Raw genomic sequence first — 115343 nt, 5'->3', positions numbered from 1 at the left:
TAGAAAAAGGAGCGGGAGTTCAATGAAACCTTTAACAAAAGATTTCAGACATTTATCTCGACCAGAAAAAATTAATCAATTAAAAGAACATGGTTGGATAAAAGAACAATCTGAGCAAATATTACTGAACAATTCAGAAATAGATAAAGAACTATTAGAAAACTTAATCGAAAATGTTATAGGACAAGGTACACTACCTGTTGGCGTATTACCTGAAATTATCGTGAACGGTAAATCATATGCTGTCCCTATGATGGTTGAAGAGCCATCAGTTGTCGCTGCAGCAAGCTATGGTGCTAAACTCTTTAACAAATCCGGCGGTCTAAAAATCGTCAAAAGTGACAATATTAAATTAGGACAAATTGTGTTTGATGATGTAGCAGATACAAAACAATTATCTAAAGATATCTTTGCATTAGAATCAGAAATTCATCAAGTAGCAGATCAAGTCTACCCATCTATTTTAAAAAGAGGTGGCGGATATCAAAAAATTGAAATCGATGAGTTCCCTGAAGAAAGCATGCTGTCATTAAAAGTACATATCGATACGCGTGATGCGATGGGTGCTAATATTATCAATACAATACTTGAAGGTATTTCACATTACTTAGAAGAACAATTAAGCCATACAAATATATTGATGAGTATTTTATCGAATTATTCAACGACATCCGTTATTAGCATACAAGGTAAAATAGCTGTGTCCGATTTAGAAAAAAGTAATGTTAGTGGCGAAGACGTTGCACACCGTATGGAAAGAGCATCTGTATTGGCTCACATCGACCCATATAGAGCTGTAACACATAATAAAGGTGTTATGAACGGCATAAGTTCAGTCGTGCTCGCATCAGGAAATGATACGAGAAGTCTAGAAGCGGGTGCGCACGCTTATGCAAGTAAAGATGGACAGTATAGAAGCTTAACGACATGGAAATATGATAGAGAAGAACAATATCTCGTAGGTACGATAGAATTACCATTAACACTAGGTATTATAGGCGGCAGCATTGACCTCTTACCAATTTCTAAAGTTACTTTAGATTTATTAAGCGTTGAATCAGCACAAGAGCTCGCTCACATCGTAGCAGCAGTAGGATTAGCACAGAACTTCTCAGCATGTCGCGCACTTGTCTCAGAAGGCATACAACACGGTCATATGAACTTGCACTATAAATCATTAGCCATCAAAATAGGTGCAAAAGGAACCGAGATACACCTCATAACAGAAGCACTTAAAAATATGGATAAACCAAATTTAGAAACAGCACAAGCATTGCTATATGAAATGAGAAATAATTAGAGAGCGTACAGGCTCGAATCATACCCCTAGGCAAGCATGCACTTTCAAAATCGTAAAATATAAAATATAAAATATAAAATATAAAATATAAAATATAAAATATAAAATATAAAATATAAAATATAAATAGATCTCTTCACTAGGCTACAACCTAATGAAGAGATCTTTTATTTTGAGAATGGGTATTTATATCCCAGACTCTAATTAATTTCCCTTAGTCAGCATGTAAATCTACTCATACCTATTTGACACCACCTTATATAAATCATAAGATAGTGAAGTTGAAAAAATTACTAGGAGAAAGATAATTATCATGAAAAATAAACTCAGTTTCAAAGAAAATCTATATATAGGTTCCTTATTATTCGGCTTGTTTTTCGGAGCAGGAAATCTTATATTTCCAATTCATTTAGGTCAATCTGCTGGTTCAAATGTTTTTACAGCTAACTTAGGTTTCTTAATTACTGCGATCGGTTTACCATTCTTAGGTATCGTTGCTATTGGAATCTCTAAGACGAGCGGCATTTTTGAAATAGCCACAAGAGTGAATACTAAATATGCTTATATATTTACAATTTTACTTTATCTCGTTATCGGTCCGTTTTATGCATTACCAAGACTTGCGACAACTTCATTTGAAATAGCTTTTACACCTTTTATTTCAAATTCATCAATAACATTATATTTATCAATTTTTAGTATATTATTCTTTTTAGTTGCTTGGTTTTTCTCTAAAAAACCATCTAAAATATTAGAATATATCGGTAAATTTTTAAATCCAGTCTTTTTAGTATTGCTAGGATTACTTATTTTATTAGCGTTTATCAATCCTATCGGCAATATTTCAAGCGCTTCAATCAGTCCTGATTATGAAAATAGTGCTTTATTAAAAGGATTTATAGACGGCTACAACACATTGGATGCTCTAGCAGCACTTGCCTTTGGTATTATCGTCGTGTCTACAATTAAAAAACTTGGTGTCACAAATCCAAATGATATCGCGAAAGAAACTTTTAAATCTGGTACAATCAGCATCATTTTAATGGGTGTGATATACAGTTTATTAGCTTTCATGGGAACAATGAGTTTAGGTCATTTCAAAGCTAGCGAAAACGGTGGGATTGCTTTAGCACAAATCGCACAATATTACTTAGGTAATTATGGCATCATCTTACTGTCATTAATTATTATTGTCGCATGTTTGAAAACAGCAATCGGCTTAATCACAGCCTTTTCAGAAACATTTACAGAACTATTTCCAAAGCAGAACTATTTAATGTTTGCAACAGTCGTCAGCATCATATCATGTGTGTTTGCTAACGTAGGCTTAACAAAAATCATTGAATACTCAACACCTGTATTAATGTTCTTGTATCCATTAGCCATTACAATCATATTGCTGACGCTATTTAGTTCATTATTTAATCACTCAAAAATCGTCTACCAATTCACAACTTATTTCACAATGATCGCTTCATTTGTAGACGGCATACAAGCAAGCCCAGAATTTATAGCAAATACAAAATTTGCACATGCAGTCATCATATTTGGAGAAAAATTCTTACCATTATTCACAATCGGTATGGGCTGGGTATTACCAGCAGTGATCGGATTTATCATAGGGTTTATCATCTATATATTGAAAAAAGAACGTCACATAACAGCTTAGTAACTCATTAAAAAACTTTAAAATCTTTGTTGTTTGCATATTAAAAAAACCTATCTCATACATTGGCACTGCACCCTTACTAAGGGAGCTCAATAAAAACACTATTTTCTAGGCTGCTAATTTCCTATATTCTATAGGGGATAAGTAGCCTAGTTTTTGTTGAATTCTAACTTTATTATAGTTTTCAATGTAATTTTCGACAATATCTATTACAATGGTATTAGAGCTTCTAAGCTCACTGTTTAAGTAGAATGTTTCACACTTTAGAGAGGCATGAAAACATTCTATTGGGGCATTATCAGCTGGCGTTCCCTTACGGGACATGCTTCTGGTAATGCCTTTTTCTGTACATAGGGCATAGTATTCATAAGAAGTATACACACTTCCTTGATCACTATGTAATATAGTACCTGGTTCCAATTGAAGTTGTTTTAATGTCTCATTTACTAATTCTTGATTTTGTTTATTACCGATTTTATATGCCACAATTTCACCATTGTAAGCATCCATGATAGATGAAAGATACAACATTGTATTCCCGAAGGGTAAATAAGTGATATCTGTTAAAAGTACTTCTAAAGGTTTCTCTGCTTTGAAGTTTCTATTTAATAGATTATGTGTTTTATAATATGCATTCCCTGGTCTTTTCGATTTTTTCATTCGTACTTTACAATTTAAATTATGTTTTTGCATAATCCTTTGTACTTTTTTGTGATTAATTGGTTTATTATTTTTTCTATTTAACAAGGCAGTTATTTTTCTATAACCATATGTAAAACGATGTTTCTTACATAGTTCTATAATTTCTCGTTCATCCTCAGATATACTGAAATCTTTGTTTTTCCATCTGTAATAATTTGATTTTGGAATATCTAAAGTTTCTAAAATGACTTTCACTGTATATTTAGATTTCAATTCATTTACTAATTCAACAACTACCTCTGGGACCACTTCCTTTCCAATTCCTTGTACTTTTTTAAAATTTCATTTTCTACTTCTTTGCGCTTTAATTCAATTTTTAGCGTCTCAACAGTACTCAATTCTTCATTTCCTTTTCCGTAGGAATATTGTTTACCTACTTGTTGATTGAATCTATGTGTTTCCCCATTTCTATACCATTTCCACCACACTTTAACTTGAGATTCATTTTTAATATTTAAAGCATCCATTATTTCTCTTGTACTATATCCTTTAAGTTTCATTTCTACTACTTTATATTTTGTTTCAACTGAATATGCCACTCTTTTCATAGAAAAAACACCTCCGTATAAATTCATTTTAATATGAATTCAACGAAAGTGTTTTTATTTTACTCCCACATCATGGGGTTAGCGCACATTTGAGATAGGTTTTTTTATGCTCTTGCTGTTTCAAACTTATTCTTAAATCTATCATTACAACTTTACTTTATTTCTCTGTATATCTTGGATTATCTTTATTAAGCGTCCAGTTACCTGTTGTTAAATACGCAGCAAATGCTGTCCAGCATACATATGGTAATAATAATAAACCTGCTGATTTTTTAACTTTATAAAATTGTGTTGCTGTTAAAATAACAGAACTGAATAAAATATAGCTTTCTATCAGTGCCGCTCCTCTTAACTTGTATTTGAAATAAAGAATAGACCATAAGTAATTTAATCCTAATTGACTATAATATATACCATTCACGGTTTTGTTGGCACGATTTTTTACAACTATAAAATGTGCAATTCCCATGCTTAAATATAGAATCGACCAGACGATAGGAAACACATACCCTGGTGGAGATAATGGTGGTTTTACGTTCTTCTTATAATCTTTACGAGCATTTTGAACAGCGTATTTACCGATTATTCTACCACCAATAAGGGGTGCTGAAATGATACTTGCATATTTGAGTACTTTACTAAATTTCATAAGTAGTCTCCTATTGATAAGTTTATTGTCTAGTATATATACCCGTTTTTTAATACCATTAATGAGAGATACTATTTTTAAAGGAGCAAACAAACATGAATATTTTAATTTTAGGTGCTACAGGAAGAGTTGGTCACGAAATATTAAATCGTGCATTGAATGACGGGCATGACGTGACGATATTAGTACGCGATAAAGAAAAAGTAACAACAGATCATAAACAGTTAAATATCATCCAAGGAAATGTCTTAAATAAAAGTGACATTGAGCAAGCTGTACGAGGCAATAAAGCAGTCATTAGCGCTTTAAGTACAGATGGTGATACAACGTTAACTGAAGCTATGCCAATTATCATTGAAGCAATGGAACGAGAAGGTATTCAACGCATTGTTACAATAGGTACTGCAGGTATATTGCAAAGTAGAACAGATCGTAACCTATTACGCTATCAATCAAACGAATCAAAAAGAAAAACAACACGCGCAGCAGAAGAACACCATAAAGTGTACGAATTAGTCAATAAATCTTCACTAAATTGGACAATCGTCTGTCCTACTTATTTACCAGACGGAGAACGTGTAGGCGAATACCGCGTCGAACAACATTACTTACCAGAAGACGCTGTGAAAATATCCGTACCAGACACAGCAGACTTCGCGTATAGTCAGTTATCATCAAATAAATATAACCAATCACGTGTAGGTATTGCGTATTAATTTTGTTACTTATACTTAAAAGTACATTCCATAACATTCTCGAGTTTGAGACATAAATCCTAACTTCAAATAAATCACCCAATCCGTGGGAATCATTTTCGGATTGGGTGATTTTATATTTCTGATTTTGTAAAGTGCTGACGCCCGGGGGAATAGTATGAGTGAGAGACTACAGGCTCGAGCCATACCCCAGGCAAGCATGCACTTTACAAAATCATTATAGTTTAGGACATTTATGTCCCAGATTGTTTTTTATAACTTTTTTATCCACTCATTTAGTCGTATTAGACTTGCCAAAGTATAAAAATATTTTTTATATATAATCACTCTTAATTATTTATTATTAATACCTTTCATTGACAAAATACTCAAAAAACTTATAATTGAGAATGTTTCTCAATATAATATTAAACATCGTAAAGGAAGTTGATCTTTTTGGAAATTGTTTTTAACGAACACATACAAGATATACGTAACTATTTTCAAGATTTTTCTGAAGAAGATATTGAAACTTTATACAAGAAAGCCCACGAAGAGGTTATGGGTCGTATCAATCAACTTGCTGAATTTGAGCATATTGATCAAGAGGCGATTTTTAAAGACGAACGTCTTATGAATGAAATTCAAGATTCTATTCGCAATTTAACGTTGAGCTACATTCAATTTGAACAAGATCATCATAAATATGCTGATCAATTTGATAATATTTTTCAATTTGTTGAAAAACATCATCTTTCTGATGTCTTTTTTGAACAAAGTGTTACTGAAGGGCATCCTTTCCACCCTATGACTAAGACTAAATTAGGTTTTGATATCAATCATGTACTGAAATATTCACCTGAGTTTAGACAATCTGTGAAAATCATCCCTGTATTATGTGACACGAGTTTCGCAGATGAAATTCAGATGAATCAATCCATTGAGTTAGATCATTTTAAGCAAAAGGTACACGCATACTGTAATGCTCAGCAAATCCCTTTTGAAAATTATAAGTTACTGTTTATTCATGAATGGCAACTTGAGCATTTTATGTTGGAACAGTTTGAAGAATTTTTTATGCATCAATTTATGATACCGTTGTATGATTTAGCTGTAGATAGCAATCCGTTATTATCTTTTAGAACTTTAGATGCAGAAGAGCTGAATTGCATTGTGAAGACGGCGGTAAATGTCCAAGCGACTAGTGCAGTTAGAAATGTCTCACCCGCTTCTATCCGAAACGGCATCGCACTTAGTGAGTTTGTTGAACGTATATACCGTACAAATGGTTATGATAATAGCTATATCCAAAAAGATTTAGCTGGCGGTTATGTAAACATTCATAAGGAACACGCGAATAAATGCAGTTATATGTTGAGGCAACGCATTCCTCACGACTCTGACAGTCATCATTTAGTGTGTGGAAGCCTTATCACGAAAAGTTTCATCACGAAAAAACATATATTGATTGAGTGTATTGAAACGATTATGAAATCTCAAAAGATGACATTCGAGTCTGCGACAAAATTGTTCTTAACGGAATATACACATAACTTGTTAGAAGCGACATATCGCTTAATTTTAGAAGAAGGCATTAGTTTAGAAGCACATATGCAAAACAGTACCGTTGAAATTAAAGATGGCATGCCAATATCTATTCACGTGAGAGATTTCGGTGGTGTGAGGTTATTCGACAGAAATATAAATGTAGATGCATCAACGGGATTAATCACTGAATCATTTGAAGATTTATTATCTGTATTCTCTCATGCCGTACTGTATAACCATCTATTTCAAATCGTACAAGTATTGGAAACTTACGGCTATAAACAAGGTGAAGGTTATATGATCATTCGAAATATGATTGCTGAACATCATGAACATTGTGCACCTGACATCAATATTTTAGAACAACCTACTTTCAACATTAAATCATTATTAAAGATGAGAATTTTCTCTGAAGGTTACGACTATCAATATACGAAAATAAACAATCCGTTATACGTGGAGGATAAATAAATGAGTTGGATTAATGAGGTATATGCAAATACAGAAAAATATGAGCGTCGTTACATCGATCACTGCATTCAAGAGAGCATTAACATTACATTCAAAAAATTACTAACGTGTTTGTACGAAGAAATCACGCATCCTATTATGTACGTAGCAACTGTAAACAATCGCTCAACACTTTATGTTAATGACGATATATACATTACTTATGACTCACACAATCAGCATATTCAAATAACTGAAGGCTCGACTACTCGCCATATTAAAGATCCACTTGAATTGATTGATTGGCTTAATCATCATAGCGACGAAACTGTTAACTATCATAAATTACTCGTCGAAATAGAAAATCATCTGATCAACCAAGCGATGAGTTTTATTTATTGTTCTGCATCACCTAAAAGTGATCATCCGTTATTGCATAGTGAACAGTATGTCATTACAGGCCATAATATTCATCCATGTGCTAAGACTAAATTAGGCCTATCATTTAAAGAAGTGATGCAATACTCACCAGAATATAACCAAGCTTTCAAGTTAAATTGGCTATTCGTTAAAAAAGGATTACTTTACAACAATTTAGACTTAGAAGAAATGGAGATAATTGCTGATTTCAGTGGATACGTGGGGCAAGTTCCAGACGGGTATGACTTAATACCTGTTCACCCTTATCAATTTGAACATGTTATACATAAATTTTACTACGAAGAGATTCAATCTAAAGACATTATTCCTTTACAACATAAAGGCGGTCTCGTTAAAAGCACATCATCATTCAGAACAGTATGTCCATTAGATGCCGTTACACCCATTATTAAACTGCCTGTAAATTCACAAATGACATCAACGATTCGCTCAATTAGCAATAATAGTATTATCAATTCTAAAAATATCGGTGAATATTTTAAATTTATTTATAAAACGGACAATCGTCTAAATGATATTAGTCTACCTGTTTTAGAATATGGCGGCATGACTTACATTCACGAAGAAGAAGCGAAACAGCGCAATTTATCGTTTATTTTAAGAGAAAATAACACACAATATTTATTAGCACAATCGCTGCTTTACGCTGCTACATGCTTATTTGAATTTAATGAAAATAACGAAAAAGTATACGTCAATATCATTGAATCTGCACGTGAAAACGTATCACCTATCGACTGGTTTGAGCAATATACATCGATATTAATTGAGACTGCCCTCACACTTATGACAAAATACGGTATAGGGTTAGAAGCACACCTTCAAAACATGTCATTTGAATTTATACACGGTGTCCCTACTCGACTTCATGTCAGAGACTTTGGCGGTCTACGTATCGACACTTCTCGCGTACCTGAATGGCTAACGTTAAGCAATGCTTTAACAAATGCGACGACTGAAGGCATGTATGAAAAAGTACAAAACACTTTGATCAGCAACCATTTAACAACACTCGTTCAGCACTTTAGCGAAGATTATCAGTACGAGAAAAGCATGTTATGGCAACGTATCAACCGCAAATTCAAAGCTGTATTTGAAACATTAAAAACTCAAAACCCTACAAATACTGAAGCAGATATAAAAGCATTTTACACAGAGACTATAAACGAGAAAGCATTGTTAACGATGCGCGTATCAAATGAAAGCCAAGATATTTATGTACAAAAAGCAAATCCGCTCTTAATTCATGATGAAATTAAAATTTAATTCTTATCATCGTTTTGTAAGTTCTCAGTTTATAGCTCGAACGATTGATTGGGTAGATATTATCGCATTAAATTGGATTACGCTACAACTAACTGGCAGTGCGATATTTATTGCTTATATTAACTTTGCGAGATTAATGCCACAGTTAGCCTTTGCATTTATAATTGGCAAACTTATCGATACGGTTAGTTCCACGAAGTTAATGTATATCATTCATTTATTCAATATGTTATTAACGCTATGTGTCGCATGTGCATTTTGGCAAAAATGGAATATTTATATTATTCTGTTCATCATTATGCTGCGTTCGTTTTTCCAAGCAATTGATACGATACAAAGAAATGCACTGATTCAAAGTTTCGTGACGCCTGACCAATTGCATAAAGCGATTAGTTTAAACGCATTAATTTTAAATATTGCGAGACTCGCGGGACCGTTTCTCGGCGGTTTGTTGCTCGCACAATTCCATTCGAATATTGTACTGTCATTACCTATTCTCGGGAGTTTGATAGTGATATTATTCAATCAAACTTTACCTGAAGTGCATCATCAGAAAAAAGAGAAACACAAGATTTGGTCGTATTTAAGACATAAACCAATCATTGTATTGCTCATGTTATCGAGTGTATTTTCAATGTTGTTTGGCTTTTCATATACGATTATTTTGCCAAGTATTGTCGATTCACAATTTGGTAGTCATACAATGATTTATTCACTCTTTACGGCAATGATTGCAGCAGGCTCTATTATCATTTTACTTATTTTTATGCGGTCAACAAACATAAACAGCATGAAAAGTTTAAAACTATGGTCTGTGATTTTTATCATCACAATCATCTTACTCATGTTTATTAGCAATACATATTTATACGCTGCTGTATTATTGATAATGGGCTTTGCATCGCAAGCATTTAGAACGACAAATAGAATACTTGTACAACAGCATGTAGAAGCTAAATATAGAGGCTCTGTATTATCTATTGCAATGATGGATAAAGGTTTCATTCCACTTGGTGGGATATTGCTGAGCTTCTTATTCGAACAGTTCAATATACAAATCGTTTATATGACAATGATTTTCGGACTGCTCTTAACGCTTATTTGTGTCATGCTCATGATAAATAAGGAGAATCAATATGGAGAACATTAAACAGACACTCGAAGACGCAAACCATGATTATTATATTTATGACTTAACAAGATTAAGAGATAGAATCAGCTGGATAAGATCCGTTACTAAACATGACATTTACTATGCCGCAAAAGCGAACTCAAATCTCAAAATATTAGAAACGTTGTTACCGTATGTATCTGGATTTGAAGTAGCCTCTTCAGGTGAAATTGAAAAAGTAAGATCCATCTCTTCTGAAGTTCCAATTATTTATGGTGGCCCTGTAAAGACAAAGCATCATTTAGCATATGCAATAGAAGAACATGTGAAATCTATACAAGTAGAAAGCCTATTCGAATTAGACTATTTAAAAGATTTACTACAAGATACTGATCAAACCATCGAAGTCATGATTCGTATTAATTTAAGCAATATTGTATCTAACGCAAAATTAAAAATGGCAGGCGTACCAACGCAATTCGGTATGCCATATGACGATATAGACGAAGCGATTCAACTATGTAAAGAAACAGAGCGTATCACATTAACCGGTTTTCATTTTCATTCAATGAGCAATAACTTAGACGAAGACGCTCACGTAACATTTATAGAAAGTGCTGTAGAATTCACGCATCAATATAAACAACATTTACCTGAAGATTATTCAATCAATGTTGGTGGCGGTATAGGTATAGATTATGATGAACAAAAGTTATTTGACTTTGATTATTTTGCAACACGCATTCAACACCTACCCCAGTTAACATTTGAGTTAGGGCGTTTTATTACTGGTCCAATTGGCTATTATGCGGCAAACGTCTTTGATATAAAGTCGATGCATAACAAAACATTCGTCTTGCTCAATGGCGGCACAAATCATTTCAGATTTCCTAAAGCATGGAACCATAACCAACCATTTGAAATCATAGCATCCGAAGATACAGTTGGCAGAATCAAAACAATCCGTGACGATACAGTCGTATTCGCAGGTAAACTATGTACGCCAAATGATGTCTTCGGCCAACCTTATAACATTAGCCATATCAAAACAGGCGATTGGGTTGTATTCAAATACGCCGGTAGCTATGGGTACGACATAAGCCATTTACAATTTTTATCTCACGAACTACCTGAAATTAGATATATATAGAATTTGTTTATGAGGATATAACTATTTCAGCACATTTTGTAGTTATGGCCCGGATTTATGGGGGGTCGGATTTATGGGCAGGTTGTCTTGTGTTTATGGGGGGTGTCCTTATGAGCAGAATCCAAGAAAAGTGCTTTTAACAGTAGCCTTACGAGCAAGTTCCAGCAATCTTGCTTTTAACGATTGCCTTATTAGCACATTCCGGCAATCTTGCTTACAACAGTATCCTTACAAGCACCTTCCACGAAAAAGTGCTTTTACAAAAATCATATAAAAACAGAATTATTCTAAATTGACCGACTTTATAGCTTATTATTTAATAAATTCAAATTCATTATTGACAAAAAAAGGTAATATTCTATAATTGATAATGAAAATCATTGTCGAAATATTCAAAAACTCAACTTTAGAAAGAGGTTAAACAAATGAGAAAGCTTTTATCAGTATTAGTTGTTTTAGTTGTAATGCTTGCTGCTTGTGGTGGTAAGCAAGAAGAATCTTCAAATAAAGATACGCGTGAAGTGAAACATGCTATGGGCACGACTAAAGTTCCGAAAGATCCTAAACGTGTTGTAGTCTTAACTAACGAAGGTACTGAAGCGCTTGTTTCAATGGGCGTTAAGCCGGTTGGTGCTGCAAATTCATTTGCTGGTGATCCTTGGTATAAGCACTTAGAAAAGAAATACAAAGGTATTGAACCAGTTGGTGGCGAAAGTGAAATCAACTTAGAAAAAATTGCTAAATTAAAACCAGATTTAATTATTGGTAATAAATTCAGACAAGAAGCTCAATACAAAAAGCTTTCTGAAATTGCTCCGACCGTATATTCAAATGAATTACGTGGAGATTGGAAAAATAACTTTAAATTATATGCAAATGCTATAAATAAAGAAGATAAAGGTAAAGAAGTTTTAAGTAATTATGACAAACATGTAGAAAAAGCTAAAAAAGAAATTGGAGATAAAGCAAATTCAGAAGTATCAATGATTCGCTTCATGCCAGGAGACGTAAGAATTTATCATAAAGATACATTCTCTGGCGTCATCTTAGATGAATTAGGTATTAAACGTCCGAAAGGTCAAGATAAAGATGATTTTGCTGAAAAAGGCGTTACTAAAGAACGTATTAAAGCAATGGATGGAGACTACATCTTCTACTTTACTTTCCAAGAAGATAACAAAAAAGTATCACAATTAGAAAAAGAATGGATAAATGATCCAGCATTCAAAGATTTAAATGCATCTAAAAAAGGTCATGTTTATAAAGTAGATGACGCTGTTTGGAACACTTCTGGTGGCGTGTTATCTGCCAATATGATGGTTGACGATGTAAAGGCTAAGCTAAGTGAAAAATAAATACCTTTGGTGGTTTCTCCTATTCACAGGTTTGTTTATCTCTCTATTCATCTTAAGTATGATGTTAGGTTATAAACATTTCACATTTTTAGATATATGGCATCATTATATCAATGGAGAAACAATTAAAGATCAACGTGTACTCACACAATTAAGACTACCTCGCGCAATTTTGGGCGGGGTTGTCGGTGTTTTAATGGGTATTAGTGGTGTAATGATCCAAACCATTACCCGTAACCCATTTGCAAGTCCTAGCATCATGGGTGTTAACAGTGGTTCTAGCTTAATGGTTGTGATCGCTACTGTGGGGTTTGGCCTGAATGGAGTATTTCAATTAGCGTCTATGGCATTCATAGGTACAATCATTATCGCAACATTGATTATTTTAGCAACAACATTACCATTTAAGCCTTTTAATGCAATGGAACTCACATTATTCGGAGCAAGTATTAGCGCCTTTTGCATGGCCATTACTCAAGGGTTACTCATATATAATGAATCAGCGATTGAAGAATTGATATATTGGTTAAACGGTTCTGTTGCCAATAAACATATTGATATCTTAATGTATATTTGGCCATTTATTTTAGGTGGCTTAATCATCGCTTTATACATGGCTAAACCACTTAATTTATATATGTTAAGCGATGATGCCTTAAAAGGACTTGGCGCTAAAATATTAACCATCAAAATATTTACAATGATAGCTGTTGTACTGTTAAGTGGCTCAGCTGTTGCATTAGCAGGACCGATTGCTTTTATAGGACTTATTACACCACACGTTGCAAAAATGATATGCAAGTCACATGACCATTTCATTGTTATACCTTTATCCGGAATTTTAGGTGGTTGTTTACTGTTATTAAGTGATATTTTAAGCCGATATTTACTTATGCCGAGAGAACTGCCTGTTGGTATCACGACAGCACTTATCGGCACGCCGATATTCATTTATTTAATTCTTAATCGTAAGGAGTTAACAGAATGAAAAAATTAATTATATTAATCGTATTGCTCATGTTAACTACCTTACTGACGCTCATGCTGGGAGACAGCTTTATTGCACCACAAAATGTATTAAGCGGCCTCTTTAAGTTAGACGATCCATATATAAACCTTGTCATAAATACATTAAGACTGCCAAGAGTCTTACTTTCAATCGTAACAGGCGCTGCACTCGGTATCGCAGGTTGCGTCTTACAATTCATTACGAAAAATCCTTTAGCATCTCCAGATGTAATTGGTATATCACAAGGTGCAAACGTAGGATCATTAGTATTCTTAATCGTCTTAACAACAAGTACAGAAGCATTATTATTACCAATCACCTATCAACCCGTTTTTTCCATGCTAGGTGCTGTCATCGTTACAGCTCTATTATACTTTTTAGCATTGAGAAAAAGTTACAAGCGAGACCGACTAATCTTGATAGGTATAAGCTTTAATATACTTTGCCAAGCAATCGTCATGTTCTTAATTTTGACTTCAAATAAACGAAGCGCTCAAGCACAAATTTGGATTACAGGTTCAGTGCATCAAGCAGAATATCATCAAGTCATAATTGTCGGAAGCATATTACTGATCGTTATGTTAATCCTTATGTACTATGCACGATCATTTGATGTACATTACTTAGGCAGAAACTTGTCCTTCGCATTAGGTAATCCTTACCAATACATATCCATCATCGCCCTCTTATCCATGAGTATCTTGATTGGTATATCCATGAGTTACGTTGGCGGCATACAATTTGTTGGATTAATCGCACCACACATTGCGATGAAGCTCGGAGGACATCAATTTAGAAATCGCATGTTATATAGCGCGATTATTGGCGCAATTATTATATTATTAAGTGACTTAATAGGAAGAACACTCTTCTTACCAAAAGAAATCCCAGCCGGTATATTCACAGCACTCATCGGCTCACCATTCTTTATGTATTTGTTAATCAAAAGTAGAAAATGATGTAAAAAACGAAGCCCGTATAAAAAGGGCTTCGTTTTTTGTTCATAAAGAGAGAGAGATTATAATTAATATAAAAATCCAATATCATATCCTACATGCAAGATTAGCAAAGAAGGCTATTTTTCACTTAAAATTGATCTATAGGGTACATTGGTCTATAAATCCTTTTATATTCAAGATTTTCAGTCAATTGATATGTGTCCCCAGGTGTCAAAGACATAATAGTATGATCAGCTACTTCTTCTAATTCCGGAAAAATATAGCCCTGTTTAACGATTACAATATCATAGTCTCTCGGATGTATTCCCAATTCAGTAAACTGATTAATTTCTGCAAAAGAAGTAAAATGATTTGATACAATAAGCGTAATATCAACTTTATCTAGTTTTAATAAGACAACTTCACCTACAATATCTTCAGCACTCCCAAAAATAGATAAACACTTTAATTTTCCTTTTTTCAATATTGTAGCAGAAACATTTAATTTATCTTCTTTTCTTTCGCCTAAATTTATATGAATAACTTTTCCGACGTCCTGATTTAGTAAATACTCGGTGTTACTGATATCCGTTATAGCGCTAATTAAAATTTTTTTATGATGATAATTTTTAATATCCAATAATTGTTTAAGCATAAACAAACTATTTCCAGGTGCTCCAGCAGTCGTGTTATCACCAGAATCACTTACTATAACTACTCCTTTATGATAGTCCATTGCTTCTTTCAGTGCTTCTTCTGGTAACTTTGCATTTCCAGTAAAATGAAATTTTTCTTTATTGTCTAAAACATAGTTCTTTATCTCTTGAGCTTTTTTTAACGCATCGTTTCGGTACTTATTATCACTAGGTATTACGACAACTCCTGCCCCACATGTGTAATTATCCTGTCTAACAAAACCAATATGATATGATGCACTTAATATTCGCTCATTACTTTCAATCTCATCTAATAAAACATTAATAGATTTCAAAGGTTCATCTTTAGATGAAGACCGTTCCCCTCCTAACATAATTGGTATCTTGAGATATGTCGGTGTGATATCTTTTCTGTTATTCAAGAATTCGCTAAATAATTCTGCAACATGATTATACGTTTCATCAATATCTGTATGCGGTGATTCTCTATAACATCTAACTAAAGTACACTTTTCTATAAAATCTTTAGAGATATTTCCATGAGGATCCATAACTACTGCAATAGGAAAATAAGGTCCAACAATCTCTCTTATTTTATCAATTAAATGATGTTCACCTGAATTTCCAACTAAATCTTTAACGTAACTCCCACCGTGTAAAAACAAATAAATACCGTCTATTCTATCTATATTTTCTTTTATAGAATTCAGTAATTTTTTCTCTATATAATCAAATGCTTCAAAATCAATCATGCCTTGAGCATATCCATTAGCATAGATACTCGGTATAATGTCTATGTTGTTTTTTCTAAACACATCCAAACCTTGCATAGAATTTTGCATTTCTTGTGATTCTTTGATTACGAAGTCATCTAGAGTACAATTCTTCTCACTGAATGTATTAGATTCTGCGTTAAAAAAACCAACTAAAACTTTCATAAACTATTCTCCCTCATCTCTATTTTTTTCATCATCAATAATATTTTTGTCTCTTTTTATAAGTATTGAAGTAGCAATAAAGCTAGATACAACTGAAATTATTAAAGTAATAAATCCATTTATAATGTTTTGTGCAGGTGATGAGCCAACATAAAAAGTTGTAAGTGCAACTAATCCTGGAGCAATTTGAGCGCCTTGAACAATGTTCATAATTCCTCCGAATAATCCGCCAATTACTGCACCTATAATAGCCCCCATGAAAGCTTTTCTATAAGGAATCAAAAAACCAAAAAGTGCAGGTTCTGTTATACCCAGTATTCCTGTTATTCCCGCTGAATAACCTAAACTTTTGGTTTTTTTATTTTTAGACCAAAAGCCTACTGTTAATGCGGCACTTCCCACAGCTGTATTACTAGCTAATGCAGCAGGTAATACTAATGAATCAAATCCTAAATTAGTAATATTATTTAAGCTAATAGGTATAGTTCCTTTATCAATACCAAATACCACCATAATAGGGTATACACCACTATAAATAGAAAAAGCTAACCAGTTTAGTTTTCCACTTAGAAAAATAAATAAATTAGCTAACAACTCACTAATCATAGTTCCTAACGGACCAAAAATAAATAATACAAGTGGTGCTGTAATACTAATTGATAAAATTGGTGTTATAAAATACTTAACTTCTTTTATCAATTTTTTATCTAACCATTTATATATAATTGATAAGCATAAAACGCCTATAATTGATGGAATAATTGTCCCATTGTATACTGTCTCTTTAATAGGAACACCCAAAATATCAAGATTTTTCGTATTATTTATGCCATCAAAAACAGTTATCGCTCCTAAAAATGCACCCATAACAGGTGGTATTTTTAATTTTATTGCAGCCTGAAATCCTACATATATCGGTAAGAAGTAGAAACCAGCTAAAGCTATACTAGAAAACACATGATAAGTACCACTTTTATCACTAAATCCAAATACGTTTACACATACATTTAAGATAGCTAATAATAATCCAGAAGCTAAGAATACTGGCATTATTGGAATTAATACGCCACTAATAAAATCTAATATTTTTGACGTTAATGATATAAAAGATTTATCTTTCTTTGTTTCCTTACCGTTATCATAGTTAGAAGTATGTTGTTCATTTGCTTTAATATACTCTGAAAATTCTAGATAAAATGCATTAACATCTGTTCCAACTACATTTTGAACTTCATTGCCTTGTATGATTGAGGCAGATATTCCTTCAATATTTTCCAAGCTTTTTCTGTTAAGTTTACTTTTATCTTTCACTTTGATTCTGAGTCTAGTAGCACAATGATAGTATTCATCAATATTTTGAATTCCGCCAACTGCTGAAATTAATTCTTTGCTCATATTTTCATAACTTTTTGACATATCTTCCCTTCCTCCCCTTGTAAAAATATTTATGACAACGCTTACACGGAATTATACTAACTTTCCTAAACAATAACAATCTTTTATGTTAACTTACTTTAATTATCATCATCAAAATGTTAATTTGTGTTATATTATAGTTAATTCATTTATTAGGAGGTTTATATGAAAGATCAATTAACACAAAATAGTCGATTCAAATATATATATAACCTATTAAAGTTAGACGGCGAAGTTAAGAGCAAAAAATTATCCGAAGAGCTATCTGTTTCGCTTATGACGATCCACAGAGACTTAAAAGAAATGGAAGAAAAGGGTTATTTGGAACTCGTTCATGGTGGTGCTATCCAGAAAAGTGATAATAACATTGAGTATCCAATGTTTATTAAAACATCAGAGTTTGTTGAAGATAAAAAAAAGATGGGTTATTATGCGCGTTCTTTAATAAAGGATGGACAAAGTATTTTTTTAGAAACGGGATCGACACCTTACTTTGTTGCTAGAGAGTTAATTCATTTGAAAAAAAGTGTCTTTTATACAAATTCTATGTTGATTTTAAATACATTATCACGTATTGAAGATTTAGAATTGCATACTATTGCGGGTAAATATCGTGAATTATCAAACGGTTTTACTGGCTTTGAGGCACTACGCAATATTCAAAATTATAATTTCGATATATGCTTTATTGGTACAGAGTCTATCTCAAGTGACGGCATTGTTTCTTTACCTAATCAAGAAGATGCACATACTAAAATGGCTGTTATGAATCAATCGAAGAAAAAAGTCCTCGTTACTGATAGTACGAAGTTTAATAAAACATCACTATATACAATCGGTCATATTAAAGATTTCGATTATGTTATTACAAATTTAGATGTACATTCTAAAGTTTATACACAAATAAAAGAAATGAATGAAAATTTAATCAGTATAAAGGAGTATTAATATGAATATACAACTCAAAAAAACGAACCCACCCGTAATGTCTGATTATAATGATCAAATTATTCTATCTGACAAAATATACGCTGATAGAAAAAATAATTTAATATCAAGTATGGAAAATAAAGGTGTAGATGTCGCTGTTATATATGCTGATAGAGAACATGCTGCTAACTTTGAATATTTTACTGGCTTTGTACCGAGATTTGAAGAAGCTTTATTGGTCGTTCATAGAGATGGTAAATCTTATTTAGTACTTGGTAACGAAAATATGAAAATGGCTAAGTTCTCAAGGTTATCTTGTGAAGCCATTCATGCGCCGATACTTTCCTTACCTAGTCAGCCTATGTATGATCAAGAGAACTTAGATGAAATATTAACAAAAAGTGGTATAACTTCAGAAAAAGTAGTTGGGATAATTGGATGGAAACTATTTACAACTCAACAAAATAACTCAACATTATTTGATTTGCCGTATTTTATAATTGAATCTATTCAATCTATATCTAAGTCTCTCTTAAACATTACAGACATACTGATTTCTCCATTATATGGCATACGAACAATGCACTCAGCTGAGGAAATAGCTTATTTAGAGTATGGCTCTACATTAGCTGGAGTTTGTATGTTCAATACATTAAATAATGTTAACTTAAAAAAGACTGAAGTCGAATTAGCAAATAGCCTATCTTACGGTGGTCAACCTCATACTGTCACTACCATAACTGCAAATGGCGATAGATTTAGTAATGCCATTGTTTATCCGAGAGATAAAAAAATAAGTTTAGGTCATAAAATTTCCTTAACAGTTGGGTATAAAGGCGGCTTATCAAGTAGAGCTGGATATGTTGCAAATACTAGCGAAGATCTAAATGAATCTGAGAAACAATATTTAGAAAAAGTTGCCATACCTTATTATACAGCTATAACAACATGGCTAGAAAATTTTAAAATTGGTACTAAAGGTGACGACTTTTACAATTTAATTAATGATATTTTTCCAAAAGAACAATATGGTTGGGAATTAAATCCAGGTCACTTTACTGCAACAGAAGAATGGCTATCATCTCCATTCTATCCAAATTCACAATGTACGATAAAAAGCGGACAAGTATACCAAATAGACATCATCCCAAGTGTTAAGGGATATGGTGGGGTAAGCTGTGAAGATGGTGTAGCAATAGCAGATCATGATTTAAGAAATAAAATTAAAGAAACTTATCCTGATTTATGGCAAAGGTTTGAGAGAAGACGAAATTATATCATTGAAGAATTAGGTATTCATTTACCTGAAGAAGTATTGCCAATGAACGATATCGTCGCTTACTATAGACCATTCTTATTGAATCAAGAAACAACTTTAGTTAGTGAATAACTGAACACTCATACAACAAAATTTATACACAAGTCATAATATATCGAAAAAGAGAAAAGCTTATAGCATAAGTTTTTCTCTTTTTTATGTCCAATTTCAACATAAAAAAGACCAGCTACTATTAAGCAGCTGGTGAAAAATATATAACATTTTAATTCTCTGATCCTCATGGAATTTGATCTACATTTTCAATTGTCTTTATTTCACCATTTTCAGTTGTGATGAGTATTGAAAAGTCATTGTTCGGATTATCATCATATACTAATCCATCGTTATCATCTATAGTCGGTGTGCCATGCAATGATTTAAATTCTTCTACTGATATATTGCTTGGTGCGACATAAATATTTTTTACTTTATCATCACTGTCGTATGTAACAGCTAAATCACCATATCTTTCAGCATTAGACTGACCTACTGCCACATCACCGTCTGAATTCCCGAATTCACTTTCAATACTTTCACGTGACATGCCTAACGCTACACCATTAAATTCATTTCTCACATCTGAATTCATGAAGTCTAGGCTAAATTGAGTCGTTTGAACATCAATTTTTGGCGGATTACCTTTTGAATGATTAGATTCCGAAGTTTTAGAACTTCTATTTGAATCCTTATGAGATTTTTCCTGAGATGCGTTTTGACTACTAGAAAATTCAATACGATTGTCTCCAGATATTACATTGTAAGCTATTATTCCAAACACACCCACTGTCATGAGGAGCGCTACTAATACCATCCCTAAGATTATCTTCTTCAAGTTCTTTCCCCCGTACTGTTTTTTTATAACAAAAGTTAATAGATTTATTGTAATTCATATCAAAATTACTTTCTATAGTTATTTGAAATAATAGAAGCATATATAAACAAATTAAAAATATGATAAATTATTTTATCAAATCAAAGGTAAATAAAAAGGAATGGATTTCTCCATTCCTTAATACGTAAATTACTGGGCATATTGTCTTTAAATATATTCTTAATATCTATATGATTGCAGTGTTTTTTTATTACAAATCCATAATACCTGTTAGAATATCTTTTACTTCTTCTATCTTATTTGCTTTTAGTACATCAACTTTTTGATGGGAACGTGTATATAAATCAACTGTTCTAATGTGAGCACAATCTACAACACCATTAATCAATCCTTTTTCTGTTTCAACTATAACATCTGTAGGATAGCGTGACTGTTTACGTGATGTAATAGGTATAACCCATGCGAAACCAGATTGTTTCGTGAACTCTGTAATATTTACGACTAAACATGGTCTATAATTTCCTTTTTCATTGCCTTGAACAGGATTTAGATTTAATTTAATAATATCGTACTGTTTTACCATTCTTCACGCCCCACTGATTCTCCCCAATCGTATTCACCACGTTCATATTCTCCACCATCTTCAATAAACTTTCTCCAACGGTCTTTGAATGTATTCGGTTTTTCTAATACAATTTGATTACCTTTAACATTCATAACAAGTTCATCCCCTATCTTAAAACCTGCTTTTTCTAACATATCTTTTTTAATACTGATAACCTGGCCATTACCACTTTTATATACTTTAGCATATGCCTTATTGGTTGGTTCACTCATGGTTATCACTCCTTTATCATGTCTTTACATGTATAATATCACAATACAATCTTTCAAGTCATTAATTAGATATGTGCAAAATCTCATAATAACTCACATGCTCATTCAACTTATTAGGCAAATTTTCTACAAATGAAAATTTAACTACTTTCCACTTTTCAGGATTATAAATGATTACTTCGGAAAGAGTATTCTCATAACACTCGAAACTAGACTTGATATCCAACTTTTTTATTGAAGATACTGGTTGAATATCTATATATTCTTCAACTAAATACCGGCTTTTCTTGATATTTTTTTCTATTTTAGCTTCATATTTAATGCCTATACTAATTTTCTGCCAGCCAAATGAGGAAATAATATTGTCATAATATCCATCAAATATAAATTTATTCATTCCTTCAGAATCATTCCATAAATAAAATGGAGCATAAATATTGGTAATATTATTATGATCCTTTTCCTTAATTAAATAAGCTTTTAAGGATAATCCTGGAAAATTATCAGTCTTAAAGCCATTCATTTTAACTCGATTTCTAATGATATCCATATCATAATCGTTTGGTAATTTAATTTCATATTGCATTGCATACATATATATCACTCCTTACATATGACATTACATCTAAAAATAAATTTTGGATAATACCTATTTATGATATAGTTATCACTAAAACTGATAGGTGAATAATATGAATTTAAATGATTTAGAAATATTCAAAACAGTATACGAAAGTGATTCTATTAACCAAGCTGCAAGCAAGCTAAAATATGCTCAATCAAATATATCCCAAAGAATTAACCACATTGAAAAGTACTTAGAAGTAAAACTATTTATCCGTTCCAATAATGGAATAGAACCTAATGAAGAAGGAAAAGAATTTTATAATTACTGTTTAAGAGTCTTGAATGAAACAGAATTTATAAAAACTAAAATTAAAAATAATAAACAAACCTTACTTTGTTCAGAATTATTGTTCAGCTATTTAACACAACAAAATAAATTCTTTACAGATTCGGATATAGATATTGCTACAACAACTGAAATTAATAAAAAATTACAAAATAAGATATACAATAAAGTAATCAGCTTTAATAAAATACCTAACTATGTCTTAGAAAAAACTGAAACATTAAATTTGGCTTTTTTTAACAACGACAAAGATAATCACCTTATTCCACTTCTAATAAACCGAGATGAACAATGCCCTTTAAGACAATTATCTTTAAAAGTGAAAACCGAACATCAAAATATTCTTGAAATAGATTCTTTAGAAGCGATTATAAGTTTGGTTGAATTAGGAAAAGGCACTGCTTTATTGCCTATTTATTTAGAAAACAACAGAGAGATAGAAAGAGATTCATTGATTCAATATAGTTTAGACTATTACTATCATAAAATTAGCAAATAGTAAGTAGTTTATAAGATAACTTTGATGACCTACAAAATATTCTCATTAAAAAAAAGCAGATTTCTCTGCTTTTTTAATCAAACTATAATTTATACCAATACTTTGTGTTGATCTTCCACGCATTTCTTAACGGATTCTGCGACTTGTTCTACGACTCTTTTTTCTAATGCATTTGGAATAACGTAATTCGTACTTAGTTCATCTTCTTCTATTGTTGCAGCGATTGCTTTAGCTGCAGCGATTTTCATTTCTGTTGTTATGCGTTGTGTTTGTGCGTCTAATACGCCTCTAAATATCCCTGGGAATGCTAGTAAGTTATTGATTTGGTTAGGATAATCTGAACGTCCTGTTCCAACTATTGCCGCACCTGCTTCATATGCTTCTTCTGGATATATTTCTGGTGTTGGGTTGGCTAATGCAAATATGATTGGATTATCGTTCATTGTTCGTACGTGTTGTTTTGTTAATGCTTTTGGTCCTGACACGCCGATGAACACATCTGCATGTTGTATAACGTCTTCTAATGTGCCGGTTTGATTATCAAGGTTTGTATATTTTGCAATCTCTTGTTGCGTACTATTTAGCCATGATTCTGATTGATTTAAGACACCTTCTAGACTGACCAATGTAATGTTTTTATATCCCGCTTCTAACAACAACTTCGCGATTGCGATTCCTGCTGACCCTGCGCCATTTATAATAATTTTTGCATTATCGTCTTCTTTCTCTACAACTTTAAGTGCATTGATTAACGCTGCAAGCACGACAATTGCCGTTCCGTGTTGATCGTCATGAAATACGGGAATATCCATCTCTTCGATTAATCGTTTCTCTATTTCAAAGCAACGTGGTGCAGATATGTCTTCTAAGTTTATCCCTGAAAAATTAGGTTGCAATGCTTTTATGATGGATATGATTTCTTCAGTGTCTTTTGTATCTAAAGATATCGGAAAGGCATCCACATTTGCTAATTTTTTGAAAAGGATACTCTTACCTTCCATAACCGGTATTGCTGCTTTTGGTCCAATATCACCTAACCCAAGCACAGCAGTGCCATCTGTAATAACAGCAATCATATTCCCGCGTGCTGTTAGTGTGTCCGCTCTCGATTCATCTTCTGCAATGGCTTTACAAACTTCAGAAACACCTGGCGTATATACGACACTTAAATCTTCTTCCGTATTCACTTCAACCTTGCTCGTGATTTCTATTTTACCTGCATGTTCATGATGTAAATGAATGGATTTACTACTTTCATCTCTTTCAGTCATTGTTCTATCCCCTTATATAATTTTTTATCTTTTAGCTTAATAATTTTAATAACAGTGATGCCATAATAACGGTAGACACACCGCCTATTCTCGTTGCAACTTGTGCAAAAGGCATGAGTGCCATACGTTTAGATGCTGATAAAATCGCAACATCTCCTGTACCACCTAAACCACTATGACAGCCTGTCACAATAGCTGAATCTACTGGATACATTTTCATTAATTTACCTACGAAATAACCAGATGTTATCATTGTTAATACAACGGATGCACATATAACAATGTACGCTGGTGTAACAATTTTTACGACATCTTCTAGTGGAATATACAGCATTCCAAGACCAACCATTAACGGCCAAGTTAAACTTGTAGAGACAAATTTATATAAGTTATGTGCACCATCTTCCATTTTATGTGGCATCACTTTTAAACATTTAATAAGCGTTGCAAACAAAATCATAATAACAGGTCCTGGCATACCGATGAATTTTTCACCGAGCGTACCTACAATAAAGAAACTACATGCAATAAGTAACCCTGCTCCCATAAGTGAGAAATCAATGACTTTCTCTTTTTCCTTCTCTTCAGGTATGTCATCATTATTTTCAGATTTTACTAATTTTCCATTTCCAGAAAGGTGTGTTTTCTTTTCACCTAAGCGCATCATCAGACCCGCGCAAACTACTGCAAAAATATTACCAATAACAGCTGCTGGAATCATTTGAGAAACGAATGACTCTGCCGATCCTCCTAAAATAGATGAATACGCAATTGATAACGGTAAAATACCTTCACCAATACCCCCACCGATAATAGGTACAACGATATAAAATAATGTATGTTTAATATCATAACCAAACAGTAATCCAACTAATAGACCAGCAGATACAGCTAAAATCGTACCGACTACTAAAGGTACAAACATACGTGTAAATCCTTGAATCAATACTTTACTATTCATACCTAAAATACTTCCGACTACAAGACAAGAAATGTAGAAATATAAGAAGTTAGAAGTCTTCATCAAAGTCGTAACCGCTTCCATAGAAGACGTGTTAATCAAATCTAAAAAGACTAAAATAGAAGGTACAAGTAATGCTAAAATAGCAGGTCCACCTATTTCTTTAAGAATTGGAATTCTTTGACCAAGATCACCTAATAGAATTCCTAAAATCATAATGACAGCAAAACCACCAATCATGTCTGCTGGTAATGTATTATATACGGATGCGGCTAATATAATTGCAGCTAAAACGACATAAAGCGGTAAAGGCAATACACCGACTTTAGCTTTTATTAATTTATCCCCTAAGCTTTTGAAATTATTTTCAAGCAGTAACTCTTCTTGAGTAAGCGCTTTCATATTTGTCTTCGTGTTCATCTTCATCCCCCTAAATTGATATATCCCCATTTTATGAAAACGTTTTACAAATATATAGGTTATGAAATTTTAATTATCTTTTTGTAATTAAAAAAACCAAACTAAAAATACATTTAGTTTGGTTTAACCGTATTGGTAACGTTTCTTTATATCGTGGTTTTATAAGCAAAACTGGTGGGAGTCGCTTATATGGATACCCTTATTAGCAAGATCGTCTGGTTTTGCTTTTATGCGTGCCCTTATTAGCATGTTCCAGCAATCTTGCTTTTAACGACTGCCTTATTAGCACTTTCCAGCAATCTTGCTTTTAACAGTAGCCTTATTAGCACTTTCTCCTACTCTTGCTTCTAACCAAGTCCTTATTAGCACAATCGCCTACTTTTGCTTCTATACATATCCTTATTAGCACTTTCTCACAATCTTGCTTTTAACAGTACCCTTATTAGCACTTTCCAGCAATCTTGCTTTTAACAGTACCCTTATTAGCAAAACTGGTGAAAGTTGCTTATATGGACGTCTTTATTAGCAAGTCCGTCCCCTTTTGTTTACACATCTACTCTTATTAGCAGGATTACTACTTCTTAGTTTTATTCCATATAAGCTTTTAAATATTTCAGATTGTCTTCTTTAAATTTGTAGAAATAGATTGGTCGGCCTATTCCATATGTTAGAGATTCTTCTAGTACATCTATATCGGTTAAAAATTTTAAGTATTTTCGTACGGATACTCTAGAAATATTCACAGCTTTCGAGATATCATCTGTTGAAAACTCGTTCTTTTCAAAGTCATTCATTTTCTCAATGAGCATGTGTAGTGTTTCTTTTGTTACGCCTTTTGGCAATTTAAGATCCATCTCGTGTTCTATGATTTTCTTACTTAATAACTCGGCGTCTATGTCTGCTTGTTTAAGATTGCGATTTTCATTAAAAAAGTTTTGTCCTTGTTTGTATTTTAACAATGACTTTTTAAATCGTTCGAATTCAAATGGCTTAATTAAGTAATCCACGGCTCCGTAACGAAATGCTGTTTGGATATCATCTACATCTGATGCTGCCGTGATTAAAATGGCATCTACTTTATAACCTTGTTCTCTGACATACTTCAAAAAATTTAATCCATTTTCTTCTGGCATGTATATATCAAGCAATAATAAACCGATTTCTTTCTCTTCTAGGACAGCCATTGCTTCTGTGACATTTTGTGCAATTTCTACTGAAGCTTGAGGATCTATTTTTTCAATAAACTGGCTATTGATTTGGGCTACCATTGGATCATCTTCAACGATGAGTATTTTTAACATTTATCTTCTTCCTTTTTTGGATAGTTTATAACGACTGAAAATTGCACATTTCCTTCTTCATTGGCATTTATTTTGATATGTCCATTAAGTTTTTCAATGCTTTGTTGAACTAGGTGTAAACCATATCCTCTATTCTCCCCTTTAGAAGAAAAACCTTTTTCAAATATTTGATGATCCAGTTCGTCTTTAAGTCCTAATCCTGAATCAATAACATCAATTATTAAACGACCATTATCGTATTTCAAATGTACATCTATCGTTTTCTTTTTAACAGAAGATGTCACTAAAGAGTCTATACTATTATCAATCAAATTACCTATAATCGTAATCATTTCATGTGTGATATGTGAATCATTAGGCTCAGGGATGATTGTATCATTAATAATAGAAAGCTTAATATTCTGTTCTCTCGCCAAACTTAATTTGCCGATTAAGAAACCAGCTAATACTGCATCCTTAATATTCGACGTGATGTCTCCACTTTCTTGACTGCCAAGTTCAACGATTTCATGTATATACTGTTTCAAATCGTCATAATGTTCCATCTGCAACATACCAGAAATGACATGCAATCTATTACTGAACTCATGAGACTGTGCACGTAATGTATCAGCGTATGTCCTAACACCCACTAACTGTTCAGACAGCTTATTCACTTCCGTCTTATCTCTAAACGTTGAAATCGCACCAACCGTTTCATTATTCACAGTAAGCGGCACTCTATTCACCAAAATCTTTATACCATTAATATTCTGTTCTTTATCGCGTTCAGGTTTACCAAGCTCGAGAACTTTTGGTAATTGTGTAGAATCCATATAGTCATTAATATGCATGCCTATAGGATTACCTTTTAGACCAGCTCTTTTAAAAATATCCATCGCTGATTTATTCACTAAATTAATATTGCCTTCCTTATCAACAGCTACGATACCTTCATGAACAGACTGTAACATCGTGTTTCTTTCTCCAAGTATTTTCGCTATATGATGAGGCTCTAAGCCAAGTAAAATCCGCTTAATATACCTAGACAATAAATAAGCACCAATCGCACCGACAATTAACCCGATAATCGAGCCGATAATAATTTTCTTATTACCATCAGCTAATGCTTCAGAAACACTTTTCATCGGCACACCAACAGCAACAACACCGACTTGTTTACCATCAGCATATACAGGTGTGAACGACCTTAAAGACTCCCCAAGCGTACCTTTAGAAATAGAAGAACTGACATGACCATGCAGTGCCTCACGCTCATCTCCACCTTTAAAATGCTTACCAATCAAATCCTCATTAGGATGTGATCTCCTAATCCCCTTCATATCCATAACGACAATAAAACTCACATCCGTCGACCGTTGAATCTCAGAAGCATACGCCTGTACCCTCTTACCATCGTCATCCTTCTTCAAAGCCAATTGAACAACCTCAGACTGCGCGACCGTCTTACCAATAACCTCAGCCTTCTCCTCAGTCGTCTTATGTATCGTGTCCTTAATCGTATTACTAACTAATACACTCGTAATAAGCAATGAAAAAAGCACCACAATGCAGACCACAATAATAATGAGCGTACTTAACTTTAGTCTCTGTTTTCTCAAACCCCAAACCGCCTTTATTTATAGTTCATAAATATTAAACATATGTAATGAATTATTAAGAATATATCATACTATTCATTTTTATATAATAATTCGTCTAAAACTATCAAAAATTGCATTTTATTCGATCGTAAATTTACAATTTGTTACCGTAACGGTCAAATTTTGTTAAAATATAAACAAATATGAAATTTTGGAGGTAATATTTTGAAAAAACAAATCGAAGTTGTTGGTGCTGTTATTTTTTCAGATAATAAAGTTCTTTGTGCGCAAAGAAATGAAAATATGAGTTTACCTCTTATGTGGGAATTCCCTGGTGGTAAAGTTGAACAAGACGAATCTGAAGTTGATGCATTAAAACGTGAAATAAACGAAGAAATGTTATGTGATCTTGAGGTTGGTGATAAAATTACTTCAACTGCTTATGAATATGATTTTGGAATTGTGAATCTTCATACATATAAATGTAAGTTAAAAGAAAAAATGCCTACATTAACTGAACATAAAAGTATTAAATGGTTAAATATTCATGAATTAGAATCATTAGAATGGGCACCGGCAGACATACCAGCTGTAAAAATTATTGTAGATGAGGGATAATAATGGATAATTTATTAGAAGACTTTAATCAGTCGCTACATAAAGGATTTATCGATCGTACAATCTCTCATAAAGGTAATTTCATGCCTAAGTTATTGATTAATAATAAAGATGAGAATGTACTTTCAACGATTATTAACGAACTATATAAATGCAAATCATTTACGATTTCAGTAGCTTTTATTACTGAGAGCGGATTAGCTAGTTTAAAATCTCACCTCTATGATTTGAATCAAAAAGGTATTCGCGGAAAGATTATCACTTCTAATTATTTAGGTTTTAACACACCTAAGATGTATAAAGAGCTATTGAAACTTAAAAATGTTGATGTCAGACTAACCGACGTCAACGGATTTCATGCCAAAGGTTATGTGTTTGAGCATGAACATTATGCTTCTATGATAGTAGGAAGTTCTAATTTAACTTCTAATGCATTAAAAGTAAATTATGAACACAACATCTTACTTTCTACACAAAAGAATGGTGACCTTGTTTATAATGTAAAAGCTCAATTTGATGAATTATGGAACAAGAGCATACCTCTTTCAGATGCTTGGATCCAAGATTATGAACTTACATATGATGAGCGTAATTTAAAAAATGCGCTACGCATTACAGAGGAACAAAATGTTATTCAAAGTAACATCGAACAGGCTGTGAAAATTGAGCCAAACATTATGCAAAAAGAAGCTTTACATTCTTTATCTGAGCTTAGAAAAGCTGGTAAAAACAAGTCGCTCATTATATCTGCGACTGGTACAGGTAAGACAATTTTGTGTGCTTTAGATGTTAGAAGTTTTAATCCAAATAAATTTTTATTTATCGTTCATAATGAAGAAATTTTACAGAAAGCAACAGAAGAATTCAAAAAAGTATTACCTTTTGCTAAAAATGAAGACTTTGGTTTGTTAACAGGTAAGCGTAAAGAAACTCATGCTAAATATTTATTTGCTACAATTCAAACTTTATCCAAAGACGATATTTATAACCAATTTGATCAAAATCATTTTGATTATATCGTATATGATGAAGCACATCGTTCTGCAGCAAAGTCATACCAAAAAGTATTCAACTACTTCACACCTGATTTTGTACTTGGTATGACCGCTACACCTGAAAGAACAGATAGCTTAAATATATTTGAAATGTTTGATTACAATATTGCTTATGAAATTCGATTACAAAAAGCGCTTGAAAGTGAAATACTATGTCCTTTCCATTATTTCGGTGTGACAGACTATATTCATAAAGGAAAATCAACGGATGATTTTAGCAGCTTAACTGATTTAACTTCTGATGAGAGAGTCAGACACGTATTAGAAAAAACACAATACTATGGATATTCCGGTGAAGAATTAAAAGGACTTATATTTGTTAGTAGAAAAGATGAAGCAAGAGATTTAGCTGATAAACTAACATTACATAATGTGCCTTCCGTTGCACTGACAGGTGAAGACAATTCAGAAAAGAGACAAAAAGCGATAGAGCAGCTTAAATCTGGAGAAATCAATTATATCGTAACCGTTAATTTATTTAACGAAGGTATTGATATTGCACCTGTAAACCAAATTGTCATGTTAAGAGAAACTGAATCAAGTATTATTTTCATTCAACAGCTTGGTAGAGGTCTTAGAAAAAGTGAAAACAAAGAATATGTAACGGTAATAGACTTTATAGGTAACTACAAGAAGAACTATCTTATCCCAGTAGCTTTATCGGGTGACCAGTCTCAAAATAAAGATAACTATAGAAGATTTTTAACAAGTAATACTGCATTAATGGGTGTTTCAACAATCAACTTTGAAGAAGTCGCTAAGAAGAAAATATACGATTCACTTAAACAAGTTAAATTAAGTGCCGCAGCTCACATCAAACAAGCATATAACGAAGTTGAACAAAGAATCGGTAGAACACCTCTACTCATGGACTTTATTAGACAGAACTCTATAGATCCAAGTGTTATATATTCAAAAGACAGTGCCTATAAAAACTATAATCATTTCCTTGTTAGAGCAAAGAAAATAGAAGAACAATTAAACAAAAATGAAAACCTCAATTTAACATTTTTATCACGAGAAATTGCACCTGGATTAAAGAATATAGATCATACCATTTTAAGCGCAATAATTGAAAGACCACATAAAATAGATGAACTATTAGCAATCGCTCAAAATGTAGATCCGAACGTTACCTTAGAAGACGTACAAACAACTTTAAAAGTATTAGACTATAGTTTCTTTAGCGTCACTATTGATCAAACATACGGCAAACCAATCATCACCATTTCAAACGATGAAGTAGCATTAACAGAAACCTTTGCTACATCACTTGAAAAGCTACTCTTCAAAACATATGTCGAAGATATAATAGAATTAGCACAATATAACAATAGAACACATCACGGAAACCAAAATGGATTACTACTTTATAACAAATATACGAGAAAAGACTTCGTTAAATTATTAAACTGGAAATCAGACGAATCCGGAACAATCAACGGATATAAATTCGGTAATAATACTTTACCAATTTTCATAACATATCATAAACAAGATGATATTAGTGACAATACAAAATACGAAGACGAATTCCTAAGCCCTGACGAGCTCAAATGGTTCACAAGATCAAATAGAAAGTTAGACTCAAAAGAAGTACAAAAAATATTAGCACATCAAAAGAACAATATAGATATGTATATTTTTGTAAAAAAAGAAGATGTTGTAGATGGAAACGAATATTATTTCCTGGGAAAAGCACACTACTTAGAAGGCACAGCCGAGGAAACAACGATGCCAAACGAGAAAAAAGATAACATCGTAACAATGACATTATCCATGGAAACACCCGTAAAAGATGAGATTTACAGGTATATAATTGAAGAATAGAGAAAAAAAGGCGTACCTCCATATGAGAGGTACGCTTTATTTTTTTAAGCATAAAAAAATAACCATTCCAACTTTTGACAGAGTTTGCAGAATGATTATTTTTATCATTTTATAATAACTTAGTCACCGTCTTTAGAACGGGCTCACCGGGCAACGTGTTAGAGCACGTTGTCCTTTTTTCATTTACATAATAGCATGATTTGGGATATTTTGTCAGTTTTCTCCGTTAATTTTAAAGCAATATCGTAATGATAGGACGAGTACGGTCATTGCGCCACTATTCTATGTAATGTATCATCTTTTTCTCCCTAAAATCTTTTCTCCAACTCTATCTCATCCTTTATAGCAATACCATTTTCTGCTACTAATGGTATGGTTGGTTTCAGTTGTCGGGCTTTTTCTACTGCGTTTGGCAATACTTGTTTGATTCTATACCCTCTTTTTTGATAGAACTTTAATGCGTTTATGTTATCGTTTGTTGTTATAACTGTAATCCTCGTTATTTGTTTCTTTTCGCATGTTTGTTCTAAGCTTTTTAATAATTTTGAACCGATGCCTTTATTTTGAAGAAAGCTATCTAACGAAATGATTTCTACGTGATCTTCGTATGTTTTATATGTTATGAGCCCGAGTATTTGACCGTCTTCATATGCTGCGATTCCTGGTAATTTTGATAATTGGTAAGTGCCTGTGGATATGATCATTTCGTCACTTCCCCAATTTGTGTTAAACAAGTCTATTAATGTTTGTTGTTTTATATCTTTTGTTGATAAATATTCCATCTTCTCACGCTTTCATTGTGATATAAAATTAATTATATTCCAATATTGTTTATATCTTCAACTTGATATTATCTATCTTCAATATTTTCTGGGTTATGGCTAATGTTGCGCCAAGGAGTGTTGCGTGTTTAACGTTAGAGGTTAAACTGATTTCTATTTTTTTATCTGTGTATGTTGCAAATGTTGTTTGGATATTGTTCAATATCTCTGGTACTTCGTTGATTAATGGGCAGTTTATATATATGGCTTCTGGGCTTATTTGTGTGTTCAAGTTATATATTAAGGTTGCGATTCTTACGGAGAATTGTTCAATTTCTTCTCTTACGACTTCATTGTTATTGTAATATAATTGTTTAACTTCTTGTATGCTCAATGTTTTATTGAGTCTATTGTTGATTTTTTGTACGAGCGCGTCTTGTGAACATATGTCTTCTATTTTGTTATATGTTGCTTGACTGTTTTCTTTTGTTAATACTAATGTTTTGCCGATTTCTCCCGCTTCTCCTCCTGCTCCTCTATACAATTTCTTATTAATGATTAAGCCGGCGCCGATTCCTTTATGTATGCTAAGTGTGATTAAGTTATTCATTGCTAAGTCATTGTTTACGTTACATTCATAAATTGCTGAAAGGTTTGCTTCGTTCTCTACTATGACGGGTACATTGGCTATTTCTTTAATACTTTCAGTAATGGATATATTTTCTACTTCGTGAAACGGTAAGTGCGTAATTTCTTGTTCGTTATTTACAATTCCATGTACTGAAACGGATATGCCTAACAATCCATAATGTGTACTAAAAAGTTCTTCTGGATTAATATGTTCTTTTAATAATTCTATAACGTGACTTATTTTTTTATTGGCTAATGGAATAGATTCGTGCTTTAATATTTCACCATTAAAATAGCTATAGATCATTTCAATTGAATGGTAGCCGATATCGAATGATATAACGTAACCAAATTTTTGATTAATTTCTAATATAATTGGCCTTCTGCCGCCACTTCTTGTACTTTCTCCATGTCCGACTTCGTTTACGAGTCTCTTTTCTTTCAGTTTGTTTAAAATACTTGAAATGGTTGCTTTGTTAATGCCAAGATTTTTAGATATTTGAATTCTAGAGATAGCTTGATTATTAAATATTTGTTGTAAAACTAACTTTTGATTTGAATTTAAATTTAATACTTCTGCCTGCTTCATAATCGTCATCTCCCAAATTTATTCATTTTAACGAATCAAACTGTTTAAAATCTTATAGCATTGATTTTATTTAACTATAGCATAAATCATATTTTCGGATTAAATTATAAAGATTTTTCTCTGTTTACAAACTGCGTAGTATATACACTTATCTATGTTTAAACATTTATGTACTCCAATATAACTTTAAGAAAGCGTTTACAAAAATTGTGTTCAATGTAATATTCCACTTAAGTTAGTTTGTTTGAAAAACTAACCAACTGATTTCGTTTTTAAAACTGGAGGGATATTATTATGAATCAAACTGCAGAAACGAGTCCTGAGGAACATGTTTTACAATCAAATGACCATTCGCGATTACATATGTCTGAGAAACTTGTATTCGGTATCGGGGACTTTGGCGCTAATTACAGTTGGACTTTCATTGCGTCTTTTATCATTATTTATATGACCGATGTCGTCGGTGTTGCTGGCTCTGTTATCGGGACAATTATTCTTATTTGTCGATTTGCAGATGGTTTCTCTGATTTATTTATGGGAAGCATTATCGATAATACAAATATGAAAATGGAAAAAGCGAAACCTTGGGTTTTTTGGACAGCACCTATACTTGGTATTTTAACTTTTATGCTATTTAATGTACCAGACGCTTTTGGCTATACTGCCAAAATCATTTATATTTTTATTGTTTACTTTTTAATTTCAGTCGTTTTTTATACTGCTAATAACGTTGCCTATTCATCTTTAATTTCTTTTATGTCTAAAGACGAAAAAGATCGTGTTTCACTAGGGAGTATTCGTTTTATATTTTCAAATATTAGTGTGCTTTGCATTACAACATTTACAACATTTTTAGTAACAAGCTTTGGTGAAAACCAACAAGGTTGGACATACACTGCGCTCATCTACGCCTTTTTATGTGCAGTACCTTTATTGATTACAGGTTATTTTGTAAAAGAAAGAAACGTAGCTCAAAAACAACATACAAAAGACCACAAAACATCAAACCGCGTACCATTCACTTTGATTCTTAAAGTTTTAGTTACTGAAAAATATTTTATTATCACGATTATTCTTTATCTCTTATGGTATTTACGACAAACAGATAATGGTATGAGAATATACTATGCGACATACATTTTTGATAATGCAAATGTCATGGCGATTTTAAGTGTATCCACACTATTACCAACGATTTTAGGTTTGTTAATAGCACCTAAATTTGCTGAAAAAGTAGGTATTAAACAAAGTATTTTGATTGGTTTAATTATTTCCATTATCTCTTATGTCATTATGGGTATATTCTCAGAAAACTTAACAATGCTCGTTATTGGATTAGTGATAAACGGTATTGGTTTAGTACCATTCACTGCGGCGCTAAGCGGTATTGTTGCAGATGTAGGAGACATTATTTATTGGAAAACTGGCGTCCCAGTTCAAGGTTCCATTTTCAGCTTGGCGAGTGCAGGTATGAAGATTGGTTCCGGGTTACAATCAGCTATTGTTGGTTGGTCTTTATCGTTAGGTGGTTATGTTGCTGGTGCATCTGTTCAAACAGAAGGAACAATCTTTGCTATTAAATCCATGCAAATTTATTTCCCTTTATTCTCAGTTGTACTCATATGTTTATTCACTCTATTTTTAAATTATGAAAAGTTTATTAAACAAATTAAAAATCAAATTCGTTCGAATCGCGTCGGCGAAATGAGAACGAAAGAAATATATAAATAAAACGGAGCAATTTAAATGACTAATTTATTACATGTATCAAAAAATGGTTCTGATTCTGGATTAGGTACGGAGACTTCACCTTTTCTAACGATAGATAAAGCAGCTTCACTTGCCCTTCCTGGTGATACAGTAGTTGTACATGAAGGTGTTTATAGAGAAGCAATTACACATATTAATACAGGTTTAAGCGAATCTAGAAGGATTACTTTTAAAGCAGCTGAACATGAACATGTCACAATTAAAGGTTCTGAAGTCATCGATAACTGGGAACATGTTGAACAAAATATATGGAAAGTGGAAATCAACAATTCATATTTCAAAGCCTTTAATCCATTTGCTACAAAGTTATTTGGTGATTGGTTAGTTGTTGATAATCATAAAACATTAGGTCAAGTTTATATTAATGGTCAAGCGTTATTTGAAGTAAATGATTTTGATGCATTAAAAAATCCAGAACCTGTTTATGAAACGTTGGATCATTGGACAAATAAACAAGTCGCTTTTGACTATACAGAAGAATCAACATACGTTTGGTGTGCAGATGTAGAAGAAGATACGACTACAGTTTATGCAAATTTCCAAAACTATAATCCAAACAATGAAGTTATAGAAATCAACGTAAGAGAGCATGTGATTCGTCCAATCAAGACACATACGAACTATATCACAATTCAAAACTTTGAAATTGCACATGCTGCAACTCAATGGTCACCTCCTACAGCAAATCAAACAGGCATGATTGATACGCATTGGAGTAAAAATTGGATCGTAGAGCACTGTTTCATTCACGACTCTATGTGTAGTGCAGTCGCAATAGGTAAAGAAATATCTACAGGCGATAATTTTAATACGTATCGATATGATAAACCTGGCTATCAATACCAAATAGAAACTGTTTTTAAAGCTGTTAACAGTGACTGGAATAAAGAAACCATTGGATCTCATATTGTTAGAAATAATGTCATTCACGATTGTGGACAAAATGCCGTAGTTGGCCATTTAGGCAGTGCATTTAGCTATGTTTATAATAACCACATTTATAATATAGGTAATAGGAGAGAATTCTTCGGTCATGAAATAGCAGGTATTAAACTGCATGCTGCAATTGATACACATGTATACAATAACTACGTCCATCATTGTTCACTCGGTATGTGGTTTGATTGGCAAACACAAGGTACAAGAATCAGTAAAAATATTTTTGCCGACAATACGAGAGATTTGTTCGTAGAAGTCAGTAGCGGACCTTATATTGTTGATAATAATATTTTAACTGCCGATTATGCATTAGATAACCATGCTCAAGGTGGCGCATATATCAACAACATCATTCATGGAGAAATTGTGCATAGATTAATGTTAGATAGAGCAACACCTTATCACGTACCTCATAGCACATTAGTAGCAGGATTTGCACCAGTTTACGGAGGAGACGACCGTTTTTATAACAACATTTTCGTAGGCAAGGACAACATCAAAAATATAGGTACGCATTTATTCAATGAATACACGACATCATTAGAAGAATATAAAGATTTAGTATATAAAGTAGAAGGCGATCACGAAGCTTTCCATAAAATCAAACAGCCTGTATTCATCAATCACAATGCATATTTAAATCATGCCGAACACTTTAATAGAGAAGAAAGCTTCATTGAAGATGATACATTTGACCCACAAATTTCTATTTCTGAAGATGAAGAAGGCGTATATTTAAATATCACAATCCCTGATCAATTGTTAGACTTCAAAGGAGATATTCATTCAACATATACGCTACCTAAAGTAAGACTCGTCGATGCAGACTTTGAAGACCCAGACGGTAAAGCTGTAACATTAGATACGGATTTAATAAACGACATTAGAAATGACCATGCCATATTAGGACCTATTCAGAATTTACAACCAGGTAAAAATAAAATATTAGTATGGAAGAAATCATCATTATGTCCTGGGAAATAATGAATAAATGATAGAGCTTGAGACATAAAGCTCTACTCAAAATAAATAAGCATATCACGCGACTGATTTTTCTCAGTAAATACGGTGATATGCTTATTTTTTAATGTCATTTCGCGATTTTGTATGTGCATGCTTGTCTATGTTATAGATTGCTTATTAGCATGTTATGGCTGTTTTGCTTTTATGGCCATCCTTATTTGCATGTTTCGGCTGTTTTGCTTTTATGGCTACCCTTATTAGCATGTTCGGCAACTTTTGCTTTTAACAATAGCCTTACGAGCATGTTCTCGCAATCTTGCTTTTAACAGTAGCCTTATTAGCACTTTCTCGTAATCTTGCTTTTAACAGTAGCCTTATTAGTACATTCTCGCACCTCTTGCTTTTAACAGTAGCCTTATTAGCACATTCCCGTAATCTTGCTTTTAACAGTAGCCTTATTAGCATGTTCTCGCTATTTTGCTTTTATAGCTATCCTTATTTGCATGTTTCGCCTGTTTTGCTTTTATGACTATCCTTATTTGCACATTCCCGTAATCTTGCTTTTAACAGTAGCCTTATTAGCACAATCAGCACCTTCTGCTTTTAATAGCAGCGGTATAACCATGTTTTCTTGGTATCTATTGCTTTATTTAGGATAAACTACTTCACCATCATCTTCTATAATTGGCATGGCGCCCCATTGACCTAATTGATGTGGTACGATTTTTATGCCATCTTTATCTCTCAATATAATATGATTGACCTCTATGTCATGTGCGACTAACCAATTGCTTATAATTAATCGATGACATCTGGATGGATGTTGCTCTGCGCACAGCATTGCTACAGTATATTTTTTACTATTTTCGATTAATTCATTGATGCCTATTTTAAAATCATCTGTTAATGTATAATCTGCATAATTATGAAATGATTGATTTTCCCATCCTTCATTTAGAGTAGGTCCAACTTCTTGTGATTACTTTCGTCGACCACCTAATAATTGTATATGCTGATAATTTACATTCTGATCCGCTAACCATTGTTCAAATGATTCTTTATTGTATTCGGGATGGCGTTTGCTATTAGGAAATGCACGAACATCAACGATCATCGTTATATTAGCTTTTTTCAACATTTCTAAAAATGTATCTAACTCATAATTATAATGACCTATAGAAAATATAGACATATATTTGACCTCCAATTATTAACCTTAAATATGATAAAGGGAATTGCACAGTGCAATTCCCCTTTTTTACTATTCAACATTAACTTGTGGCTGCGGTGCGATTTGAGTGCTACCACCTGAACCATAGTTATTAGGTTCTCTATTACCAGGCGCGACTAATAAGTATAAAGTGTAAAGCATGATCACTACGCCAATAATCATGAAAATTGGGCCTGTTATAAGTGCCAGACCAATTAAAGTACCACTTCCAGAATTTGATGCAAATACAAAAGTAACGATGAATATCGCTACAAATAATCCAGCGATAACGCCACTAATATGATATACAATTGCCAGAAGCATTGTACGATTCGAATCGTGTAACCTTCTCACCATCACTGTAAAAGTAGGAATGATAATAGCCAAGGCAAATAGTCCACTTAAAAAGCCTGCTGACACTATTCCTAAAAGACTAGTAATTACAAAATTAATCCAAAACGGATGCCAAAAGTCGGGACGATCAGACCTTCCATTAATATCTACGAAACGCTTCCAAAAATCTTTGTAACTTTCTATAACTTGATTTTGTGAATTGTCCATGAATGTCCTCCTACCATTTGATAGTTACATTATACAAAAGAATAGTAATATATAGCAAATGAATTTCAAAAATATTATATAGATTAACAATATTAAATTCATTTATCTATATAATATTATTTACGATTTTTCTTTTTCTCCTCTAAAATAGCCATTACGATAAAACCAACTATAAAAACAGGTATTAAAGCACCAATGTACATCATATTAATACACTCCTTTTATTCAATTATTTATATGAAATAAAATTTTTATATTCTCTTAATTAGTTTATCAATGTTTTACATTTTTACCAGTAAAATCACTAAAAAAAGAAGCAATGACATTTTAATTGCCGTTGCTTCTAGTTTCTTATATAATGCTCTACCCATAAACGACATCTTTTGTCGTTAAGAAAACGATATATTTATATATAACATAAACCACAACGAGTGCTGCCCAAATGATGTCTATAATTGATAGAACATTGCCGATATTCGTTATTGTTTCATTAATATAAATATTTTGATTTACATTATATAGTGATGCTGCAGTTATGACCCATGGAAATGTTAGTGCTGAAAAGGACACTTTAAATCCCCTTTGTATAATTTTAGGTAAAAATATTAAAGTGAATAAAAATAGCATTTGTGAAAGCACTAAAAATATAGATACATATACTATAGAGTAACTCGAATTATTTAAAATATATCCATTTAAACATAACGCTGCTGGCGCACTCATAATGATCACCATTGGAAATTGTTCTTGGTTATAATTTTGCCAAGCTTTATTAAATAATACATATCCAAGAATAAGCATTAAAAATATAGACCCTACAATTGTCGCTAGATGACCTATACTGATGTTAAACGCAGCTGACGTTTCACCTATAACACCTATGCCCACAAACATTACAAACCAACTCGTATTTGGCCATGATTTAAAATTTCTAAACGCGTAAAATCCTATAAATATCACGATAAAGCTCGCATGTAATAAAATAGCAGCATACCAAACAATATTTAAAACATATGTCTCCACTAAAAATTCCGTTTTAACAATAAACACCAATAGCATTAACGCCATTGGTAACGTAGGTAGAATCGCGAACGTATTAATATTTTTAAGCTCTTTTAAAAACATTGTAGGATAGACGATCCATTTCAAAGCTACTATTGAAAGTATTGCACAGGAAATAATAAAGACGAACAATCCAATAGACGTTAAGTTTAAATGATAAAACAAATTACTTAACGCCATAATCCCTAATGCCAATCCGCTTATTGCGATTGGTATTCTTTTTAACCCGATATTGAACATAACTAATACCCTTTCAGAAAATAATTGATATTTAGAAATAATTTTAATTAATAAATTTATGGTTTCTTATAACTATACAAATATTTATTATACCACTTTCAATTATTTTCTTAATAAGAGATATTTCTTATCCTGTATCTACTTCTCTATTCCATTTTGATGTATCAATTGTTTATACCAATTAAATGATTTTTTCTTTCTTCTTTCTAAAGTGCCGTTACCGGCGTCGTCTTTATCAACATAAATCATTCCGTATCGTTTACTCATTTCTCCTGTTGATGCTGATACTAAGTCAATGACGCCCCAACTAATATAACCTAATAGTGGTACGCCATCTTGAATGCCTTCATACATTGCTTCTATGTGCTGCTGCATATAATCTATACGATAATCATCTTGAATGGTGCCGTCTTCTTCTATTTCATCTTTCGCGCCTAATCCATTTTCTACGACAAAAAGTGGCTTTTCAAATCTTTCATATATTTGATTCATCGTGATTCTTAAACCAAGTGGATCAATGACCCATCCCCAATCACTCATTTTTAAGTAAGGGTTCTTAGCTGATACGATAATATTGCCTTCATTTTGTTCTACTCTTGAAATGTCAGCAATCGATGTTCTCGATGCGTAATAACTAAATGCTACAAAATCTACGGTTTGTTGCAATATTTCTTTATCACGTTCATTGATTTCAATATGAATTCCTTTAGATTTAAAGAAGGATTCCATATAAAAAGGATATTTCCCTTTTGCTTGTACATCTACAAAGAACGTATTTGTTCGCTCGTCATTCATAGACTTCCAAACGTCTTCTGGGTTACAACTGTAAGGGTAGAAACTGCCTCCTGCTATCATACAACCAATTTGTGCTTTCGGTGTGATGCGGTGACAACTTTCAACTGCTCTAGCACTTGCGACTAACATGTAATGTGCTGCTTGATATAATATTTCTTCTCTATTTTCAGTTTCATCAAAGTATAAGCCACCACCTGAAAACGGACTGTGTAACACGACGTTGATTTCATTAAATGGAATCCAGTAATTAACGTATTGTCCAAAGTTTTCAAAACATGTTTCTGCAAATTTAATATATAAATCGATTGTCGCTCTATTCTTCCAACCGTTGTACTTTTCAACGATCCCCATCGGAATATCAAAGTGTGCAAGTGTTACGAGTAACGCCATATTATGTTCTTTACACGTTTTAAATAAATCCGTGTAATAATCAATACCTGCTTGATTTGGTGTTGCTTCATCACCATTCGGATAAATTCTACTCCAAGAAATAGATGTTCTAAAAACTTTTAATCCCATTTCAGCAAGCATGGCAATATCTTCTTTATAATGATGATAGAAATCTATACCTGTATGACTTGGATAATATTCTTGATTACTTAGTTTAGATTGTTTATACCCAAGCTTTATCTCTTGTCTGTTAGCGCCATGAGGGATTAAGTCTATATTGCTTAACCCTCTACCACCTATGTTCCAGGCACCTTCAGTTTGGTTTGCTGCAATTGCACCACCCCAGAGAAAGTTTTCTGGAAAAGTTTTTATCGTCATTTTTTAACCACTCCTAATATTGATGTATGTGCTTCAACGTCAACTTTGTCAAATGTCGTAATGGAGTCGTAATCATCTGTATTTGTAATGACTACGATTGTAGTAGGATCATAACCCGCTTCAATAATTTGAGCTAAATCAAATGTTCCAATAACATCACCAATCTTCATATGATCTCCTTGTTCAATTGCAGATGTGAATGGTCCACCATTCAACTTCACAGTATCGATACCTACATGAATTAATACTTCTATTCCATCATCACCTGTAATACCAATCGCATGTTTCGTAGGGAAAACGGAAGTCACTGTACCTGTTACCGGTGCATAAATTGTATGACCTGTTGGTTCAATCGCGATACTTTTCCCAATTACTTCTCTACTAAATACATCATCTTCAACACTCGAAATCGGTTTAATTCTACCTTCAACTGGTGCTGCAACAGTCATATTATCTTTCGTACCTAAATCTAATAATTCATCTTCTGATTCTGGAATATCTTCAAATCCAATCACTAACGTTAAAATAAATGAAAGCACAACTGATAAAACCATAACGACAATAACCCATAGGATACTCATTGGATTGTCTTGATCTATAAATTGTACACTTGTAAATAGACCAGGTGCTGCCATAGAGTGACTTGCTAGTCCCGCAAGACCAGCAACCGCTCCTGCTACAAACCCTGTAATAATGGATGCGATCATTGGACGTTTTAATCGAATCGCTACCCCATATAATGCAGGTTCAGTAATACCCGCTATAATAGCTGACGACGCTGCTGCCAATGATGTTTGACGTAATTCTCTATTTTTAGTTTTGAATGCTACTGCAAGTGAAACACCGCCAAGAGATAAGTTTGCACCAATTTCAGATGGCATAACCATAGCTTCTTCACCTGTTTCAGCAATTGTTTGAACAATCGTTGGTGTAAACACTCGGTGCATACCTGTCATCACTAATAATGGCCATAACGCACCAACAATTGCTACTGCTAAAAATCCTAATTTATCATGTACAAAGAAGACAATTTCAGATAAACCTGTACCAATTAAAATACCCGTCGGTCCAACAATAATAATCGCTATAGGTGCTGCAATTAATAAGATCAACATTGGTTTTAAGAAGTTTTTCATCACAATTGGTGTAATACGATCTGCAAAATCTTCAATATATTTCAGCAACCATGTCATAACGATTGCAGGAATAATCGTATACGTATATTTCACTGACATAACCGGTATAAATGCAAATGTTGCTTCCTTACCTTCAGCTGCTTTCTCCATAATCTCCATAAATACTGGGTGAACCATGACCCCTGCGATTGCCAGTGCCAAGAATACATTACTATTAAACTTCCGAGCTGCAGATACTGCGACAAGCAACGGTAAGAAGAAGAATGGTGCATCCCCGATCGTGTTTAAAATATTATAAGTTGAACTTTCCTCTGATAATACACCCGTCATATTTAACAGCATTGCTAATAATTTAATCATAGACCCACCGATGATGGCAGGAATTAATGGAGACATCGTACCAATAATTGCGTCTAAAATATTAATACCAACTTGTTTGACCGTTAATTTTTTCTTTTCAACAGGTTCGTTACTTTTAGCGCCACCACTCACGCCTAATTTCATTAACGCCGTATACGTATGTGAAACGTTATTACCAACAATAACTTGATATTGCCCACCTTGTTTACGTAAACCCATTACCCCATCAAGGTTCTTAATTTCTTCATCATTCGCCTTACTTTCATCCTTTAACACAAATCTCAAACGTGTCATACAATGCGTTAAATTCTTTACATTACCACTGCCGCCGATATTTTTAAGAATACCTTCAGCCAATTTTTGCTCATTTGCCATTTTTTTCACTCCCGTATTGTTTAGAACAATAAAAAGAGACCTAAACCATAAATAGACATACTCATCCTAAGATAAATTCATCTATTAATGGTTTAGGTCTCGCCTGCCGAACAGTTACAATCCTAAACAATTAATTTGTTTATTTTGTTTTGTTAACATAAATATAGCACATAATTTTCAATTGTCAACGCTTTCATTTCTGGATATTAATCTCTGTATATGAATCGTTAAATATAAAGCTTCGTCATGTGTCATATCATATTGATACTTTTTCAGTAAAAAGTTTTCAATCTTCTTCACACACTTAAACGCATCTTTGTACTTCTCTTTTACAATATCGTAAAGCTCAACCTCACTCGTATCCAGTGGATGCTCAGAAATAATACGTTGTGCAAGAAATTTTAAATGTGTCACAAATCTGAAGTAAGTTAAGCTTTCTTCATCAAAGTCTAATCTAAAGTGATATTTCACTAAACTTAAAATATTCTGTACCATTTCAGTCACTTGATTAAAATCTGCAAAATTATTATGCTCTGCATTTAATAAATGAATGGCGATGAAAGCTGCTTCATCAACTGGCAATGTCACACCGACAATTTCATAGATCCAATCCAAAGCACGCATCCCGATTTCGTACTCTGAAGGATAGAATTTTTTAATTTCCCATAGCAAGCCATTTTTTATAGCCATACCTTCTTGTTGACGCTCAATTGCAAAGTTAATATGATCAGTCAGTGCAACATAAATCGTATCGCTTAAATCTTTATGATATTTAACCTTTGCAACTTCAATAATTTTCTCAACAGCTTGTACAACCTCAATCGGCACTTCAATTAATAACGTTTTGAAACGTTCAGATATCTCTTCATTACTTAGATTAAAAATCTTTTCAATCTTCGACTCCTCAACGATGTCACCCTCTTGTTTTTGAAACCCAATCCCTTTCCCCATCACAACACGCTCACGATTGTTTTGGATGACACTAATCACATTGTTATTTATGATTTTATTTATCTTCATATGACACCCCTTAATGTATTACATACATTTTGCCATACAGTTAGAATGAATATCAATGAAATACTGAACCAACTCAAAAGAATTGCTAACATACAAGCCATTTAAAGCTAAATATTATTTTCACAGAGACCACAACATGTCTCATAAGTGAGTCATATTAATTGACGTAGACTATACTCAAGGGTCTATTATAAACAATGAAGAATATTAATAATGATATTCTATCACATAAGTAACGGAGGAATTAATTTATGATGAATGCTAAAGCAAGAGCTGTAAACAGTCCGGATTCCAATTTTTACGCTACAGAAATTACAAGACGTGATCTTGATAAACATGATATTTTAATAGAAATTAAATACGCAGGAATATGTCACTCAGATATTCACACTGCACATGGAGAATGGGGTCCTGTTAACTACCCATTAGTACCGGGTCATGAAATCGCTGGTATTGTTAAAGAAGTCGGTTCTGATGTCAGTAAATATCAAATCGATGACCGTGTCGGCGTTGGTTGCATGGTAGACTCTTGTGGTGAATGTGAACATTGTCAAAACGGCGAAGAACAGTACTGCTTAAAAGGAAACGTTGGCACATATGCAGGTACGGATAGATATGGCGAACCAACTCAAGGCGGCTACTCAACACATATAGTCGTACATGAAGATTTTGTACTACGCATTCCTGATAATATTGGTTTAGACGCCGCTGCACCATTACTTTGTGCTGGTATTACGACGTATTCACCTTTAAATCACTGGAAAGCATACGAAGGTAAAAATGTAGCTGTTATCGGTATGGGTGGACTTGGACACATGGCTGTTCAAATTGCACATGCTATGGGCGCTGAAGTAACAGTATTATCACGAACATTAAATAAAAAAGAAGACGGCTTGAAATTAGGCGCTTCTCATTATTATGCAACAAGTGATGAAGCAACATTTGAACAACTTGCAAGCTCATTTGATTTAATTATTAATACAGTAAGTGCTAACTTAAAAATAGATGATTACCTTAAATTATTAGCATTAGACGGTACAATCGTTAACGTTGGTGCACCAGCAGAGCCTATATCATTACGAGTTGCAAATTTAATAGGACATCGTAGATCATTTGCAGGTTCAGCAATTGGTGGTATTAGAGAAACTCAAGAAATGTTAGATTTCTGTTCAAAACACAACATTGAACCACAAATCGAATTAATTTCAGCTGATCAAATTGATGAAGCATATGAAAGAGTCTTATCTTCAGATGTTAAATATCGTTTCGTTATTGATACAAGTACAATGTAATATTTTTAAAAATGGTGTCCATAATATATGGGCATTATTTTTTTATAAATAAAATGATTAAATCCCATGCTAATCCAAATAGCATGGGATTTGGTCATTATTAATTTGTATTATTAATTAAATAATACAGACTGAATTCTAAATCTTTTTTTAAGTGTTCTTCTAGTAATTGAACCGCTCGTTTATCATCATGATTAATCATTGCTTCTACAATGGCTTTATGTTCTTCAATCAGACCAGGTCTTCTCTTATCAATAACTGTTTTACTAAATAAATAAATATAACTTTTCAACTTCTGATAAGTGTCTATGATGAACTGATTGTTTGTTGCTTTCATTATTTTTTGATGAAATAAGTCGTTCGTTTCAATAATCGTTTCTTCATCTTCTTGGTTAATATCAATGTCAGTGTACCCTTTTAATTCTGCTAAATCTTCTTTTGTATAAACAATACATGCTTTACTTAACGCATGTGTTTCTAACAAAATTCTCATTTCAAAAATAGCTCTATATTCTTCACTTGTTGGAACAAAAACATAGCCGTCTTTAATAAAATATTCGATTTCCAACTGCTTAATCGCTTCTCTAATAGGCGTTCTACTCACATTATATTTTTTTGCTAATTTAGCTTCTGTCAATTTTTCATTTTGTTGTAATTCACCTGAAATAATGTCATTTCTAATTTTTTGATATACCGTCAAACCGTTGTGTATCAATAGACTCAGCTCCTTGTCTATATACTACTATAAATTTTTCAACTTTAAAATGTATACATTTAATTAAATTTGGTATACAATCTAACGTAACCGCTTACATTGGAGGAATTAATATGAATATTGGATTTATTGGATTAGGCATTATGGGTAAACCTATGGTTAAAAACTTACTAAAAGCAAATAACACAGTACTCGTTAATGATTTGAATAAAGAAGCAGAAACTGAATTGGTTAACGAAGGCGCACAAGTAGTTTCAATAGATGAACTGGCGAAACAAGCAGATTATCTATTCCTATCTTTACCAAATGGTGCGATTGTTAAGTCTGTTTTATATAGTGGAGAAGATTCAATTCTCGATAAAGATGAAATTAATATTAAATATGTCATTGATACGAGTTCCCTTACACCAAATGAATCTCTTGAAATCAGTAAAGTACTAGAAGAAAAAGCTATCAAATACATCGATGCACCGGTGAGTGGTGGAGAACCTTTAGCAATTACAGGTGAATTATCAGTAATGGTTGGTTGTGATGCTGAGATACTTCCAGAACTTAAAAAAGTATTACAGCCCGTATCTAAATCAGTGATAAGAGTTGGAGATGTTGGATCTGGAAGCGTAGTTAAATTAGCAAACCAAATTATTGTAAACACAAATATTGCAGCATTATCTGAAGGCGTACTATTAGCTAAAAAATTTGATATTGATTTAAATGAAATGTTCGAAGCAATCAGACACGGATTAGCAGGATCAGCAGCTATGGAGGCAAAATTCCCTAAAATGATTGAACAAGATTATCAAGCTGGAGGAACGCTCGATATTAATTTGAAAGACTTAAAAAATGTTACTTCTACTGCAGATACGATTGGTTTAACACTGCCTCTCGTAAACCAAGTGAAAGAAATTTTTAAATCTGAAGTGAATCAAGGCAATGGATCAAATGATCAAGCTGGAATTATTAAATATTTTGAAAAAATCAATAATATGTAGGTGATGAATAAATGTTAAATAAAGATTTAATAAACCAACATGTAAACGACACATTTAATAAAGAATTAGAAAGTTTAGATTACAAAATCGTCGTTTTAGACGATGATCCAACAGGAACTCAAACAGTAAAAGATTTACCTGTATATACCGATTGGACTGAATCGCTCTTAACTGATGCATTTGAACAACCTAACAATATGTTTTATATTTTAACGAATTCACGCGCATTGAACGCACTAGAAACAACACAATTACATCAAGAACTAAGTAAAAATATTGAAAATGTATCACAGAAATTAAATAAACCTTATTTAATTATTAGTCGTGGAGATTCAACATTGCGTGGTCACTTTTATTTAGAACCAAATGTTTTAAATGAAACAGCTACAAAGCCTTTTAATGCCGTCTTTTATTTACCTGAATTCTTTGAAGGCGATCGCTATACATATAAAGGCATTCATTATTTAAAAGAAGATAATCAATATATCCCAGTATCAGAAAGTGAATTTGCTAATGATACTACTTTTGGATTTGATTCAACGTCAATGGCAGATTTTATAGAAGAAAAAAGCCAAGGTGAAATTAAATCAGAGAATGTTTTTCATATCACTTTAGATCAAATTAGAAATAGAGAAAAAGAACAAATACTTAACACTTTTGGTGATTTAAATAACTTTGATGCTGTTGTTGTAGATGCATTAAACGATGAAGATATGGATTATTTTACAGCTTGCTTAGTTGAATATCTTAAATATCACAATAAAAAATTCATATTTAGAACCGCAGCATCATTTGTGAAATCCATATGCGAAACACCTGGTGAAATCATCAATTTACAAAATTACAAAAAAAATAATAATGGTGGCATCATTATCGTTGGATCTCACGTTAAAAAATCTTCATCTCAACTCAATCATTTATTGGAAAACGCCAATATAAATGCAATTGAATTTGATGTAAAAGCAGTGACTCAATCTAATTTTCAAGATTATATCGACAAATTAACAACAGAAGTTGAAAACATCATTACTAAAGGGAAAGATGTCGTGATATATACATCTCGTGATGTGATTAAAACAGGCGATCTAACAAATAATTTGAGTATATCAACAAATATATCTAATGGTTTAGTTAGCATCATTAAACGGTTATCTATACAACCAAACTTTATTATTGCTAAAGGCGGAATTACTTCTAGTGATGTAGCAACCAAGGGGCTAAACATTAAAAAAGCGAAAGTCATCGGGCAAATAACTAAAGGTGTACCAGTCTGGTTAACAGGCAATGAAGCAAAATATCATCATATGCCTTACGTTATTTTCCCGGGAAATGTGGGAGAAGTCGATACATTAACGAAAGTTTATAAACTAAATAGTTAATATAACTTTTTAGAAGGGGGTTAAGATCATGGGAGAAATTTGGCCATTAATTGCTGTTATCATTGGGGTTGTTATTTTACTTATTTTAATTATGTTATTTAAATTAAATACATTTATTGCGCTTATTATTACTTCAATGCTAACAGGTATCTTATTAGGTATGCCGTTAGATAAAATTGTAGAAACTATTGAAAAAGGTATGGGAGATACGTTAGGTCACATCGCAATTATCTTTGGATTAGGTGCCATATTAGGAAAGCTACTTTCAGATGGTGGTGGTGCTACGAAAATTGCTGAAAAGCTAATTGAAAAATTCGGAGAAAAATATGTAACATGGGCAATGTTGATTGCTTCATTTATCATAGGTATTTCACTGTTTTTAGAAGTAGCATTTGTCTTACTCATACCACTTGTATTTACATTAGCTAAAAAATTAAAAGTTTCTAATTTAAAAGTAGGACTACCAATGGCAACATCTATCGCTATCACACACGGTTTCCTACCACCGCATCCAGGACCGGTTGCCATTGCACAAGCTGTACATGCAAATATTGGTCATGTCTTGATGTACGGTATTATTATTGGTATTCCATTAGCTATTATTGTCGGTGGTTTATTCCCTAAAATTGCGTACAAATTAGCACCAACTGCATTTTCTAAAATTGGTAAACAAGAAGATATTGAGGAAACGAAATCATTACCTTCAGAACAACAACCAAGTTTTGGTATTAGTTTATTAACTGCATTGAGCCCAGTTATTTTGATGTTACTTGCTACAATCGTCCAGTTAGTGACCGGTCACGAAGATGGTAAAGCATCAGGATTTGAAGGTTTCATATACTTCATCGGATCATCTACCACTGCAATGTTAATCGCCGTATTATTTGCGATTTACACTATGGGTATTAGAAGAAAACAAAATATGAATGACATTATGGATACGATAACGAAAGCCATTACCCCTATCGCAATGTTACTACTCATTATTGGTGGTGGAGGTACTTTCAAACAAATCTTGATAGATGGTGGAGTTGGAGATACCATTTCTAATATGCTCCACGGAACTGAAATGTCTCCTATTTTCTTAGCTTGGTTAGCAGCTGCTATTTTACGTGTAGCATTAGGTTCAACAACTGTTGCAGCAATCTCTTCAGTAGGTATTGTACTACCATTATTACAATCTGTTGATATAAATATCTCACTCGTTGTTTTAGCAATTGGCGCAGGAAGTATCTTCTGTTCTCATGTAAACGACGCAGGTTTCTGGATGTTTAAAGAATACTTTGGATTAACAATTAAAGAAACTTTTTTAACATGGACTTTATTAGAATCTGTCCTATCCGTAATTGGACTTGGATTAATTTTAATTGTAAATATGGTTATTTAAAATAAAGGTAGCATTATGAAATATGCAAGAGACAATAGATTCACTGTCCCTCAAGTTAAATTAAGAGAAATAAATATAGTTTGAGCAGCTAATAGAATAAAGTCACCTATGCACACAAAAATGCTGTTTCAGTTGAAGGTGCAGTTGGTGATAAAGAAGATTGGATTGAAAATACAATTAAATATGTCAAAGAGCCCTTCTCGCATAGCTGAAGGGCTTTTTGTATATATATAATATATTTGAACAAGGAAAAAATTTAATTGTTGATTACTCTTTTTTATTCTATAGCTCTAATAATTAGAAAGTTGTTCACTATTAGACTCACTTCTTTTGTAACTCATATATGATGAAATGATAAAGTAATTGCACTATCCCCTAGCCTCTACGCATTGTTAGGCCAATCATTTATGTTTATTTAAATGATTAGCCATAGCAATGATTAATCCACCTATTTTAAAATTTCAAAAGTAAAAGGCACTTTAAAATCTTCACCTTTATTATTTGCTACTGCACCTAAAATGCAATATACAACTGTCGCAATTCCTATAATTATTAAGAAAATAGCCCCTATCACTATCGCAGTTAAAATCGTTGATATGACGACATATATTCCATAAGATATAATGAAATTCAGACAGTTTTTCCCTTGTTGATTGATATATTCTGATTCATCTTTTTTCATTAACCAAATCAATAATGGCCCAATAAAGCTTGTAAAGAAACTAAGAATCCACATGATAGTAGTTAAATTTTTTTCTTCTGTAGATACATTTTGAAATGCTAATGGATTTGTTGAATTATTTTGTAAGTTCATAGATTTTCCGCCTTTATATTTTATTTTGAGATTTTCACCATTTTTTTATTCTTTTAAGATACGATCTCATAACATTCTAATTTCATTATTCTCACCCCTTATTAACAATTATTAAAGTTAGTTAATAATCTATAATCAGTATATAATGTTGGGTAGACAAATATTGTCGTTATAGAAAATGTATCATTTACTAATCAGATGAAATGGAGAATGAATAATAATGGCTAAATCAACAGAGATATTAGAATTATATTTAAAGTTTAGAAGAGGAGAAGAAATATCAAAATCAGAAATCGCAACATATTTTGGTAATAAGTCTCCAAGAACGATACAACGATATGTGTCATCTTTAAACCAATTTTTTTCTGAAAATGAAGATACAGACCAATTAAAAATAGAATATGATAGAACTAAAAATGTGTATTTTATGAAAGAGACTAAAAAAGAAGTGTTTGATAAACAACATATACTCGTTATTTTAAAGATATTAATATCAACAAGAGGATTAAGTAAAAGTGAAATCAAAAATGTTATCGAACAACTTACCTCTACAGTGAATGATGAAGATAAACGTATTATTAATCAGACGATTAAATCAGAATTATATCATTATAAAGAGATGAGCCATGAAGAACCTTTATTTAATAAGATATGGGAACTTAACAAAGTAGCAACTGAAGGTAAAAGCATTAAATTCACATATTACAACGCATGGAATCAGGAAAAGGAACATATTATCAGACCGTTATATACAACATTTTCAGAGTTGTATTTTTATGTAGTTGGTGCTAATGAAAAAGGATATACATTGATTTATAGAGTAGATTGCATTCAAAACTTTGAAATAGTGAACCTGAAAATTAAAAACTCGGGAACTAAGTATTATCAAGAAGGTGAATTAAAGAAAAGAGCGTATTTTATGTATGGAGGAGACTGGAAAAGAGTCACGTTTGAATTTAATGGTGGTATTATAGAGTCAGTATTAGACCGTTTTCCTACTGCTAAGTTATTAAAAAAAGACTTCAAAGAAAATAAATTCACAGTTGAAGTAGAAGTAATTGGTGATGGTATTGTAATGTGGTTATTGTCACAAGGTAGTAGAGTTAAAGTTCTATCACCAAAGTCTATAAAAGATAAATATTTAGAAGAAATCAATAAAATTATGGGCTATTATTAAGTAGACAAAAAATGACTATCTAACATGTTAATATAATATTAACAAATTAAGGAGATGGTTATTTGATTAAGATGAATGAAGAAACGAAGAAAAAAATCATTGAAGCATTATTCGTTATTGAGAACGATGATGGACACAAAGACCGCTATGAAGAAATTGAGTATAAGACAGTTAAAAGGCGCATATTCAATAAAATGAAATATATATTTGGAAATTAGACAGTTAAATACTGTCTTTTTTTATTTGGCAACACTATAAAAATATTACTACCAATAAAAATTTTAAATATTTTTTAAATTATATAGTTTAACAACATACAATTGTTCTAAACTCATAAGGAAGTATTTTATTTATGAATTCTGTATCATATATATTTTTAAATATTGAATGATATACGAAGTAAATATAAAACCAACAGAATTTCAGTCATATAAAAAAGTAAAATTATAAAGGAGATTAAAAACATGAGTCCAGAAGAAACAGCTTTATCAGTTATAGAAACATCTATTAAATTACCGTTCGTTAAAGTTAATAGAGAAGAATTCTTGGTTAAACAATTTAGAAATACCTCTGTAAAAGCGACAGATTTATTAGAAAAAGGTCCTGAAAAATTATTTAGTAAAAAAGAATTAGATGAAATTGCTGATAAAGTAATTTCATCTAATGTACTTAAATCAACAAGTGCTTCATTTGCTACAGGCTTACCAGGAGGCATTGCTGTTGCAGCTACAATACCAGCAGATTTAGCACAATTTTATGGTTTTGTACTTAAGATTGCTCAAGAAATTTCTTATGTATATGGGTATAAAAGTCTTTTTGATGAAAATAATGAACTTACAGACGAAGCTAAAAATCATTTAATTTTATTTATGGGCGTTATGTTAGGTGTCACAGCTGCTGGTTCTACAATACGTGTCGCATCAATTCAAGCATCTAAGACAGCTTTACAACAAATACCAAAACAAGCACTAACCAAAACTACTTTTTATCCTATATTGAAAAAAGTCCTTAAAATATTCGGTATAAAATTAACAAAAAGTACTTTTGGAAAAGGAATCTCAAAAATTATTCCTGTTGTTGGTGGTGTCGTATCGGGAAGTTTGAATTATGCTTCAATGAAACCTATGGCAAAAAACCTGAAAAATGAGCTTGGAAAAATAGTAGATTATACAGAAGAAGATTACCTTAAAGATATTGAAGTTGTTGAAAAAAATATTAAATAATAAATTTTTAATATTTAAATTCACATAATAAAGGAAACCCCTAATAATTAAATTTAAGGGTTTCCTTTATTTTTTTATTGCAACCTTTACTATATGAAACAATAGATGGTTTTACGACAACAACTCAATTTAGAATCATTTACAACATTATTATTTTGACGATTTTAATGACACCAACTACCACAATGCTCATTAAAGAAGCAACGCAACAAATATTGGATAAAGAATATATCAACATTGCCTATACTATCAGTCCTAGTCATATACATATCTTTATAAAACATGTATTACCCAACATACAAACACAATACATTATTATATTTCTTAGAATATGTTTTCAAACATTACTCGTCATGACACACTTAGCTTTCTGCAAATTCTTTTTCGGAGGTACAAAAGTCTGTTACGGTCCAGCATGTGAAATTATAGAACGGCCAAGTATAAATGATCTAAGCAGTTTATTAGGATTCCATTCAAACGAACTCACATCAAACTGGTGGACTTTCTATGCACCTTTAGTTGCTATTTTATATTTATTTATAATTATTAATTTAATGTCGAATGGATTAAAAAGAAGCTATAAAAGAAGCGGTTAAAACATTGGTATATATATATAATGTAATATAAAATTAAATTAAGACTTTTATTGATAAGCAACAGAAATAGGATACTAAAGTATTAAATAAGAAAGGTTGAAAAATGTGAAGTACATCAAGATATTACTAGCAATATTTATTACAACTACCCTACTAGCTGGGTGTGATTTAGAACAAGATATTAAAAGGGAGTTAAAAAAAGAAGCCAATAATCAAATAGATAAAGGCTTAAATGAATTAACGACGAAAGCTTTTAATAAAAAATCAACTGTTAAAACAAGCGAAGACGATAAAGCGTTAATTAAGATACAGACAAACGAAGAAAACTACGCTTTATTGAATGATAATAAAACAACGCTCACAGATTATGATCAACAACTCATTAATAAAAATGGGCGGGATAAATTTTGGGCTGATTATTCAGATTTAGATAATTTAGGACGTGGTGGAAGAGTGACAGCCCTCGTAACTAAACAAGCAGTATATAGTCATTCTTCTAAAGCTCAAGAACGCCCCTCTTTTGATTCAACGGTTAGACTTGCAGGCGAATATAAAGATGGTACTTATGATTCTTTTGATAAAAGATGGAGAGGTACAGAAAGTAATAACCAAATTATACAGTTAGATGGATATAGAGGTTACATTTATAATAAATCTCACTCACTAGCATGGTCTTTAGGCGGAGATATGGAAACTCATAATCTAACATTAGGTACAAGATCTCAAAATGTTGGTAGTAATAGAGCGAGTGAAGGTGGCGGTATGGGGTATCCGGAAACACAAGTGAGAAACGCGATTAATAATCACCCTGAAGCGAAAATATATTATGATGTCAGACCTGTTTATAATAATGATGAACTGTTACCACGTGGGACACACGTAAGAGTATACTCTATTAATGATGGCGGTAAGACGGTAAACTTAAATGTTTGGGTATCTAATACTCAAAAAGGCGTACATATAAATTATAAAGACGGTACTTATAACTATTAGTAATGAATTAAGATGAATTGAAGATAATTAGGATTGATTCGCCCTGAACATACCAAATTTCTAGTTAGATTAGTAGATGTAATTGAAGATAATTAAAGACGTTCGTTTGTTGCGGTCTACATTGGTATAATCGTCATAATCCTTAGACTCATTTTAGACTACTGTCAGACATCTCTACATTAAAGCTGTGACTCGTAAACATTCTTTTGTGTAAGTTCACAATTTATGGTATTATCATCATGGACAAAAAGTCGAGATATTAATAGAAAAGAAGGTTTAAATATATTATGAAAGAAAATTTTTGGCGTGAATTACCACGTCCATTTTTTATATTAGCGCCTATGGAAGACGTTACAGATATCGTCTTTCGTCATGTTGTGAGTGAAGCAGGTAGACCTGATGTATTTTTCACTGAATTTACAAATACTGAGAGCTTTTGTCATCCTGAAGGTGTACACAGTGTTCGCGGACGCTTAACATTCAGTGAAGATGAACAGCCTATGGTCGCTCATATATGGGGTGACAAGCCAGAGCATTTCCGAGAAATGAGTATCGGTTTGGCAGAGATGGGCTTTAAAGGTATTGATTTAAATATGGGCTGCCCAGTAGCTAATGTGGCAAGCAAAGGTAAAGGTTCTGGCTTGATTCTGCGACCTGAAACTGCAGCTGAAATTATTCAAGCAGCTAAAGCAGGCGGTCTACCGGTAAGTGTTAAAACTCGACTCGGTTATTATGAAATAGACGAGTGGAAAGACTGGTTAAAACACGTCTTCGAACAAGATATTGCAAACTTATCTATCCATCTCCGTACGCGCAAAGAGATGAGTAAAGTAGATGCACACTGGGAATTGATCGAAGCAATCAAAAAAATGCGCGACGAAATCGCACCAAATACATTGTTAACCATTAATGGTGATATTCCAGACAGAAAAACAGGCCTTGAACTTGCAGAAAAATATGGCATTGATGGTGTAATGATTGGCAGAGGTATTTTCCATAATCCCTTTGCTTTTGAAAAAGAACCACGCGAACATACGAGTAAAGAACTATTAGATCTGTTGAGATTACATCTAGCATTGTTCAACAAATATTCCAAAGATGAATCTCGACTATACAAGCCTTTACGCAGATTCTTTAAAATCTACGTACGTGGCATTAGAGGTGCTGGCGAACTGAGACATCAATTGATGAGTACACATACGACAGACGAAGCTCTTGCATTGCTCGATGACTTTGAAGCTCAAATGGATGAAGATATACAATCATAATGCACACATCAAAAAAAGAGACATCGGCATTAATGCTGATGTCTCTTTTTTTATTCGTCCTGGTGCCTAAGCTTTCATACATAAGTCAAGTCCATAATTTTGTGTAATATCTTTTAGGCAGTAATCAACATATATCATTTTATTTTTCCCACAAGAATTTAATGATCTTATTAGCAACTTTCCGATTTTCATGTAATTGACTGTGCTGTGCTTTTTTGCCTTCATATTTAGATTCTTGATAACTTTTAGGACTATTTCCCAGTAAATATTTTAATGATTTTGAAGAGCTGTTTGATACACGACCGTCCGAATGCGTGCCGTCTTTTATATCTCCGTATATATTCAACACTTCTATATGTTTTCCTTTATAAATATCTTTAAGCTGGAGTAAGTCTGGATATGGCGGGTTCATGCGACTAGGTTTACCGTCAGCATCTACACTGATTTCATTCACTTGTTCATTTATATTTAATACGCCGTTGAATGTTCCAGCAATATTCACTTGTTTATTTAATTGTGGTAATGTTTGATCTTTACCATTGGCCAACATATATTTTGCGAATGATAAATTTCCCATTGAATGTCCTACGAAATTAAACTTTTTAATTTTATACTCTTTTTGTAATTGGATTAATACGTTTTTAAACCATTTAGCATTTTCATCAAGATCACCTTGTTGATTATTTTCCAGCTCAATTTGTACAATTGGGTTAGTTGAATCTTTCGGCAATTTTCCTTTAAGTTCAACCTCACCATTTTGAGATACAACTGCTGTCATAACATCCTTAGTGACACCCTTTTTCTTAGCCTGATTAACCATAAATTTTTCAGAATTCGCACTACCACCATATCCATGTAAAAATAGCGTCGGCGTCTGATTACGATCTAACTTTGAGTGCGCTGTATGTTTTTTAACATCAGATTGTTTTTGACCATCCGCGTTTGTAAAAATATAACCAATAATGATCACAACAACTACTATTAAGCCAATTCCTAAAATCCATAATTTTTTCACGGTGTTAACCTCTATTCTCAAGTTTTATGTAAAGTATAAAAGAAATTGATAAAAACCTCCATTACTGAAGGTACACTTATCCCTTACTTTTCGTAGGCAATCATTCATTTCGATTTTCAAACAAAAAAACAGGGAATGAGACGACGAAATCTAAATAAACATTTTAGATTTCTATCTCACTCCCTGTTAGCTCAAATTAATTATTGCTCATAATTTTCACTTCTGAAATAGCTTGTTCTCTTATTGATTGTTCATTTCTTCTTTTCCAACTTGGAATCAGAAGCGCATCTATAATAAGCCAAATGAACATAAAAATTCCAAAACTCCACCAAGATGTAAATAAAGTTATCAAAAGTAATACTATAGCAGAACATGTCTTACCATAATAAAACCTATGCCCTCCAAGTGCACCTAGAAAAAACCATAATACATAAGATATTACTAGTGATTTAGAACGATTAGCAACTTGCTGTTCAACATATGATTTCTCATCTAAATTCATTACATTGTCCCCTATTTATATTATTTAATATAACAATATTAACATCCTAATATTACAATTATAACTTTGATTAAAAAAACATTTAAAAATAAAAAGATTTTTAACAATTAATTCTGTATAATAATTTGTAACAATAATATTTATTTTAGAAGGAGGAATTTTATGAAATTTAAATACTTAGGCATTGGTGTTATTTTAGCTACTATGACGCTATCAGCATGTGATATCAATATTAATACAGGTTCTGGTAGTGATACTAAAGACGCTAAAGACTCAAACGAACAAGCAGAAAATAGTAATGACAACAATAATGACGATAACCAATCATCGTCAAATAACAATACATCATCAGATAATAATAATCAGAAGCGTAATAGCAATAATGACAAAAGCATTGTCACTCGAGGAAATGTAATTGATTTTGTTGAATCTTATGAAGGTCATAGTTTAGATACTGTTCAATATAATTACAAAGAACCTGAAAAAGATGATAATGGTAGTTGGGGATTTTCATTCACTGACAACGATGGTGATTTAGCTGGTTCTTACATTGTTGATAAATACGGTAACGTCACGAAATATGATGAAGATGGCGAAATTGATAACAATGATGATGACTATAGTGCCAGTGTCACTCGTGGAAATGTAATTGATTTTGTTGAATCTTATGAAGGTCACAGTTTAGATACTGATCAATATACTTACAAAGAACCTGAAAAAAATGATAAAGGTAATTGGGGTTTCTCATTTACTGATAAAGATGGTAATTTAGCTGGCTCTTACATTGTTGATAAATACGGTAGCGTCACGAAATATGATGAAGATGGCGAAATTGATAACAGTGATGACGACGATAGTACTAGTGTCACTCGTGGAAATGTAATCGATTTTGTTGAATCTTACGAAGGTCACAGTTTAGATACTGATCAATATACTTACAAAGAACCCGAACAAAGTAATAACGGAGACTGGGGATTCTCATTCACTGATAAAGATGGTAATTTAGCCGGCTCTTACATTGTTGATGAATATGGCGATGTAACGAAATATGATGAAGATGGAGATCCAGAATAAAGGAATATATAATAAAAAGCGAAGTGCTTTAACGCTTCGCTTTTTATATTTGATAAAATACTTTTTTAAATTTAAAATTAACTAAATGGAGTGAGCTATATGAACCGTAAAATTGAACAATTCAAAGACATTATAGATGCATCTAATAAAATCACATTTTTCACAGGTGCTGGTGTGTCTGTAGCAAGTGGTATTCCTGATTTTCGTTCTATGGGTGGTTTATTTGATGAAATTTCAAAAGATGGTTACTCACCTGAATATTTACTAAGTACGGATTATCTACAAGATGACCCTGAAGGATTTGTTGAATTTTATCATAAACGCTTACTTATAGCAGATAAAAAACCAAATCTCGTTCACGAATGGATCGCACAACTTGAAAAAGACCATCGATCATTAGGTGTCATTACCCAAAATATCGACGCTCTACATTCTGATGCAGGAAGTTCTAAAGTAGATGAACTTCATGGTACATTAAATCGATTTTATTGTATTGAATGCCACAAAACATATACTAAGAACTATGTCATGGATCATCATTTACGTCAGTGTGAAGATTGCAGTAATACCATTAGACCTGACATTGTACTTTATGGGGAAGTCTTAAATCAAAGTACTATAAGTCATGCTATTCAAAAAATAAAAGAAGCAGACACATTAGTTGTCTTAGGCTCCTCACTAGTCGTTCAACCAGCTGCAGGATTAATTTCTAATTTCGAAGGACAAAACCTCGTTATCATTAATAGAGACCCTACGCCTTATGATAGAGAAGCTGATCTTGTCATGAATGACGATATGGTCACGGTAGTAAAAGAGATCTAATAATTTTATTAGATCTCTTTTGTAATATGGTCTCATTAATTATAACTTTCACAAAAAACTACCCTCAATACCATTAAATTCAACCTCTCTTTATGAAAAAAATAAAATGCAACTTCGTTTATGATACGTTTCGTAATTCTGAAGTATGCAACCCCATTTTCATATTGTGAATTAATGAAAAACCGCATCGCTTATGATATCTTTCTGCTTATCGGTAGATGATGCGGTTTTTTCTCATTCCTCAATCCCATAGATCCACAAGAACAAATTACATAGACAATTATATATATAGATGATAATCTATATAACGTAAGGGAGGTATGGCTATGTCTTATCAAGAACTAGCATCAATATTAAAAGTTTTATCTGATCCAAGCAGATTAGAAATAATAGATTTACTTTCATGTGGTGAACTATGTGCTTGTGATTTACTGGAACATTTTCAATTTTCACAGCCAACGCTAAGTCATCATATGAAGTCATTAGTCGATAAGCAATTAGTTTTTTCACGAAAAGAAGGTAATAAACATATGTATCGACTTAATCATGAAATTTTAGATGATGTTAATCACAATTTAAATCTTATTAATACATCTAATGAACGATGTGTATGTAAAAGTATGAAACAAGGTGAGTGTTGATGACAATATTAGCAATTGTGATTTTTCTTTTAACTTTACTCTTTGTGATATGGCAACCGAAAGGTTTAGATATTGGTATTACAGCTTTAATTGGAGCTGTCGTTGCTATCATTACGGGAGTCGTAAGTTTTTCTGATGTATTAGAAGTAACAGGTATTGTTTGGAATGCTACCTTAACATTTGTAGCTGTTATTCTTATTTCATTAATATTAGATGAAATTGGATTTTTCGAATGGTCTGCGATACATATGGTTAAGGCTTCAAACGGTAATGGATTAAAAATGTTTGTTTTCATCATGATATTAGGGGCAATTGGAGCAGCATTTTTCGCCAATGATGGTGCAGCTTTAATCTTAACGCCCATTGTATTAGCGATGGTAAGGAATCTAGGATTTAATAAAAAAATGATTTTCCCCTTTATTATTGCCTGTGGTTTTATTGCAGATACTACATCACTGCCCTTAATTGTAAGTAACTTAGTTAATATTGTTTCTGCAGATTACTTTGATATTGGATTTGTTGAGTATTTTAGTCGAATGATTATTCCTAATATATTCTCTCTGATTGCTAGTATCCTTGTTTTATGGTTATATTTCAGAAAATCTATACCTAAAAGGTTCGATACAGAAAATCTTTCAGACCCTAAAAATGCAATTAAAGACCCTAAATTATTTAAGCTTTCATGGATTGTATTAGCATTACTACTTGTGGGTTATCTTGTTAGTGAGTTTATTCAAATACCTGTGTCAATCATTGCTGGTATTATTGCTCTTATCTTTGTAATATTAGCTCGTAAATCTAAAGCAGTTCATACAAAACAAGTCATTAAAGGAGCACCATGGAATATTGTTGTATTCTCTATTGGTATGTACCTTGTTGTGTTTGGACTAAAAAATGTAGGTATTACAACGATTCTTGGGGATATCCTAACAAATATTTCAAGTTATGGGTTGTTCAGCAGTATTATGGGTATGGGCTTTATAGCTGCTTTCTTATCTTCAATCATGAACAACATGCCAACTGTTTTAATAGATGCAATAGCGATTGGTCAATCCAGTGCTACAGGTATATTAAAAGAAGGTATGATTTATGCGAATGTCATAGGTTCTGATTTAGGACCTAAAATAACACCGATTGGTTCTTTAGCAACATTATTGTGGCTACATGTCTTAACACAAAAAGGTGTGAAGATTTCGTGGGGAACATACTTTAAAACTGGAATTATCATTACTATTCCAGTCCTATTTGTAACACTCTTAGGTTTATACCTTACACTAATCATATTTTAAGAAAAGAGGCTTTAATTATGGATAAGAAAACAATTTATTTTATATGTACAGGAAACTCTTGTCGTAGCCAAATGGCTGAAGGTTGGGGAAAGGAAATATTGGGTGAAGATTGGAATGTCTATTCTGCTGGTATTGAAACGCATGGTGTTAATCCTAAAGCAATAGAAGCTATGAAAGAAGTAGATATTGATATATCAAACCATACGTCAGACTTGATTGATAATAATATTTTAAAACAATCAGATTTGGTCGTAACGTTATGTAGTGATGCAGACGATAATTGTCCTATTTTACCACCAAACGTTAAAAAAGAGCATTGGGGTTTTGAGGATCCAGCAGGTAAAGAATGGTCAGAATTTCAACGTGTTAGAGACGAGATTAAATTAGCTATAGAAAAGTTTAAATTGAGATAATAATAAACACCTCTTATTAACTAAATAAGGGGTGTTTTGCCATTTAAAAAACAAAATTTGTGCCATATAACTCCAAAAATGACAGCCGAACAAAAACTTACAGGTGAGGAAATCGCAAAAAAACAGGGAGTGTAAAATAAACTGTGTAAGTAGAGAACGTACGACTCTACTTCACAGTTTATTTTTTATATAATCTAGCGCGCTATCGCTTACTATATTCGTAAAAAGTGTTGGTTAAAACTCAAACCAACGACTTTTTACGGATACCAAGCTAAATACTATGCATAGTGTTAAAATACACTTAATAAAACTTGGAGGTTTGTTATGGCTAGAAAAAAACGAGATCCTAAATCTGACAAAACTACCGAAAATAGACGCAATGGATATGGGAATAAAACACTTAATACCACTAAAGGTAACATTGAAATCAATGTCCCAAGAGATAGAGATGCCTCATTTGAACCACAGTTAATAAAGAAACGTCAGCGTGATGTTTCTGAAATCGAAGATAAAGTAATTTCTATGTATGCCAAGGGCATGTCACAACGTGATATTTCTTCAACAATAGAAGATATCTATGGTTTCTCTGTATCTCATGAAATGATCTCTGATATTACTGATGCTGTTATTCCTGAAATGGAAGAATGGCAAGCTAGACCGTTGGAAAAGTGCTATACATTTGTATTTGTGGATTGTTTATATACTAAAATTAGAACTGATTATGAAATTAAAGAATATGCAATATACACTATTCTAGGGTACACGATTGATGGAAAGAAACAAATACTTGGTTTATGGCTTAATGAAACAGAAAGCAAGCATAAGTGGATGCAAATATTTGATGAAATAAAGGCTCGTGGTGTCGAAGACATCTTCTTTTTATCTATAGATGGTGTTTCTGGCTTAGAATCCGGAGTTAAGGCTATTTTTCCTAAAACAATTGTTCAAAGATGTATTGTACATTTAGTTAGAAATTCTATTAAATACGAACCAAGTAAAGACTATAAAGCTTTTACTTCTTTATTAAGAAAGGTTTATGGGGCAACATCACTTAAAGCTTGTCATACTGCTTTTGAAGCATTTAAACAACAATGGTCTCAATATCCTGGTACGGTTGATGTTTGGAAACGTAACTTCACTCACGTTGAACAGCTGTTTGATTATGGTAGTAATATTCGTAAAATCATGTATACAACTAACGCGGTAGAAAGTATTCATCCTAGTTACCGAAAGGTTACAAAAAAAGGTGCATTCCCAAATGAGAATGCACTCTTAAAATTACTCTTTATTCGAACGAAAGAACTTCAAAAGAAATGGTCCACTGGTTACATTCCAAACTGGTCTATGGTTATGAACCAGCTTCTTTTACATGATCAAATTAAGGATAGAGTTATTAAGTATCTTGAATAACTTACACACTTAATTTGACAAAGCCCCTTTTTTTAATGAGATAAACTATCTCCTCTAACAATATCCAATAATTTAATAGTCGAGAACAAAAGTTTTTATAGTCTATTCTGGTTTAAATACAACCTTGATGTTGTTATCCTTCTTCTGATCAAATACTTTGTAAGCTTCGTCTGCCTCTTCAAGTGGGAAAGTATGTGTAATAATTTCTGTAGGATCAAATACTTCATCTTTAATCATCTCGTAAAGTTTAGGCATTAGATGAATAACAGGAGCCTGTCCACTTGTTACTGTAATATCACGGTTAAATATTAAATCTATAGGGAAATTATCAGCAGGTGATCCATATATACCGGTAAGCTGTATTGTCCCAAACTTTCTTACTGATTCAGTAGCAGTAAGTATAGGACTTATTGTTCCACGTTGTTGAGAATGCTTAGATAGCTCCTGTTCTGGACTCGATTGCTGTCCATCCATTCCTACACAATCAATAACAACATCTGCGCCACCTCGCGTTTTTTCTTTAAGAACTTTACCTATTTCTTGTTCTTCATCAAAGTTATACACTTCAGCACCATTGTACTTTTTAGCGTGATTGAGACGATGCTGTACATTGTCAATCGCAATCACTCTCTCTGCACCTTTTAGTTTCGCAAACTTCTGCGCCATTAAACCGATAGGACCACAACCTAATACAATAACTGTATCTCCGGGTTTAACGCCTGAGTGTTCTACACTCCAGTAAGCAGTAGGTACAACGTCTGATAAGAATAAAACTTGCTCATCTTTTAGATTGTTATCAGGAACCTTAAATGAAGAAAAGTCAGCATGAGGCACTCTTAAGTATTCTGCCTGTCCTCCCCAGTGATTACCATGAAGATTACCAAAACCGAATAGTCCACCATTATCTAATTTCCAGTTCGCTGGTGTTTCATTAGAATTGTCACACTGAGATTCCATGTCGTTATTGCAGTAGAAACATTCTCCACACCCAATATTAAAAGGTATTACCACACGATCTCCTTTCTTTAGTTTTTTTACATCTTTTCCTGTCTCTTCAACAATACCCATCGGTTCATGTCCAATGACAAAACCAGGTTCCATGAATAAATCACCTTGATGATATAAATGTAAATCTGAACCACAAATCCCAGATGCTGTTATCTTTATAATTGCATCAGTTGATTCAATAATCTTAGCATCTTCAACTTTTTCCATCTTCATCTTCTTATGTCCTTGATAAGTGACTGCTTTCATAAAATAACACTCCATTCTAAATATTATTTACAAGCATGCTAAAATATACCTCTTTCCTCGACTTATAAACATAAATCTTTTATAGAATCAATCATCTTAGTATGAGAATACATGCTCATTTTTTTATAAGAATATCTTCATTTGTGTTAATGAGGATTATTTCATATAAAATTAAAGAGTAGATTATTAGTCTCCTCTCATACTGTCGACACTCTAAGACACTTTTTTAAAGAAGTGTCTTTTTTAGACTACTTTATAGCTTAAAAGTTTTGAAAAATTTGTTTAATTTTCATACTTAATTTTTTTTGGCGTAGTTAAAACTACGACAGCTATAATAATAAATAGCCCGCCTACTAGTTGATAGTATCCAAAAGATTCATTCAACCAAGTAATTGAAATGATTATGGCAACAAGAGGTTCTATACTGGATAAAATACTTGTTTCAGATGGAGATAAATACTTTAAACTTCCGATATAGAGAAGAAATGAAAGAGTTCCACTTACAATCACACCTAATAACATAACGGTTGTTGTGATTGTTAAGTCTTCAATAAAATTTTGAATACTGAATCTTAAATTTAATAAAAGGGAAAATACACCTGCGATTAACATCCCCCATCCAACCACAAGAATGACTCCCCATTTTTTGATTAAAGAAACCGGTTGTATAGTATAAAATGTAAAACCTAACATTGTAAAAATTCCAAAGATAATACCTTGTTTTGTTAGAAGAATATTTTGATAAGAACCATTTGTGATTAAAAAATAGAGACCAATTAAAGCTATAACTATAGAAATAAATTGTCTGGCAGTTGGTAGCTGCTTGATTTGTATGGATACATAAATTGTAATAAGTATTGGAGCAAAAAACTGAAACAACATAGCCGTGACAGCATTGCTTACATTAATTGTCTCAATAAAAAAGTATTGAGCACCTAGCATACCAATAGCACCAAATAATATGAGTTGAATCCTGTGACCTGGATGCTTCCAAATTTCAAAGATTTGTTTTTTTGAAAAAGAAAGATACAAGAGAAGAAAAATTCCAGCTAATATTAAGCGAAAAACAAGAAAGTCTATGGATGAAATACTGGAATGTTGGAAAAGCCACTGTATCATGGGCCCCGATAGTCCCCAAAGAGTTGCTCCGCTAATAATCATAATAAATCCCATATGTTGATTTTGTTGATTCATTTTAACCCTCCATTGTTGTTAATTTTTTATTTCTATGATGTAAAAATCGTACTCTTGAGTTATTATAGTGAATATCTGACTCTTTTATAAGTGCCAGTATTTTATTAGTAGAGGGGGCCAGGGTTAATGTTACAGTTAACACCGAATTTTGACGTTGAAGGCAAAGATCCGATATATATCCAGTTATATTCGTATATTAAACAAGAGATAAAGAAAAAAAGATTATTACCTGAAATGAAATTGCCTTCAAAACGAAAACTTTCTCAGCATCTTTGCGTTAGTCAAAATACTGTTGAATCTGCCTATGGGCAGTTAGTTGCTGAAGGATACTTAAAATCACTTCCTAGAAAAGGATATTATGTTTGCGATATTGAAGAAGAGGGTTTTAAAATAAATTATCAAAATCCCCAGTATGTGGAAGAAAAATTAAATAAAAACCATGGTTATACCTATGATTTTGCATACACTGGTGTTGATCCAGAATCTTTTCCTTTTAACCTTTATAGAAAGTTGGTAAATGAAACACTTCAAAGTGATAACAAACAAATATTACAGTTAGGCCATCCTCAAGGAGAGCTATATTTACGAAAAGCCATTGCGGATTATATTTACGAAGCAAGAGGAGTAAAATGTTATCCAAGTCAAATTGTTATCGGGTCTGGAACACAAACTTTAATGAAGATACTGTTTCTGTTATTACCAAAGAGCAAATTTGCTGTTGAAGATCCTGGCTATCATAGGAAAATGATATTGTTTGAAAAAGAAGCAAATCAAGTAGAATTTATCCCAATCGATTCAGAAGGTATGCTTGTTTCCCATTTAAGTAAATCTGATGCAAATGTAGCTATTGTTACGCCATCCCATCAGTTTCCTAGTGGTATGATTATGCCAATTTCAAAACGTCTACAAATATTGAAATGGTCGAAAGAGCAAAAAGACCGTTATATTATTGAAGATGATTATGATAGTGAATTTCGATATAGTGGTAAACCAGTACCCGCGCTTCAAGGGTTAGATACTGGAGAAAATGTGATTTACATGGGGACGTTCTCCAAATTACTATTACCTTCTCTGCGTGTTAGTTATATGGTTTTACCAATTTCTCTAATCAAGATCTACCAAGAAGACTTTTTCTTTTATGCTCAAACAGTCTCTCGCATAGATCAAAATATCTTAAAAGAATTTTTAAATAGAGGACATTGGGAAAAACATATTCAAAAAATGAAAGTAGTTTATCGAAAAAAAAGAGATGTATTAATTACAGCTATTTCAAAATATTTCCCAAAAAGTGTTGAAGTTATAGGCGAAGACGCTGGTTTGCATTTAACCTTGCGTTTAAATAATGGTATGACAGAAAAAGAGGCTATTAATCAAGCAGCAAAATTTGGTGTAAAAGTAAATTCTATTTCTGAATACGGGGAAAATGATGGTCAAACTGTTCTTCTTGGTTTTGCCATACTATCCATAGAAGAAATAAAAGCAGCAGTTAAACTGCTTGCAAAAGCATGGTTTGAAAAAAAAACAAGTAATCATTATTAAAGTTTTCTTTTTCAATGGTTATTTGACATAGAATCATTGTTCCTATAATGACGTATTCAAGAACAAAAGAAAAAACATACATATTTAAATCTAAGAATTTATTTATGATGAATATTACAATAGTCATATATGTCCAAATAATCAATTACTTACTTTTAAGAGAACTATGGCGACAGTTCATAGATTATACAAAACTAATCCTAGTATATGCAAAGCATGTCCACTATTAAATGAATGTATAGAAAACAGAAGCTATACTTGGGAAATTCGGGGATATGTTTGGTAATACGATTTCGTGATGTAAAAGAACAGCATGGTATGAGAAGGGCTAGATAATGAGGTGTTACAAAAGTTTCCATGGACATCACGCTAATTTGTGCTGGCATGAATCTTAAAAAGTTGGCAATGTTGCTCGTGAAAGAGTTATAAATAACCTAGTCTAGGCTTTAATTTAGTGAAATTACTAATTCAAATAAAAAAACAAACTGAACTTATAAAATTAAGTTCAGTTTGTCCATAGTTTGAGAGGAGACTATTAGTTTCCTCTTTAAAAATGATTATTTTAATAAATTTACAGATTCACGGTTAAAGTCTTCTAAATCATCAGGCGTACGTGAAGTGACGATATTATCAGAAACTACAACTGATTCATCTACTACTGTTGCACCAGCGTTTTCTAAATCTTTACGAACTGATAAGAAACTTGTTAATTTTTTACCTTTTAATAAGTCTGTATCGATTAATAGCTGTGGTCCATGACAAATCGCAAATACAGGCTTTTCATTTTGAACGAAATGTTTTGTAAATTCTCCAAAACGACCTTCTTCATCTCCACGTAACATATCTGGTGAGAATCCCCCTGGGATAAGTAATGCGTCAAAATCTTCAGGTTTTATATCGTTAATCGCTCTATCTACTGTTACTTCAGTATCTTCAGACTTACCTTTTACTGTACCTGTTTCTTTTCCTATTACAGTAATGTCATGTCCTTCGTTTTTTAAAGCCTCAACTGGACTTGTATATTCAACGTCTTCAAAATAATTATCTAGTACAACAGCAATTTTTTTTGCCATAAATAAATTCCTCCTAAAGTTATCAATAATAATATATACCCACTCCATAATCATTAAAACATATAAAGCTCCTAACAGCCTTATTTCAGGATTGAGAGATTGCTAAACACGTAGTAGTCAGTTGATCTATTATATATATTGATAAAAGTGGGGTAGTAAACTCATTAGTTGTTATAACCTATATTATAATTTAACAAGAATTTTGGATTGTGATTTATCATTTACAAGTTGTTCAAACCCTGATTCTACAATATCACTTAACTCAATTTCATCAGTGATGACATCTTTTACTTTTAAATTACCTTCATTAATCAAATCTATCGTTTGTTGAAATGTAGTTGGTGTATAAGCAATTGTTGAAGTAAGTTTTACACCTGTATTCGTTAATTGCATTGGGTTCCATTCAATAGGATGGCCGAATATAGAAACTATAACAACAATACCTCTTGCTTTAGTAACATCTATTGCTGATTTAAGTGTTTGGGCTACACCAGCTATCTCAAATGATACATCAACGCCGTTATCAGTGTATTTACTAATAATATCACTTGGATCTGATTCACCAGAATTTATAGTATGAGTGGCGCCTACTGCTTTAGCTTTATTAAGTCGTTCTTCTGATAAATCGAAAACAAATATTTTGCTAGCACCAGCTGCTTTGGCTGCTATTATTGTTAATAAACCAATTGGTCCTGCACCAAAAATAGCAACAGTATCGCCAAATAGAACTTCCCCTTCTTTAATTGCTTGAACTGCAACAGCTGTTGGTTCTACGAGAGCCCCTTCTTTATCTGAAACATTATCAGGTAATTCATAAACATTCTCTTCTGGGACATTTGTGAATTCTGCAAATCCCCCATCAGAACCTAAGCCTATAAATGAATAACCATCATAAAGATCAATATTTTCTTCTTTTTCACGATTTGAAACTGTAGGGTTAATGACAACACGATCGCCTTTATTAAATTTCGTAACTTTAGAACCAATATCATCTACTATGCCTGCAAATTCGTGTCCTAATGTAACAGGAGCTTTTTGACCAAGAAATGGGTCTGGCTTATCTGTTGAAATAAATATAGGACCTTCTAAGTATTCATGTAAATCTGTACCACAAATTCCAGCCCAAGTCACTTTAACTTTGACTTCATTGTCTTTTAAATCTTTAGATTTTCGCTCTTCAACTCGTACATCTTTCTTACCATACCAAACTGCTGCTCTCATTAATAAAACCTCCTTAGTTAATCTAATTTAATAGTATGCTCTTTTAAAGTGGGTTTCAAATAAACTAACCTTTTAATACTGTACTTCTAAATTATTTTATTTAAATTAGATTAATAAAATAGAATACCTAAAATAATACCTATTAAAACAATAGACCAAGAAGGAAATTTAAAATACATTAATAATACGAACAATAGGCTAACTAAAGCGAAATCTAATTCTGATTTAATCGTTGACGTCCAAATAGGATTATAAAAAGCAGCAATAAGAATGCCGACTACGCTGGAACTTATACCTTTTAAAAAGCCTTCAGCATATATATTAGACTTAATATTATCCCAGAATGGCAAAATTCCAAATAGCAAAAGAAACGCAGGTAGAAAAATAGCAATAGTAGCCAAAATCCCCCCTGAAATTCCTTCTATAGACATACCAATATATGAAGCAAACGTAAATAATGGACCGGGTACAGCTTGAGCAACAGCATAACCTGTTAGGAAGTTATCGGGTGATATTAAACCTGATGGTACAAACTCATTTTTCAATAAAGGTAAGACAACATGTCCTCCCCCAAAAACTAAAGAACCCGATCTATAAAAACTATCAAACATTTTTAACCATAGATTATTGGTTATAGAACTAGCTATAGGTAATATAGTTAAGAGTAAAAAGAATAATGATAAAGAAACTAAACCTAATTTTTTAGGTAAGATAAACGTTTTGTTTTTTATTTTATTTCTAGATGTTGTATCTTTTCTTAGAAAGATAAGACCATATAAACCAGTTATTAATAGTGCAATAACTTGTATATAAAGATTATTTATTACTAATGCTAATATAAGTACAAATAATGCCAATGTAATAGTGGTTTTAGTATTTGTTAATTTTTTCCCCATACCAATAATGGCTTGAGCTACAATGGCAACAGCTACTAGTTTTAAGCCTTGTATCCAAGTGAAATTCGCATCACTATTTGTAAATAGCATTGAAAATATCATTAGCATAATTACAGAAGGAAGAGTAAATCCTATAAATGAGATAATACCTCCTATGATTCCTCCTCTCATAGTTCCAATACCAATGCCTACTTGGCTACTTGCAGGACCAGGTAAAAACTGGCATAGTGCTACCAAATCAGAGTACTCTTTTTCATCAAGCCACTTTCTTTTCTTCACATACTCATCATAAAAATAACCTAAATGGGCAGTAGGTCCACCGAATGATAATAAACCAAGTTTTAATGCTACCAAAAAAATGTTTGTATATTTATTCATAAAGGGCTCCTTATATTTCGTTGGTTAACTCTTTTAATTTTCCATTTCTAGTTTTAACCATACAATTGTGTAAATTCTTTATACGTACTACAGAAAAACTAGTTAGATAATTTTCATCATAATAATTATTGATGATTTTCTGATTTATAACTTTATTTTTAAACCTGAATTACTAAAATGACAACTCAATTATACATCATTTATTTTATATTATTAACTATAGCTTGTATTATATAGATAGAGTAGAACTAATTTATTATAAGGAGGAATTTAATGTTAAATATTTTACAAGCAATTGGTTCAATTGGAACATTTATTATGGCGATTTTATATTTCGTTTCAGTAATGATACAAATAAGACAAATCAAGATTTCTTTTATACCATTCTTGGCTTTCGATCAGATTATTATTGAACAAACTCAACGTTTGAAATTAAAGAATTTAACTGAATCTGATACTGACTATGTAAATACTGCTTTTAAACTACAAAATTTAGGTGGTGGGACTGCTAAAAATATTGATATAAAAGTTTATTTAGATGAAGATGAAAATGAAGTTTTACAAGAAAAACATATAAATATTTTGCCTAGTAATAAATTTTATTTAATGCCTATTAATAAAAAAGCCTTTGAAGAGTTTGAAGATACAATTAAGAATAATGGCTATACAACTAACATGTATATAAATATAAAATATTTTAGCCAAATCTCTAAAAGGCAAAATAGTATCACATATAGAGTAAATATTGAGGAGTTTGTTAATTTAGATGATAAAGATTTGTATGAAATGACATTTGAGACTTTTAATTCATAAACCATAGTGAATTTCAAACGATAAGTATTTAATATTTCGGCATAAATGCGTGATCTAACTTTTGTCATAACGTTTAGTAAAACATAATACAAAATTAAAAAAGAGATGTGAAATTAGATTCACATCTCTTTTTTTAACTATCACTTGATATCTATTACTTTTCTTTGATTATTTTCAGTTTTTGGTAAATCTACAGATAAAATACCATCTTCAAATTTAGCTTCAATATTATCTTCGTCTATATTATTAAGTGAATACATTCTCTTCACATTGCTATATGATCTTTCTTTTTGAATTACTTTACCTTCATTATCTTTTTCTTCATTCACCTGATTATTTTCTCCAGAAATTATTAACATGCCATTTTCATAAGAAATATCTATTTGATCTTTTGAAAAGCCTGGAAGCTCAGCTTTTAATTCATATCTATCTTCTTTTTCATTAATATCAGTTTTTATAGTTTTTTGGTCAGGTAAATTACTAAAAATTTGTCTTCCAAAGTCTCTAAACAATTCACTAGCAGTCATATCAAAATAATCTTTTCCAAATGGTTTTAAATCATAAGCCATGATAATCACTCCTTATAATAATTAACCTATTTTTTGATTAATACTTTTGACATACTCCAAATAATTTAAATATTCTTCCCAATTACTATTAAATTCAAATTCGATAAAAGGACAAAACTCAAATACACCATCAAAATTAGACATATTCTTAAAAGGAATTAGTTTTTTTGAATTTTCATCTAAATTCATATCAACCCCTCCCTACAAAGGATATAACTATTTTCACTATATATAACATAAAGGTCAAAGATGGTCAATATTTTTTATTTATTACTTTAAATCCATTCTCTTGAAATTTTACATAAACTCACTTATTATCTAAATATACAAAATTCATAAAACAGTTTATTAATTTAAATGATGTCGCTATAACAATCTTTGGTCGGAGGGTTAGCGACTTCTTTTTTTATTCATTTCTTACTTTATATTTTTAGATATTTAGATTCTTTCTAATAAATATAACTTCTCCAAGATTTCCTAATTTCAATTTTAAATTCTCAAATCTGCGTTATTTTTTCAAACTATACATTTTTATACACGTTTTATTTTGCATTTTAAGCCCTTTTTTAGAGCTTTAAATTTAAAACTTTATCAAAGTATTATATAACCCAAGAAATACATTTAAAAGACAAATAAGAAGCACATAAGCATATATTTAAAATGCAATTAACTCACAATAGGCATACAACCTTTTTTGCAGCTTAAATATATATTTTCTTGTTTTTATCTTAGTTTGAAGAAATTCGACAATTGTTGGTATAAAAAGTATATCGATAATATCAGAAGTCACAACAATAATAGTATACTTTTTATACCTATATTGTTGTACATTATAATTATTATATTTAATATTACCCATCTATATGCAAAATCATTTTGCATACATTTTTCTAAGTTCCAGCAGAGGCGAAAATCATCAAAAATGTGACAAATCAATATTTATGACCCCACGAATAAAATCGATAAATCCTTTGAAATGTAAGGCTTTGCCAGACCCATCAATTTTAATTGATGACATATTTTCCTTATGCTCTTACAAAAAATTAGCGAGTAAACTAATATACTTGTCTACTTACATACTATATACAGTAAGTATGTATGCAATATGCTTGTATACATAAAAAAACGCTAGCCTTTAGCTAACATTTCATATCTTAATGTTTTTATTTTTCTTCTTCAATTTCGTGAATCATTTGATGATTAATCGCCTTTTTCTCTTGTTCTGTTAATTCAAAAAGTTCAATCGCTAAATATTCTTTTTTAGCCCAAATATAAAAGATTTGATAAATATATGCTGTCGGATCAATTTCTTTTAAGTAATCTAAATCACCATTTTTTAATAGCTTTCGTGCTTCTTTAAACAAACCAGAATATACTAAAACTTGTTTCCCTTTTAACGCACGATAATAAGCATCTAATACTTTTTGACTACTCAAGTAATCACTATCTTTCCCTGAATACTTGGCTATTTCATACAATTCTTTATCATTATTCGTTCTGACCTTTTGAGCAAAAACTTGCGTGATTTCTGGCATGCTGGTCACATCTCGTCATAAATTTAACCATTCTGATTGGCTAATATAATAATCTTTATCTGTAAGATATGATTTATTAATCGCAATCAATACATGAAAATGAGGATGGTAATCGTCACGATTTTTATTGTATGTAATTTCTAACTTTCTAACATAACCTTTAACAGCTTTTTTAAATTTTGTTCGTTTACTCAATCTTCTAAATGATTGATTATAATGCTTAATTTCATTTTCTAAATCTTCTTTAGACACATTAGGTGTTGTTAACATTTAAAATATAAAATTTTTCTGCTGATCCTGTTTAATATATTTGTGTAAACTAAAGTCTTGTATTTTGCGTCATATGTTTTTGTTTAGTAGTAGTTTTATTTATATATAGTTTATTAGATTTCGTTTGTTTCTGAATAGATTGAAAATAATGTATATTATTGATTCTAATATGCTTAGATAATGAATATATTATACTCTAAGGAGTTTAATATATGTCAGTTATAACTAATGGTAATTTCAAAGGAGGAGTAGGTAAAACTACTGTATCAACTTTATTATTATATATTGCTTCTGAAAGATATGACAAAAGGGTTTATTAGTCGATTTTGATCCGCAATGCAATGCCACTCAAATCATGAAAAGAACTTATCCAGCACCTATAAAGTGTACTCAACGTAATACCTTTACTTTTTTTAAAAGTTTCAAAAAATCTTTTAGATTTTAAAGACAGAGTTTTTTTATCATTATACTAGAATGAAAATGAAATATTTTAAAACAAAAATATTAATGATGTTTAGATAAGGGTAAAATAGTGAAGTATATAATGATAATAACTTAGGAGCTATGAAATTGAATAATGTTAAAGGTAAAGTATAATGATTACCCAAAAGGTATTTTGGAGATGGTAGATAATAATAATTTTCATCTCCACCAATTACAGAAAAAGCTAAATCTTTTGCTGTATAAAATTCTTTATTATTATATTCAATTAACAAAGTAATCCTTTGTTTTATAAAGCAACAAAAATGTCAGTAATATTATTTAGTGTAAAGAATACCATAATGAGATTATAAAAATTAGATAGGAGAGTATTTTAATGAAATTACAATTAGCAATCGATCTATTAGACCAAAAAGAGGCAGCAAAACTAGCTCAGGAAGTAGAAGAATTTATTGATATCGTAGAAATTGGAACACCAATAGTTATAAATGAAGGACTAGCTGCCGTTGAATATATGAGTAAGTCAGTTAATGACACACAAGTATTAGCTGATTTAAAAATCATGGATGCTGCTGGTTATGAAGTAAGCCAAGCTGTTAAATTTGGTGCAGATATTGTAACAATTTTGGGTGTAGCAGAAGATGCTTCTATTAAAGGTGCAGTTGAAGAAGCACATAAACATGGTAAAGAATTATTAGTTGATATGATCGCAGTTCAAGATTTAGAAAAACGTGCGAAAGAGTTAGATGCATTAGGTGCAGATTATATCGCTGTGCATACTGGTTACGATTTACAAGCTGAAGGTGTATCACCATTAGAAAGCTTACGTACAGTTAAATCAGTTATCAAAAATTCAAAAGTAGCAGTAGCAGGTGGTATTACACCAGAAACAATTCAATCTGTTGCTGATGAAAATCCAGATTTAATTATTGTTGGTGGTGGAATTGCCAATGCTGATGACCCTGTAGAAGCTGCAAAACAATGTAGAAACGCGATTGAAGGAAAGTAATGATGACAGAAATCACAAATTATCGTTTAATACTAGATGAAATAGACAACACATTATCACATGTGAAAGACAGTGAAGCCGAAAAGTTTTTAAAGCAAATTATTAAAGCAGAGCAAGTTTTTGTATCTGGAAAAGGACGTTCGGGTTTTGTAGTAAATAGTTTTGCGATGAGATTGAATCAGCTTGGAAAAGTTGCACATGTAGTTGGTGAGTCAACTACACCTTCCATTACCGAAAAAGATTTGTTTGTTATCCTTTCTGGCTCAGGTTCGACAGAGCATTTAAGATTATTAGCAGATAAAGCTAAATCTGTAGGTGCAGAAGTTGTGTTATTGTCAACAAATGCGACATCAGAGATTGGTAAACTTGCAAATGCAGTTATTGAATTACCGGCAGGGACGAAATATGATGCTGAAGGTTCAGCACAGCCTCTAGGTAGCCTATTTGAACAAACATCACAAGTGTTTTTAGATAGTATTGTTTTAGATTTAATGGCTGAGTTAAACGTTAATGAAGAAACAATGCAACAAAATCATGCTAATCTAGAATAAAACCTACAAAAGATAATTTATTTTAGTACTCCACAAATAAATGTGGAGTATTTTTAATTTAAGAAAGCAGCTTGAGATATTTCCGATTAGTTATAAAAATTAATTTGTATTGAATATCGATACTACTGGATAGACTGGCCTTTTAAGAATTTTGTCTTGCTCTAGTTCTCTAAGTTGTATTATTAGCATGCGCTGGTTGATATTAGGTAGTTTATTTTGTAATTCACTTAATCTTAAAACGATTGTTTTGTAAAAGATGATAAACAATAGCGATTTTCCAGCTTCACCAACTATAGATAAGGCTAAATCTTTTGATGTTTAAATTTTTTTTAAAAGTGTTATCGCAGAAGCGCACGAGTATGGTAAAGAATTATTAGTTGATATGATTGCAGTTCAAAATTTAGAACAAAGAGCAGCTGAATTAGATAAAATGGCAGCTGATTATATCGCAATACATACAGGTTATGATTTACAAGCTAAAGGTGTATCACCTTTAGAAAGTTTACGTACTGTTAAATCAATTATTTCAAATTCAAAAATTGCTGTAGCAGGCGGAACTAAACCAGATACAATTAAAGCAGTGGTAGCTGAACAACCAGATTTAATTATTGTTGATGGTGGGATCGCAAATGCTGATGATCCAAAAAACTGCTGCTAAAAAATGTCGTGATATAATTGATGAAAATGCTTAATCATTTTCAATTTATGTTTAAACCTATTTCGAAGTTCAACCAATCTTATAGCTTCTTCTATACTATCAATTGATAAAATTACAATGGAGAGGAATTGAAATTATGAATGATATTGTCATTATAGGAGCTTCACAAAATAATTTAAAAAATGTAGACATAACTATACCTAAACATTTAGTAACAGTATTTACAGGACGTTCTGGTTCAGGTAAGTCATCACTGGTTTTCAGAACGATAGCTGCTGAATCTGAGCAACTTTTAAATGAAAGTTATTCTAGCTATATTCAATTTCATTTAAATCAGCAACCTAAACCAAAAGTAAAAGAAATTAAAAATCTTCCTGTAGCAATGACGATTAGTCAAAAAAGATTCAATGGTAATTCTCGCTCTACTGTAGGTACAGTGTCTGATATATATGCCTCTGTTAGATTGTTATGGTCAAGAATAGGTGAACCTTTTGTCGGTTATTCAGATGCCTTTTCATTTAACAGTCCTAATGGTATGTGTGAAACATGCGAAGGGTTAGGTTATATTGAAGACATTAATTTAAATGAGCTCTTAGATTGGAACAAATCTTTAAATGAAGGTGCTATTAATTTCCCTTCTTTTGGACCTGATAAAGAAAGAGGGAAAGCTTATCGTGATAGTGGGCTATTTGATAATGATAAAAAATTAAAAGCATATACAAAAGAAGAATTGGATTTGTTTTTGTATCAGGAACCAATAAAATTAAAAACCCCCCCGGAAGAATGGCGAAAATCAGCCAAATATGTGGGGCTTATACCTAGGTTTAGAAGAATATTTTTGGGAGATAAAGAATTTAACAAAAAACGTTACGCTAAGCATCTTAAAAACGTTGTAGAAACTAAGATTTGTCCAACTTGTAATGGCCAACGGTTAAATTCGAAAATTTTAAGTTGTAAAATTATAGAAAAGAATATTTCAGATTTTACGCAAATGACTGTAAAAGAAAATTTAGCATTTCTTAATAAGTTAAACAATCCAACAGCTCAATTTATTATCGAACCACTTCGAAAACAATTAGAAGCACTGGATTATATAGGGTTAAGCTATTTAACTCTTAATCGTGTAACCACTTCTTTATCAGGTGGAGAAGCACAACGTCTGAAGTTAATAAGACATTTAAACAGTTCACTATCTGATTTGGTTTATATCATTGATGAACCCAGTGTTGGTTTACACCCGGAGGATATTGCAAAAATAAATGAAATTTTGAAATCTTTAAAAGATAAAGGTAATACGGTAATAATTGTAGAACATGATCCTGATGTAATTAAAGAAGCAGATTATATTATTGATATGGGTCCAAGTTCAGGAGCGCAAGGTGGAGAGATAACATTTGAAGGAACATACAAAGAATTATTGTCTTCAAATACATCTACTGGTGAAGCACTACGTATCAAACATCACTTAAAAAAAGAGGTGCGTGAAGCAAAAAGTTTTTATCATCTTGGGCCGGTGATACAAAACAATTTGAATAATGTAACAGTTGATATACCCAAGCATGTTTTAACAGTTTTAACAGGAGTAGCAGGTTCCGGAAAAAGTTCACTTGTTAAAGCAGGTTTTACAGAGAATGATAATACAATATTTATGGATCAAAAAGCAGTACAAGGTTCCAATCGATCTAATTTACTAACTTATCTAGGTGTGTTTGATAGAGTCAGAAATTTTTTCAGTAAAGCAACCGGATTAAACAAATCAATGTTTAGTTATAATTCGAAAGGGGCTTGTCCTAATTGTGGTGGTAAAGGTTATATTGAAACAGAACTTGCGTTTATGGGCGAATTTTCACAAACATGCGAAGTATGTCATGGTAAACGTTATAGATCAGAGGTGTTAAATGCAAAAATAGATGGCTATTCTATTGCTAATCTTCTTGAATTTACTGTTGATGAAGGGATAAGATTTTTTGATAAAGAAATGGAGATTCAGTCTAAGTTACAAGCTATAAGTAAAACTGGATTAAATTACATAACGCTTGGACAACCTTTATCTACATTATCAGGCGGTGAAATTCAACGCGTTAAATTAGGTCAATATTTAAATGAAGACGTTACCGATAGTATTTTTATATTTGATGAACCTACGACGGGTCTACATGAAGCTGACATTCCTACGTTGATAAAGTGCTTTAATGACCTTATCAGACAAAATAACACGGTGATTTTAATTGAACACAATTTATCGATAATGTGTGAAGCAGATTGGATTATAGATGTAGGTCCAGGTCCTGGTTTAGATGGAGGTAAAGTACAATTTAGTGGCTTGCCTATAAACTTTGTTAAAGAGAACCAAACACTAACATCTAAGCATTTGAAACTTTATACAGAAAAGCATTAATTTTGTTTCATATATATTTAATCAGAGTCGAAAATTTTACAGCTTAATTTAGTGATTTCAAAAATTAGCATATGAAATTAATAAAAGAGTCTATATACAAGTTATACTCAGTATATAGACTCTTTTTATATTTATTAAGATATTGTTATTATATTCAAAAAATGTATAACTATGACTTTAGAAATATACATAATAATGATTGAAATAATATATAATTATTAGAGTTTTCAGACTCTGTGAGAAGCTCTCATTTGCATCGAAAATTCATTTATTAAGATAAGCCCCCTTATTTTGATTTTAATAAGGGGTTTTTTAATATACGATAATAACTTAAAAATCAAAAGCCACTTCCATTTATCTTTAGTAATACCTTTTTAAATAATATAATTTCTTCACTAGTTAAATTAGCAAAGTAATCATTATTGAGTTGATAAGCTATTTTTTCTAATGTCGGCCATAAGTCTTTTGCTTTATTTGTACTACTTATTAACACAGTTCTTCTATTTTCATTATCAGTTTGACGTATTATTAGATCCTTTTTGGACATCTTATCTAATATTCCAGATATTGTTGAAGGTTCTAAATTTAAAGTATTACCAATCGTTTTAGGTGTATTCAAATTACTATTAATCAAGCAATTCAAAACACCATATTCTGCTGGAGTAATATTGTAAGAACTTAATAAACTTTTAAAATGTTTAAACACTTTATTCTGTGAAGTACTTAGCAAATAATTTATACAATTATCTAATTCCATAATTAAAACCTCACTTAAATTACTAATGTTGACTAACTTATTATATCATGGTAGATTCTAACAAGAAATATTTCTGTTACAAAAATATTTTGTTACAAAATAATAATGGGAGAAGGCTAATAAATGTTCAATGCGCTAGTAGTGAGAAAAAGTGAATCAAGTGTAAGTTATAAAGTAGAAACAGTTGATGAATCTCATTTATCGAAGGGCGATGTATTAGTAAAAGTAGAGTATTCTTCAATAAATTATAAGGATATGCTGGGTTTACAATATAAAGGCGGTGTAATTAGAGATTATCCTATGATTCCTGGTATAGATTTTGCTGGTATTGTTGAATCAAGTGCGAATGATAAGTTTAAAGAAGGCGATAATGTATTAGTTACTGGTTATGATGTCGGCATGACACATACAGGCGGATTTTCAGAATATGCACAAGTTCCGGGAGAGTGGATCGTTCCACTACCCCAAGAAATGTCTATTAAAGAATCTATGTTATATGGTACAGCTGGTTTTACGGCAGCACTATCCATTTTCGAACTAGAAAAATATGGAATGGATATCAAATCACAACCTGAAATTTTAGTATCTGGTGCTACAGGTGGTGTGGGAAGCGTTGCTATACAAATTTTACGTAAAATTGGATATGAAAATATCACTGCTATCGTAAGAAAAGAAAAGCAAATAGAAATCGCAAAAAAATTAGGTGCAAAACAAGTAATAATAATTGAAGATGATAATAAACCACTTAAAAAAGGTATTTTTGATTATTTCCTAGATACAGTGGGGAGTAATGTAACATTATACGGTTTAAAACGTCTAAATTATCAAGGTGTTGCTACTGTATGTGGAAATGTAGCTGGAAACTCACTTAACGCTAATATATTACCGTTTATTCTTAGAGGTATTAAATTAATTGGTATTGATTCTGTATATGTTGATCATAATATTCGTGAAGATATATGGAGTAAGTTAGCGAATGAATGGAATATAGGAGATTCACTTTTATACAATGAAATTGGATTTGAAGAATTTTATAAAACGATAGATCAGCTTTTAAAAGGACAACATTTAGGTAGAACTATTTTAAAAGTATAAGTTACAACAACGAAATAGATACCTTTATTAAATCAAAAACCTCCATCAAAACTTCAAGGGAGGTTTTCTTCGTTTGAAATATCAATTGAAGTTTTTAAATTTTATTGCATCCCTACCCACTATGGTGTTATAATGCACTTAACAAGGAATCCAACATGGATACACCAATCCCCTCACTATTTGTGGTAGTGAGGGGATTTTTGTAGGTGTGGCTATTGTCGCCTATTTGTCTTTGCGATTATGCAGCCAATGCGTAAATAACGCAATAATACAACCACTGATGACTGTGGTCGTGATGTGAACAAGGATTTCCAACATGAATAACACCTCCTCCCTACGTCAACTTGACGCCTGAGAGATAGGCGACTCCATTATTATACCATCTGTGAATGTACAAGCATATGTACTTCCGATAAAAAATGTTATGTGATATATTAATGGATGAAGTTTCTAATTTGAGGAGGAGGTAGAAAAATGGTTAATGTAGCGCTATTGGTTCGACTTGAAGCAAAACCTGGAAAAGAAGCGGAAGTTGAAAGCTTCCTACGTGGGGCCCTACCTGTGGTTCAGGAGGAGTCAGAAACGATCGCATGGTTTGCGATCCGACTTGGACCTACGACATTCGGCATCTTTGACGCATTCCCGGACGACACAGGTCGTCAAGCACACCTTTCTGGTCAAGTGGCTGCGGCATTGACGGAGAAATCTCCTGAACTTTTCGCAGAGCCACCAGTGATTGAAAATATTGACGTCCTTGCTTCCAAGCTTCCTAAATAAAGTCATATTATCGCTGCCATCGTATCTGTCCAGAGACAGTGGATGGCAGTTTTTTGATTATTAGTTTTGGCGTGAGCTATATAAAGTGGAAGGTTCTGTTGCAAAGTTGAATTTATAGTATAATTTTAACAAAAAGGAGTCTTCTGTATGAACTATTTCAGATATAAACAATTTAACAAGGATGTTATCACTGTAGCCGTTGGCTACTATCTAAGATATGCATTGAGTTATCGTGATATATCTGAAATATTAAGGGAACGTGGTGTAAACGTTCATCATTCAACGGTCTACCGTTGGGTTCAAGAATATGCCCCAATTTTATATCAAATTTGGAAGAAAAAGCATAAAAAAGCTTATTACAAATGGCGTATTGATGAGACGTACATCAAAATAAAAGGAAAATGGAGTTATTTATATCGTGCCATTGATGCAGAGGGACATACATTAGATATTTGGTTGCGTAAGCAACGAGATAATCATTCAGCATATGCGTTTATCAAACGTCTCATTAAACAATTTGGTAAACCTCAAAAGGTAATTACAGATCAGGCACCTTCAACGAAGGTAGCAATGGCTAAAGTAATTAAAGCTTTTAAACTTAAACCTGACTGTCATTGTACATCGAAATATCTGAATAACCTCATTGAGCAAGATCACCGTCATATTAAAGTAAGAAAGACAAGGTATCAAAGTATCAATACAGCAAAGAATACTTTAAAAGGTATTGAATGTATTTACACTCTATATAAAAAGAACCGCAGGTCTCTTCAGATCTACGGATTTTCGCCATGCCACGAAATTAGCATCATGCTAGCAAGTTAAGCGAACACTGACATGATAAATTAGTGGTTAGCTATATTTTTTTACTTTGCAACAGAACCCTGATATATCTATAACATGCTATTTTAGTTATATATTAGCCTTTATAAATATACTGATATAACAAATTGGGATTGAATTGATTTTGAACATGGGGTATGATAGCGGTATCGATATTTATAGTACATGTCATGTACTAATGGATAAGGAGTTATGATTTTGAAGAAACCATTTGAAATTTTTATTGAAGATATTAAAAATATCAGACGTGTGCCGTTTGTGATTATATTATTATTAGGTCTTTCTATTTTACCATCATTCTATGCGTGGTTTAATTTAAGTTCTACGTGGGATCCTTACAACAATACGCAAGGTATTAAAATTGCGGTCGTGAATGAAGATAAGGGTGCTAAGGTTGAAGGTAAAAATATTAACGTAGGTGACCAATTAGTTGAACAGTTGAAGAAGAACGATAAGTTTGGATGGGAATTTGTGAATCGTAAGAAGGCTGACGATGGTGTTGAAAAAGGTGATTATTATGCCTCTATATATTTACATAAGACTTTTTCTGATGAAGTCACGAGTATCTATCATAAGAAACCAAAGAAAGCCGTCATTGATTACAAAGTAAACGAGAAATTAAATGCGATTGCACCTAAAATGACAAACGCTGGTGCATCATCCATTGTAGATTCTTTAAATAAAGAGTTTGGCGAGAATGCAACGCAAGCATTATTAAAAGAAGCAAACCAAGTCGGTTTAGATCTTGAAAATGAATTACCTACTTTAAGCAAAATTAAAAATGCAGTATATACTGCTGAAGATAATCTTCCTAAAATAGAAGAGTTCAAAGAGAAAGTAATAGAAATTGATGAACATCAAGATGATATCACGAAGTATAAAGATGAATTCGAAGCGCTAGGAAATTACAAAGGCGACATTAATGAAGGCGTTAAGAAGATTAATGAAGTAAATAGTAAAATGGGTGATATTAACCAAGCAGCTCAATTAATTACGAAACTGAATGCTAAAATGCCTGAAATCGAAAGTGCGTTAGCAAAAGCGAATAAAGTACAACAACAATTTCCTAAAATCAATAAAGGTGTGCCTCAAGGTATTGAAGCAACCGAAAAAGCATTAGCAGCTATCAATAAAGCAGAGCAATATTTACCTGAATTAAATCGTAAATTAGATCAGTATGAAGCAGATGCTAAAAAAGCTCAGGAAAAAACTGAAAAAGCGAACGAAAAATTGAAATCAGAACAAGATAAAGACAAGAAAGATAATAAAGATAAAGACAAGAAAGATAATAAAGACAAGAAAGATAATAAAGATAACGACGCGAAACCTGACCAAAGTACAGAAGAACCTCACCAATCGTCAGAAGAAGAAAACAAAGACGATAATCATAAGGAACAAAATGCTGAGGAACAAGAAAGTGATAAAGAACAAGCTGATATTTCTAAAGAAGAAACAGAAGAACAAGCATCTACTGAAGATCAAGAGAAAGATAATGATATCGTAACAACACAACAAGCTTATGAAGAAGAAGATACTCATAAAGAAGAGAATAACCAGGCTTCTAAAAATGTATTAACTGATCAAGAATTAAACGAAATGAAATCTGCACTGAGTGAATCTTTAACAGCGCTCGCAGACTACAGTAACGAACAAGCAACTATGAATAAAAAAGATTTAGAAAGCATGCAAGCCATTAATCAAAGTATCTTAATGAGCCAAGACAGTAAACAACTTGCAGACACTGTGAAAAACAATCAATCACGATTACAACAAGGTGCGGCTTTTAATGATTCTATGATTGATATTTTAAAGGAACTTCAGAAATCTGAAGGTATTGATACTTCATCAGCCATTTCACAATTTGAATCAGCTAACAAAGATTTACAAAGTGTTATAAATGGCCAAAGCAATCTGATTAATGCTTTAAATAACGGTAAATCTGGCAAAGAAGAAGTACTAGCATTAGATAAATTAATAGATTCTAATCTCGTATCTTTAGACAATTTATTGAAATATACGAGCAGTGATTTTAAGACGACTTTAATGGAAGGCGTTAACCAAATCGATCAAGCGTTAACTAAAGGTATCGATGATATCGCGACGATTAGAAGTTCTATGAACATGATAGATAATGTGATTCAAACTGGGAAAAGTTCCTTACAAAATGGTCATGATTTATTAGTCAGCATTAATAATGAATTACCTAAACTTGAAAGAAAGTTTAATAACGTTAATGAAGTTGCACAAACAAACTTCCCTAAATTTAAAGAACAAGTTGGTAAAGGAGCTTATTACGTTGAAAATGAACTACCAAATGTTCAATCAGAAGTTAAAAAGCTCGCACAGTTCTCAAATAATGATTTACCGACAATGATTGATAAATACGATCGTGCTGTTCAATTAATAGACGACAACTTACCAGAAGCTCAAAAAGAAATTCATGACTTAGCAGAGTATGCGCGAAATGATTTACCAGGTATTGAAGAAGATATTAAGAAAGCAGCGAAGAAAGTTAGAGAAATAGATAAAGATGATACAGTTCACGAGCTGATTAAATTATTGAAAAATGATTTGAAGAAACAAGCTGATATTATCGCACATCCAATAGAATTAAAAGAAGAATCGTTATTTAGTGTGCCAAACTATGGAACAGCAAGTACACCATTCTATACCTCTTTAGCAATTTGGGTAGGTGCTTTACTATTATCTAACTTATTAACAACAGATATTAAAAATCCAGAAATTAAGCAGAAATATTCATTGAGAGAAACATTCGTTGGAAAGAGCTTTATATTCATTATAATAGGTGTCATACAGTCCATTATCGTGTCACTAGGAGATATGTTTATTTTAGGCGCAGCTATTGATAATAGATTATTATTTATACTATTATCTGTACTCGTTTCAATCGTATTTATAAGCATCGTCTATACATTAGTGTCCCTATTCGGCAACGTAGGTAAAGCATTAGCAATTGTCATTATGGTACTACAAATAGCAGGCGGAGGCGGAACATTCCCGATTCAAGTCACACCAAAATTCTTCCAAGCCATACATCCATATTTGCCGTTCACTTATGCCGTAGATGCATTGAGAGAAGCGGTCGGTGGCGTTGTACCAGAAATACTCATATACAATCTCATATGTCTCGTATTATTTGGCGTCGTCATATTCACAATAGGATTTATCGTTAAACCAATACTCGACCCATGGAAAAAGAAAACGATCAAACGCGCTGAAGACAGTTACTTAATGGAATAATCAAATTACGTATAAAAAATAATCGCCCGATTCGTAGCAGTGAGTTGCAGGAACGGGCGATTTTTTTGTAATGATAGTTTTCTGAATGATATTAGTAGTAAGGAATACAAAACTTATAGTAACGTATAAAGCTCTAAAACCTTATTATAATGAATCAATTATATAGAAACAATTTATGCCTCACGATTCTCTATCAATAGGTTGAATAACTACATTTATCTTATTAATAAGATAAATGTAGTTATTGAAATCTGAATAATCAGAATTTCCCCTTCCCATTCTTATCCATTGATATTTCTCCACGATAACCCACTATATAAGTTGCTTTTTCTAAATAAGTAGGTAATTTTAATAATTCTATTTTATAAGGCGACATAAAAGCTTTTCGATAATCTTTAATTTTTTTATTATATGAAATTTTATTAATAATATAACTCCGTATAGCTCCAATTACTACACTAACTATTTCACTTGTCATTGTTACTCACTTCTGATTTCCAAATAAATTAAAGGACTCTAATGTCTGATTAACTTTTTCAAGAAAAAACCGCATTATTTATGATATGCTTCCCCTAATTAGTGATTTTGCTAAGATAAAGTTCGATTTAAATTTTAAATAAATAGACCTCATCATATTTTTAGTAAAATAATAAAAATTTCAAACTGCTAATACTATCTATTATAATAGTTTGGTTTTATAAACAATGTTACAATAAATATATTATTAGATGGAATAGAGAGGTAAATAATGGTTATTTTTAATTCGAATCAATCTTATGTGCTCCATGAAAAAAATAATTTAATACAAATTATCAAAAATAATTGTCAAAAATCATATAGTATTTTAGAGAAAGATGGTAATTTAAACAATAATTATTTCTGTGTTATGAACCATTTATATGTAAATAGCAATAGACAAAATGATTTTAAAGATAAATTTTTAAATAGATTCAAAAGACTAAATACGGTAACAGGTTATAAAGCTTTAAGGTTTTTAGAACCACACAATGAAAATGAGCACTATATACTATTAACTTTATGGTTAGATAGGCAAGATTTTTATAACTGGCAACTTTCTAATCAATACAAAGCAACCCATTTAAACAGAGGCACAAATAAAGGGGTTGACCAACATATAGTAAATAGAAATTTATCTTATAATATACGTTTTGAATTAGCTAATAATTAATGAAATATATAAGATAGATAAATTATAGGAGTTGATTTTGTGAATATTAATAAGCATTTAAAAGATACTGGATGGACAGAAGAAGAGATTCACAAAAGATCAGATTCAATTTCTGAAGATATTGAAGATATTGAAGATAATGAAAATAATGAAAATAATGAAGAAATTAATTTATCAAATGAAAATGATTTAATAATTGAAGAATAAAAACATCTCTGTATAAATTCATATTAATGCACTAACCCCAAGATATGGGAGTAAAATAAAAACACTTTCGTTGAATTCATATTAAAATGAATTTATACGGAGGTGTTTTTTCTATGAAAAGAGTGGCATATTCAGTTGAAACAAAATATAAAGTAGTAGAAATGAAACTTAAAGGATATATCATAAGAGAAATAATGGATACTTTAAACCTTAAAAATAAGTTCTAAGTTGATTAGTGGTGGTAATGGTTTTGAGGTTGAAAACTATAATGATGAAGGTGAGACGATTATTAATTTGATTTATACATATATAACTTTGATAACCTTAAAATTATAATTTCTTAGCTTTAATCAATGAACTTTTGTAAATTGAATTTACATTCTTATTATAATTTATATATATTTCTAATTGGTAAATATTTTTTGTTGATTCATTTATGAATTCTTTAAGTTTATTCTATTTGGATGTTCTTCTTAAAATATATAGATATTCATCTAAATACATAATTTAATTTTTTTAAGAGTAGACATATTGTTATATTTATATACTTTTATTCCATATTTTATTATCCACATTAATTTTATATACCTTTAAATACATATTCCTTATACGATTTAGAAAAATTATTGACAACGCTTTCATATAGCGATATAATTTATTTAATTTTAATCAACAACGTTGATTGTTTATCTCATATGTATCTTTATTTTACATATAGTAAATTTTTTTCATCGTAATTGAAAGCGTTTCCAATTTTATAAGTTAAGAAAGGATGATTACTTTGGATAATATTGGAGTGGTATTTAGTAAGATGTTCGGATTTATTCCACGTATAATTATCAATATTTTTATCTAGTTTATATTAAAAAAATAATTAATAGAGGTGATTTTTATGAAGGTAAGACAAAATAGATATAGTATTCGTAAATTTAGTGTAGGCCTATCATCTACCTTGGTAACGTCATTATTATTCATGGGAGGTCTCACTGCACAAGCAGCAGAAACAAAAAATGAAGTGGGAAATCCTCATACAGCTACAGTACAATCTATTGGGTATAATCATCAAAGCACCCATATAGAAAAGGTTTCATCAACTACTGAGTCACATAATAATAATGATGAAATTGATCATTCCTTAAGCATACATAATAAAACTAAACCAATTGAGAGAGAGAACGACACCAAAGATACAATTTCAACTAATGAAAAGTCTAATCCTGAACAAAATTTAACTACAGAGCCATTGATGGATAAAACGCAGCAAGTAACTGAAACAAATTCTAAAGCAAACTCCCAAAATCCACCATCTCAAGAGGCTACATCATCAGATAATGAAAACAACAATTCTCAAAAGCCTGAAATATCAAAAGAAGAAATTACAAGAGGCCAATCAACTGCATCATCTGGTACTGAAAATACAATATCTCAAAAGTATACACCTTCAGTTGAAACAAAAGAACATGCATCTATTACTAAAGTTCAAACACCAAAACAAGACGACGTACCTAAAAAAGATGATACATCTACTGAATTAAAAAGAAATAAAATTAATAAAGCGTCATCAAATGAAACTAGCACAAATGCTGAAATACTAGCAGAGACAACAAAGAAAACACTAAATATGACTAAAAAAGAAGATATCAAAACATCAATGACATCACGTGCAGACACGAACACAGGAGACATTTCAGATAATAGTACAGTGAATGAAAAACTCGCAAACAAAGAAGCTAAAAATCAAAAAGATGAACAAACCGATTTAGATGCATTAAAAAATAATACAGTTCCTACAATAAATAATCAAAATAGAACACAATCTTCATCAACAACTAAAGATCAGACTAATAAAGTTGCTAAACAAACCCAGTACAAAAACCAAGATCCTATTATTCTTGTTCATGGTTTTAATGGATTTACTGATGATATTAACCCCAATGTCTTATCACACTATTGGGGTGGAGACAAACTAAATATCCGACAATATTTGGAGGAAAATGGATATAATTCTTATGAAGCAAGCATTAGTGCATTTGGTAGTAACTATGATAGAGCGGTAGAGCTTTATTATTACATTAAAGGTGGTACTGTAGATTATGGTGCTGCTCATGCTGAAAGATATGGACATGAACGTTATGGCAAAACATATGAAGGCGTTTATCAAGATTGGCAACCTGACCATAAAGTACATCTAGTGGGACATAGTATGGGCGGTCAAACTATTCGTCAATTAGAAGAATTATTAAGAAATGGTAGTAAAGAAGAAATTGCATATCAAAAGACACATGGTGGCGATATTTCTCCTTTATTACAGGGGGGGCACGATAATATGGTTTCCTCAATTACCACATTAGGTACACCACATAATGGTACACACGCCTCTGATAAATTGGGTAATGAGCCCATTGTTCGTCAAATTGCGTTTGATCTAGGTAAAAAACTTGGTAATAAATACTCTCGTGTAGACTTCGGTCTATCTCAATGGGGTTTAAAACAACAACCTGGAGAATCTTATTTATCATACCTTTCACGAGCTAAAACTTCTAAACTATGGCAAACAAAAGATAATGCTTTTTACGATTTAACACGTGATGGTGCCACAGATCTTAATCGTAAAACATCACTCAATCCTAATATCGTATACAAAACGTATACAGGTGAAGCAACACACCCTACATTATCGGGTAAATATAAAGCGGACTATAATCTTTTCTTACCATTCACAGCTACTGCAAATGTCATTGGTAAAGCACCTGAGAAAGAATGGAGAGAAAACGATGGACTTGTTTCTGTAATTTCATCTCAACATCCATTTAATCAAGCTTATACAGAAGCAACAGATGTTAATCAAAAAGGTATCTGGCAAGTAACACCAACAAAACACGACTGGGATCATGTCGATTTTGTGGGTCAAGATAGTAAAGATACAAAGCGTAATCAAAAAGAACTACAACAATTCTGGTACGATTTAGCTGATGATTTAGTTCAAAGTGAAGCACTCACTTCAACTCAAAACGATTAAACTTAAACATGTATAAAAAGAAAGGTGGTTAATCTAATGTCTGGTGATATCTTTCAATTATTTAGTTCTCTTTTCATAGTAGTTAAAGCATTATTTTTCTAATTTAATATAAACAAAATCCCCTTCAAATGAGATGAAAATCATTTCCTTTTGAAGGGTTTTTCATTGTGAAAAAGTATTTATTACATTGTCTATGGTTAAGTAATATTGGATTCAAATTTAATCGTGTCTTAGGGAATATTTTTATATCGTTTTCATACACTTTAAATGTCTTTAGATTAAACATGTTTCTCCCACAGTCAATATAATCTTTATCCTCATTGAGTTCTTCTATATCTGAAGATTTTTGCAATCCATCTACGACATTTCTTAGAGTGCTTAGTGAAGGCTTATAATCTACAAGCAATACTTGTATCATTTTAGATATCATGCCTTGTAATTCATCTCCATTTATCTTTTGCCACCTGTTAGCTTTGAAAACAAAAGTTCTGAATTAAAGCGTTTGATATGAAAAACCTTTATCATCATTTCCATGAGTACTGTGTCATTCGGATTCTTCTTAATACTAAAATAGCTATAGATGTTAGGTCGATAGTCCGTATCTTTTGGGATATTAAGTCGTAACGGATCGATAAGTTCGTTATACACGGTTTCACCTTGAGCCGTTTCTTCTATTTCATTGTTATTATTAACAGGAATAGTTAGGATAGCAATCAGACCTTGACGGTCGATTGCCTCCTTAGCCATACTTATTATTTTAGTTAACATTTCGAATATACTGTTCATTATAATATTCCTCGAGTTTCATTTAATAGTGCTACATCGTGTACATAATAATTACCATTCTATTGACCAATATGGATTAAATGCTTTCAGTCAATGTAATATTCATACGTTTCGTGACCCATGCTATAGTTACTATGACGTTTAAGCCAATCAATGATTGACGCCTGATTTGTGCTCGCTTGTGTTGAAATATTACGATTCGTATATACAATTTGATTGTTCACTTTAATTTTATATGTGAATTGGTGTTTTACTTCACCTGAAAAATCCGTTTGGATCACAGAATGCAACGTAGCTACATATATATTATTTTCTTTAAGTGGTGTAATACTTAGAGTGTGTAGGCTTTGTCCTCTATCATTATTCATGGTCAACATCTCCTATTTCTTCCACTGTCACATGCGCCAATTCACCATTGAAAAACTGGTTAGCTGTATCTTTCATTAGTTGAGCGACATCCTGTGCAGTCTCTTTACCACCACAATCAATCATAATCGCATCGTGTATGGGTACGATAATTTTGAACGTTTTTTGTACATATATATGTAACCTTAATGGTTTAAATTCAATTTTCTCTATATCATTCTTAATACTTTTAATAAAATTTGCATATTGGGTAATATCTATGTTCTCTATCGCAGCTTTTCTTAACCTAACACCTTCATCCGTTATTGAATTAGGTAAATTATCGTCTGACATATTATTCAATAAGACGCATAATATATCAAAAGTAATACCATTGAAACTATAAGCAGCTCTTTCACTTTCACCAAAATTTTTTGAAATTTCTTCATATCAACCTTATAAATATTAACTAATTTATAAATTCTTTTCTGCAATTGAGCTTTGTTTTTAAGACCTAAAGATTTCTCAATATCCTTTTTTGTATATGTTTTTTGAATTCTTTCTTTAAAAGTAAATGCCCCCATAATAGTCACTTTCTATTGTTATATTTTATATTAACAATAGAAAATAATTGAAGTGAACGAAGATATTTTACATTCGAGATTTAAATACAGAAATTTATGCCGTCATTTTAGTAAATGCTTTTTAAAAAATATATTGTTTATAAGGGAATACCAAACCCTTACTTTGAGAAATACATTAGCGGTTACAATTAATTGAACAAGTTTTCTTCTACATACGTTTTAGAAATGTTTAAAACATTTGATTTATTCTCTTTAATTATTGCTGTTTCTCCAATGGAAACAAAAACTAGGTGGTGCCTTTAGAATGATTATTAATTTTTTCACATAATTTTTAAAGATTTGCGGCTTTACGCTATAATAAATATCTCGACACCTACTTTTTGTAACATCTTATATCCTCTTTTCCAAATTTTTTTAGGAGGTTTTGTAGATGGCAAAAATTGGACTTGAAGAAAAGTTATGGCAAGCAGCAGATAAGTTACGTGGAAGTATGGATGCGGCAGAGTACAAGAACGTGGCGTTAGGCATTATATTTTTGAAATATGTTTCTAATTCTTTTGAGGAAAAGTATGAAGAAGATAAAGATGAATATTTGGTAGAGAATATTTTCTGGGTTCCTAAAGAATAAGGACTTCATTATCAGAATTAAATTTCTTTCCATCAATCATATTCGGTACGAGAAAAGAACCATCTGTTACGCCGAGCAGTAATGCATTTTCTTCATTATCCCCATTAGATACAATGTTATCGGATTGCTTTAGCGTCATCTGTTTTATATATGTATCTACAATGTCCTTTTATCAAACATTGATTGTTCAACCATTTGATTCGCATCTTTATTTAAAAATGATGACGTTTGCGTGCCATTTATCGATACCTTCTCTATTCATATTCATTAAACCACTTGCTAAACCTGATAATAGGAACAAAAAATAACTAATCATAATTAAGACACCGATAATTAGACAAAATTTCAATTTGTTACGTTTTATTTCATTCCATTCTAAAAACATAAATAACCTCCTTTCAGCTAACTAAGCAATTTTACTATTGTTATATAAGTATAATTAAAATAGCTTTATATCCAGTTTACCAATTGGATACGGAAAATTACAGTTATTGCTAGCACTGTATACTTATAACTGATTATTACAAAGACACTTTCATCTTTTTAAAGTCCAGAAAATACTTATAATTTACTAGATTGTCTACCAATATCATACATGCTTCTAGTAATCATCACATTTGCAGCACATAAATTAAAAAAACATCCCGATAAGTTAGATTTTCAATCCGACTTTCGGGATGTACGTCCTTTTTTATGCTAGTATTTTATAATTCATTTTATGAGATAAATAAACTACAAATAAATGTCCAAATACAAACGAGAATTAACAATCCGATACTGAAACGCATTGCCATTTTCATCAGTTCTGATTCTTTACCTACTTTATTAACTGCTGCTGTAGCGATAGCAATAGATTGTGGTGATACAATCTTAGCAGTTACACCACCAGCTACGTTAGCTGCAACAAGTAATGAACCTTTTGTACCAATTTGTTCAGCAACAGAGGCTTGAATTGGCCCAAACAATGAATTATTGTTTACGACAGATCCCGTCATAAATACACCAATCCAACCAAGTAGTGGTGATAGTAATGGAAAGGCAGCGCCCGTTTTAGATATGCCTTGTCCCATAGCATTACTTAGTCCACCATATGTTGTGATTTTGGATACTGCTAAAATGAAACAAATGGTTAACACCGAAACCCATAATTCTTTAACTGTGAGACCCAGTAAATGAACAGCAGTTTTAAAGCTCATATTTTTCGCAATAATAATTGTAATGATCACTGTAATTAGAATAGCTGTACCTGTTTGAGCAAAGAAATTGAATGTTAGTTCATTCTGTTTATTAGTCACAGCATTCATTGTTCCTGGCACATTAAAGTTCACAGCGAGTGCACTAAGGGCACCACCTTTTTCAAATAAACCTTTAAATGCTGGTAAACTCCAAATCATCACAACAATCGTTAAAATGATAAACGGGCTCCATGCATAAGTGATATGTCCCATAGAATGTTTAGGCACTGCATCTGCTTTTTCATCTTTATTAATTCTGAAAATATTTTTAGGTTGCCATTTTCTTGAGAACAATGCTAATGCACTCATTGCTACCAGACCAGGAATAATATCAGCCAACTCTGGTCCAGCAAAAGCTGCAATAAGTACTTGTAAAATTGTGAAAGTAACTGCCACAACTAAAGTGGCTGGAAAAGTTTCTTTCACACCTTTAAAGCCATCCATAATATACATTAATAAAAATGGCACAACAAAACTAATAAAGCCTAATGTTAAATTACCAATTAACGCTACTTGAGATGACGTTACGTCGCCTGGTAAATTCAACGTATCTACAATTGCAACTGGTATACCTACCGCGCCATATGCACCTGCAGCTGCATTACTTACTAAACAATACATCGCAGCTTGCAAAGGTTTAAAACCTATTTGAGTTAATAAAACTGCACAAATAGCAATAGGTACGCCAAAGCCTGCAGCACCTTCTAAAAATCCATTAAATACGAAGCCAATCAATAATAATTGAACACGTTGGTCTCGTGAGACACTCGCGATACTATCTTGAACAATATCAAATTGGCCACTTTTTGTAGCAATTTTATATAACCAAACTGCCATGATTACAATAAATCCGATTGGGATAATGCCTTGATAAAAGCCCTCTAAAGTAGCACCGCCTGCAATACTTCCTGGTAATTTAAAGAATGGCATAGCAACAATAATTGTTACGATTAATGTTGTAATTGCTGCATATATACCTTTCATTTTAAATACAGTCAAACATAATAAAAATAATATAATTGGTATTGCGGCTACAATACTTGAAAGTAGCAAATTATTAAAAGGGTTAAAACTTTCAACTAACATATTTGCTCGCTACTCCTTTATTCTGCTTGTCTTATTTCTTTTGCAATATCTTTGTAGTCAATGTCCGTATTTGTAAATGCTTCATCATCGACAGCAAAATGTTGTTCAAATGTTTCAAAGTTTTGAATTTCTACCGTAACGTCTGAAACTTCAAAATCCAATACGTGTCCGCCAAAATTACGGTCATCATTAGCGAAATGAACATGGAAACCTGCTGAACCAATACCATGGAACAATTCTGGCGTGAAGAATCCTACAACAGAACCTTTGATATTTTTTTCAATTTGTTCAGGTTGTCTATTCGCTGAGTTAATCAATCTTGTATATGGTGGTTCTTGTCCTGGCATCATACGTACATGCATTTTTTTAAATGTACCTGAAATTTTAACAGCAGAAAATAAATTTTTACTTAACATTTTTTCTTTAACTTCATCATAAACTTCTGCTGAAGGTTTATTGCTCGTGCTATACGTTTTATCAGGTGTAAATCTTGATACTGTTGCATATGGTGATAATTCGTCACCTACCAATTCTACAAATTCTTTATGTTCGTTGGCATGATAAGCTTTACCATCAACGATAATCACTTCACCATCTGAACCTGTTAAAGTCGCAATACCAATGTCTCCATGTTTTAATAAATCATTGATTGAAGCAGTACCCTGTAAAAGGCCTGCCATCAATGTACCTAGTGTGCCGTGTTGATATAGTACGTTAGTCATAACTTTATTCACTCCTATTTTGATAAATAATTAATCATTTTCACCGTTTAATTCGATATTAGTTAAAAGCGTCAGGTAACATATTTGTTGAAAGTTTAACATTATCTTTGTAATTCACTGGGATATCAATTAATACTGGTCCTTCAGTTTCGTATCCCTCTTTAATTGCCGCTTCTAATTCTTCTTGATTTGTTACACGTAATCCTTTAGCACCAAATGATTCAGCATATTTAACGAAGTCAACTGAACCAAAATCTACGCCTGAACTACGTTCATATTTCATTTCTTCTTGAAATTCAACCATGTTATATTTACCGTCATTCCAAATTAATTGGATGATATTAAGATTTTTACGTACAGCTGTTTCTAAGTCTTGTGCTGAGAATAAGAAACCGCCATCGCCAGCAACAGATACAACTTGTGTATTAGGACGTACTAAAGCAGCTGAAATAGCCCATGGTAATGCAACACCTAACGTTTGCATGCCATTACTGAATAGCAAGTGTCTTGGATTGTAACTTCTAAATTTACGTGCCATCCAAATATAGTGACTACCTACGTCTACAGTTACTGTTGTATCATCTGATAATACTTTTTGCATTGACTCAATGACTTCAACTGGGTGTAACACGCCATCTTCATGTGTTGGTTTGATACCACTTGATTCAAGTATATGCGCTCTTAAAGTTTCTAATTCGTCTAAATGTTTTTGACTGAGAAAAGGTTCATCGACTTTGTCAGAAATAAGTTCCATTGTGCCAGCAATATTACCAACCAATTCTTTTGCTGGTTGCATATGATTTGTAATTTCCGCTTGAATTTCATCTATATTAATAATTTTAGTATCTAATTCTTTATTCCAATTGCTCGCTTCATATTCAATTGGATCATAACCAATCGTAACAACAAGGTCACTTTTTCTTAATAATTCGTCACCTACTTGGTTACGGAATAAACCAACACGACCAAAGAAATGGGATTCTAATTCACGACTAATCACACCTGCACCTTGGAATGTTTCTACAACTGGTAAATTTGTTTTTTCAACTAATTTACGGATTGCATTCGTTTCGTCTGAACTTGAACTTCTCATACCTGCTAATAATACAGGGAATTTCGCGTTTTTAATCGCTTCAATTACTTCATTAACGTTTTGTTCACTTGGCACACCTAAACTAGGTTTTTGACAAAGTGCAATCGCTTGTGATTCAACCGGTGCAGAAATAACATCTTGCGGTATGCTTATGAAACTTGCGCCATTTTTACCTGAAGTTGCAGTTCTCATCGCATTTGTCATAACTTCTGATAATGACTCTGGATCTTGAACTTCTTCGCTATATTTTGTTGAAGATTTTAATAATGCTGCATTATCAATACTTTGGTGCGTTAGACGTAATAAATCGTTACGTTTAACTTGTCCACCTAATGCTAATACAGGGTCTCCTTCTGATGTCGCTGTTAAAAGCCCAGTCGTTAAATTACTTACCCCTGGGCCACTTGTTACTAAGGCAACACCTGGTTTACCTGTTAAGCGTCCAATACCTTGTGCCATCATTGCCGCGTTTTGCTCATGACGCGTTACAATAAGTTCTGGACCGTCATCTTCAAGTGCATTGAATAAGTAGTCAATTTTAGCACCTGGGATACCGAATACATAATTCACACCATTATTTTTCAAAGTGTTTATTACCATATTTGCTGCTGTATAATTTTTGTCAGCCATTTTACATTCATTTCCTTTCAAACTTTAATGAAAAAACCATTAATCATTGCAAATAAATTAAATCATTAACTTTACAATGTATTAAAAAATTATTCACATTATATTATTATGAAAAATTCATATTTAATACTCTAAATTAGCGCCGCTCACATTTAGTCCTATACCATGGCATGTCATTACGAATAATTTACGCTGTAAATTGATTACATATTTATTATAAAATGCTGCAACATATAAATAAAATACATATTTGTTATAGGTGCCATTCCATATTAGAATGGCACCTATAACAAATATGTATTTTAATGATAGGTGAATTAGTATTATACTATAGTTGCAAGTTGAGATAAGGAAAGGTGATTAGATAATGGCTACTAACAAAGAGTCAAAAAGCGTTCTCATAATCGGCGCTGGGGTATTAAGTACTACATTCGGTACAATGATTAAAGAATTAGCACCAGAATGGGATATTAAATTATACGAGCGTTTAGATCGTCCAGGCGATGAAAGTTCTCACGAGCGTCATAACGCTGGTACAGGACACGCTGCTTTATGTGAATTGAATTATACAGTTAGACAACCAGATGGTTCAATTAACATTGAGCAAGCGAAAGAAATCAATGAACAATTTGAATTATCAAAACAATTTTGGAGTCATTTAGTTCAAAACAAAACAATCAGTAACCCTGAAGAGTTTATTCGTCCGTTACCACACATTAGTTTTGTAAGAGGTAAAAATAACGTTCAATTTTTAAAAGATCGTTATGAAGCTATGAAAGAATTCCCAATGTTCGACAATATTGAATATACAGAAGATATTGAAGAAATGAGAAAATGGATTCCGTTAATGATGGAAGGTCATAGTGCAGGAGACATTATGGCAGCTAGTAAAATTGATGAAGGTTCTGACGTAAACTTTGGTGAACTTACGCGTAAAATGGCCAAAAACTTAGAAAAAGAACCTAATGTAGATGTTCAATACAACCACGAAGTGATGGACTTTAACCAACGTAAAGACGGTAAATGGGAAGTTAAAGTACGTCAACGTAACAGTGGTAGTGTAAAAACACAACTAGCTGATTATGTATTTATTGGTGCTGGTGGTGGCGCAATTCCACTATTACAAAAAACTGGTATTCCTGAAAGTAAACACTTAGGTGGATTCCCAATCACTGGTCAATTCTTAATCTGTACAAATCCAGATGTTATACAAGCACACGATGCTAAAGTATATGGTAAAGAACCACAAGGTACACCACCAATGACTGTACCTCACTTAGATACACGTTACATTGATGGTGAACGTACATTATTATTTGGACCATTCGCTAATATTGGACCTAAATTCCTTAAACAAGGTTCTAATTTAGATTTATTTAAATCTGTTAAACCATATAACATCACAACTTTATTAGCATCAGCAGTTAAAAACTTACCATTAATTAAATACTCAATTGATCAAATCTTGATGACTAAAGAAGGTACAATGAATCATCTTCGTACATTCTATCCAGAAGCACGTGATGAAGACTGGCAATTATACAATGCTGGTAAACGTGTTCAAGTAATCAAAGATACACCTGAAAATGGTAAAGGCTTTATCCAATTTGGTACAGAAGTGGTTAATTCTGAAGATCATACTGTAATTGCATTATTAGGTGAATCTCCAGGGGCTTCTACCTCAGTATCAGTTGCATTAGAAGTATTAGAGAAAAACTTCCCTGAATATAACTCAGAATGGTCACCAAAAATCAAAAAAATGATTCCATCTTATGGCCAATCATTAATTGATAATCCTGATTTAATGAGACGTACACGTCAACAAACTTCTAAAAACTTAAACCTAAACTATTATAGTAAATAGTAGTTTAATGCATAATAATTTTAAAGGATTGTGAAAAAATGAAAAAACTATTAGTAGTTTCAGTAATCGGCGCTATCAGTTTTTGCGCTTTAAAACGTTATCAAAAACACGTGAATAAAGCACCGAATATCGAATATTAAAAACAACTAACAATTGTAGGGCTTAAATTAAGAGTTTAGAACGATCCCCACTCTTAATTGTAAAAAGACGAATTCGCTTAAGCGGATTCGTCTTTTTTATTTTCTATATTATTAAGCATACTACAAGTTCTGTTCTACTCTCCCTTAAACGAATTAACGCTATTTAAATCAATAAAATTCATATTCCTCAAAATTCATTCCAAATATAATTTTATATAGTATTATTTTTATATGTTAACCATTTCCTAAAAATTAGGAAGCTCATATGACAAAACATCTATTGTTATTAGGTGCAAATTAGTTTTTAAGAGAACGTTCTTAGGCTGGTGGCAAAGCAATCGGTGATTTTCAAATATGGACAGCAATTCAAAATGCAAAATATAAGTACCATGCGTAATTTTTATTATGCTCAACAATCCTTTCATTTCATTATATTTGTTCTCTGCAATTGTTTAGTATAGTCTTCTTCTTTAAAATCAGGAAAACGTTCAACTGCTTGTCCTTTTGAACCAAGTGACTTATACCAAACTTCATCAGGTATACCCTGATTATAATAGAACCCCGTGTATGTATAATTTCCAATTAGTAGACTCATGCGATTAAATAGCATGCTTTTCCAATAATTGATTTGGTAACTTTTTGTTAAATCCAAAAATGAGTCAGTTTTCTCAAAAATCAAAATATAAGTTTTCTAATATAGAGTAATTAAACGGAATCTGATCTTACAAATCATTTATGTTTACAGATTCAATATGTTGTAGTTGGGTAGATTATAGCAAACCTCCTTTTGTATAACTCTACTATTTATCTGTTGATTTTTCACACCAAAATATTAAAAATGTAGAACCTAATAAACTCACATATTCAGACTTTTGCCATAAAAAAGCATTTTTCTTTGTGTCTAATAGGTATATATCTTTATATAAATTAAATCCACCTATAAAAATGTCACAAAAATAACAACAGACTTCATTTTTTTATACAATCATTCTTATTTTTTCCATCAGTTTTTTATAATACTGCAAGTAAATAAGGGTAACAAGACCAGACAATAAAAATGCCAAGCTGAATCATAAAAGTAAATCTAATTGTCCCGTTCTAATATGAAATAGTTCGAAAAAATCTTCACTATAACCAGTGAAACCTGCTACTTGAATAAGTATAAAAACAACAAGTATAAGAGCCAAAAACCATGGCTATAAAAATTGAACTATCTCTTTAGGTTTAATCAATTTAATTATTCCTCATATAGATTCACTCTAAAAATTCATAATGAATATTGTTGCTTAATATCATTTTTTAGTTTTATTTGTGATACACTTCCCCTTATTAGTGATATTGCTAAAAAACAAAATGCAATGAACTGACAAACTAAAATTATTTTAAATCTTATTATCAATAAATATATAAATAACTCGTTTTGCACATACAATCCCTATAATCAGTTAAGTTTCGCTTTTCGATTCGTAATAATTATTCATAAAGTATACAATATATGATACAATTCATTCAAATATATATTTGAATGAGGTACTCTATGGTTCAGACTATTGTAACTGCGGCAATACTTTACATTGCTACTGCAGTAGACTTATTAGTAATACTATTAATATTTTTTGCAAGAGCAAAGACTAGAAAAGAATATAGGGATATTTATATAGGTCAATATTTAGGATCGATTATCCTCATATTAGTCAGTTTATTTTTAGCTTTTGTGTTAAATTATGTTCCAGAGAAATGGATATTAGGTTTATTAGGTTTGATCCCCATCTACTTAGGTATAAAAGTTGCTATTTATGATGATTGTGAAGGCGAAAAAAGAGCAAAAAAAGAATTAAACAAAAAAGGTTTGTCCAAATTAGTTGGGACTGTTTCTTTAGTGACAATTGCAAGTTGTGGTGCAGATAATATTGGTTTATTTGTCCCTTATTTTGTAACATTGGATATTGTTGAATTACTGACTACCTTAATTGTATTTTTAGTTTTAATTTTCTTTTTAGTATTCACAGCACAAAAACTAGCTAGAATTCCTGGTGTGGGTGAAATTGTTGAGAAGTTCAGTCGTTGGATTATGGCTGTTATCTACATAGCATTGGGCTTATTTATTATTATTGAAAATGAAACCATACAAACAATATTAGGATTTATATTATAAATTAAGGTGTGACTTAATATGAGTAACAATAAAATTTGTGACGTCATTTGTGTTCATGAGGAAAAAGTGAATTATGCTTTAAGATTTTTAAAAGAAGAAAAAACTCAACGGCTTATCAATACATTATTAAAGATAAGTGATGAGAATAAGCTGAAAATTATATTAGCTCTAATTAAAGAGAAAGAATTATGTGTTTGTGACTTATCTATAACATTAGGTTTGAGTATAGCTTCAACATCACATCATTTGAGAGCACTGTATAAAAGAGACGTGCTGAATTTTTACAAGGATGGGAAAATGGCATACTATTATATCAAAGATATAGAAATGAAATCATTATTAATAAAATGTATGACTTAAATATAAAGAAACGCTCACATTAAACGAGCGTTTCTTTGAATTCTTGTATTCTTTTTCCAATTTCATCTCTAACACGTTGAAATTCTGGCCATTCTTTTCCTGCTGGATCATCAAAGCCCCAGTGTTCTTTTTTAACATTAGGTGGTAATATAGGGCAATTATCGTCTGCATCACTACATAATGTTACGACCAAATCTGACTGTTCTAAGATATCACTATCAATCAAATCTGATGTATGGTTTGAGATATCAATATCCACTTCTTTCATAGCTTCAATTGCTTTAGGATTTACTCCATGCGTTTCAATACCTGCAGAATAGACATTCCAATTTCCACCTAATATTTGCTTTCCCCAGCCCTCAGCCATTTGGCTGCGACAAGAGTTACCAGTACATATAAAATAAATTGTTTTCTTATCCATAATTAAAACCTCTTTTCTTAAAATATGATGAGTGTGAGATATAAACCTAACAGTGTTACAAATAGTACTGGAATAGTAATGATAATCCCAGTTTTAAAATATGTCCCCCAAGAAATCTTTACACCTTTTTGCGTTAACACATGTAACCATAATAACGTTGCTAAAGAACCAATTGGTGTAATTTTCGGACCTAAATCCGAACCTATGACATTTGCATAAACCATACCTTCTTTAATTGTTCCAACTACATTCGATTGTCCGATAGCAATTGCGTCTATTAAGACAGTAGGCATATTGTTCATAATTGATGATAAAAAGGCTGATATAAAACCCATACCCATGACACTGCTAAATAATCCATAACTTGAAACGTTGGATAATACATCTGCTAAAATTGTGGTGATACCAACGTTTTTTAATCCAAACACTACTAAATACATACCTATAGAAAATAGCACAATGTTCCAAGGTGCGCCTTTAATCACTTGCTTAGTATGAACTGCTTTAGATTTACGAGCTAAGAGCACAAAGATAAAAGCAATGATACCAGCAATAATTGATACAGGAATATGAATAAATTCACTAACAAGATAGCCAACGAGCAATATGGCTAATACAATCCATGAAATCTTGAATAATTTGGGATCTTTAATTGCATCTCTAGGCGTTGTAAGATTTTCAGTATCAAATGTTTTTGGTATAGATTTTCTAAAATATAACCATAAAACGAGAATACTAGCAATCAGAGAGAATATATTAGGAATAATCATTCGACTAAAATATTCAATAAATCCAATATCGAAGTAATCTGCAGAAACGATATTTACTAAATTACTTACAATTAAGGGCAATGATGTTGTATCAGCAATAAAACCACTGGCAATAATAAAGGGAAAAATCACTTTTTTATTGAATCCTAGATTCCTAACCATCGCTAATACAATGGGTGTTAAGATTAAAGCTGCACCATCATTTGCGAAAAAGGCTGCTACAATTGCCCCAAGTAACATAATAAAAACAAACATTTTTAAGCCATTACCGTTTGAAGCCTTGACCATATGTATTGCAGACCATTCAAAAAACCCAATTTCATCTAATATTAATGAAATAAGAATAACAGCTACAAAAGTTAAAGTTGCATTCCAAACAATACCTGTTACTTCTAATACATCGGAAAAACTTACGACTCCTGTAATGATAGCAACAACAGCTCCAATTAAAGCTGTAATACCAATATCTAAACCTTTTGGTTGCCATATCACAAAGATTAAAGTTAAAAGAAAAATCACAATTGCTAAAATGGTCATCAACAATCACCTGATTTCACATTTTTACATACACATCTTTGGTTAGATGTATTAATGATGTTTAAGTTTTGGATAATATCATCTAAAATAGCATGATTAAGTTGATACCAATGTTTGTTGCCGTCTTTTCGTGTTGTAACTAATTCGTTATCTACTAATGACTTCATATGATGACTTAGTGTAGGTTGTGAGAATTGAAAGTGTTTTAATAAGTCACAAGCGCATAGCTCACCACAAGAAAGTAAATCTAATATTTCTAACCTGCTTGAATCTGATAAAACTTTTAATATTGCTGATAATTCTTTATAAGACATAAATATACCTCCTATTCATTACATAGATTAACATCTATATAGCATTGTGTCTATGTAGTTTTTTGACTAATTTTAGTATTAGATTAGAATGCGTCGTAAATAACTAGTTTTATTATCTTGCAAAAGTTGAAATAATAATTTATATTTAATACATCAAAAAAAGTTGATATATCATTTTAGTATTTTATAAAGGAGTTCGATTTTATGAGAATAAATCATGCAGGTATATTATCTGTTGATTATTTTGTTAGTTACTTAAATCTAATTATGATATCAAGAGAAGTTTCTTTAAAAGAAGCTATATCATATATGAAAAAGGAGTTCTTTAAAGGAGAACCTGACATGTATGGTAAAATAACAGAAACTCATTTTAATCAAGCAATACTAGAACTCAAACAAAAATAGAAATATCTGTATATAAGAGAGGTGATTATTTAATGGAAATTATTAAGTCCAGTCCTAGTAGAACTGAGGAAGAACAATTAGACTTTTATGAACAGATGTTTAATGCGCTAGCTGATAAAATCAGACTTAAAATTCTACATTCAATACGTCAAAGCGATTCAAAATCTTTATGTGTTTGTGATCTAGAAGAATTATTAGCGTTAAAACAATCTAAACTTTCCTATCATTTAAAAAAATTAGTAGATGCAAATATTCTTATTGCTGAAAAGCATGGCACATGGAATTATTATAAAATTAATGAGCAACAAATACAGGTGGTTTTAAATGAAGATACTTGCTGTAAGATACTTTAAGTATCTTCTTTTTAACATAAAATTAATCAATTTTTTTTGATTAATACATCAATAAAAGTTGATTAAATAAATTCGGAGGCGTTATACTAATGGTATATTCAATTATGGAATTCATAAAAACATTTCTGATGTTATTTTTTGAATTATTATTACTATTTATAGTAGTGAGTTTTATAGTAAGTCTGATTCAACAAGTTGTTTCAGAAGAAAAAATTAAAAAGCTTTTGAGCAAACCTAATAAAGCCGTCAATTATATATTAGGTATGATATTTGGTGCTGTTACACCATTTTGTTCTTGTTCAACTATTCCAATACTTGCAGGTTTATTAAATTCCAAAGTTCCTTTTGGTCCAGCGATGAGTTTTTTAATTGCTTCACCGTTAATGAACCCACTAATGATATTTATGTTATGGGCTTTATTAGGGTGGAAAGTAGCTATTGTTTATTTTGTAGTACTAGCAATTTTCAGTATTTTAACAGGTTTAGTATTTTCAAAAATGAATTTAGCTGAAAGTTATAAAGGGGTCAATGTTAAAGGTGATGGCTTTTTTGCTAATAAAACAGGATCTCGTTTTAAACAAGCATTAAACGATGCGTGGGCATTTTTATACCCAATGTTACCTTATCTATTTATTGGTGTATTTATTGGTGCCTTTATATATGGATTCATACCTGAAGAATTTATAACTAAGTATGCAAGTGGTGATGGTTTTATATCGGTCTTTATTGCTTCTGTTATCGGTATCCCTATGTATATCAGACCAGAAACAATGTTACCTATAGCCGAAGCATTAGTATCAAAAGGTATGTCTCTAGGAACAGTAGTTGCATTGATAATTGGTGGTGCTGGCGCAAGTATTCCAGAGGTCGTATTGCTATCTAAGTTATTCAAGAAAAAATTTGTAGTATCATTCGTTATTGCAATTTTAGTTGTAGCCATTGCTACAGGTTTGATTGTTAACATCATTATTTAAAGGAGGTGAGATAATGGGGATTAAAGACGCATTAAAAAAAATAAAACCTCAGGAACAGTCATGTTGTTCGGTAGAAATTGAGGAAAAGAACGAAAAAAAAGAAAAAAGTGAAAAAGAGCAACAAGATAATAACAATTGTTGTAACAATTAATATAAGTGCCTGGAATTTATATCCAGGCACTTATATTAATCTGTTTTGCTACGCTTTTCTATATTTATTCTACAATAATTTAAAAAGGACACATTTTGAAATCAATGTGTCTTTGAAAATGGTTACCTCTATATTATGCTTTAATTTCTACAGGTTCACCAAAGTGATTTTCTATAATTCTTGTTATTTCTTTACCTAGTGGTCCTTTTATTGTGAAAGTTCTTTTGAAATAAGAACCTAAAATACCTAGACCAGCTGCTGCAAGTAAAAGACTACCTCCAGACATAGCGGTTAATCCTATCAAAGAACCCAACGCAACTTTTCCTATTTGTTTAAAAGGCTTCTTATCAAATATAACTGTTAGACCTATAATATTAGGTGTCTTGGTCTCTCCAATAATAATTACTTTTATGACTCTTGAAATGATATGTTGTTATCTCTATCAATTATTTTACTAAACTGAGATAAATCTTTCTAACTCAGTACTCTTTCTTAAAGTAATGCTTTTAAATTTATCGAGTTCTTTTTACGTTTAATCATCTCAATGTTCTTACCTAACTAAAAGCAAAAATTTAGTGAGAAGATAAGTTAGTTAGTATTATTGCGCCTGCAAGTAAAATCAATATAAGTTCAACTAATGATTTTACAGCACTCGAGAATACTTATGATGGGTGACTTTGATACATACAAATGATACAACCAACATAAAATTCGTGTAAAAGAACGAAGCAAATTTTAAAAGCATACCATGCTGAGTCATTTTTTATGATTATTTTTCCTAAAGAAAGAAATGTTTTATTGAAGAAAAACGGAATCAAAAATACCCAAGTATATTGAATATTATAATAATGAAAACAGAAAAGATAAATTTAAAAGGCAAGATTTCTGATGAATACAGAAATCCTGCCATAAAAGAAATAGTATAACTAAAAAGTTCAACTTTTGAGATTTACTACAGATTTATATTCAATTTATTTAATATTATTCAAAAGTTTTTGAATATATTTTATCAATCCTTGTTTTCCTTTCTCATCAAAAACCTTTGTAATCTCACTGCCTATTCCTACAGCAAAACTACCTGATTTCAACCAATCTTTTGCATTGCTACTATCAACTCCACCAGTTGGCATTATTTTGATGTCAGGTAAAGGACCTTTAATATCGTTAATTATTTTTGAAGAGAACTGAGAAGCAGGAAATAACTTCAATAATTCACAACCGTATTTCATTGCTTCGGCCATTTCTTTTACCGTCATACATCCGGGAATGTATGGTATTTGATATTCACTAAGATATTGAGCCGTTTCTCTATCAAAATATGGACTTACAATAAATGTAGCCCCACTTCTAATAGCTTTCTTTGCTTGTTCTGCATTAACTACAGTTCCTGCTCCAATTACTGCATTTTTTCTTAAGGATAATTCTTCAATAATTTCCATAGCATTCGGTGTGGTAAGTGTTACTTCAATTACAGTAAAATCATTTTCTAACAATGTACTAGCTATGCTGAAAAATTTTTCTTTGGTTTGAGTTCTTATTACAGCGACTAATCTTTCTTTTTGAATTTTTTCTAATGAATTGATTTCTTCCAAAATAAAACGCCCTTTACTCTAAATTTGTATGGTTTTGATTAGCAGTATTATTTGAAATATTATCTCTTTCAGATAATTTTTGATTAATTGCATCTAATGTAATGTGTACAGTTTGATCAAACAAAGACGACAATAATTGAGTTGATTTTATTCCGGTATTAGCTTTAGTTGCGCCTGGTACAATGACAAGTTTATCTGCTAACTTAGCTAACGGTGAATTTTCATCACTCGTTAATACAATAATTTTCAAGCCTTCATCCTTTACTTTTTTTGTTTGTGTTACTATGCTTTCAGTTTTACCAGAACCAGAAACAGCAACCCATACATCTTCTTTTTGCGCAGAAGGTGTAATTGTTTCTCCAACTACAAAACTTGTATAACCAATATGCATAAGTCTCATTGCAAAACCTTTAGCTTGAAACCCACTTCTTCCTGCGCCTACTACAAATATTCTTTGGTTTTTGTCCAATAATGTGATTACTTGATCTATATCATTTTCATCTACAAGGTTCATTACTTTTTCTATTTCTTTATATAATCATTCTTATTTTTTCCTATGAATTTTTTATAATAGTACAAGTAAATAAAGGTAACAAGACCAGACAATAAAAATGCCAAGCTGTATCGTAAAAGTAAACCTAATTGTCCAATTCCAATATGAAATAGCCCGAAAAAATCTTCACTATAACCAGTGAAACCTGCTACTTGAATAAGTATAAAAACAACAAATATAAGAGCCAAAAACCATGGCTTTAAAAATTGAACTATATCTTTAGGTTTAATCAATTTAATTTCTCCTCCTAAGATTTACTCAAAAAATTCATAATGAATATTATTGTTCAACATCGTTTTTTTAGTTTTATTTGTGATACGCTTCTGCGTATCGGTTAATGATGCGGTTTTTAATTATATAATTTCAATTAATAAGGTAATGAACAGTTTTTTGATAAATGTTATTCTTCTAAAATTCTTTTTAATTTACACACTAAAAAATATCCTCCTTAACAATAATAAGTTATTTAAATTATTGATTAAGGAGGATATTTTTATATCTATTTATTTCTCAATTTAGAACTAGATTTTTATCGTGCTTTCAGCTCATTTCCTGTCATCCATTTATGATTTTTAATGATTTTACCATTATCTTTGGATTTGTAATCAACTACGTAAACAGTAGTCTTTTTCACGTTATCTATATTGGCTGTAGCACCTTTCATACCAGACATATGACTTGCTTCTAATTTAACAGTATCGCCCTTACTAAATCCATCTTTAGGTGCATCTTTAATCTCTTCGTTTACGACCCATTTATGATTGTTTACTTTTTCATTTCCATTTGTGGGTTTATAACTTACAACATAGGCATATGTTTTATACGCACCTTTTACAGTAGCTTCTGCACCTTTCATACCTGGCATATGCCCTGCTGTAATCGTTACTTTATCTCCCACTTTAAATTCACCCTCATTAGTCGATTTCATATCTTCTGGAACTTTACTTTCATCATTATGCTTCATATGGCTCTCACTTTTTTGGTCATTAGTGTCTTTATCTTTTTCATCATTATTGGAGCAAGCTGATAATATTAGTAATGATCCTAATATCATAAAAAATAATTTTTTAATCATAATAAAACTCCTATCTTTTATTTTAATTTTAATGTAAAGGCATTAATTGCAACAATAACCGTACTTAGTGACATTAAAATAGCACCTATTGCAGGTGATAAAATCAAGCCGATAAATGCTAAAATACCAGCTGCTAAAGGTACAGCAACAATATTATAACCTGCACCCCACCATAAGTTTTGCACCATTTTTCTCATAGTATTATTTGAAAGGGTCAAGAAATGAATAATATCTGATGGATTACTTTTAACAAGTATGATATCACCTGAATCCACTGCAACATCTGTGCCTGCACCAATTGCTATACCAATATCGGCTCTTATAAGACTCGGCGCATCGTTGATACCGTCTCCGACCATCATGACTTTATTACCGTCACTTTGATAATCTTTTATAATGCTTTCCTTATCTTCTGGCATGAGTTGTGCGTGGACATCACTAATACCTAATTCTTTTGCGACAGCGTGTGCCACTTCATTATTGTCACCTGTAAGCATGACTGGTGTAATATTTCTTGATAGTAAATCAGCTACCATTTGTTTTGAGCTTTCTTTAATTTGATCTCCTTGAGCAATCATGCCAATGACTTGTTGATCCTCAATTAAATAGCTGATTGAATTACCTTGTTGAGCTAATTTAGTAAACAAGTCATCGTCATAATTAAGTTTATGTTTATCAAGATAAGAGACATTTGTTATTTTATATGTTTTATTATCAATTAGACCTTCTAATCCGACACCTGGAATATTATTAACGTCTTGTGGATTAGTAAATGAAACATTTTTACTTTTCGCAAAATCAACAATACTTATAGCTAATGGGTGATTAGATTGACTTTCTAATGAGGCGAAAAGGCTTAATATTGTATCATTACTCAAATCATTTTTAAAGCTCTCATAATGATTCACAGAAAAGTTACCCTCAGTTAAAGTACCAGTTTTATCCATCATTACATAATCGATATGTTGAGCTATTTCTACAGACTCTCTATTTTTAATAATTAAACCATTATGTGCACCAATTGAAGTAGAACGTGCAGTGACTAAAGGTATTGCCAAGCCTAAAGCATGTGGACAAGCAATGACTAACACAGTTACAAGACGTTCTAATGCAAAATCAACATCATTTTGAATGAGCATCCAGACAATAAAAGAAATCACGCCAACACTTACAGCAAAGTAGAATAAATAACCCGCTACTTTATCAGATAACAATTCAGCACTAGATTTATCACTTTGTGCTTGATTAACAAGTCCCATAACTTGAGAAAGATATCCATCTTCTCCCACAGCTGTAACCTTGAGTTGTATTGTTCCAGACCCATTAATAGAACCCCCGATGACGTTGTCATTTTGATTTTTTTGTACTTTTTTAGATTCTCCAGTGACTAGGGATTCATCTATAGATGTTTGTCCTTGAACGATAATACCATCTGTTGGAATGCTTTCTCCGGCTTTTACTTCGACGATATCATCAGTCATGATGTCTGATATTTTAACTTCTTCGCGTTGGCCATTATCCATAACTTTAATAGCACTATTAGGTAACAGTTCTGCCATTTTCTTTAAAGCATCTCCAGCATTTCCGACAGCATTCATTTCTATCCAATGTCCTAATAGCATAATTAAAATTAAGGTTGCTAATTCCCAAAAAAAGTCCATTGTATGACCACTTGCACTACTAAAGTTATTCATATAAAAAGCATACAAGCTATAAATATAAGCTACTGAGATACCTAGGGTAACTAAGGTCATCATGCCTGGTTTTTTTGTAGCAATTTCATCTTTACCACCAGACAAGAACGGTTTACCACCATAAAAGAATAAAATTGTACTTAATATTAACACTACCCATTCAGAACCTGGAAATGTGAATTGAAAAGGTAAGTTAACACCCATCAGTGGCGATAAAAGAATGATAGGTATTGCAAAAATTAATGAAACAAAAAACTTAACTTTAAAATTTCCATGATGATGTGCATGGCCACTATGATGATGATGTGAGGCATGGTTATCATGATGCATTTGATTGGAATGATTCATGTGATTTTGATGATTATGCTCTTCACCATTATTATTCAAATTAACCCCTCCTAATGAAAATGTTATAGTAAAGTTACTTATACTATAACATATACCCACCCAGGGTATAAAGGTTTTCGATTTATCTCCTTTTATGGATTTATATAATTCCGAACCTTATATCTACACGTCCTACATTAGACCTTGTCATCGATATTTAAAACAATGTTTTAATTAAAAGATCTAATCTTAACTATCACATGAAAATACACTCTAACCAAGGTTATCATTACCAACACAAGTCATATATTAATATTCTTAAAGAAAATAGCGCATTTCAAAGTATGCCTAGAAACGAAAATTGTCTTGATAATTATTAGAGAAGCCAGTAAATGAGTTTATAGTAAACTCATTTACTGGCCATTTTTCTAGTATTTATGCTCAGTCTCTTCAAACTATATTAATCATTTTTTGATTCTCATATTCTACGCCACAATAGCTGCATTCTATTAAAGTTACTATATATTCAATCAATTTCAAAGTGAGTTATATACAACCTATTTTTTAGTTTTATTTGTGATACGCTTCAGCGTATCGTTTTATACTAGGGTTTTTATAATAATAATGGTCCTTACATTTTCAAAGACTAAATTCACGTGTAGACATGTTGAATGCGTCTTATTAGGGTCTAATCTAATCAAACAAAAATTTAAGAGAGAAATCATATCTACAGGTTTTTTAACCAGAAGATTATTTTGATCTATTTCAAAAATTTTCAAACCGTTCTTAAAAGTGTATTTTTATAAACGTATGATAAAAGAGAAATTTTAGTCGCTTACTTCGTTTCAAGATATTACTGATACAATAAGGTTAAAAAATCGGTACGTTTAACAGAACAAGTGTAGGTATTATAATAAACGTTTTTGATTTTGATGAAAAATAAGCTGTTCAATTTTTGATTGAACAGCTTTACCTAGTTATCCTTACTTTTATTCTTTTACCCTCAAAAGGCGGAGAGCATTCAGTATTACAATAATAGCAGCTCCTGTATCACTTAATACGGCCATTCATAGTGTAAGTATTCCCAAGAATATCAGAACAAATGCCGCCAACTTTATTGTGATGGAAAACCAGGTGCGGTTGGGAAAATCCCCTTCCTGCGATTACCGTTCACAAACGCCCAAAAAGAGCAACTGGCCCTTTTAGCTCTGGGACTGTCTTGGCCTAGAGAAGGTAAAACCTTTCCCACTTAAAAGAACGGAAAAAGACGCTCTGTCCTGGCATTATCTTTGGCTCGACGCTTGCCCCCATACGGATATTAATCGTTTCGAAACTTTTAATACAGTCAATTTAACTTTTGAATGTAAACTGGCTGCCTTAAGTCACTGTTTATGATTTTATGCTTCCCATGCTCTTTAATTGCTTATTTGACCGCCCGTATGATAAAAACGGTATGCAAGGCATTGTTTTTACTCATAACATCTTTATTAGATTGCTCTGTTTTTTAGTGTCCAATGTTATGGGAGCATTGTAGAATCCACACTTCAAAGTTCATTCATGTCAATCGATTCGTTCATTATTTAGATCTTAATAATCGAAGTCCATTTAGTATAACAACTAAAGTACTTCCTTCATGAACAATTACACTGATTGTAATATCAGTTAATCCTAACAAACTAACGACAACTAAAAAGGCAACAACTGCCATTGAAAAAATAATATTTTGCCTAATAACACGACCCATATTTGAGGAAATTTTATGAGACTGTACTAATTTAGATAAATTGTTCTGCATTAAAACCAAATCAGATACTTCTACTGCCACATCAGTACCGCCCCCCATAGCTATACCAACATCAGCATTAACAAGGGCCGGTGCATCGTTCACACCATCTCCGACCATGGCAGTAACTCCAAATTTTTCTTTTTGTTCTTCTATAATTCTGGATTTATCTTCAGGCATTACATTAGCGATAACTTCGTCTATTCCCAATTGTTCGCCTACAGCTTTTCCCGTCATTTCCGAATCACCAGTAATTAAAGTCGTGTGGATACCAAGTTTCTTAAAGTAATTAACTGTTTCTTTAGCATGCTCATTCGGAATATCCATTAGAGCTATAATCCCAATAACTTCTTCATTTTCTGCTACGTATACAACCGTCTTTCCTTCTGATGCCCAATCATGATTGAACTGGGTATACTCTTCAGAAGCACTTTCAAAAGAAGTAGGCTTACCAATACGATAATTTTTTCCATTATAATCTCCTGTCAGACCTTTTCCAATTTGATTAGTAACTTCGATGTCTATTTTATTTTTAACTTCAAATTTTTCTAAAATAGCATTAGCGAGTGGGTGATTGGATTCCTTTTCAAGGGCGACTATAATATCAATAATATTTTCTTCGTTCACAGAATGAGTGAAATAGTAATTTGTTACTTTAGGTTCTCCGTTCGTAAGGGTTCCTGTTTTATCGAAGGCAATTGCATCTATATCCGCTAATTGTGATAGGTAAGTACTTCCTTTTGAAAGCACGCCTTTTTTAGCTAGGTTAGATGTTGTAGACAATGTTACAGATACAGTAGCTGCTGCCAAAGCACACGGTGAAGCTGCGACTAAAAGCACTAATCCCCTGTAAACACTTTGCGACCATGTCCAATCAAATAGAAAAGGAGCAAGTAACATTACTAATGGTATTGCGATTAAAACTATATTAACATATTTAGGCTCGAATTTTTGAATGATACTGGCAGCTTTTGTTTGATTATCTTGGTTTTGACTAACTAATTGTAAAATTTTAGAGAATACAGTATCCTTGTTTTCCTTAGTGACTTCCATAGTAAAAGTACCTGTTCCATTAATCGTACTTCCAAAAACTTCGTCACCCTTAGACTTCTCTTTCGGTATACTTTCTCCATTAATAGAAGATTCATCAATTGAGGTAGTACCGGATAAAATAATCCCATCAATTGGAACTTGATCACCGTTCAGCACTTGGAGTTGATCTCCAACTTTTAATTCACTGACATCAACAATTTTTGTGTTTCCATCAGGTAGGATTAATTTAGCTGTCGTTGGGTTCATTTCGAGTAGCTTAGTAATTTCTCTTTTACTTCTTCCTTCAGCGTAATCTTCAAGAAAATGAGCGCCGGAAAAAATAAGTATCAAAAGGGTTCCTTCCCAAAAACTCCCTATCAGAGAAGCCCCGATTGCAGCTAAT

Annotated in this window: 101 protein-coding genes and 10 pseudogenes (2 of these 111 cut by a window edge); 57 read left to right on the top strand and 54 right to left on the bottom strand. The window is 31.9% G+C overall.

Features of this window, described 5'->3' with window-relative positions; all coding sequences use genetic code 11:
- The 3 genes from PYW35_RS00850 to brnQ all read left to right on the top strand — a co-directional run.
- Positions 1–26, top strand: partial view of a thiolase family protein gene (locus PYW35_RS00850; RefSeq protein ID WP_103323304.1) — the end only. The gene continues 1135 nt to the left of window position 1, outside the view; 26 of the gene's 1161 nt are visible here — the last part of the coding sequence; the start codon falls outside the window, past its left edge; its stop codon occupies positions 24–26.
- Positions 23–1300 (top strand): hydroxymethylglutaryl-CoA reductase, degradative, encoded by a 1278-nt coding sequence (locus tag PYW35_RS00845; RefSeq protein WP_103323305.1) that lies wholly within the window; start codon positions 23–25, stop codon positions 1298–1300. The genes PYW35_RS00850 and PYW35_RS00845 overlap by 4 nt, the downstream gene beginning before the upstream one ends.
- Positions 1301–1610: 310 nt before the next feature.
- Complete coding sequence (brnQ, locus tag PYW35_RS00840) at positions 1611–2969, top strand: branched-chain amino acid transport system II carrier protein (RefSeq protein ID WP_204107883.1); 1359 nt, start codon at positions 1611–1613, stop codon at positions 2967–2969.
- Between the two features lie 108 nt (positions 2970–3077).
- Here the strand turns inward: brnQ and PYW35_RS00835 are convergent.
- Both PYW35_RS00835 and PYW35_RS00830 read right to left on the bottom strand, forming a co-directional pair.
- Positions 3078–4219, bottom strand: a protein-coding gene (locus PYW35_RS00835) for an IS3 family transposase (protein WP_204107796.1) whose coding sequence is annotated in 2 segments (ribosomal slippage) — positions 3078–3949 and positions 3949–4219 — 1143 coding nt in all. Because the reading frame shifts where the segments join, the coding sequence is not laid out codon by codon here.
- Between the two features lie 157 nt (positions 4220–4376).
- The gene (locus PYW35_RS00830) at positions 4377–4868 is read right to left on the bottom strand and encodes a TspO/MBR family protein (RefSeq protein WP_016912866.1); all 492 of its coding nucleotides are present in this window, start codon (positions 4866–4868) and stop codon (positions 4377–4379) included.
- A 95-nt stretch (positions 4869–4963) separates the two neighbouring features.
- Between PYW35_RS00830 and PYW35_RS00825 the strand changes: the two genes are divergently transcribed.
- The 8 genes from PYW35_RS00825 (at position 4964) to PYW35_RS00790 (ending at position 14852) form a co-directional block, all read left to right on the top strand.
- Positions 4964–5584: an NAD(P)-dependent oxidoreductase gene (locus PYW35_RS00825; RefSeq protein WP_103322591.1), complete on the top strand. Its 621-nt coding sequence runs from the start codon at positions 4964–4966 to the stop codon at positions 5582–5584.
- Between the two features lie 435 nt (positions 5585–6019).
- The gene (locus tag PYW35_RS00820; RefSeq protein WP_103322590.1) at positions 6020–7582 is read left to right on the top strand and encodes an IucA/IucC family protein; all 1563 of its coding nucleotides are present in this window, start codon (positions 6020–6022) and stop codon (positions 7580–7582) included.
- On the top strand, positions 7583–9268 hold the full coding sequence (locus PYW35_RS00815; protein WP_103322589.1) for an IucA/IucC family protein: 1686 nt from the start codon (positions 7583–7585) through the stop codon (positions 9266–9268). It begins immediately after the preceding gene.
- The gene (locus tag PYW35_RS00810; protein ID WP_103322588.1) at positions 9249–10418 is read left to right on the top strand and encodes an MFS transporter; all 1170 of its coding nucleotides are present in this window, start codon (positions 9249–9251) and stop codon (positions 10416–10418) included. The genes PYW35_RS00815 and PYW35_RS00810 overlap by 20 nt, the downstream gene beginning before the upstream one ends.
- On the top strand, positions 10405–11529 hold the full coding sequence (locus tag PYW35_RS00805) for an alanine racemase (protein WP_103322587.1): 1125 nt from the start codon (positions 10405–10407) through the stop codon (positions 11527–11529). Before PYW35_RS00810 ends, PYW35_RS00805 begins: the two co-directional genes overlap by 14 nt.
- Before the next feature lie 425 nt (positions 11530–11954).
- Positions 11955–12884, top strand: a complete 930-nt coding sequence (locus PYW35_RS00800; RefSeq protein ID WP_016911991.1) for an ABC transporter substrate-binding protein — start codon at positions 11955–11957, stop codon at positions 12882–12884.
- Positions 12874–13872, top strand: coding sequence for a FecCD family ABC transporter permease (locus PYW35_RS00795; RefSeq protein ID WP_103322586.1), 999 nt, complete (start codon positions 12874–12876; stop codon positions 13870–13872). Before PYW35_RS00800 ends, PYW35_RS00795 begins: the two co-directional genes overlap by 11 nt.
- Entirely contained in the window at positions 13869–14852 is a 984-nt protein-coding gene (locus tag PYW35_RS00790) for a FecCD family ABC transporter permease (RefSeq protein WP_103322585.1), read from the top strand. Before PYW35_RS00795 ends, PYW35_RS00790 begins: the two co-directional genes overlap by 4 nt.
- A gap of 127 nt (positions 14853–14979) precedes the next feature.
- On the opposite strand, the gene PYW35_RS00785 is transcribed toward PYW35_RS00790, so the two are convergent.
- On the bottom strand, positions 14980–16425 hold the full coding sequence (locus PYW35_RS00785) for a M81 family metallopeptidase (RefSeq protein WP_103322584.1): 1446 nt from the start codon (positions 16423–16425) through the stop codon (positions 14980–14982).
- 3 nt (positions 16426–16428) lie between these two features.
- A complete protein-coding gene (locus PYW35_RS00780) occupies positions 16429–17841 on the bottom strand; it encodes a PTS transporter subunit EIIC (RefSeq protein WP_103322583.1) in 1413 nt (470 codons plus the stop codon).
- A gap of 165 nt (positions 17842–18006) precedes the next feature.
- Here PYW35_RS00780 and PYW35_RS00775 point away from each other — a divergent pair, with 165 nt between their 5' ends.
- Positions 18007–18789, top strand: coding sequence for a DeoR/GlpR family DNA-binding transcription regulator (locus tag PYW35_RS00775; RefSeq protein ID WP_103322582.1), 783 nt, complete (start codon positions 18007–18009; stop codon positions 18787–18789).
- A gap of 1 nt (position 18790) precedes the next feature.
- Positions 18791–20161 (top strand): M24 family metallopeptidase, encoded by a 1371-nt coding sequence (locus tag PYW35_RS00770; protein WP_103322581.1) that lies wholly within the window; start codon positions 18791–18793, stop codon positions 20159–20161.
- A 166-nt stretch (positions 20162–20327) separates the two neighbouring features.
- Here PYW35_RS00770 and PYW35_RS00765 read toward each other — a convergent pair whose 3' ends face one another.
- The 4 genes from PYW35_RS00765 to PYW35_RS00750 all read right to left on the bottom strand — a co-directional run bounded on the left by PYW35_RS00765 (position 20328) and on the right by PYW35_RS00750 (position 22353).
- Positions 20328–20921 carry a hypothetical protein gene (locus PYW35_RS00765; protein WP_103322580.1) on the bottom strand — a complete coding sequence of 198 codons (594 nt, stop codon included), beginning with the start codon at positions 20919–20921 and terminating at the stop codon, positions 20328–20330.
- 250 nt (positions 20922–21171) lie between these two features.
- A complete protein-coding gene (locus PYW35_RS00760) occupies positions 21172–21504 on the bottom strand; it encodes a type II toxin-antitoxin system PemK/MazF family toxin (RefSeq protein WP_103322579.1) in 333 nt (110 codons plus the stop codon).
- Positions 21498–21758, bottom strand: a complete 261-nt coding sequence (locus PYW35_RS00755) for an AbrB/MazE/SpoVT family DNA-binding domain-containing protein (RefSeq protein ID WP_103322578.1) — start codon at positions 21756–21758, stop codon at positions 21498–21500. The genes PYW35_RS00760 and PYW35_RS00755 overlap by 7 nt, the downstream gene beginning before the upstream one ends.
- A 61-nt stretch (positions 21759–21819) precedes the next feature.
- Positions 21820–22353 (bottom strand): DUF4865 family protein, encoded by a 534-nt coding sequence (locus PYW35_RS00750; protein WP_103322577.1) that lies wholly within the window; start codon positions 22351–22353, stop codon positions 21820–21822.
- 97 nt (positions 22354–22450) lie between these two features.
- Between PYW35_RS00750 and PYW35_RS00745 the strand changes: the two genes are divergently transcribed.
- On the top strand, positions 22451–23170 hold the full coding sequence (locus PYW35_RS00745) for a LysR family transcriptional regulator (protein ID WP_103322576.1): 720 nt from the start codon (positions 22451–22453) through the stop codon (positions 23168–23170).
- An 89-nt stretch (positions 23171–23259) separates the two neighbouring features.
- On the opposite strand, the gene PYW35_RS00740 is transcribed toward PYW35_RS00745, so the two are convergent.
- From PYW35_RS00740 to dcuS, 4 genes are all read right to left on the bottom strand, one after another.
- Positions 23260–24441 (bottom strand): NAD(P)-dependent malic enzyme, encoded by a 1182-nt coding sequence (locus PYW35_RS00740; RefSeq protein ID WP_103322575.1) that lies wholly within the window; start codon positions 24439–24441, stop codon positions 23260–23262.
- Positions 24442–24472: 31 nt separating this feature from the next.
- Positions 24473–25822, bottom strand: a complete 1350-nt coding sequence (locus tag PYW35_RS00735) for a 2-hydroxycarboxylate transporter family protein (RefSeq protein ID WP_103322574.1) — start codon at positions 25820–25822, stop codon at positions 24473–24475.
- A 587-nt stretch (positions 25823–26409) separates the two neighbouring features.
- Positions 26410–27123 (bottom strand): response regulator, encoded by a 714-nt coding sequence (locus PYW35_RS00730; protein ID WP_103322573.1) that lies wholly within the window; start codon positions 27121–27123, stop codon positions 26410–26412.
- Positions 27117–28724 (bottom strand): DcuS/MalK family sensor histidine kinase, encoded by a 1608-nt coding sequence (gene dcuS / locus PYW35_RS00725; protein ID WP_103322572.1) that lies wholly within the window; start codon positions 28722–28724, stop codon positions 27117–27119. The genes PYW35_RS00730 and dcuS overlap by 7 nt, the downstream gene beginning before the upstream one ends.
- 207 nt (positions 28725–28931) lie before the next feature.
- Between dcuS and PYW35_RS00720 the strand changes: the two genes are divergently transcribed.
- Both PYW35_RS00720 and PYW35_RS00715 read left to right on the top strand, forming a co-directional pair.
- Positions 28932–29324, top strand: a complete 393-nt coding sequence (locus PYW35_RS00720) for a (deoxy)nucleoside triphosphate pyrophosphohydrolase (protein ID WP_103322191.1) — start codon at positions 28932–28934, stop codon at positions 29322–29324.
- Between the two features lie 2 nt (positions 29325–29326).
- Positions 29327–32209 (top strand): DEAD/DEAH box helicase, encoded by a 2883-nt coding sequence (locus PYW35_RS00715; RefSeq protein WP_103322190.1) that lies wholly within the window; start codon positions 29327–29329, stop codon positions 32207–32209.
- Positions 32210–32517: 308 nt separating this feature from the next.
- On the opposite strand, the gene PYW35_RS00710 is transcribed toward PYW35_RS00715, so the two are convergent.
- Both PYW35_RS00710 and PYW35_RS00705 read right to left on the bottom strand, forming a co-directional pair.
- Positions 32518–32991, bottom strand: a complete 474-nt coding sequence (locus PYW35_RS00710) for a GNAT family N-acetyltransferase (RefSeq protein ID WP_103322189.1) — start codon at positions 32989–32991, stop codon at positions 32518–32520.
- Positions 32992–33040: 49 nt separating this feature from the next.
- Complete coding sequence (locus PYW35_RS00705; RefSeq protein WP_103322188.1) at positions 33041–34189, bottom strand: ROK family transcriptional regulator; 1149 nt, start codon at positions 34187–34189, stop codon at positions 33041–33043.
- Between the two features lie 294 nt (positions 34190–34483).
- Here PYW35_RS00705 and PYW35_RS00700 point away from each other — a divergent pair, with 294 nt between their 5' ends.
- Positions 34484–35920 (top strand): MFS transporter, encoded by a 1437-nt coding sequence (locus PYW35_RS00700; protein WP_103322187.1) that lies wholly within the window; start codon positions 34484–34486, stop codon positions 35918–35920.
- A gap of 15 nt (positions 35921–35935) precedes the next feature.
- Positions 35936–37882, top strand: coding sequence for a right-handed parallel beta-helix repeat-containing protein (locus tag PYW35_RS00695; protein WP_103322186.1), 1947 nt, complete (start codon positions 35936–35938; stop codon positions 37880–37882).
- 772 nt (positions 37883–38654) lie between these two features.
- On the opposite strand, the pseudogene PYW35_RS00690 reads toward PYW35_RS00695, so the two are convergent.
- The 6 genes and pseudogenes from PYW35_RS00690 to licT form a co-directional block, all read right to left on the bottom strand.
- Positions 38655–39053: pseudogene (locus PYW35_RS00690) on the bottom strand (DUF488 domain-containing protein); the annotation flags it as partial.
- Positions 39054–39122: 69 nt separating this feature from the next.
- The gene (locus PYW35_RS00685) at positions 39123–39632 is read right to left on the bottom strand and encodes a DUF805 domain-containing protein (RefSeq protein WP_016911042.1); all 510 of its coding nucleotides are present in this window, start codon (positions 39630–39632) and stop codon (positions 39123–39125) included.
- Between the two features lie 363 nt (positions 39633–39995).
- A complete protein-coding gene (locus PYW35_RS00680) occupies positions 39996–40934 on the bottom strand; it encodes a TDT family transporter (RefSeq protein WP_204107873.1) in 939 nt (312 codons plus the stop codon).
- Positions 40935–41072: 138 nt separating this feature from the next.
- Positions 41073–42497: a 6-phospho-beta-glucosidase gene (ascB, locus tag PYW35_RS00675; RefSeq protein WP_103322756.1), complete on the bottom strand. Its 1425-nt coding sequence runs from the start codon at positions 42495–42497 to the stop codon at positions 41073–41075.
- Positions 42494–44368 (bottom strand): PTS cellobiose/arbutin/salicin transporter subunit IIBC, encoded by a 1875-nt coding sequence (gene ascF, locus PYW35_RS00670; RefSeq protein WP_103322757.1) that lies wholly within the window; start codon positions 44366–44368, stop codon positions 42494–42496. The genes ascB and ascF overlap by 4 nt, the downstream gene beginning before the upstream one ends.
- A gap of 177 nt (positions 44369–44545) precedes the next feature.
- Positions 44546–45388 carry a BglG family transcription antiterminator LicT gene (gene licT / locus PYW35_RS00665; RefSeq protein WP_103322758.1) on the bottom strand — a complete coding sequence of 281 codons (843 nt, stop codon included), beginning with the start codon at positions 45386–45388 and terminating at the stop codon, positions 44546–44548.
- 251 nt (positions 45389–45639) lie between these two features.
- On the opposite strand from licT, the gene PYW35_RS00660 reads away from it, so the two are divergent.
- Positions 45640–46680 carry an NAD(P)-dependent alcohol dehydrogenase gene (locus tag PYW35_RS00660; RefSeq protein ID WP_103322759.1) on the top strand — a complete coding sequence of 347 codons (1041 nt, stop codon included), beginning with the start codon at positions 45640–45642 and terminating at the stop codon, positions 46678–46680.
- 100 nt (positions 46681–46780) lie between these two features.
- Here PYW35_RS00660 and PYW35_RS00655 read toward each other — a convergent pair whose 3' ends face one another.
- Entirely contained in the window at positions 46781–47395 is a 615-nt protein-coding gene (locus PYW35_RS00655) for a GntR family transcriptional regulator (RefSeq protein ID WP_103322760.1), read from the bottom strand.
- Between the two features lie 113 nt (positions 47396–47508).
- Between PYW35_RS00655 and PYW35_RS00650 the strand changes: the two genes are divergently transcribed.
- The 3 genes from PYW35_RS00650 to PYW35_RS00640 are packed head-to-tail and all read left to right on the top strand — an operon-like array spanning position 47509 to position 51150.
- Positions 47509–48384, top strand: a complete 876-nt coding sequence (locus tag PYW35_RS00650) for an NAD(P)-binding domain-containing protein (protein WP_103322761.1) — start codon at positions 47509–47511, stop codon at positions 48382–48384.
- A gap of 11 nt (positions 48385–48395) precedes the next feature.
- Positions 48396–49763 carry a four-carbon acid sugar kinase family protein gene (locus PYW35_RS00645; RefSeq protein WP_103322762.1) on the top strand — a complete coding sequence of 456 codons (1368 nt, stop codon included), beginning with the start codon at positions 48396–48398 and terminating at the stop codon, positions 49761–49763.
- 25 nt (positions 49764–49788) lie between these two features.
- Positions 49789–51150: a gluconate:H+ symporter gene (locus PYW35_RS00640; RefSeq protein ID WP_103322763.1), complete on the top strand. Its 1362-nt coding sequence runs from the start codon at positions 49789–49791 to the stop codon at positions 51148–51150.
- Between the two features lie 448 nt (positions 51151–51598).
- Here the strand turns inward: PYW35_RS00640 and PYW35_RS00635 are convergent, their stop codons facing one another.
- The gene (locus tag PYW35_RS00635; RefSeq protein ID WP_103322764.1) at positions 51599–51964 is read right to left on the bottom strand and encodes a DUF4870 domain-containing protein; all 366 of its coding nucleotides are present in this window, start codon (positions 51962–51964) and stop codon (positions 51599–51601) included.
- A gap of 220 nt (positions 51965–52184) precedes the next feature.
- On the opposite strand from PYW35_RS00635, the gene PYW35_RS00630 reads away from it, so the two are divergent.
- The 6 genes from PYW35_RS00630 to PYW35_RS00605 all read left to right on the top strand — a co-directional run bounded on the left by PYW35_RS00630 (position 52185) and on the right by PYW35_RS00605 (position 57221).
- The gene (locus tag PYW35_RS00630) at positions 52185–53141 is read left to right on the top strand and encodes a helix-turn-helix transcriptional regulator (RefSeq protein WP_103322902.1); all 957 of its coding nucleotides are present in this window, start codon (positions 52185–52187) and stop codon (positions 53139–53141) included.
- Positions 53142–53203: 62 nt separating this feature from the next.
- Positions 53204–53359, top strand: coding sequence for a hypothetical protein (locus tag PYW35_RS00625; RefSeq protein ID WP_169925689.1), 156 nt, complete (start codon positions 53204–53206; stop codon positions 53357–53359).
- Positions 53360–53605: 246 nt separating this feature from the next.
- Positions 53606–54364, top strand: coding sequence for an EcsC family protein (locus tag PYW35_RS00620; protein ID WP_103323443.1), 759 nt, complete (start codon positions 53606–53608; stop codon positions 54362–54364).
- A gap of 77 nt (positions 54365–54441) precedes the next feature.
- Complete coding sequence (locus PYW35_RS00615) at positions 54442–54960, top strand: ABC transporter permease subunit (protein WP_169925705.1); 519 nt, start codon at positions 54442–54444, stop codon at positions 54958–54960.
- Positions 54961–55065: 105 nt separating this feature from the next.
- Entirely contained in the window at positions 55066–55953 is an 888-nt protein-coding gene (locus tag PYW35_RS00610; RefSeq protein ID WP_103322558.1) for a DNA/RNA non-specific endonuclease, read from the top strand.
- Between the two features lie 287 nt (positions 55954–56240).
- Complete coding sequence (locus PYW35_RS00605) at positions 56241–57221, top strand: tRNA dihydrouridine synthase (RefSeq protein WP_103322559.1); 981 nt, start codon at positions 56241–56243, stop codon at positions 57219–57221.
- Between the two features lie 139 nt (positions 57222–57360).
- Here the strand turns inward: PYW35_RS00605 and PYW35_RS00600 are convergent, their stop codons facing one another.
- Together PYW35_RS00600 and PYW35_RS00595 are read right to left on the bottom strand one after the other, a co-directional pair.
- On the bottom strand, positions 57361–58236 hold the full coding sequence (locus PYW35_RS00600; RefSeq protein ID WP_103322560.1) for an alpha/beta hydrolase: 876 nt from the start codon (positions 58234–58236) through the stop codon (positions 57361–57363).
- Between the two features lie 196 nt (positions 58237–58432).
- The gene (locus tag PYW35_RS00595) at positions 58433–58738 is read right to left on the bottom strand and encodes a TM2 domain-containing protein (protein ID WP_103322561.1); all 306 of its coding nucleotides are present in this window, start codon (positions 58736–58738) and stop codon (positions 58433–58435) included.
- Between the two features lie 162 nt (positions 58739–58900).
- On the opposite strand from PYW35_RS00595, the gene PYW35_RS00590 reads away from it, so the two are divergent.
- The 6 genes and pseudogenes from PYW35_RS00590 to PYW35_RS00565 all read left to right on the top strand — a co-directional run.
- Positions 58901–59812 (top strand): hypothetical protein, encoded by a 912-nt coding sequence (locus PYW35_RS00590; RefSeq protein ID WP_103322562.1) that lies wholly within the window; start codon positions 58901–58903, stop codon positions 59810–59812.
- A gap of 99 nt (positions 59813–59911) precedes the next feature.
- Positions 59912–60634 (top strand): NAD-dependent protein deacylase, encoded by a 723-nt coding sequence (locus PYW35_RS00585; protein WP_103322563.1) that lies wholly within the window; start codon positions 59912–59914, stop codon positions 60632–60634.
- Positions 60635–60960: 326 nt separating this feature from the next.
- A complete protein-coding gene (locus PYW35_RS00580) occupies positions 60961–61275 on the top strand; it encodes an ArsR/SmtB family transcription factor (RefSeq protein WP_031920611.1) in 315 nt (104 codons plus the stop codon).
- Entirely contained in the window at positions 61275–62564 is a 1290-nt protein-coding gene (gene arsB / locus PYW35_RS00575; RefSeq protein ID WP_103322564.1) for an arsenite efflux transporter membrane subunit ArsB, read from the top strand. The genes PYW35_RS00580 and arsB (PYW35_RS00575) overlap by 1 nt, the downstream gene beginning before the upstream one ends.
- 17 nt (positions 62565–62581) lie before the next feature.
- On the top strand, positions 62582–62977 hold the full coding sequence (arsC, locus tag PYW35_RS00570; protein ID WP_103322565.1) for an arsenate reductase (thioredoxin): 396 nt from the start codon (positions 62582–62584) through the stop codon (positions 62975–62977).
- A 348-nt stretch (positions 62978–63325) separates the two neighbouring features.
- Positions 63326–64387 (top strand): annotated as a pseudogene (locus PYW35_RS00565) (IS256 family transposase); the annotation flags it as partial.
- A 102-nt stretch (positions 64388–64489) separates the two neighbouring features.
- On the opposite strand, the gene PYW35_RS00560 reads toward PYW35_RS00565, so the two are convergent.
- Both PYW35_RS00560 and PYW35_RS00555 read right to left on the bottom strand, forming a co-directional pair.
- A complete protein-coding gene (locus PYW35_RS00560) occupies positions 64490–65641 on the bottom strand; it encodes a zinc-dependent alcohol dehydrogenase (RefSeq protein ID WP_103322567.1) in 1152 nt (383 codons plus the stop codon).
- 282 nt (positions 65642–65923) lie between these two features.
- On the bottom strand, positions 65924–66835 hold the full coding sequence (locus tag PYW35_RS00555) for a DMT family transporter (protein ID WP_103322568.1): 912 nt from the start codon (positions 66833–66835) through the stop codon (positions 65924–65926).
- Between the two features lie 126 nt (positions 66836–66961).
- Here PYW35_RS00555 and pdxR point away from each other — a divergent pair, with 126 nt between their 5' ends.
- Positions 66962–68374 carry a MocR-like pyridoxine biosynthesis transcription factor PdxR gene (gene pdxR, locus PYW35_RS00550; RefSeq protein ID WP_103322569.1) on the top strand — a complete coding sequence of 471 codons (1413 nt, stop codon included), beginning with the start codon at positions 66962–66964 and terminating at the stop codon, positions 68372–68374.
- A 557-nt stretch (positions 68375–68931) separates the two neighbouring features.
- Here pdxR and PYW35_RS00545 read toward each other — a convergent pair.
- From PYW35_RS00545 to chrA, 3 genes are all read right to left on the bottom strand, one after another.
- Complete coding sequence (locus tag PYW35_RS00545) at positions 68932–69447, bottom strand: type 1 glutamine amidotransferase domain-containing protein (RefSeq protein WP_103322570.1); 516 nt, start codon at positions 69445–69447, stop codon at positions 68932–68934.
- Positions 69448–69630: 183 nt separating this feature from the next.
- Positions 69631–70668: a 2,3-butanediol dehydrogenase gene (locus PYW35_RS00540; protein ID WP_103322571.1), complete on the bottom strand. Its 1038-nt coding sequence runs from the start codon at positions 70666–70668 to the stop codon at positions 69631–69633.
- A gap of 110 nt (positions 70669–70778) precedes the next feature.
- A complete protein-coding gene (chrA, locus tag PYW35_RS00535) occupies positions 70779–71942 on the bottom strand; it encodes a chromate efflux transporter (protein WP_204107872.1) in 1164 nt (387 codons plus the stop codon).
- A gap of 273 nt (positions 71943–72215) precedes the next feature.
- Between chrA and PYW35_RS00530 the strand changes: the two genes are divergently transcribed.
- Positions 72216–72755 (top strand): hypothetical protein, encoded by a 540-nt coding sequence (locus PYW35_RS00530; RefSeq protein WP_016910997.1) that lies wholly within the window; start codon positions 72216–72218, stop codon positions 72753–72755.
- A 140-nt stretch (positions 72756–72895) separates the two neighbouring features.
- On the opposite strand, the gene PYW35_RS00525 is transcribed toward PYW35_RS00530, so the two are convergent.
- From PYW35_RS00525 to PYW35_RS00515, 3 genes and pseudogenes are all read right to left on the bottom strand, one after another.
- Complete coding sequence (locus PYW35_RS00525) at positions 72896–73324, bottom strand: Hsp20/alpha crystallin family protein (protein WP_103323596.1); 429 nt, start codon at positions 73322–73324, stop codon at positions 72896–72898.
- A 21-nt stretch (positions 73325–73345) separates the two neighbouring features.
- Positions 73346–73513, bottom strand: a complete 168-nt coding sequence (locus PYW35_RS00520) for a hypothetical protein (RefSeq protein ID WP_169925718.1) — start codon at positions 73511–73513, stop codon at positions 73346–73348.
- Between the two features lie 974 nt (positions 73514–74487).
- A pseudogene (locus tag PYW35_RS00515) lies at positions 74488–75171 on the bottom strand (protein rep); the annotation flags it as partial.
- A gap of 170 nt (positions 75172–75341) precedes the next feature.
- Here PYW35_RS00515 and PYW35_RS00510 point away from each other — a divergent pair.
- The 3 genes and pseudogenes from PYW35_RS00510 to hxlB (PYW35_RS00500) form a co-directional block, all read left to right on the top strand.
- Positions 75342–75502: pseudogene (locus PYW35_RS00510) on the top strand (ParA family protein); the annotation flags it as partial.
- A 444-nt stretch (positions 75503–75946) separates the two neighbouring features.
- Positions 75947–76579 carry a 3-hexulose-6-phosphate synthase gene (gene hxlA, locus PYW35_RS00505; protein ID WP_103322550.1) on the top strand — a complete coding sequence of 211 codons (633 nt, stop codon included), beginning with the start codon at positions 75947–75949 and terminating at the stop codon, positions 76577–76579.
- 2 nt (positions 76580–76581) lie between these two features.
- A complete protein-coding gene (gene hxlB, locus PYW35_RS00500; RefSeq protein ID WP_103322556.1) occupies positions 76582–77130 on the top strand; it encodes a 6-phospho-3-hexuloisomerase in 549 nt (182 codons plus the stop codon).
- Positions 77131–77229: 99 nt separating this feature from the next.
- On the opposite strand, the gene PYW35_RS00495 is transcribed toward hxlB (PYW35_RS00500), so the two are convergent.
- Complete coding sequence (locus tag PYW35_RS00495; protein ID WP_275068756.1) at positions 77230–77397, bottom strand: winged helix-turn-helix transcriptional regulator; 168 nt, start codon at positions 77395–77397, stop codon at positions 77230–77232.
- Between the two features lie 64 nt (positions 77398–77461).
- On the opposite strand from PYW35_RS00495, the pseudogene PYW35_RS00490 reads away from it, so the two are divergent.
- Both PYW35_RS00490 and PYW35_RS00485 read left to right on the top strand, forming a co-directional pair.
- Positions 77462–77822, top strand: a pseudogene (locus tag PYW35_RS00490) (orotidine 5'-phosphate decarboxylase / HUMPS family protein); the annotation flags it as partial.
- 102 nt (positions 77823–77924) lie between these two features.
- Positions 77925–80186 carry an ATP-binding cassette domain-containing protein gene (locus PYW35_RS00485; protein ID WP_169925681.1) on the top strand — a complete coding sequence of 754 codons (2262 nt, stop codon included), beginning with the start codon at positions 77925–77927 and terminating at the stop codon, positions 80184–80186.
- A 337-nt stretch (positions 80187–80523) separates the two neighbouring features.
- Here PYW35_RS00485 and PYW35_RS00480 read toward each other — a convergent pair whose 3' ends face one another.
- The gene (locus PYW35_RS00480; RefSeq protein ID WP_103322551.1) at positions 80524–80943 is read right to left on the bottom strand and encodes a MarR family winged helix-turn-helix transcriptional regulator; all 420 of its coding nucleotides are present in this window, start codon (positions 80941–80943) and stop codon (positions 80524–80526) included.
- A gap of 123 nt (positions 80944–81066) precedes the next feature.
- Between PYW35_RS00480 and PYW35_RS00475 the strand changes: the two genes are divergently transcribed.
- Positions 81067–82038 (top strand): oxidoreductase, encoded by a 972-nt coding sequence (locus PYW35_RS00475; protein ID WP_103322552.1) that lies wholly within the window; start codon positions 81067–81069, stop codon positions 82036–82038.
- 222 nt (positions 82039–82260) lie between these two features.
- Here PYW35_RS00475 and PYW35_RS00470 read toward each other — a convergent pair whose 3' ends face one another.
- Positions 82261–82356, bottom strand: a complete 96-nt coding sequence (locus PYW35_RS00470) for a type I toxin-antitoxin system Fst family toxin (protein ID WP_142381054.1) — start codon at positions 82354–82356, stop codon at positions 82261–82263.
- Between the two features lie 156 nt (positions 82357–82512).
- On the opposite strand from PYW35_RS00470, the gene PYW35_RS00465 reads away from it, so the two are divergent.
- The 3 genes from PYW35_RS00465 (at position 82513) to PYW35_RS00455 (ending at position 86916) form a co-directional block, all read left to right on the top strand.
- The gene (locus PYW35_RS00465) at positions 82513–82815 is read left to right on the top strand and encodes a putative quinol monooxygenase (RefSeq protein ID WP_103322553.1); all 303 of its coding nucleotides are present in this window, start codon (positions 82513–82515) and stop codon (positions 82813–82815) included.
- Positions 82816–82962: 147 nt separating this feature from the next.
- A complete protein-coding gene (locus PYW35_RS00460; protein WP_001105988.1) occupies positions 82963–83637 on the top strand; it encodes an IS6-like element IS257 family transposase in 675 nt (224 codons plus the stop codon).
- Between the two features lie 216 nt (positions 83638–83853).
- Positions 83854–86916, top strand: coding sequence for a YhgE/Pip domain-containing protein (locus PYW35_RS00455; protein WP_103322554.1), 3063 nt, complete (start codon positions 83854–83856; stop codon positions 86914–86916).
- A gap of 259 nt (positions 86917–87175) precedes the next feature.
- Here the strand turns inward: PYW35_RS00455 and PYW35_RS00450 are convergent, their stop codons facing one another.
- On the bottom strand, positions 87176–87394 hold the full coding sequence (locus tag PYW35_RS00450; RefSeq protein WP_103322555.1) for a hypothetical protein: 219 nt from the start codon (positions 87392–87394) through the stop codon (positions 87176–87178).
- A 270-nt stretch (positions 87395–87664) separates the two neighbouring features.
- Here PYW35_RS00450 and PYW35_RS00445 point away from each other — a divergent pair, with 270 nt between their 5' ends.
- From PYW35_RS00445 to lip, 3 genes are all read left to right on the top strand, one after another.
- Positions 87665–88105, top strand: a complete 441-nt coding sequence (locus tag PYW35_RS00445; protein WP_103323668.1) for an antibiotic biosynthesis monooxygenase family protein — start codon at positions 87665–87667, stop codon at positions 88103–88105.
- Between the two features lie 39 nt (positions 88106–88144).
- Complete coding sequence (locus tag PYW35_RS00440) at positions 88145–88312, top strand: hypothetical protein (protein ID WP_169925717.1); 168 nt, start codon at positions 88145–88147, stop codon at positions 88310–88312.
- A gap of 892 nt (positions 88313–89204) precedes the next feature.
- A complete protein-coding gene (lip, locus tag PYW35_RS00435; RefSeq protein ID WP_103322882.1) occupies positions 89205–91331 on the top strand; it encodes a YSIRK-targeted triacylglycerol lipase in 2127 nt (708 codons plus the stop codon).
- Between the two features lie 214 nt (positions 91332–91545).
- On the opposite strand, the pseudogene PYW35_RS00430 reads toward lip, so the two are convergent.
- The 4 genes and pseudogenes from PYW35_RS00430 to PYW35_RS00415 form a co-directional block, all read right to left on the bottom strand.
- A pseudogene (locus PYW35_RS00430) lies at positions 91546–92117 on the bottom strand (DUF5906 domain-containing protein); the annotation flags it as partial.
- 59 nt (positions 92118–92176) lie between these two features.
- Positions 92177–92485: pseudogene (locus PYW35_RS00425) on the bottom strand (hypothetical protein).
- 211 nt (positions 92486–92696) lie between these two features.
- Positions 92697–92816 (bottom strand): annotated as a pseudogene (locus PYW35_RS00420) (hypothetical protein); the annotation flags it as partial.
- A gap of 5 nt (positions 92817–92821) precedes the next feature.
- Positions 92822–93046 (bottom strand): hypothetical protein, encoded by a 225-nt coding sequence (locus PYW35_RS00415; protein ID WP_103322884.1) that lies wholly within the window; start codon positions 93044–93046, stop codon positions 92822–92824.
- A gap of 430 nt (positions 93047–93476) precedes the next feature.
- On the opposite strand from PYW35_RS00415, the pseudogene PYW35_RS00410 reads away from it, so the two are divergent.
- Positions 93477–93671: pseudogene (locus PYW35_RS00410) on the top strand (type I restriction-modification system subunit M N-terminal domain-containing protein); the annotation flags it as partial.
- 1 nt (position 93672) lies between these two features.
- Here the strand turns inward: PYW35_RS00410 and PYW35_RS00405 are convergent.
- The 4 genes and pseudogenes from PYW35_RS00405 to alsS all read right to left on the bottom strand — a co-directional run.
- Positions 93673–94059, bottom strand: a pseudogene (locus tag PYW35_RS00405) (ABC transporter permease); the annotation flags it as partial.
- A gap of 331 nt (positions 94060–94390) precedes the next feature.
- Positions 94391–95995 carry an L-lactate permease gene (locus tag PYW35_RS00400; protein WP_103322886.1) on the bottom strand — a complete coding sequence of 535 codons (1605 nt, stop codon included), beginning with the start codon at positions 95993–95995 and terminating at the stop codon, positions 94391–94393.
- Between the two features lie 17 nt (positions 95996–96012).
- Positions 96013–96717: an acetolactate decarboxylase gene (gene budA / locus PYW35_RS00395; protein ID WP_103322887.1), complete on the bottom strand. Its 705-nt coding sequence runs from the start codon at positions 96715–96717 to the stop codon at positions 96013–96015.
- A gap of 58 nt (positions 96718–96775) precedes the next feature.
- The gene (gene alsS / locus PYW35_RS00390) at positions 96776–98440 is read right to left on the bottom strand and encodes an acetolactate synthase AlsS (RefSeq protein WP_103322888.1); all 1665 of its coding nucleotides are present in this window, start codon (positions 98438–98440) and stop codon (positions 96776–96778) included.
- A gap of 367 nt (positions 98441–98807) precedes the next feature.
- Here alsS and lqo point away from each other — a divergent pair, with 367 nt between their 5' ends.
- The 4 genes from lqo to PYW35_RS00370 all read left to right on the top strand — a co-directional run bounded on the left by lqo (position 98808) and on the right by PYW35_RS00370 (position 102959).
- The gene (lqo, locus tag PYW35_RS00385; protein ID WP_103322889.1) at positions 98808–100304 is read left to right on the top strand and encodes an L-lactate dehydrogenase (quinone); all 1497 of its coding nucleotides are present in this window, start codon (positions 98808–98810) and stop codon (positions 100302–100304) included.
- 38 nt (positions 100305–100342) lie between these two features.
- Positions 100343–100444, top strand: a complete 102-nt coding sequence (locus PYW35_RS00380; RefSeq protein WP_103322890.1) for an SE2200 family small protein — start codon at positions 100343–100345, stop codon at positions 100442–100444.
- 1537 nt (positions 100445–101981) lie between these two features.
- Positions 101982–102599: a CadD family cadmium resistance transporter gene (locus PYW35_RS00375; protein WP_103323268.1), complete on the top strand. Its 618-nt coding sequence runs from the start codon at positions 101982–101984 to the stop codon at positions 102597–102599.
- Positions 102600–102617: 18 nt separating this feature from the next.
- A complete protein-coding gene (locus PYW35_RS00370; protein WP_025907459.1) occupies positions 102618–102959 on the top strand; it encodes an ArsR/SmtB family transcription factor in 342 nt (113 codons plus the stop codon).
- A gap of 19 nt (positions 102960–102978) precedes the next feature.
- Here PYW35_RS00370 and arsC (PYW35_RS00365) read toward each other — a convergent pair whose 3' ends face one another.
- From arsC (PYW35_RS00365) to arsR, 3 genes are read right to left on the bottom strand one after another with little or no spacing between them, the layout of a single operon-like run.
- Complete coding sequence (gene arsC, locus PYW35_RS00365) at positions 102979–103380, bottom strand: arsenate reductase (thioredoxin) (protein WP_103323269.1); 402 nt, start codon at positions 103378–103380, stop codon at positions 102979–102981.
- Between the two features lie 17 nt (positions 103381–103397).
- Positions 103398–104687, bottom strand: coding sequence for an arsenite efflux transporter membrane subunit ArsB (gene arsB, locus PYW35_RS00360; protein WP_103323270.1), 1290 nt, complete (start codon positions 104685–104687; stop codon positions 103398–103400).
- Entirely contained in the window at positions 104687–105001 is a 315-nt protein-coding gene (arsR, locus tag PYW35_RS00355; protein WP_103323271.1) for an As(III)-sensing metalloregulatory transcriptional repressor ArsR, read from the bottom strand. The genes arsB (PYW35_RS00360) and arsR overlap by 1 nt, the downstream gene beginning before the upstream one ends.
- Before the next feature lie 204 nt (positions 105002–105205).
- Between arsR and PYW35_RS00350 the strand changes: the two genes are divergently transcribed.
- The 4 genes from PYW35_RS00350 to PYW35_RS00335 all read left to right on the top strand — a co-directional run bounded on the left by PYW35_RS00350 (position 105206) and on the right by PYW35_RS00335 (position 106884).
- Positions 105206–105406 carry a hypothetical protein gene (locus PYW35_RS00350; RefSeq protein WP_040030670.1) on the top strand — a complete coding sequence of 67 codons (201 nt, stop codon included), beginning with the start codon at positions 105206–105208 and terminating at the stop codon, positions 105404–105406.
- Positions 105407–105438: 32 nt separating this feature from the next.
- The gene (locus PYW35_RS00345; protein ID WP_103323272.1) at positions 105439–105759 is read left to right on the top strand and encodes an ArsR/SmtB family transcription factor; all 321 of its coding nucleotides are present in this window, start codon (positions 105439–105441) and stop codon (positions 105757–105759) included.
- A gap of 89 nt (positions 105760–105848) precedes the next feature.
- Entirely contained in the window at positions 105849–106733 is an 885-nt protein-coding gene (locus tag PYW35_RS00340) for a permease (RefSeq protein ID WP_103323273.1), read from the top strand.
- Between the two features lie 13 nt (positions 106734–106746).
- Positions 106747–106884: a hypothetical protein gene (locus tag PYW35_RS00335; RefSeq protein WP_095231730.1), complete on the top strand. Its 138-nt coding sequence runs from the start codon at positions 106747–106749 to the stop codon at positions 106882–106884.
- 133 nt (positions 106885–107017) lie between these two features.
- Here PYW35_RS00335 and PYW35_RS00330 read toward each other — a convergent pair whose 3' ends face one another.
- From PYW35_RS00330 to PYW35_RS00295, 7 genes are all read right to left on the bottom strand, one after another.
- Entirely contained in the window at positions 107018–107170 is a 153-nt protein-coding gene (locus PYW35_RS00330; protein ID WP_230620735.1) for a hypothetical protein, read from the bottom strand.
- Between the two features lie 685 nt (positions 107171–107855).
- Positions 107856–108476 (bottom strand): bifunctional 4-hydroxy-2-oxoglutarate aldolase/2-dehydro-3-deoxy-phosphogluconate aldolase, encoded by a 621-nt coding sequence (locus PYW35_RS00325; RefSeq protein ID WP_103323274.1) that lies wholly within the window; start codon positions 108474–108476, stop codon positions 107856–107858.
- Positions 108477–108489: 13 nt separating this feature from the next.
- On the bottom strand, positions 108490–108990 hold the full coding sequence (gene hxlB, locus PYW35_RS00320; protein ID WP_103323275.1) for a 6-phospho-3-hexuloisomerase: 501 nt from the start codon (positions 108988–108990) through the stop codon (positions 108490–108492).
- Positions 108991–108998: 8 nt separating this feature from the next.
- A complete protein-coding gene (locus PYW35_RS00315) occupies positions 108999–109262 on the bottom strand; it encodes a hypothetical protein (protein WP_103323276.1) in 264 nt (87 codons plus the stop codon).
- Between the two features lie 296 nt (positions 109263–109558).
- A complete protein-coding gene (locus PYW35_RS00310; RefSeq protein WP_000592150.1) occupies positions 109559–110104 on the bottom strand; it encodes a YdhK family protein in 546 nt (181 codons plus the stop codon).
- Between the two features lie 17 nt (positions 110105–110121).
- Positions 110122–112185 carry a heavy metal translocating P-type ATPase gene (locus tag PYW35_RS00305; RefSeq protein ID WP_169925702.1) on the bottom strand — a complete coding sequence of 688 codons (2064 nt, stop codon included), beginning with the start codon at positions 112183–112185 and terminating at the stop codon, positions 110122–110124.
- Positions 112186–113701: 1516 nt separating this feature from the next.
- Positions 113702–115343, bottom strand: partial view of a heavy metal translocating P-type ATPase gene (locus tag PYW35_RS00295; RefSeq protein WP_053027547.1) — the 3' portion only. Its footprint extends 284 nt past the window's final position; 1642 of the gene's 1926 nt are visible here — the last part of the coding sequence; the start codon falls outside the window, past its right edge — the gene reads right to left on this strand; it ends in the stop codon at positions 113702–113704.

It is taken from the genome of Mammaliicoccus vitulinus (assembly GCF_029024305.1).
Taxonomy (GTDB): Bacteria; Bacillota; Bacilli; order Staphylococcales; family Staphylococcaceae; genus Mammaliicoccus; species Mammaliicoccus vitulinus.
This window is presented reverse-complemented; position numbering and strand designations above follow the sequence as displayed.

Bases quoted from the DNA above. Each gene is read 5' to 3' on its own strand.
- PYW35_RS00845 (WP_103323305.1), top strand. From the start codon at position 23: ATGAAACCTTTAACAAAAGATTTCAGACATTTATCTCGACCAGAAAAA.
- PYW35_RS00830 (WP_016912866.1), bottom strand. From the start codon at position 4,868: ATGAAATTTAGTAAAGTACTCAAATATGCAAGTATCATTTCAGCACCC.
- PYW35_RS00825 (WP_103322591.1), top strand. From the start codon at position 4,964: ATGAATATTTTAATTTTAGGTGCTACAGGAAGAGTTGGTCACGAAATA.
- PYW35_RS00815 (WP_103322589.1), top strand. From the start codon at position 7,583: ATGAGTTGGATTAATGAGGTATATGCAAATACAGAAAAATATGAGCGT.
- PYW35_RS00810 (WP_103322588.1), top strand. From the start codon at position 9,249: ATGATGAAATTAAAATTTAATTCTTATCATCGTTTTGTAAGTTCTCAG.
- PYW35_RS00805 (WP_103322587.1), top strand. From the start codon at position 10,405: ATGGAGAACATTAAACAGACACTCGAAGACGCAAACCATGATTATTAT.
- PYW35_RS00800 (WP_016911991.1), top strand. From the start codon at position 11,955: ATGAGAAAGCTTTTATCAGTATTAGTTGTTTTAGTTGTAATGCTTGCT.
- PYW35_RS00790 (WP_103322585.1), top strand. From the start codon at position 13,869: ATGAAAAAATTAATTATATTAATCGTATTGCTCATGTTAACTACCTTA.
- PYW35_RS00785 (WP_103322584.1), bottom strand. From the start codon at position 16,425: ATGAAAGTTTTAGTTGGTTTTTTTAACGCAGAATCTAATACATTCAGT.
- PYW35_RS00780 (WP_103322583.1), bottom strand. From the start codon at position 17,841: ATGTCAAAAAGTTATGAAAATATGAGCAAAGAATTAATTTCAGCAGTT.
- PYW35_RS00775 (WP_103322582.1), top strand. From the start codon at position 18,007: ATGAAAGATCAATTAACACAAAATAGTCGATTCAAATATATATATAAC.
- PYW35_RS00770 (WP_103322581.1), top strand. From the start codon at position 18,791: ATGAATATACAACTCAAAAAAACGAACCCACCCGTAATGTCTGATTAT.
- PYW35_RS00760 (WP_103322579.1), bottom strand. From the start codon at position 21,504: ATGGTAAAACAGTACGATATTATTAAATTAAATCTAAATCCTGTTCAA.
- PYW35_RS00755 (WP_103322578.1), bottom strand. From the start codon at position 21,758: ATGAGTGAACCAACCAATAAGGCATATGCTAAAGTATATAAAAGTGGT.
- PYW35_RS00750 (WP_103322577.1), bottom strand. From the start codon at position 22,353: ATGTATGCAATGCAATATGAAATTAAATTACCAAACGATTATGATATG.
- PYW35_RS00745 (WP_103322576.1), top strand. From the start codon at position 22,451: ATGAATTTAAATGATTTAGAAATATTCAAAACAGTATACGAAAGTGAT.
- PYW35_RS00740 (WP_103322575.1), bottom strand. From the start codon at position 24,441: ATGACTGAAAGAGATGAAAGTAGTAAATCCATTCATTTACATCATGAA.
- PYW35_RS00735 (WP_103322574.1), bottom strand. From the start codon at position 25,822: ATGAACACGAAGACAAATATGAAAGCGCTTACTCAAGAAGAGTTACTG.
- PYW35_RS00730 (WP_103322573.1), bottom strand. From the start codon at position 27,123: ATGTTAAAAATACTCATCGTTGAAGATGATCCAATGGTAGCCCAAATC.
- PYW35_RS00715 (WP_103322190.1), top strand. From the start codon at position 29,327: ATGGATAATTTATTAGAAGACTTTAATCAGTCGCTACATAAAGGATTT.
- PYW35_RS00710 (WP_103322189.1), bottom strand. From the start codon at position 32,991: ATGGAATATTTATCAACAAAAGATATAAAACAACAAACATTAATAGAC.
- PYW35_RS00705 (WP_103322188.1), bottom strand. From the start codon at position 34,189: ATGAAGCAGGCAGAAGTATTAAATTTAAATTCAAATCAAAAGTTAGTT.
- PYW35_RS00700 (WP_103322187.1), top strand. From the start codon at position 34,484: ATGAATCAAACTGCAGAAACGAGTCCTGAGGAACATGTTTTACAATCA.
- PYW35_RS00695 (WP_103322186.1), top strand. From the start codon at position 35,936: ATGACTAATTTATTACATGTATCAAAAAATGGTTCTGATTCTGGATTA.
- PYW35_RS00685 (WP_016911042.1), bottom strand. From the start codon at position 39,632: ATGGACAATTCACAAAATCAAGTTATAGAAAGTTACAAAGATTTTTGG.
- PYW35_RS00680 (WP_204107873.1), bottom strand. From the start codon at position 40,934: ATGTTCAATATCGGGTTAAAAAGAATACCAATCGCAATAAGCGGATTG.
- ascB (WP_103322756.1), bottom strand. From the start codon at position 42,497: ATGACGATAAAAACTTTTCCAGAAAACTTTCTCTGGGGTGGTGCAATT.
- ascF (WP_103322757.1), bottom strand. From the start codon at position 44,368: ATGGCAAATGAGCAAAAATTGGCTGAAGGTATTCTTAAAAATATCGGC.
- licT (WP_103322758.1), bottom strand. From the start codon at position 45,388: ATGAAGATAAATAAAATCATAAATAACAATGTGATTAGTGTCATCCAA.
- PYW35_RS00660 (WP_103322759.1), top strand. From the start codon at position 45,640: ATGATGAATGCTAAAGCAAGAGCTGTAAACAGTCCGGATTCCAATTTT.
- PYW35_RS00650 (WP_103322761.1), top strand. From the start codon at position 47,509: ATGAATATTGGATTTATTGGATTAGGCATTATGGGTAAACCTATGGTT.
- PYW35_RS00645 (WP_103322762.1), top strand. From the start codon at position 48,396: ATGTTAAATAAAGATTTAATAAACCAACATGTAAACGACACATTTAAT.
- PYW35_RS00635 (WP_103322764.1), bottom strand. From the start codon at position 51,964: ATGAACTTACAAAATAATTCAACAAATCCATTAGCATTTCAAAATGTA.
- PYW35_RS00630 (WP_103322902.1), top strand. From the start codon at position 52,185: ATGGCTAAATCAACAGAGATATTAGAATTATATTTAAAGTTTAGAAGA.
- PYW35_RS00620 (WP_103323443.1), top strand. From the start codon at position 53,606: ATGAGTCCAGAAGAAACAGCTTTATCAGTTATAGAAACATCTATTAAA.
- PYW35_RS00605 (WP_103322559.1), top strand. From the start codon at position 56,241: ATGAAAGAAAATTTTTGGCGTGAATTACCACGTCCATTTTTTATATTA.
- PYW35_RS00595 (WP_103322561.1), bottom strand. From the start codon at position 58,738: ATGAATTTAGATGAGAAATCATATGTTGAACAGCAAGTTGCTAATCGT.
- PYW35_RS00590 (WP_103322562.1), top strand. From the start codon at position 58,901: ATGAAATTTAAATACTTAGGCATTGGTGTTATTTTAGCTACTATGACG.
- PYW35_RS00585 (WP_103322563.1), top strand. From the start codon at position 59,912: ATGAACCGTAAAATTGAACAATTCAAAGACATTATAGATGCATCTAAT.
- PYW35_RS00580 (WP_031920611.1), top strand. From the start codon at position 60,961: ATGTCTTATCAAGAACTAGCATCAATATTAAAAGTTTTATCTGATCCA.
- arsB (WP_103322564.1), top strand. From the start codon at position 61,275: ATGACAATATTAGCAATTGTGATTTTTCTTTTAACTTTACTCTTTGTG.
- arsC (WP_103322565.1), top strand. From the start codon at position 62,582: ATGGATAAGAAAACAATTTATTTTATATGTACAGGAAACTCTTGTCGT.
- PYW35_RS00560 (WP_103322567.1), bottom strand. From the start codon at position 65,641: ATGAAAGCAGTCACTTATCAAGGACATAAGAAGATGAAGATGGAAAAA.
- PYW35_RS00555 (WP_103322568.1), bottom strand. From the start codon at position 66,835: ATGAATCAACAAAATCAACATATGGGATTTATTATGATTATTAGCGGA.
- pdxR (WP_103322569.1), top strand. From the start codon at position 66,962: ATGTTACAGTTAACACCGAATTTTGACGTTGAAGGCAAAGATCCGATA.
- PYW35_RS00545 (WP_103322570.1), bottom strand. From the start codon at position 69,447: ATGGCAAAAAAAATTGCTGTTGTACTAGATAATTATTTTGAAGACGTT.
- PYW35_RS00540 (WP_103322571.1), bottom strand. From the start codon at position 70,668: ATGAGAGCAGCAGTTTGGTATGGTAAGAAAGATGTACGAGTTGAAGAG.
- chrA (WP_204107872.1), bottom strand. From the start codon at position 71,942: ATGAATAAATATACAAACATTTTTTTGGTAGCATTAAAACTTGGTTTA.
- PYW35_RS00530 (WP_016910997.1), top strand. From the start codon at position 72,216: ATGTTAAATATTTTACAAGCAATTGGTTCAATTGGAACATTTATTATG.
- PYW35_RS00525 (WP_103323596.1), bottom strand. From the start codon at position 73,324: ATGGCTTATGATTTAAAACCATTTGGAAAAGATTATTTTGATATGACT.
- PYW35_RS00520 (WP_169925718.1), bottom strand. From the start codon at position 73,513: ATGAATTTAGATGAAAATTCAAAAAAACTAATTCCTTTTAAGAATATG.
- hxlA (WP_103322550.1), top strand. From the start codon at position 75,947: ATGAAATTACAATTAGCAATCGATCTATTAGACCAAAAAGAGGCAGCA.
- hxlB (WP_103322556.1), top strand. From the start codon at position 76,582: ATGACAGAAATCACAAATTATCGTTTAATACTAGATGAAATAGACAAC.
- PYW35_RS00485 (WP_169925681.1), top strand. From the start codon at position 77,925: ATGAATGATATTGTCATTATAGGAGCTTCACAAAATAATTTAAAAAAT.
- PYW35_RS00480 (WP_103322551.1), bottom strand. From the start codon at position 80,943: ATGGAATTAGATAATTGTATAAATTATTTGCTAAGTACTTCACAGAAT.
- PYW35_RS00475 (WP_103322552.1), top strand. From the start codon at position 81,067: ATGTTCAATGCGCTAGTAGTGAGAAAAAGTGAATCAAGTGTAAGTTAT.
- PYW35_RS00470 (WP_142381054.1), bottom strand. From the start codon at position 82,356: ATGTTGGAAATCCTTGTTCACATCACGACCACAGTCATCAGTGGTTGT.
- PYW35_RS00465 (WP_103322553.1), top strand. From the start codon at position 82,513: ATGGTTAATGTAGCGCTATTGGTTCGACTTGAAGCAAAACCTGGAAAA.
- PYW35_RS00460 (WP_001105988.1), top strand. From the start codon at position 82,963: ATGAACTATTTCAGATATAAACAATTTAACAAGGATGTTATCACTGTA.
- PYW35_RS00450 (WP_103322555.1), bottom strand. From the start codon at position 87,394: ATGACAAGTGAAATAGTTAGTGTAGTAATTGGAGCTATACGGAGTTAT.
- PYW35_RS00445 (WP_103323668.1), top strand. From the start codon at position 87,665: ATGGTTATTTTTAATTCGAATCAATCTTATGTGCTCCATGAAAAAAAT.
- lip (WP_103322882.1), top strand. From the start codon at position 89,205: ATGAAGGTAAGACAAAATAGATATAGTATTCGTAAATTTAGTGTAGGC.
- PYW35_RS00415 (WP_103322884.1), bottom strand. From the start codon at position 93,046: ATGGGGGCATTTACTTTTAAAGAAAGAATTCAAAAAACATATACAAAA.
- PYW35_RS00400 (WP_103322886.1), bottom strand. From the start codon at position 95,995: ATGTTAGTTGAAAGTTTTAACCCTTTTAATAATTTGCTACTTTCAAGT.
- budA (WP_103322887.1), bottom strand. From the start codon at position 96,717: ATGACTAACGTACTATATCAACACGGCACACTAGGTACATTGATGGCA.
- alsS (WP_103322888.1), bottom strand. From the start codon at position 98,440: ATGGCTGACAAAAATTATACAGCAGCAAATATGGTAATAAACACTTTG.
- lqo (WP_103322889.1), top strand. From the start codon at position 98,808: ATGGCTACTAACAAAGAGTCAAAAAGCGTTCTCATAATCGGCGCTGGG.
- PYW35_RS00380 (WP_103322890.1), top strand. From the start codon at position 100,343: ATGAAAAAACTATTAGTAGTTTCAGTAATCGGCGCTATCAGTTTTTGC.
- PYW35_RS00375 (WP_103323268.1), top strand. From the start codon at position 101,982: ATGGTTCAGACTATTGTAACTGCGGCAATACTTTACATTGCTACTGCA.
- PYW35_RS00370 (WP_025907459.1), top strand. From the start codon at position 102,618: ATGAGTAACAATAAAATTTGTGACGTCATTTGTGTTCATGAGGAAAAA.
- arsC (WP_103323269.1), bottom strand. From the start codon at position 103,380: ATGGATAAGAAAACAATTTATTTTATATGTACTGGTAACTCTTGTCGC.
- arsB (WP_103323270.1), bottom strand. From the start codon at position 104,687: ATGACCATTTTAGCAATTGTGATTTTTCTTTTAACTTTAATCTTTGTG.
- arsR (WP_103323271.1), bottom strand. From the start codon at position 105,001: ATGTCTTATAAAGAATTATCAGCAATATTAAAAGTTTTATCAGATTCA.
- PYW35_RS00350 (WP_040030670.1), top strand. From the start codon at position 105,206: ATGAGAATAAATCATGCAGGTATATTATCTGTTGATTATTTTGTTAGT.
- PYW35_RS00345 (WP_103323272.1), top strand. From the start codon at position 105,439: ATGGAAATTATTAAGTCCAGTCCTAGTAGAACTGAGGAAGAACAATTA.
- PYW35_RS00340 (WP_103323273.1), top strand. From the start codon at position 105,849: ATGGTATATTCAATTATGGAATTCATAAAAACATTTCTGATGTTATTT.
- PYW35_RS00335 (WP_095231730.1), top strand. From the start codon at position 106,747: ATGGGGATTAAAGACGCATTAAAAAAAATAAAACCTCAGGAACAGTCA.
- PYW35_RS00330 (WP_230620735.1), bottom strand. From the start codon at position 107,170: ATGTCTGGAGGTAGTCTTTTACTTGCAGCAGCTGGTCTAGGTATTTTA.
- hxlB (WP_103323275.1), bottom strand. From the start codon at position 108,990: ATGAACCTTGTAGATGAAAATGATATAGATCAAGTAATCACATTATTG.
- PYW35_RS00310 (WP_000592150.1), bottom strand. From the start codon at position 110,104: ATGATTAAAAAATTATTTTTTATGATATTAGGATCATTACTAATATTA.